This window comes from Klebsiella sp. S69 (assembly GCF_016516145.1).
GTDB lineage: Bacteria > Pseudomonadota > Gammaproteobacteria > Enterobacterales > Enterobacteriaceae > Klebsiella > Klebsiella oxytoca.
The window spans coordinates 1-111,818 of record NZ_JACVUU010000003.1 but is presented as its reverse complement, the minus strand read 5'-3'; the positions used below and the strand labels follow the sequence as shown (position 1 = coordinate 111,818).

Annotated in this window: 114 protein-coding genes and 5 pseudogenes (1 of these 119 running past the window's edge); 56 read left to right on the top strand and 63 right to left on the bottom strand. The window is 54.5% G+C overall.

Annotation, left to right across the window (positions count from 1 at the left end):
- From IAE27_RS04505 to sad, 5 genes are all read right to left on the bottom strand, one after another.
- A protein-coding gene (locus IAE27_RS04505; RefSeq protein ID WP_016808765.1) for a GNAT family N-acetyltransferase crosses the window boundary here: on the bottom strand, window positions 1-309 show its 5' portion. Its footprint begins 219 nt before the window's first position; the window shows 309 of its 528 coding nt (coding positions 1-309); its start codon is at window positions 307-309; its stop codon lies off the left edge, out of view.
- A 91-nt stretch (window positions 310-400) separates the two neighbouring features.
- Window positions 401-1,813 carry a GGDEF domain-containing protein gene (locus IAE27_RS04500; protein ID WP_016808766.1) on the bottom strand — a complete coding sequence of 471 codons (1,413 nt, stop codon included), beginning with the start codon at window positions 1,811-1,813 and terminating at the stop codon, window positions 401-403.
- A 107-nt stretch (window positions 1,814-1,920) separates the two neighbouring features.
- Window positions 1,921-2,295, bottom strand: a complete 375-nt coding sequence (locus tag IAE27_RS04495) for a DUF4186 domain-containing protein (protein ID WP_070557661.1) — start codon at window positions 2,293-2,295, stop codon at window positions 1,921-1,923.
- Window positions 2,295-3,221: a glutaminase B gene (gene glsB / locus IAE27_RS04490; RefSeq protein ID WP_053064914.1), complete on the bottom strand. Its 927-nt coding sequence runs from the start codon at window positions 3,219-3,221 to the stop codon at window positions 2,295-2,297. The genes IAE27_RS04495 and glsB overlap by 1 nt, the downstream gene beginning before the upstream one ends.
- A 202-nt stretch (window positions 3,222-3,423) precedes the next feature.
- Complete coding sequence (gene sad / locus IAE27_RS04485) at window positions 3,424-4,809, bottom strand: succinate-semialdehyde dehydrogenase (RefSeq protein ID WP_016808767.1); 1,386 nt, start codon at window positions 4,807-4,809, stop codon at window positions 3,424-3,426.
- Between the two features lie 105 nt (window positions 4,810-4,914).
- On the opposite strand from sad, the gene ptrR reads away from it, so the two are divergent.
- Entirely contained in the window at window positions 4,915-5,793 is an 879-nt protein-coding gene (gene ptrR, locus IAE27_RS04480; RefSeq protein WP_070557664.1) for a putrescine utilization regulator PtrR, read from the top strand.
- Here the strand turns inward: ptrR and IAE27_RS04475 are convergent.
- Window positions 5,747-6,229, bottom strand: coding sequence for a GNAT family N-acetyltransferase (locus IAE27_RS04475; RefSeq protein WP_004102318.1), 483 nt, complete (start codon window positions 6,227-6,229; stop codon window positions 5,747-5,749). The genes ptrR and IAE27_RS04475 overlap by 47 nt on opposite strands.
- A 144-nt stretch (window positions 6,230-6,373) precedes the next feature.
- Between IAE27_RS04475 and IAE27_RS04470 the strand changes: the two genes are divergently transcribed.
- Window positions 6,374-7,318 carry an L-lactate dehydrogenase gene (locus tag IAE27_RS04470; protein ID WP_154022624.1) on the top strand — a complete coding sequence of 315 codons (945 nt, stop codon included), beginning with the start codon at window positions 6,374-6,376 and terminating at the stop codon, window positions 7,316-7,318.
- Window positions 7,319-7,331: 13 nt separating this feature from the next.
- Here IAE27_RS04470 and IAE27_RS04465 read toward each other — a convergent pair whose 3' ends face one another.
- The 3 genes from IAE27_RS04465 to dtnK are packed head-to-tail and all read right to left on the bottom strand — an operon-like array spanning window position 7,332 to window position 10,312.
- Window positions 7,332-8,093, bottom strand: a complete 762-nt coding sequence (locus IAE27_RS04465) for a DeoR/GlpR family DNA-binding transcription regulator (protein ID WP_004102327.1) — start codon at window positions 8,091-8,093, stop codon at window positions 7,332-7,334.
- 1 nt (window position 8,094) lies between these two features.
- A complete protein-coding gene (locus tag IAE27_RS04460) occupies window positions 8,095-9,081 on the bottom strand; it encodes a D-threonate 4-phosphate dehydrogenase (RefSeq protein WP_004113279.1) in 987 nt (328 codons plus the stop codon).
- The gene (dtnK, locus tag IAE27_RS04455; protein WP_154022648.1) at window positions 9,074-10,312 is read right to left on the bottom strand and encodes a D-threonate kinase; all 1,239 of its coding nucleotides are present in this window, start codon (window positions 10,310-10,312) and stop codon (window positions 9,074-9,076) included. The genes IAE27_RS04460 and dtnK overlap by 8 nt, the downstream gene beginning before the upstream one ends.
- Before the next feature lie 176 nt (window positions 10,313-10,488).
- Between dtnK and IAE27_RS04450 the strand changes: the two genes are divergently transcribed.
- The 6 genes from IAE27_RS04450 to IAE27_RS04425 all read left to right on the top strand — a co-directional run bounded on the left by IAE27_RS04450 (window position 10,489) and on the right by IAE27_RS04425 (window position 16,380).
- A complete protein-coding gene (locus tag IAE27_RS04450; protein ID WP_105890194.1) occupies window positions 10,489-11,634 on the top strand; it encodes an iron-containing alcohol dehydrogenase in 1,146 nt (381 codons plus the stop codon).
- Between the two features lie 18 nt (window positions 11,635-11,652).
- The gene (locus IAE27_RS04445; RefSeq protein WP_070557668.1) at window positions 11,653-12,537 is read left to right on the top strand and encodes a dihydrodipicolinate synthase family protein; all 885 of its coding nucleotides are present in this window, start codon (window positions 11,653-11,655) and stop codon (window positions 12,535-12,537) included.
- Between the two features lie 112 nt (window positions 12,538-12,649).
- The gene (locus tag IAE27_RS04440; protein ID WP_108703862.1) at window positions 12,650-13,411 is read left to right on the top strand and encodes a TerC family protein; all 762 of its coding nucleotides are present in this window, start codon (window positions 12,650-12,652) and stop codon (window positions 13,409-13,411) included.
- Window positions 13,412-13,440: 29 nt separating this feature from the next.
- Window positions 13,441-14,613 (top strand): sialidase family protein, encoded by a 1,173-nt coding sequence (locus IAE27_RS04435; protein ID WP_070557669.1) that lies wholly within the window; start codon window positions 13,441-13,443, stop codon window positions 14,611-14,613.
- The gene (locus tag IAE27_RS04430) at window positions 14,610-15,080 is read left to right on the top strand and encodes a YhcH/YjgK/YiaL family protein (RefSeq protein ID WP_108703863.1); all 471 of its coding nucleotides are present in this window, start codon (window positions 14,610-14,612) and stop codon (window positions 15,078-15,080) included. Before IAE27_RS04435 ends, IAE27_RS04430 begins: the two co-directional genes overlap by 4 nt.
- A gap of 19 nt (window positions 15,081-15,099) precedes the next feature.
- Window positions 15,100-16,380, top strand: coding sequence for an SLC13 family permease (locus IAE27_RS04425; protein ID WP_004113290.1), 1,281 nt, complete (start codon window positions 15,100-15,102; stop codon window positions 16,378-16,380).
- 134 nt (window positions 16,381-16,514) lie between these two features.
- Here the strand turns inward: IAE27_RS04425 and IAE27_RS04420 are convergent, their stop codons facing one another.
- Together IAE27_RS04420 and IAE27_RS04415 are read right to left on the bottom strand one after the other, a co-directional pair.
- Window positions 16,515-17,321, bottom strand: a complete 807-nt coding sequence (locus IAE27_RS04420) for a PhzF family phenazine biosynthesis protein (RefSeq protein WP_070557672.1) — start codon at window positions 17,319-17,321, stop codon at window positions 16,515-16,517.
- Window positions 17,322-17,330: 9 nt separating this feature from the next.
- A complete protein-coding gene (locus IAE27_RS04415) occupies window positions 17,331-18,122 on the bottom strand; it encodes a PhzF family phenazine biosynthesis protein (RefSeq protein ID WP_004102346.1) in 792 nt (263 codons plus the stop codon).
- 205 nt (window positions 18,123-18,327) lie between these two features.
- Between IAE27_RS04415 and IAE27_RS04410 the strand changes: the two genes are divergently transcribed.
- Complete coding sequence (locus IAE27_RS04410; protein ID WP_023321061.1) at window positions 18,328-19,527, top strand: sugar transporter; 1,200 nt, start codon at window positions 18,328-18,330, stop codon at window positions 19,525-19,527.
- A gap of 72 nt (window positions 19,528-19,599) precedes the next feature.
- Here the strand turns inward: IAE27_RS04410 and IAE27_RS04405 are convergent, their stop codons facing one another.
- On the bottom strand, window positions 19,600-20,268 hold the full coding sequence (locus IAE27_RS04405; RefSeq protein ID WP_004102348.1) for a MarC family NAAT transporter: 669 nt from the start codon (window positions 20,266-20,268) through the stop codon (window positions 19,600-19,602).
- A gap of 260 nt (window positions 20,269-20,528) precedes the next feature.
- Here IAE27_RS04405 and marR point away from each other — a divergent pair, with 260 nt between their 5' ends.
- Genes marR through marB form a run of 3 tightly spaced genes read left to right on the top strand, consistent with a single transcriptional unit; the run spans window position 20,529 to window position 21,611 of the window.
- Complete coding sequence (gene marR / locus IAE27_RS04400) at window positions 20,529-20,963, top strand: multiple antibiotic resistance transcriptional regulator MarR (protein ID WP_004102349.1); 435 nt, start codon at window positions 20,529-20,531, stop codon at window positions 20,961-20,963.
- Between the two features lie 17 nt (window positions 20,964-20,980).
- Window positions 20,981-21,361 (top strand): MDR efflux pump AcrAB transcriptional activator MarA, encoded by a 381-nt coding sequence (gene marA, locus IAE27_RS04395; RefSeq protein ID WP_004102351.1) that lies wholly within the window; start codon window positions 20,981-20,983, stop codon window positions 21,359-21,361.
- Window positions 21,362-21,392: 31 nt separating this feature from the next.
- Window positions 21,393-21,611 (top strand): multiple antibiotic resistance protein MarB, encoded by a 219-nt coding sequence (marB, locus tag IAE27_RS04390; protein ID WP_004102353.1) that lies wholly within the window; start codon window positions 21,393-21,395, stop codon window positions 21,609-21,611.
- Window positions 21,612-21,643: 32 nt separating this feature from the next.
- Here marB and eamA read toward each other — a convergent pair whose 3' ends face one another.
- Window positions 21,644-22,543 (bottom strand): O-acetylserine/cysteine exporter, encoded by a 900-nt coding sequence (eamA, locus tag IAE27_RS04385; RefSeq protein ID WP_154022626.1) that lies wholly within the window; start codon window positions 22,541-22,543, stop codon window positions 21,644-21,646.
- A 193-nt stretch (window positions 22,544-22,736) separates the two neighbouring features.
- Here eamA and ydeE point away from each other — a divergent pair, with 193 nt between their 5' ends.
- Together ydeE and IAE27_RS04375 are read left to right on the top strand one after the other, a co-directional pair.
- Window positions 22,737-23,930: an efflux MFS transporter YdeE gene (ydeE, locus tag IAE27_RS04380; protein WP_200092011.1), complete on the top strand. Its 1,194-nt coding sequence runs from the start codon at window positions 22,737-22,739 to the stop codon at window positions 23,928-23,930.
- Window positions 23,931-24,048: 118 nt separating this feature from the next.
- Window positions 24,049-24,519: a helix-turn-helix domain-containing protein gene (locus IAE27_RS04375; RefSeq protein WP_004113296.1), complete on the top strand. Its 471-nt coding sequence runs from the start codon at window positions 24,049-24,051 to the stop codon at window positions 24,517-24,519.
- 290 nt (window positions 24,520-24,809) lie between these two features.
- Here IAE27_RS04375 and urtE read toward each other — a convergent pair whose 3' ends face one another.
- The 7 genes from urtE to IAE27_RS04340 all read right to left on the bottom strand — a co-directional run bounded on the left by urtE (window position 24,810) and on the right by IAE27_RS04340 (window position 32,136).
- Window positions 24,810-25,508 (bottom strand): urea ABC transporter ATP-binding subunit UrtE, encoded by a 699-nt coding sequence (urtE, locus tag IAE27_RS04370; protein ID WP_200092009.1) that lies wholly within the window; start codon window positions 25,506-25,508, stop codon window positions 24,810-24,812.
- A 9-nt stretch (window positions 25,509-25,517) separates the two neighbouring features.
- Complete coding sequence (gene urtD, locus IAE27_RS04365; protein WP_064355706.1) at window positions 25,518-26,315, bottom strand: urea ABC transporter ATP-binding protein UrtD; 798 nt, start codon at window positions 26,313-26,315, stop codon at window positions 25,518-25,520.
- The gene (urtC, locus tag IAE27_RS04360; RefSeq protein WP_200092006.1) at window positions 26,315-27,388 is read right to left on the bottom strand and encodes an urea ABC transporter permease subunit UrtC; all 1,074 of its coding nucleotides are present in this window, start codon (window positions 27,386-27,388) and stop codon (window positions 26,315-26,317) included. Before urtC ends, urtD begins: the two co-directional genes overlap by 1 nt.
- Entirely contained in the window at window positions 27,388-28,962 is a 1,575-nt protein-coding gene (gene urtB, locus IAE27_RS04355; protein ID WP_070557676.1) for an urea ABC transporter permease subunit UrtB, read from the bottom strand. Before urtB ends, urtC begins: the two co-directional genes overlap by 1 nt.
- Window positions 28,963-29,043: 81 nt before the next feature.
- Window positions 29,044-30,315, bottom strand: coding sequence for an urea ABC transporter substrate-binding protein (gene urtA, locus IAE27_RS04350; protein ID WP_154022629.1), 1,272 nt, complete (start codon window positions 30,313-30,315; stop codon window positions 29,044-29,046).
- Between the two features lie 175 nt (window positions 30,316-30,490).
- Window positions 30,491-31,594: a cobalamin-independent methionine synthase II family protein gene (locus IAE27_RS04345; protein WP_004113301.1), complete on the bottom strand. Its 1,104-nt coding sequence runs from the start codon at window positions 31,592-31,594 to the stop codon at window positions 30,491-30,493.
- 149 nt (window positions 31,595-31,743) lie between these two features.
- Window positions 31,744-32,136, bottom strand: coding sequence for a rhodanese-like domain-containing protein (locus IAE27_RS04340; protein WP_004102369.1), 393 nt, complete (start codon window positions 32,134-32,136; stop codon window positions 31,744-31,746).
- Window positions 32,137-32,203: 67 nt separating this feature from the next.
- Here IAE27_RS04340 and ftrA point away from each other — a divergent pair, with 67 nt between their 5' ends.
- Window positions 32,204-33,214, top strand: coding sequence for a transcriptional regulator FtrA (gene ftrA / locus IAE27_RS04335; RefSeq protein WP_064395826.1), 1,011 nt, complete (start codon window positions 32,204-32,206; stop codon window positions 33,212-33,214).
- Window positions 33,215-33,552: 338 nt separating this feature from the next.
- Here ftrA and IAE27_RS29555 read toward each other — a convergent pair whose 3' ends face one another.
- A complete protein-coding gene (locus tag IAE27_RS29555) occupies window positions 33,553-33,678 on the bottom strand; it encodes a hypothetical protein (RefSeq protein WP_004102372.1) in 126 nt (41 codons plus the stop codon).
- A gap of 242 nt (window positions 33,679-33,920) precedes the next feature.
- On the opposite strand from IAE27_RS29555, the gene IAE27_RS29870 reads away from it, so the two are divergent.
- The 3 genes from IAE27_RS29870 to IAE27_RS04325 all read left to right on the top strand — a co-directional run bounded on the left by IAE27_RS29870 (window position 33,921) and on the right by IAE27_RS04325 (window position 35,329).
- The gene (locus tag IAE27_RS29870) at window positions 33,921-34,055 is read left to right on the top strand and encodes a hypothetical protein (protein WP_254925826.1); all 135 of its coding nucleotides are present in this window, start codon (window positions 33,921-33,923) and stop codon (window positions 34,053-34,055) included.
- Window positions 34,056-34,246: 191 nt separating this feature from the next.
- Window positions 34,247-34,342 carry a protein MgtS gene (mgtS, locus tag IAE27_RS04330; protein WP_004102377.1) on the top strand — a complete coding sequence of 32 codons (96 nt, stop codon included), beginning with the start codon at window positions 34,247-34,249 and terminating at the stop codon, window positions 34,340-34,342.
- A 708-nt stretch (window positions 34,343-35,050) separates the two neighbouring features.
- Window positions 35,051-35,329 carry a hypothetical protein gene (locus IAE27_RS04325; protein ID WP_108703893.1) on the top strand — a complete coding sequence of 93 codons (279 nt, stop codon included), beginning with the start codon at window positions 35,051-35,053 and terminating at the stop codon, window positions 35,327-35,329.
- Between the two features lie 165 nt (window positions 35,330-35,494).
- Here IAE27_RS04325 and IAE27_RS04320 read toward each other — a convergent pair whose 3' ends face one another.
- From IAE27_RS04320 to IAE27_RS04300, 5 genes are all read right to left on the bottom strand, one after another.
- A complete protein-coding gene (locus IAE27_RS04320) occupies window positions 35,495-36,526 on the bottom strand; it encodes a methionine synthase (RefSeq protein ID WP_017145799.1) in 1,032 nt (343 codons plus the stop codon).
- 27 nt (window positions 36,527-36,553) lie between these two features.
- A complete protein-coding gene (locus IAE27_RS04315; RefSeq protein ID WP_108703894.1) occupies window positions 36,554-37,531 on the bottom strand; it encodes a DUF1852 domain-containing protein in 978 nt (325 codons plus the stop codon).
- A 320-nt stretch (window positions 37,532-37,851) separates the two neighbouring features.
- Window positions 37,852-39,081, bottom strand: a complete 1,230-nt coding sequence (locus IAE27_RS04310) for a diguanylate phosphodiesterase (protein ID WP_004102385.1) — start codon at window positions 39,079-39,081, stop codon at window positions 37,852-37,854.
- A 301-nt stretch (window positions 39,082-39,382) separates the two neighbouring features.
- Window positions 39,383-39,841: a GNAT family N-acetyltransferase gene (locus tag IAE27_RS04305; protein ID WP_023321070.1), complete on the bottom strand. Its 459-nt coding sequence runs from the start codon at window positions 39,839-39,841 to the stop codon at window positions 39,383-39,385.
- 390 nt (window positions 39,842-40,231) lie between these two features.
- Window positions 40,232-41,302 carry a LacI family DNA-binding transcriptional regulator gene (locus IAE27_RS04300; protein ID WP_004102389.1) on the bottom strand — a complete coding sequence of 357 codons (1,071 nt, stop codon included), beginning with the start codon at window positions 41,300-41,302 and terminating at the stop codon, window positions 40,232-40,234.
- 207 nt (window positions 41,303-41,509) lie between these two features.
- Between IAE27_RS04300 and IAE27_RS04295 the strand changes: the two genes are divergently transcribed.
- Window positions 41,510-44,617 carry a beta-galactosidase gene (locus tag IAE27_RS04295; RefSeq protein WP_154022630.1) on the top strand — a complete coding sequence of 1,036 codons (3,108 nt, stop codon included), beginning with the start codon at window positions 41,510-41,512 and terminating at the stop codon, window positions 44,615-44,617.
- A 55-nt stretch (window positions 44,618-44,672) separates the two neighbouring features.
- Window positions 44,673-45,923 carry an MFS transporter gene (locus tag IAE27_RS04290; protein WP_004113311.1) on the top strand — a complete coding sequence of 417 codons (1,251 nt, stop codon included), beginning with the start codon at window positions 44,673-44,675 and terminating at the stop codon, window positions 45,921-45,923.
- A gap of 73 nt (window positions 45,924-45,996) precedes the next feature.
- Here the strand turns inward: IAE27_RS04290 and IAE27_RS04285 are convergent, their stop codons facing one another.
- The 3 genes from IAE27_RS04285 to IAE27_RS04275 form a co-directional block, all read right to left on the bottom strand.
- A complete protein-coding gene (locus IAE27_RS04285) occupies window positions 45,997-47,085 on the bottom strand; it encodes an AAA family ATPase (RefSeq protein WP_024274239.1) in 1,089 nt (362 codons plus the stop codon).
- A gap of 102 nt (window positions 47,086-47,187) precedes the next feature.
- Window positions 47,188-47,448 carry a hypothetical protein gene (locus IAE27_RS04280; protein ID WP_187326129.1) on the bottom strand — a complete coding sequence of 87 codons (261 nt, stop codon included), beginning with the start codon at window positions 47,446-47,448 and terminating at the stop codon, window positions 47,188-47,190.
- Window positions 47,449-47,476: 28 nt separating this feature from the next.
- Entirely contained in the window at window positions 47,477-47,731 is a 255-nt protein-coding gene (locus IAE27_RS04275) for a hypothetical protein (RefSeq protein ID WP_047719795.1), read from the bottom strand.
- A 275-nt stretch (window positions 47,732-48,006) separates the two neighbouring features.
- Here IAE27_RS04275 and IAE27_RS04270 point away from each other — a divergent pair, with 275 nt between their 5' ends.
- On the top strand, window positions 48,007-48,333 hold the full coding sequence (locus IAE27_RS04270; RefSeq protein WP_154022632.1) for a hypothetical protein: 327 nt from the start codon (window positions 48,007-48,009) through the stop codon (window positions 48,331-48,333).
- Between the two features lie 108 nt (window positions 48,334-48,441).
- Window positions 48,442-48,714 (top strand): DUF883 family protein, encoded by a 273-nt coding sequence (locus IAE27_RS04265; protein WP_004102398.1) that lies wholly within the window; start codon window positions 48,442-48,444, stop codon window positions 48,712-48,714.
- A gap of 232 nt (window positions 48,715-48,946) precedes the next feature.
- Here the strand turns inward: IAE27_RS04265 and IAE27_RS04260 are convergent, their stop codons facing one another.
- Entirely contained in the window at window positions 48,947-49,258 is a 312-nt protein-coding gene (locus IAE27_RS04260; RefSeq protein ID WP_004102400.1) for a hypothetical protein, read from the bottom strand.
- Between the two features lie 208 nt (window positions 49,259-49,466).
- Here IAE27_RS04260 and IAE27_RS04255 point away from each other — a divergent pair, with 208 nt between their 5' ends.
- Both IAE27_RS04255 and IAE27_RS04250 read left to right on the top strand, forming a co-directional pair.
- Window positions 49,467-50,006: a DUF2058 domain-containing protein gene (locus IAE27_RS04255; protein WP_200092004.1), complete on the top strand. Its 540-nt coding sequence runs from the start codon at window positions 49,467-49,469 to the stop codon at window positions 50,004-50,006.
- Window positions 50,007-50,115: 109 nt separating this feature from the next.
- Window positions 50,116-50,598: a cold-shock protein gene (locus tag IAE27_RS04250; RefSeq protein ID WP_032728331.1), complete on the top strand. Its 483-nt coding sequence runs from the start codon at window positions 50,116-50,118 to the stop codon at window positions 50,596-50,598.
- A gap of 226 nt (window positions 50,599-50,824) precedes the next feature.
- Here IAE27_RS04250 and IAE27_RS04245 read toward each other — a convergent pair whose 3' ends face one another.
- Together IAE27_RS04245 and IAE27_RS29550 are read right to left on the bottom strand one after the other, a co-directional pair.
- On the bottom strand, window positions 50,825-51,277 hold the full coding sequence (locus IAE27_RS04245; protein WP_004102406.1) for a hypothetical protein: 453 nt from the start codon (window positions 51,275-51,277) through the stop codon (window positions 50,825-50,827).
- Complete coding sequence (locus IAE27_RS29550) at window positions 51,274-51,834, bottom strand: UDP-N-acetylglucosamine acyltransferase (RefSeq protein ID WP_004102408.1); 561 nt, start codon at window positions 51,832-51,834, stop codon at window positions 51,274-51,276. Before IAE27_RS29550 ends, IAE27_RS04245 begins: the two co-directional genes overlap by 4 nt.
- A gap of 405 nt (window positions 51,835-52,239) precedes the next feature.
- Here IAE27_RS29550 and IAE27_RS04235 point away from each other — a divergent pair, with 405 nt between their 5' ends.
- On the top strand, window positions 52,240-52,911 hold the full coding sequence (locus tag IAE27_RS04235; RefSeq protein ID WP_070557682.1) for an SOS response-associated peptidase: 672 nt from the start codon (window positions 52,240-52,242) through the stop codon (window positions 52,909-52,911).
- Between the two features lie 176 nt (window positions 52,912-53,087).
- Window positions 53,088-53,699 carry a hypothetical protein gene (locus IAE27_RS04230; RefSeq protein ID WP_004102413.1) on the top strand — a complete coding sequence of 204 codons (612 nt, stop codon included), beginning with the start codon at window positions 53,088-53,090 and terminating at the stop codon, window positions 53,697-53,699.
- A gap of 150 nt (window positions 53,700-53,849) precedes the next feature.
- Here the strand turns inward: IAE27_RS04230 and IAE27_RS04225 are convergent, their stop codons facing one another.
- Window positions 53,850-55,349, bottom strand: a complete 1,500-nt coding sequence (locus IAE27_RS04225; protein ID WP_200092002.1) for an aldehyde dehydrogenase family protein — start codon at window positions 55,347-55,349, stop codon at window positions 53,850-53,852.
- 235 nt (window positions 55,350-55,584) lie between these two features.
- Between IAE27_RS04225 and feaR the strand changes: the two genes are divergently transcribed.
- Complete coding sequence (gene feaR / locus IAE27_RS04220) at window positions 55,585-56,493, top strand: transcriptional regulator FeaR (RefSeq protein WP_064396138.1); 909 nt, start codon at window positions 55,585-55,587, stop codon at window positions 56,491-56,493.
- On the opposite strand, the gene IAE27_RS04215 is transcribed toward feaR, so the two are convergent.
- The 3 genes from IAE27_RS04215 to IAE27_RS04205 are packed head-to-tail and all read right to left on the bottom strand — an operon-like array spanning window position 56,494 to window position 59,649.
- Window positions 56,494-56,817 carry a YdbL family protein gene (locus IAE27_RS04215; protein ID WP_004112635.1) on the bottom strand — a complete coding sequence of 108 codons (324 nt, stop codon included), beginning with the start codon at window positions 56,815-56,817 and terminating at the stop codon, window positions 56,494-56,496.
- 7 nt (window positions 56,818-56,824) lie between these two features.
- Complete coding sequence (locus IAE27_RS04210) at window positions 56,825-57,010, bottom strand: YnbE family lipoprotein (RefSeq protein WP_004101631.1); 186 nt, start codon at window positions 57,008-57,010, stop codon at window positions 56,825-56,827.
- Complete coding sequence (locus tag IAE27_RS04205; RefSeq protein ID WP_154022637.1) at window positions 57,010-59,649, bottom strand: YdbH family protein; 2,640 nt, start codon at window positions 59,647-59,649, stop codon at window positions 57,010-57,012. The genes IAE27_RS04210 and IAE27_RS04205 overlap by 1 nt, the downstream gene beginning before the upstream one ends.
- A 195-nt stretch (window positions 59,650-59,844) precedes the next feature.
- Between IAE27_RS04205 and IAE27_RS04200 the strand changes: the two genes are divergently transcribed.
- The 3 genes from IAE27_RS04200 to hslJ all read left to right on the top strand — a co-directional run bounded on the left by IAE27_RS04200 (window position 59,845) and on the right by hslJ (window position 62,047).
- A complete protein-coding gene (locus tag IAE27_RS04200; RefSeq protein ID WP_004101627.1) occupies window positions 59,845-60,345 on the top strand; it encodes a DedA family protein in 501 nt (166 codons plus the stop codon).
- Window positions 60,346-60,491: 146 nt separating this feature from the next.
- Window positions 60,492-61,481, top strand: coding sequence for a 2-hydroxyacid dehydrogenase (locus IAE27_RS04195; protein WP_004112629.1), 990 nt, complete (start codon window positions 60,492-60,494; stop codon window positions 61,479-61,481).
- A 125-nt stretch (window positions 61,482-61,606) separates the two neighbouring features.
- Window positions 61,607-62,047 (top strand): heat shock protein HslJ, encoded by a 441-nt coding sequence (gene hslJ / locus IAE27_RS04190; protein ID WP_070557686.1) that lies wholly within the window; start codon window positions 61,607-61,609, stop codon window positions 62,045-62,047.
- Here hslJ and IAE27_RS04185 read toward each other — a convergent pair.
- The 7 genes from IAE27_RS04185 to IAE27_RS04155 all read right to left on the bottom strand — a co-directional run bounded on the left by IAE27_RS04185 (window position 62,044) and on the right by IAE27_RS04155 (window position 66,046).
- Complete coding sequence (locus tag IAE27_RS04185; RefSeq protein ID WP_004101621.1) at window positions 62,044-62,316, bottom strand: DUF333 domain-containing protein; 273 nt, start codon at window positions 62,314-62,316, stop codon at window positions 62,044-62,046. The genes hslJ and IAE27_RS04185 overlap by 4 nt on opposite strands.
- Before the next feature lie 327 nt (window positions 62,317-62,643).
- A complete protein-coding gene (locus tag IAE27_RS04180) occupies window positions 62,644-63,009 on the bottom strand; it encodes a hypothetical protein (protein WP_070557687.1) in 366 nt (121 codons plus the stop codon).
- Window positions 63,010-63,239: 230 nt separating this feature from the next.
- Window positions 63,240-63,782 carry a glycoside hydrolase family 108 protein gene (locus tag IAE27_RS04175; protein ID WP_154022639.1) on the bottom strand — a complete coding sequence of 181 codons (543 nt, stop codon included), beginning with the start codon at window positions 63,780-63,782 and terminating at the stop codon, window positions 63,240-63,242.
- Between the two features lie 7 nt (window positions 63,783-63,789).
- Entirely contained in the window at window positions 63,790-64,062 is a 273-nt protein-coding gene (locus IAE27_RS04170) for a phage holin family protein (protein ID WP_115239595.1), read from the bottom strand.
- Window positions 64,052-64,444 carry a phage holin family protein gene (locus IAE27_RS04165; protein ID WP_004101612.1) on the bottom strand — a complete coding sequence of 131 codons (393 nt, stop codon included), beginning with the start codon at window positions 64,442-64,444 and terminating at the stop codon, window positions 64,052-64,054. The genes IAE27_RS04170 and IAE27_RS04165 overlap by 11 nt, the downstream gene beginning before the upstream one ends.
- Window positions 64,445-64,520: 76 nt before the next feature.
- Entirely contained in the window at window positions 64,521-64,883 is a 363-nt protein-coding gene (locus tag IAE27_RS04160) for an antitermination protein (RefSeq protein WP_115239596.1), read from the bottom strand.
- 461 nt (window positions 64,884-65,344) lie between these two features.
- Window positions 65,345-66,046 carry a helix-turn-helix transcriptional regulator gene (locus tag IAE27_RS04155; RefSeq protein WP_004112598.1) on the bottom strand — a complete coding sequence of 234 codons (702 nt, stop codon included), beginning with the start codon at window positions 66,044-66,046 and terminating at the stop codon, window positions 65,345-65,347.
- 478 nt (window positions 66,047-66,524) lie between these two features.
- On the opposite strand from IAE27_RS04155, the gene nifJ reads away from it, so the two are divergent.
- The 5 genes and pseudogenes from nifJ to IAE27_RS04130 all read left to right on the top strand — a co-directional run bounded on the left by nifJ (window position 66,525) and on the right by IAE27_RS04130 (window position 72,868).
- Complete coding sequence (nifJ, locus tag IAE27_RS04150) at window positions 66,525-70,052, top strand: pyruvate:ferredoxin (flavodoxin) oxidoreductase (protein ID WP_070557691.1); 3,528 nt, start codon at window positions 66,525-66,527, stop codon at window positions 70,050-70,052.
- Window positions 70,053-70,406: 354 nt separating this feature from the next.
- A pseudogene (gene ompC / locus IAE27_RS04145) lies at window positions 70,407-71,513 on the top strand (porin OmpC).
- Window positions 71,514-71,662: 149 nt separating this feature from the next.
- Window positions 71,663-71,875, top strand: a complete 213-nt coding sequence (locus IAE27_RS04140) for a KTSC domain-containing protein (RefSeq protein WP_004112591.1) — start codon at window positions 71,663-71,665, stop codon at window positions 71,873-71,875.
- A gap of 82 nt (window positions 71,876-71,957) precedes the next feature.
- Window positions 71,958-72,392 carry a universal stress protein UspF gene (gene uspF / locus IAE27_RS04135; protein WP_004101601.1) on the top strand — a complete coding sequence of 145 codons (435 nt, stop codon included), beginning with the start codon at window positions 71,958-71,960 and terminating at the stop codon, window positions 72,390-72,392.
- A gap of 185 nt (window positions 72,393-72,577) precedes the next feature.
- Window positions 72,578-72,868, top strand: coding sequence for a Bor family protein (locus IAE27_RS04130; RefSeq protein ID WP_064344609.1), 291 nt, complete (start codon window positions 72,578-72,580; stop codon window positions 72,866-72,868).
- A 206-nt stretch (window positions 72,869-73,074) separates the two neighbouring features.
- On the opposite strand, the gene IAE27_RS04125 is transcribed toward IAE27_RS04130, so the two are convergent.
- Window positions 73,075-74,013 carry an omptin family outer membrane protease gene (locus IAE27_RS04125; protein WP_200092000.1) on the bottom strand — a complete coding sequence of 313 codons (939 nt, stop codon included), beginning with the start codon at window positions 74,011-74,013 and terminating at the stop codon, window positions 73,075-73,077.
- Between the two features lie 950 nt (window positions 74,014-74,963).
- Between IAE27_RS04125 and ttcA the strand changes: the two genes are divergently transcribed.
- Window positions 74,964-75,899 (top strand): tRNA 2-thiocytidine(32) synthetase TtcA, encoded by a 936-nt coding sequence (gene ttcA, locus IAE27_RS04120; RefSeq protein ID WP_070557692.1) that lies wholly within the window; start codon window positions 74,964-74,966, stop codon window positions 75,897-75,899.
- Window positions 75,900-75,943: 44 nt separating this feature from the next.
- Here the strand turns inward: ttcA and dbpA are convergent, their stop codons facing one another.
- The 3 genes and pseudogenes from dbpA to zntB all read right to left on the bottom strand — a co-directional run bounded on the left by dbpA (window position 75,944) and on the right by zntB (window position 78,783).
- Window positions 75,944-77,317 carry an ATP-dependent RNA helicase DbpA gene (gene dbpA / locus IAE27_RS04115; RefSeq protein ID WP_070557715.1) on the bottom strand — a complete coding sequence of 458 codons (1,374 nt, stop codon included), beginning with the start codon at window positions 77,315-77,317 and terminating at the stop codon, window positions 75,944-75,946.
- A gap of 40 nt (window positions 77,318-77,357) precedes the next feature.
- Window positions 77,358-77,522: pseudogene (locus tag IAE27_RS29920) on the bottom strand (hypothetical protein); the annotation flags it as partial.
- A gap of 277 nt (window positions 77,523-77,799) precedes the next feature.
- Window positions 77,800-78,783, bottom strand: coding sequence for a zinc transporter ZntB (gene zntB, locus IAE27_RS04110; RefSeq protein ID WP_004101596.1), 984 nt, complete (start codon window positions 78,781-78,783; stop codon window positions 77,800-77,802).
- Window positions 78,784-79,269: 486 nt separating this feature from the next.
- Between zntB and IAE27_RS04105 the strand changes: the two genes are divergently transcribed.
- Window positions 79,270-80,016 (top strand): DeoR/GlpR family DNA-binding transcription regulator, encoded by a 747-nt coding sequence (locus IAE27_RS04105; RefSeq protein ID WP_064344601.1) that lies wholly within the window; start codon window positions 79,270-79,272, stop codon window positions 80,014-80,016.
- Between the two features lie 13 nt (window positions 80,017-80,029).
- Window positions 80,030-81,097 (top strand): oxidoreductase, encoded by a 1,068-nt coding sequence (locus IAE27_RS04100; protein ID WP_049127566.1) that lies wholly within the window; start codon window positions 80,030-80,032, stop codon window positions 81,095-81,097.
- Window positions 81,098-81,260: 163 nt separating this feature from the next.
- Here the strand turns inward: IAE27_RS04100 and umuC are convergent, their stop codons facing one another.
- Both umuC and umuD read right to left on the bottom strand, forming a co-directional pair.
- Window positions 81,261-82,526, bottom strand: a complete 1,266-nt coding sequence (umuC, locus tag IAE27_RS04095) for a translesion error-prone DNA polymerase V subunit UmuC (RefSeq protein ID WP_200091998.1) — start codon at window positions 82,524-82,526, stop codon at window positions 81,261-81,263.
- Window positions 82,526-82,948, bottom strand: a complete 423-nt coding sequence (gene umuD, locus IAE27_RS04090) for a translesion error-prone DNA polymerase V autoproteolytic subunit (protein WP_004101567.1) — start codon at window positions 82,946-82,948, stop codon at window positions 82,526-82,528. Before umuD ends, umuC begins: the two co-directional genes overlap by 1 nt.
- Window positions 82,949-83,232: 284 nt before the next feature.
- Here umuD and IAE27_RS04085 point away from each other — a divergent pair, with 284 nt between their 5' ends.
- A complete protein-coding gene (locus tag IAE27_RS04085; protein WP_004101565.1) occupies window positions 83,233-83,427 on the top strand; it encodes a hypothetical protein in 195 nt (64 codons plus the stop codon).
- 163 nt (window positions 83,428-83,590) lie between these two features.
- On the opposite strand, the gene IAE27_RS29865 is transcribed toward IAE27_RS04085, so the two are convergent.
- Window positions 83,591-83,716, bottom strand: a complete 126-nt coding sequence (locus tag IAE27_RS29865) for a hypothetical protein (RefSeq protein ID WP_259655761.1) — start codon at window positions 83,714-83,716, stop codon at window positions 83,591-83,593.
- A gap of 234 nt (window positions 83,717-83,950) precedes the next feature.
- Between IAE27_RS29865 and IAE27_RS04080 the strand changes: the two genes are divergently transcribed.
- Window positions 83,951-84,265, top strand: a complete 315-nt coding sequence (locus IAE27_RS04080) for a PTS sugar transporter subunit IIB (RefSeq protein WP_032728142.1) — start codon at window positions 83,951-83,953, stop codon at window positions 84,263-84,265.
- Between the two features lie 54 nt (window positions 84,266-84,319).
- Here the strand turns inward: IAE27_RS04080 and IAE27_RS04075 are convergent, their stop codons facing one another.
- From IAE27_RS04075 to IAE27_RS04065, 3 genes are all read right to left on the bottom strand, one after another.
- Window positions 84,320-84,883 carry a YagU family protein gene (locus IAE27_RS04075; protein WP_004112567.1) on the bottom strand — a complete coding sequence of 188 codons (564 nt, stop codon included), beginning with the start codon at window positions 84,881-84,883 and terminating at the stop codon, window positions 84,320-84,322.
- A gap of 259 nt (window positions 84,884-85,142) precedes the next feature.
- The gene (locus tag IAE27_RS04070; protein ID WP_004101558.1) at window positions 85,143-85,331 is read right to left on the bottom strand and encodes a hypothetical protein; all 189 of its coding nucleotides are present in this window, start codon (window positions 85,329-85,331) and stop codon (window positions 85,143-85,145) included.
- Between the two features lie 667 nt (window positions 85,332-85,998).
- Window positions 85,999-86,904, bottom strand: a complete 906-nt coding sequence (locus IAE27_RS04065; protein WP_135800134.1) for a LysR family transcriptional regulator — start codon at window positions 86,902-86,904, stop codon at window positions 85,999-86,001.
- 137 nt (window positions 86,905-87,041) lie between these two features.
- Here IAE27_RS04065 and IAE27_RS04060 point away from each other — a divergent pair, with 137 nt between their 5' ends.
- Window positions 87,042-87,974, top strand: a complete 933-nt coding sequence (locus IAE27_RS04060; protein WP_064344595.1) for an aromatic alcohol reductase — start codon at window positions 87,042-87,044, stop codon at window positions 87,972-87,974.
- A pseudogene (locus tag IAE27_RS04055) lies at window positions 87,970-88,086 on the top strand (oxidoreductase); the annotation flags it as partial. The gene IAE27_RS04060 and the pseudogene IAE27_RS04055, both read left to right, overlap by 5 nt.
- Window positions 88,087-88,143: 57 nt before the next feature.
- Here IAE27_RS04055 and IAE27_RS04050 read toward each other — a convergent pair.
- Entirely contained in the window at window positions 88,144-89,124 is a 981-nt protein-coding gene (locus IAE27_RS04050) for an NAD(P)H-dependent flavin oxidoreductase (protein WP_023320841.1), read from the bottom strand.
- Between the two features lie 156 nt (window positions 89,125-89,280).
- Between IAE27_RS04050 and IAE27_RS04045 the strand changes: the two are divergent.
- Window positions 89,281-90,164: pseudogene (locus IAE27_RS04045) on the top strand (LysR family transcriptional regulator).
- 131 nt (window positions 90,165-90,295) lie between these two features.
- On the opposite strand, the gene IAE27_RS04040 reads toward IAE27_RS04045, so the two are convergent.
- A complete protein-coding gene (locus IAE27_RS04040; RefSeq protein WP_108703903.1) occupies window positions 90,296-90,838 on the bottom strand; it encodes a GNAT family N-acetyltransferase in 543 nt (180 codons plus the stop codon).
- Between the two features lie 208 nt (window positions 90,839-91,046).
- Window positions 91,047-91,931, bottom strand: coding sequence for a LysR family transcriptional regulator (locus IAE27_RS04035; RefSeq protein WP_004101545.1), 885 nt, complete (start codon window positions 91,929-91,931; stop codon window positions 91,047-91,049).
- Window positions 91,932-92,102: 171 nt separating this feature from the next.
- Here IAE27_RS04035 and IAE27_RS04030 point away from each other — a divergent pair, with 171 nt between their 5' ends.
- The 11 genes from IAE27_RS04030 (at window position 92,103) to IAE27_RS03980 (ending at window position 101,963) form a co-directional block, all read left to right on the top strand.
- The gene (locus IAE27_RS04030) at window positions 92,103-93,239 is read left to right on the top strand and encodes an alpha/beta hydrolase (RefSeq protein ID WP_071992011.1); all 1,137 of its coding nucleotides are present in this window, start codon (window positions 92,103-92,105) and stop codon (window positions 93,237-93,239) included.
- Window positions 93,240-93,381: 142 nt separating this feature from the next.
- A complete protein-coding gene (locus IAE27_RS04025; protein WP_185935138.1) occupies window positions 93,382-94,569 on the top strand; it encodes an MFS transporter in 1,188 nt (395 codons plus the stop codon).
- Window positions 94,570-94,667: 98 nt separating this feature from the next.
- Complete coding sequence (locus IAE27_RS04020) at window positions 94,668-95,012, top strand: DUF1294 domain-containing protein (protein WP_064396178.1); 345 nt, start codon at window positions 94,668-94,670, stop codon at window positions 95,010-95,012.
- Window positions 95,013-95,112: 100 nt separating this feature from the next.
- Window positions 95,113-95,841 carry a MerR family transcriptional regulator gene (locus IAE27_RS04015; RefSeq protein ID WP_004101537.1) on the top strand — a complete coding sequence of 243 codons (729 nt, stop codon included), beginning with the start codon at window positions 95,113-95,115 and terminating at the stop codon, window positions 95,839-95,841.
- A gap of 267 nt (window positions 95,842-96,108) precedes the next feature.
- The gene (locus IAE27_RS04010; RefSeq protein ID WP_126489014.1) at window positions 96,109-96,543 is read left to right on the top strand and encodes a nuclear transport factor 2 family protein; all 435 of its coding nucleotides are present in this window, start codon (window positions 96,109-96,111) and stop codon (window positions 96,541-96,543) included.
- Window positions 96,540-97,259: an SDR family NAD(P)-dependent oxidoreductase gene (locus tag IAE27_RS04005; protein ID WP_154022641.1), complete on the top strand. Its 720-nt coding sequence runs from the start codon at window positions 96,540-96,542 to the stop codon at window positions 97,257-97,259. Before IAE27_RS04010 ends, IAE27_RS04005 begins: the two co-directional genes overlap by 4 nt.
- On the top strand, window positions 97,256-98,515 hold the full coding sequence (locus IAE27_RS04000) for an NAD(P)/FAD-dependent oxidoreductase (RefSeq protein ID WP_004101531.1): 1,260 nt from the start codon (window positions 97,256-97,258) through the stop codon (window positions 98,513-98,515). The genes IAE27_RS04005 and IAE27_RS04000 overlap by 4 nt, the downstream gene beginning before the upstream one ends.
- A gap of 1 nt (window position 98,516) precedes the next feature.
- Complete coding sequence (locus IAE27_RS03995; RefSeq protein ID WP_023329609.1) at window positions 98,517-99,239, top strand: DUF1365 domain-containing protein; 723 nt, start codon at window positions 98,517-98,519, stop codon at window positions 99,237-99,239.
- Window positions 99,236-100,459 carry an SAM-dependent methyltransferase gene (locus IAE27_RS03990; RefSeq protein ID WP_070557702.1) on the top strand — a complete coding sequence of 408 codons (1,224 nt, stop codon included), beginning with the start codon at window positions 99,236-99,238 and terminating at the stop codon, window positions 100,457-100,459. The genes IAE27_RS03995 and IAE27_RS03990 overlap by 4 nt, the downstream gene beginning before the upstream one ends.
- Window positions 100,456-100,989 (top strand): DUF3833 domain-containing protein, encoded by a 534-nt coding sequence (locus IAE27_RS03985; RefSeq protein ID WP_004112512.1) that lies wholly within the window; start codon window positions 100,456-100,458, stop codon window positions 100,987-100,989. Before IAE27_RS03990 ends, IAE27_RS03985 begins: the two co-directional genes overlap by 4 nt.
- A 14-nt stretch (window positions 100,990-101,003) precedes the next feature.
- The gene (locus IAE27_RS03980) at window positions 101,004-101,963 is read left to right on the top strand and encodes a YbgA family protein (RefSeq protein WP_049593207.1); all 960 of its coding nucleotides are present in this window, start codon (window positions 101,004-101,006) and stop codon (window positions 101,961-101,963) included.
- 60 nt (window positions 101,964-102,023) lie between these two features.
- Here IAE27_RS03980 and IAE27_RS03975 read toward each other — a convergent pair.
- Window positions 102,024-102,361, bottom strand: a pseudogene (locus tag IAE27_RS03975) (carbohydrate porin); the annotation flags it as partial.
- 1,065 nt (window positions 102,362-103,426) lie between these two features.
- Between IAE27_RS03975 and IAE27_RS03970 the strand changes: the two are divergent.
- Together IAE27_RS03970 and IAE27_RS03965 are read left to right on the top strand one after the other, a co-directional pair.
- Window positions 103,427-104,866, top strand: a complete 1,440-nt coding sequence (locus tag IAE27_RS03970; protein ID WP_160887467.1) for an MFS transporter — start codon at window positions 103,427-103,429, stop codon at window positions 104,864-104,866.
- Window positions 104,867-104,921: 55 nt separating this feature from the next.
- The gene (locus tag IAE27_RS03965) at window positions 104,922-106,601 is read left to right on the top strand and encodes a glycoside hydrolase family 43 protein (RefSeq protein WP_142478538.1); all 1,680 of its coding nucleotides are present in this window, start codon (window positions 104,922-104,924) and stop codon (window positions 106,599-106,601) included.
- A gap of 148 nt (window positions 106,602-106,749) precedes the next feature.
- On the opposite strand, the gene tssE is transcribed toward IAE27_RS03965, so the two are convergent.
- The 6 genes from tssE to IAE27_RS03935 form a co-directional block, all read right to left on the bottom strand.
- The gene (gene tssE, locus IAE27_RS03960) at window positions 106,750-107,238 is read right to left on the bottom strand and encodes a type VI secretion system baseplate subunit TssE (protein WP_187326131.1); all 489 of its coding nucleotides are present in this window, start codon (window positions 107,236-107,238) and stop codon (window positions 106,750-106,752) included.
- 2 nt (window positions 107,239-107,240) lie between these two features.
- On the bottom strand, window positions 107,241-107,780 hold the full coding sequence (gene tssJ, locus IAE27_RS03955; RefSeq protein ID WP_023329601.1) for a type VI secretion system lipoprotein TssJ: 540 nt from the start codon (window positions 107,778-107,780) through the stop codon (window positions 107,241-107,243).
- The gene (tssG, locus tag IAE27_RS03950; protein ID WP_154022645.1) at window positions 107,758-108,843 is read right to left on the bottom strand and encodes a type VI secretion system baseplate subunit TssG; all 1,086 of its coding nucleotides are present in this window, start codon (window positions 108,841-108,843) and stop codon (window positions 107,758-107,760) included. Before tssG ends, tssJ begins: the two co-directional genes overlap by 23 nt.
- Window positions 108,807-110,567 carry a type VI secretion system baseplate subunit TssF gene (tssF, locus tag IAE27_RS03945; protein ID WP_023329599.1) on the bottom strand — a complete coding sequence of 587 codons (1,761 nt, stop codon included), beginning with the start codon at window positions 110,565-110,567 and terminating at the stop codon, window positions 108,807-108,809. Before tssF ends, tssG begins: the two co-directional genes overlap by 37 nt.
- Window positions 110,568-110,739: 172 nt before the next feature.
- On the bottom strand, window positions 110,740-110,922 hold the full coding sequence (locus IAE27_RS03940) for a hypothetical protein (RefSeq protein WP_154022647.1): 183 nt from the start codon (window positions 110,920-110,922) through the stop codon (window positions 110,740-110,742).
- A 244-nt stretch (window positions 110,923-111,166) separates the two neighbouring features.
- Window positions 111,167-111,818 (bottom strand): type VI secretion IcmF C-terminal domain-containing protein (locus tag IAE27_RS03935; protein WP_320159729.1); only part of this gene is annotated, 652 nt, incomplete at its 5' end.

The window sequence follows — 111,818 nt, the reverse complement described above, 5'->3', positions numbered from 1 at the left end:
ATTTTGGTGAACCAGAAGTTTAGCGACGTCGGCGCGGTGCGGTTGGTTTTCCGGCTGGTCGATAATGAGCTGCACCGTGCCAACGAGCCGCTGCTGCTCATCCGCCGCGGCGATGACGACCCGCTCCCCGGCTGCCACGCTCTGCGCCATTCGCAGCCAGAACGCCGTCGCGGTTTCAGGGGCGAAAGGCAGCATAAAGCTCACCGAGGCCCCGCCGTTGACGCAGCTGACGAGGATATCGGTTAATTCAGGAAGATGTTCGAGAATATCGTCACGCGACAGCGTGCGCAGAGAAAAGGATGTGGTCATCGGTAACTCCTTGAAATTGACCACATCACTATATTTTTTAACTTATATTTAACACAAGTGAATCTATCATCGTATTTTCTTATCGTAGGATTCAGGCCATCTTTTGCGTAAAAATACGATTGCGCCCGGCATTTTTCGCCTGAATCATATAATCGTCGGCAGCCATCAGCAGCTGGTTGAACAGATCCGTAATTCTGGCGGCGCCAAGCGGCTGGCTCTCTAGCCCCATGCTGATGGTCAGCTGGATTTTGCTCTGTCCCCAGGTGAAGGTTTGCGCTTCAATACCCTGGCGAATTTTTTCTGCCAGCAGCTGCGCTTCCTGACCGGATGAGGTCAGCGCTGCGACGGCAAACTCTTCCCCGCCGATACGCGCGACCATGCCCTCTTCTCCCACCAGCTGCCGCACCTGCTGCGCAAACTGGGCCAGCATACAGTCGCCGCATTCATGTCCCCAGCGATCGTTGACCTGCTTGAAGCCGTCGATATCCAGCACCATCACCGTTAGCAGCGTATTTTCCGCGATCGGCTGGCGCTTCAGCGCTTCGCTTAACCCAGAGCGGGAATAGACCCGAGTCTGGAAGTCAAAGTCGGCACGCAGGGCCAGCTGTTTGACCAGATTATTAATCGCCTCAACGCTGGAAGCGACGATAACGGGGCTTATCAGCATCGCAGCGATCCCCAGACGCGTCGAAAACAGCTGCCACGGCTGCATCCGGCTATCGGGCGAAAGGTGGATAAGCGAGTTCGCCACCAGCAGAATTTCGCTAATGCCGGTAATAAAGGTCAGCAGACAGGTCAGCGGCAGCGGGTAGCGAATAGCGCACCAGATCAGCGCCGGTAACGGGAAGGTGATGCTCCCGGCGCCGCCAACCGCTACGCCGAGCACAATCGACAGCACCAGCGCAATCGCCGGCAGCAGCTGGCGCAGGCGAAAACGCCCGAACGCCGAAGGGAGCGTGAGGGTCAAGATAAACGGCAGGATCAGCACGGCGGTTGAGAACTGTTCGCTAAACCAGTCCGCCAGCTGTGGGATAAACGTTGCGCGCTCGACATCTACCGACCCCAGCGCGCCCACGGCGGCGCAGAGCAGCGCTGCCAGCAGGCAGTAGCAAAACAGGCTAAGCGCATTAATCGGTCCCGGCATCGAGTCCGTCCGGCGCTTGTCCCATAAAATGAGCTGCGCCAGAGTGACAATAAAAACGAGATTGGAGAAGTTGATCAGGAAGGAGGCGAAGCCCATCCCCCAGCGCGAGGTTAAACCGTCATATACCAGCATGGCGGCAAAACAGATGGCGTAAAAATAACTGCGATTTAGCCAGATATAACGCGCAAAAATCCCCGCCATTACCGCATTCAGCGGCCAGAAAAACGACAGTTCTTGTACCAGACGCAGCATCGCGCCAAAGAAATGCAGGAGTAGCGTTAAAGTGAACAACACCAGCGCATCACGCACGGGTTGTTCCTCACGAAACAGCGTGAATGACCGAATCGACAGTGGAGACATTCATGATTATCCGTCTAATTGTTTCAGGCAATTATTATGTTAATAATTAGTTAGCGGTTCATCATATCATGAGAATAATTATCAGGCATATACCGACGCCCGATGAATTACGCTCTGCCGCGGTCCGGCGAGTTCATCTGGATCACCAGCCAGTGGTGAATCACCTGCACCACGTAGCGCTGTTCTGCCTCGCTGAGGCCCCGCCCCCGAGGGATAGCGTGCCACTTTTCCAGGCAGCCGCGACAGCAGGTCGCGGTGGCGTGCTGGGCGATGAATACCGGGTGTCCGCGCATCGGAGTCTGTTTGCCATCGTTAGGAATTTGCGCCGGAGCCAGGCGCCTGGCGATAAAATCAGCCGCGTGCTGGTCGATAACTTCCGCCCCCTTATCATAGCAATACTGCCGTTCCTTTGCGCCGAGGCGAAAGCGGGAGCGAAAAGTGGAACGCTGCAGGCGGGCAAACAGGTTTTCTATGGGCACCATCAGAATACCGACCTCCCCAGTTTTTGCGTCAGTTTTTCCAGTAAAGCGATCCCGGCCAGCGAGTTCCCGGCGTCATCGAGCTCGGGGCTCCAGACCGCAATCGCCATCTCCTGCGGAACGATGGCCACAATCCCGCCGCCGACGCCGGATTTCGCCGGTAAACCGACGCGCCAGGCAAACTCACCGGCGTTCTGGTACATGCCGCTGGTCATCATCAGCGCGTTGACCTGCCGCGACTGAATGGGGGCGATAACCGGCGTCGCAAGATGCGGGGCGATACCCCGGTCGGCAAGGAACAGAAAGGTACGCGCCAGCTCTACGCAGCTCATCTCCAGCGAACAGTAGTGAAAATAGTTTTGCAGTACCGTGGCAACATCGTTGTGAAAGTTGCCGAAGGATTTCATTAGCCAGGCAATGGCGGCATTACGCGCCGAATGATCGAACTCCGAGCGGGCGACCACCGGATCGTAGGCAATATCGCTCACCCCGCTCAGGCGCCGCACGATTTCCAGCATCCGCTGACGGGGCGCGCTAAGACGGCTTTGCAGCATATCGCAGACCACCAGCGCCCCGGCGTTAATAAACGGGTTACGCGGTTTGCCTTGCTCAATTTCCAGCTGCAACAGCGAATTAAAAGGCTGGCCGGAGGGATCTTTACCCACCCGCTGCCAGATCTCCTCTTCCTGATAGTGGTTCATCGCCACCACCAGACTGAGGACTTTGGAGATAGATTGAATCGAGAAACGCTCGTGGGCGTCACCGGCGCTGTAGTGCTGACCGTCCACCGTACAGATTGCCACGCCGAGCTTATCGCCGCTGACCCTGGCCAGGGCAGGAATATAGTCCGCCACTCTACCGCGGCCAATCAGCGGCCTGACTTCAGCCAGAATGGCATCGAGCATTGCGTTATTAATTACCGTCGCCACGCGCGGCTCCTTGCCAACATCAAAATTCGGGCGGTAATTATAGGCGCACCTGTCGCGAAGAAACAGCCTCTTTGTTGCTCCTGCATCGCCAGGGTGAAGGGTCGCTCGTCAGCGGGGCCTGTCAGGGCGACCAAACCGGCAAATCGCACGAATCGGTAGCCCGGGTCAGGCGTTAGCCGCAACCCGGGGATTTTTCCGCAGTCTAGCGGCGATCTCTCCAGACGGTCTGCACGTTGCAGAATTCATGCAGACCAAAATGGGAGAGCTCGCGGCCAAATCCGCTTTTCTTCACGCCGCCGAACGCCACGCGGGCATCGCTGGCGCAGTAGCCGTTAATAAACACGCCGCCGCACTCCAGCTCATCGGCAAAGCGTTGGGCCTGTGCTTCGCTGGTGGTATATACCGTTGCAGAAAGGCCAAACTCGCTATCGTTCGCCAGCGCCAGCGCGTGGTCGGCATCGCGAGCTTCGGTAATTGTCGCCACCGGGCCAAACAGCTCCTGGCGGAAGCCGGTCATCTCAGCGGTGACGTTGCCCAGCACCGTCGGCGCATAGTAGTTGCCCGCGCCGGCGATTTTTTCCGCGCCCAGCAGCAGGGTCGCTCCTTCTTTTAAGGTCGCGCGCACCTGCTCATGCAGCTCATCGCGCAGATCGAAACGCGCCATCGGCCCGATGTAGTTCTGTTCATCGCGCGGATCGCCCATTTTGAGCGCGGCGACGGCGGCGACAAATTTCTGCGTAAAGGCCTCGGCAATACCCGCCTCGACGATAAAACGCTTCGCCGCGGCGCAGACCTGCCCGGTGTTCTGGTAGCGGCCGATCACCGCCGCTTTCACCGCCTCGTCGAGGTCGGCATCGTTGAGCACGATAAACGGATCCGAACCGCCCAGCTCCAGGACGCATTTTTTCAACGCCGCGCCGGCCTGCGCGCCAATCGCCTTCCCGGCCCGCACGCTGCCGGTAACGGTCACCGCGGCGATACGCGAATCGTTGATCATCTGCGAAACGCTATCGTTGGTGGCATTCACCCAGCCAAACACCCCGGCCGGAACGCCGGCTGCGGCAAAGATTTCACCGATCATCGCCGCGCTTCCCAGTACGTTTGGCGCATGCTTAAGCAGATAGCTGTTGCCCGCCAGCAGAATCGGTACCGCGCCGCGAAGCACCTGCCACACCGGGAAATTCCACGGCATGATGGCGAGGATAGCGCCCATCGGCCGGTACTCAATGACCGCTTTATTATCTTCAACCAGCGTCGCTTCGGTTTTGAGCATCGCCGGTCCATGCTCGGCATACCAGTCGCAGAGATTTGCCGATTTCGCGACTTCCCCGCGCGCCTGAGCGATCGGTTTTCCCATCTCCAGGCTAATCATTTGCGCCAGCGCTTCGCCGCGCGCGCGCATCGCGTTACCGACATGACGCAGCGCTGCCGCGCGTTCCGCAACGCTAACGTTGCGCCACTGACGATAAGCTTGTTCCGCAAGGGCAACGGCCGAATCAACTTCTTGTTCGCTCGCCCAGGGCAGAGACGATATGGTTTCACCTGTGGTCGGGTTCACGGAAACCGCATGAGTGGCAGATACATTCATCGTTAATCTCTCTGTGTTGATTGCGAAGTGACCTTATTCTGGCTTACCCTACCCTTCATTAAAAATGAATAATATTAAGCAACCTGTTCACAAAAGAAGAATGCCATGGACCTGACCCAGCTTGAAATGTTTAACGCCGTCGCCAGCACTGGCAGCATTACCCTGGCCGCGCAGAAGGTGCATCGCGTGCCGTCGAACCTGACCACGCGCATTCGCCAGCTGGAGGCGGATCTCGGCGTAGAGCTGTTTATTCGCGAAAACCAGCGTCTGCGCCTGTCGCCTGCCGGGCATAGCTTTTTACGCTATAGCCAGCAGATCCTCGCCCTGGTAGATGAGGCGAGAATGGTGGTCGCCGGAGATGAACCTCAGGGGCTGTTTTCCCTCGGCTCGCTGGAAAGTACCGCCGCCGTGCGCATTTCACCAACCCTGGCGCACTTTAATCAACGTTACCCCAAAATTCATCTGGCCCTCTCCACCGGCCCTTCCGGCACCATGATCGACGGCGTCCTGGAGGGAAACCTGAGCGCGGCGTTTGTTGACGGCCCGCTGGTGCATCCAGGGCTTGAGGGGTTACCGGTATTTCCCGAAGAGATGATGATCGTCGCGCCCTTTGGCCACCCGCCCATTGCGCGCGCCAGTGAAGTGAATGGCGCCAGCGTCTATGCGTTTCGCGCCAACTGCTCCTACCGCCGCCATTTTGAAAGCTGGTTTCATGCCGATCGCGCCACGCCGGGACGCATCCATGAAATGGAGTCCTACCACGGGATGCTGGCCTGCGTCATTGCCGGCGCCGGTCTGGCGCTGATCCCACGCAGTATGCTGGAGAGCATGCCGGGCCATCAGCAGGTTTCTGCCTGGCCGCTGGCGGAAGAGTGGCGCTGGCTGACCACCTGGCTGGTCTGGCGGCGGGGGGCGAAAACCCGTCAGCTCGACGCGTTTATAGCGCTGCTGAACGAAGATCGGCAAGCAGCATCTTCTCCATAAAGATGCTTAACGGATCCGGCTGATACGGCGCAAAGGCGCTACGGGTCTGGTAGCCATTGCGCGTATATAACGCAACGGCGGCGTGCTGATGGATGCCCGTTTCCAGGCGCACGGTATGGCATTCGCGATTTATCGCCTCTTCCTCCAGCGCGGCCAGCAGTCGTTCTCCCAGCTGCTGCCCGCGATGGGCCGGGTGAATAAACACCCTTTTCATCTCGCCAACCCCCTCTTCGCCGAGCACGATCGCCCCGCAGCCGACGGCCTGGCGCTGCGTATCGCGAATAAGAAGCGCAATAACCGACTCCGCCGGTAGCGCGCTCAGGTCGATCAAATGGTTGCTCTCAGCCGGGTAGAGCGTCTGCTGATACGCGTCCAGTTCGGCAATTAAGGCCATCAGATCCGGGTGGTTTTGCGGGGTTGGGGTGATTGTGTACATAGAGAAGCTCCTTTTTGACCATACTGTAGCGCGGAGCGTCTCGCAGGCGGCCATAGCATTAACTTATCGCTTCACACCTCGCTTGCGCTTCCCCCTAAAGTGGCAGTAATTTTGCGTCATGACGACATTTATCAGGAACAAACCATGAATACCAAAGCGCGCAAGGTCATGATTATCGGGGCAGGCAACGTCGGCGCCTCTGCGGCCTATGCCCTGTTGAATCAGAATATTTGCGAGGAGTTAATCCTCGTGGACCTGAATAAAGCCCGCGCCGAAGCGCACGCCCAGGACCTGAGCGATGCGGCGGCCTACATGCCGGGGATGATGACGATTTCCTCGCGGGAAGCCAGCGACTGCGCCGATGTTGATATTGCGGTGCTCACCGTTTCCGGCGGTCCGCTCAAACCGGGCCAGACTCGACTGGACGAACTGACCAACACGGCGACAATTGTAAAAAGCCTCATTCCGCAAATGATGAGCGGCGGTTTCAACGGTATTTTTTTGATTGCCACCAACCCCTGCGACATCATCACCTGGCAGGTATGGCGGCTTTCAGGTCTGCCGCGCAGCCAGGTGCTGGGTACCGGCGTCTGGCTGGATACCACGCGCCTGCGCAGAGTGCTGGCTCAGGAGCTGGATATCGGCGCGCAGAGCATCGACGCCTTTATTCTCGGCGAGCATGGCGACACCCAGTTTCCGGTCTGGTCGCACTCAGCGGTTTACGGCGCCGCCATCGGCGATGTGTACCAAAAGCATACTGGTCAAATTTTCGACCGGGAGCGGATTGCGGAAAAGGTGCGCAGGCTGGGATTTGAAATTTACGCCGGTAAAGGCTGCACCGAATACGGCGTCGCCGGGACTATCGCCGAAATCTGCCGCCATATTTTCACCGGCAGCCATCGTGCGCTGGCGGTATCGTGCATTCTGGATGGCGAGTACGGCATCACCGGCGCGGCGGCAGGCGTACCCGCGGTGCTTACCCAAAGCGGCGTACAGCAGATCATTGAGCTGCAGCTGGCCGATGATGAAGCAGAGAAGTTCCGCCGCTCTGTGGAAGTGATTAAAGCCAATATCGCCCGCCTACCGTAACCCGCTTTCCCGGCTAGTCGGCAATGATCAGCCGGGGATGGATATGCCCCAGCAGTTCACGCGTCTCTTCCGGCAGATGATTATCGGTGATGATATCGGTGAGCGAGTCGAGATGGGTGATGTTAAACAGCGACCAGGCGCCGTATTTTGAGCTGTCCGCCAGCAGAATGCGCCGCCGGGCGTTCGCGATTAAATCCCGCTTCAGCGCCGCTTTCTCTTCCGTTGGCGAGGTTACGCCCTTCTCCAGATCCCAGCCGTTGCAGCTGACGAACGCCAGATCGGGCCAGATATTTTGCAGCAGGCGGCGTCCGTGATCGCCGATGCAGGACTGGCTGCTGTCGTCGATGCGTCCGCCGATGATGGTAACTTCAATTTGCTTAAATTCCGAGAGAAACAGGGCGATATGCAGATCGCTGGTGATCACCCGCAGCGGCAAGTGGGTTATCTGCCGGGCAAGTTCGATCATCGTGGTTCCGGCATCGAGGACGATGGCGTCCCCGGCCTTGACTAACGCCGCCGCCGCGCTGGCGATGGCGTATTTTTCCTGCAGACTGCGCTGGGACTTCTCTTGGGTGGTGGGCTGTGAAGGAATAAACCGGTTGAGCGTGACGCCGCCGTGGGTACGGCTGATGACCCCTTCCTGATCGAGCTTAATCAGGTCGCGGCGAATCGTCGCCGGCGAGGCGTGAGTCGCCGCCACCAGCTGGTCCACTGTCACCAGATTATGGCTCTTCAGAAAATCCATAATCTGCTCTAACCGGTTATATCCCTTCATGTTATTCCTGTGCGATTTGCATGGCGAGCTCAATAGAGGTTGCCATGCTGTCAGACTTAGCTTTACCTGTCCAGGCAATATCAAACGCCGTGCCGTGGTCTGCGGAAGTGCGGATAAACGGCAGTCCGGCGGTAATATTTACCCCATCATAAAATCCAAGTAATTTTAGCGGAATATGCCCCTGATCGTGATACATCGCGACCACCATATCAAACAGACCTTCGTGACACTGCATAAATACCGTGTCCGGCGGGCATGGCCCAGTCACGTTGAGCCCTCTGGCCTTCATCGCTTCAACGGCCGGACCCACGATACGAATCTCTTCATCGCCAAACAGACCGTTTTCCCCGGCGTGAGGGTTCACTCCGGCAACGGCAATGCGCGGATTAGTGAAACCCACCCGGCGCAGGAAGCTATCGGCGATGCCGATCACCGTTTCAACTCGCGGCTGGTTCAGATTATCAAGGAATTTTCGCAGCGCCACGTGGGTAGAGATATGGATCACTTTGAGCTTATCGGTATATAACACCATCGCAAAATCTTTGGTTTGCGTCAGATGGGCGAGCATTTCGGTATGTCCCGGGAAGTTGTGCCCGGCCAGATGCAGCGCTTCTTTATTGAGCGGCGCGGTAGCGATCGCAAACACCTCACCCGCCATCGCCAGCTCGGTCGCTCGCTTGATGCAGCGGTAAGCTAAATCCCCCGCCTGCGCCTGCACTTCCCCCGCGCGTAGTCCTTGCGGATCGGCCAGCGGTTCGTCGATAACGTTAATCGTGCCCGCGCTGAACTGCGCCTGTTCCGGACGATCAATGATACGCAGCTCGGCGGGCGGGGTTATCCCCATCGCCAGGATCCGCCGCAGCGTCTGCGCGCAGCCCACCACCACGACCGGCGCGCCGTTGAGTTTCCCCTCAACCAGCGATTTGATAATAATTTCCGGGCCAATGCCTGCCGGGTCTCCCATCGTTACCGCAATGATGTTAGTCACTCATTTTCTCCTCAATAAAATTCACAACCTCCAGCAGGGTGGTTTCCGTTCCGAATCCGCCTGCCTTGGTCATTACCGGCCGCTGCCAGCTACTACCCAGAAAATTGCCGAACGGCACGCATTGCGCCACCCGGCCTGTAATATGAAATCCGCTGGCGCCCAGCGCCTGCGCCACGGCGATCGCCACGTCACCGCCGGATAAATAGAGCGCTCCCGGCTGGCTCTGCGCGATGGCCAGCGCGCTGACTCGCGCCAGGTATGCGCAGATGCGCTCGCCAAGGGCGGTGCGATCGACCCCATGCCGACGACACAAGGCTTCAACCGCCTTTCGCGCCTCGCTATCGGGTCGGGTGGTGATAACGCAATGATTATTTTCGCTCAATACCGCCACGATACGCCGGGCATCAAGGGCGGCATCGCCGTCAAAGGCCATAGCCACATCAATGTCGACCCGCCGGACGCGCGGATGCTCATTAAGACGGGCAACCTGCTGTTGCGCGATTTCGCTCATTGAACCGACCACCGCCAGCAGCGGGCCGTGCGGCATAGTCGCCAGCCGACGCGCCAGGGCGTCGCATAGCCCCGCAGACCCCACCAGCAGCACCCGCTGCTCGCACAGAGCGACCGTGGCGATAATGGCGTCCAGCTGCTGGTTTTCTTCGGCATCGACGATCAGCACCCGCGGCGTCTCAACCGCTTGTTCCAGCTCTGCCGCCAGCCCGGGGACCGTTGTCCTACGGCACAGCAAATCGCTTTGTTGGGCGACCACGGCGGCGATATCCGCGCTGCTGACCGGCGTTTTCGGGTCGGTCGCGAACTCGGTTTCATTCACCGGCGAGCCGTGCACATAGCACAGCCCCCGGCGCGTCACCCGGTCAGCCGCCGGAAAAGCCGGCGCCAGAACCGCTACGGCGCAGTTCAGCGCGTGCATCGTTGCTTCCAGCTCGGCGCCGAGATTGCCGCGCAGCGTGGAGTCGATTTTTTTCACCGTCCAGCGCGGCTGAAAACGCGGCAACACCGCCTGTAAAAGATGCGTGATGCGCCGTGCCGCCTCTGCGGCGGGCTGCGCGCGGCTGTCGCTATTGAGGATCAGCGCCTGCGCCTCTCCCTGGTAGCTGGCGCTAAACGCCACTTCCGCCCGCATCCCCGTCTCCGCCAGGCTGACTCCCGCGTCATTTGCGCCGGTAAAGTCATCCGCCAGAACCAGCACCTTGTTATCGCCGCTGCCCATCATGTTCCCTTTTCAAGCTGTTCGAAATTGATAGTGATTATATTCAATCACAATTGATTAAATGTGAGCAAGCTCAAGTTATTAAATCTCGCTATAAATTATAACTTCATCCCACAATGTGAGTGACCCGAACAATAGATGATTAAGTTTAATCATCCATGAGACAGGAGAAAGAAGTGGCAACCATTAACAGCACCCTGATTAGCGGCGCGGGCGCGTTTAACGCCCTGCTACCGCTGCTGACCGGCAAACAGCGCATTTTGCTGGTCACCGATGCCAACGTTGGCAAACTCGATGCCGCACGGCAGATCCGTACGCTTCTGGAAGACGAAGGGCGTCAGGTTCAGATCGTTGATTCCGTACCCGCAGAGCCAAGCCAGCATGATATGACGCAAATTCTGCGCCTCGTCAGCGCTAACCAGCCGGAGCTAATTGTCGGGATTGGCGGCGGTAGCGTTCTGGATGTGGCCAAGCTGCTCTCGGTTCTGCTGCATCCCGACTCGCCGGGGCTTGAGGCGCTGCTGGCCGGCGAAAAACCGCAGCAAAAGGTGACCTCGTTATTAATTCCCGCCACTGCCGGCACCGGTTCCGAAGCCACGCCGAACGCGATCCTGGCAATCCCGGAACAGAATACGAAAGTGGGGATTATCTCCCCGGTTCTGCTGCCGGATTATGTTGCCCTGCTGCCGGAATTAACCACCAGCATGCCCGCGCATATCGCCTCCTCTACCGGCATTGACGCGCTGTGTCATCTTATTGAGTGCTTTACTTCGACCGTTGCCAATCCGGTTAGCGATAACGCGGCGCTGATTGGCCTGCGCAAGCTGGTGCGCAACATCGAGCTATCGGTGAGCGAGCCGCACAATCTGGCGGCGAAGCTGGAGATGCTGTGGGCCTCTTATTATGGCGGTGTGGCTATTAACCATGCGGGCACTCATCTGGTTCATGCCCTTTCCTATCCGTTAGGCGGCAAATATCACCTGCCGCACGGCGTGGCTAACGCCATTTTGCTGGCGCCTTGTATGAAGGTGGTGCGCCCACACGCGGTGGCGAAATTTGCCCAGGTCTGGGATCTGCTCCCTGAAGCCGACCTGACGCTTAGCGAAGAAGAGAAATCCCATGCGCTGGTCGCCTGGCTCGCCGCGCTGGTGAAACGCCTGCAGCTGCCCGATAACCTTGCCGCGCTGGGCGTACCGCCAGAGAGCATCAGCGAACTGAGCGAAGCGGCGCTGAACGTCAAGCGTTTACTGAATAATGCGCCATGCAGCGTTAACCAGGATCAGGTTGAGGCGGTTTACCGCACCCTGTTCCCCGCACAATAAAACCAGGGAAGAGATGAAATGAGCAATTCAATTACCGGCGTTCTGACCGCCATCGTCACGCCTTTTACCGCAGAGGGAGCCGTGAATATCCCGGCGCTAAGGCAGCAGGTGCAGCGCCAGCTCGCCGCGGGCAACGGTATTTTTTGCGGCGGTACCAACGGCGAATTCTTTGTGCTGAATGAAGCGGAAAAAATCGCCGTCGCTAAAGCCTGCGTGGATGAAGTTGCCGGTCGGGCGCCGGTGGTAGCGCATATTGGCGAAGTGTCAACTCGCGAAACGATCCGCCTGGGTCAACAGATCGAACAACTGGGCGTTGACGCGGTCTCCGTGATTACCCCCTGGTTTGTGCCGCTAAAGCAGGATGAGCTGATCGCCCACTATACCGCCATTGCTAACGCCCTGAGCGTACCGGTATTTCTCTACAACATCCCGGCGCGCACCGGCAACACCATTGAACCGCAAACCGCGCGCGCGCTGGCGCAGCATCCGAACATTATCGGCGTCAAAGACAGCGCCGGCAGCTACGAAAGCCTGAAGGGTTTCCTCGATGCGGTCCGGGATATCGCCGATTTTGACGTGCTGAACGGCCCTGATTCGTTGATACACCAGGGTTTTGTTGAGGGCTGCTCCGCCTGTATTTCCGGGCTGGCAAACGTCGCGCCAAAAGAGATCAACGCCATCTGGGCAAATTTTAAAGCGGGCAATGTTGAGGGCTCCCGCCAGGCTCAGGAGAGCGTCACCGGTCTGCGCACCGATCTTTATAAAGTGGCGTTCTCGCCGGCGGCGGTAAAAAAAGCGCTGCAGCTGATGGGCCACAATGTTGGCGACAGTCGCTACGCGGTGAGCTTCACCTCGGCGCAGTGCGCGGAAATTAATCATATTATTGCCAAATATATTTCCTGACGATAGCGGAAATAGTTAATTAAATTTCCGGCACTGGTGTAAACAAAAAATCAGTGCCGGCAATATTTGATATTTTATATATAACGTCTTACGTAGCGTAAGGGATGTTTCAATGTTTATATGGATGCTTGACCCTGAAATATGGTTGACGCTGGTAACGCTCACCTTTCTGGAGATAATTCTCGGGGTCGATAATATTATCTTTCTCTCGCTGGTAGTGGCCAAACTTCCACCGCACCAACAAAATGTTGCGCGTAAGTTGGGATTAAGCGGCGCAATGGTTATGCGCGTGCTATTGCTGGTATCTATTGCCTGGCTGGCGCATATAACGGTGCCGCTGTTTACTATTGCGCATTTTGTCGTATCGGTGCGCACCATCATTTTATTTGTCGGTGGTTGTTTCCTTATTTACAAGTCACTGCAGGAGATACGCGGTGAACTGCAGCTGGAAGAAGAGTCGCACGGCGGCGGCCAGCGTCAGCTTTCGCTGGCGGGCGCGGTTGTCCAGATTATGCTGCTGGATATTGTCTTTAGCCTGGATTCAGTTATTACCGCAGTCGGTTTGTCACAACATATTTTCATTATGATTACGGCAGTCATTATTGCTGTTGGCATTATGATGTTCGCGGCAAAAACCATCGGCGATTTTGTCAATAACACGCCAACGATGAAAATGCTCGCTTTAACCTTTCTGTTGCTGGTGGGGATATTACTGGTCGCGGATAGTCTGGAGATACACATTGCAAAAGGTTATCTCTATTTTGCCATTTTCTTTTCGCTGGCGGTGGAAACGCTCAATATTATTCGTAATAAAAAAATCATTAAGACTTCGCAGCCCGCAGAAGCTTACGACTCATTACAGCTAAACAAATAAAACCCTACTGAAAATAACGGAGTATGAATATGTCTGTAACCGCAATTCGTGACGGAATCATTAATCAGCATGAACAGGATGCGCGGGTCGAAACCGCGATGTTACCGTCATCCTGCCCGCAAAACCATGCGGCAAACCTGCTGCCGCTGCCGGACGGCTCCCTGATGTGCGTCTGGTTCGGCGGTACCCAGGAAGGCGTTGCCGACATCTCCGTTTGGGGATCGCGTCTGCTGCCCGGGAGCCGCCAGTGGAGCGATGCGGTCAAATTGTCTGATGACGCCAGCCGTTCCGAGCAAAACCCGGTGCTTTTTCTGGCGCCGGATAACGTGCTATGGCTGCTGTGGACCGCGCAGATCTCCGGCAACCAGGATACCGCCATCGTGCGCTATCGCCAGTCAACGGATCTGGGTCAAACCTGGGGCGAGATTGCCACCCTGCTCGATAAGCCCGGCACCTTTATTCGCCAGCCGATCACCGTCCTCGACAACGGCAACTGGCTGCTGCCGGTCTTCTACTGCCGCACTCAACCGGGTGAAAAATGGGTTGGCAACGACGATATCAGCGCCGTCAAAATCTCCTCCGATTGCGGCAAAACCTGGCGCGACGTCGAAGTCCCGCAAAGCCTGGGCTGCGTACATATGAACATCACCACGCTGCCGGGCGGCACGCTGGTTGCGCTGTTCCGCAGCCGTTGGGCCGACAATATCTACTACAGTCAGTCCGTCGATAACGGCGAAAGCTGGTCAGTGCCGGAACCGACTGAACTGCCCAATAACAACTCATCTATTCAGGTGACCACCCTCGCCAGCGGCGAACTGGCGCTGGTCTTTAACCACATGAGCGCCGCCGGCGCGCGGGAACGCCGGGCATCGCTTTACGACGAAATCGACGATGGCGATAACAGCCGCAAAGAGCCGGAAGTGACCAGCGGGCGTTCGGCCTTCTGGGGAGCGCCGCGCGCGCCGATGACCGTAGCCATCTCCGCCGACGGCGGTAAAACCTGGCCATGGCAGCGCAACCTCGATGAAGGCGACGGCTACTGCATGACCAATAACTCGCTGGATAAGCGCAATCGCGAGTTCTCCTACCCGAGTATCAAACAAGGGGCGGACGGCACGCTGCACATTGCCTACACCTGGTTCCGCCAGGCGATTAAATACGTGCACGTTTCGCCCGAGTGGGTGAAGGAGTCCGCACGATGATCGTCGGCAACCTTAACGCCCTGCCGCTGGCAGGGCTTCCCCCGGCGCTGCGGCAGATCCTCTCCCTTCCGCAAGCCACGCTAGCGGCGCTGAGCGGCAGACCGGACGGCCGCTGGCAGCCGGAAAACTGTCGCTGGTATTGCAATATCGGCGAAGCGCATACCCAACCGGCCGCCCAGCGGCACACCGAATATCACCATCAGTGGGCCGATATTCAGGTGATGCTGGCGGGCTGCGAGGTGATTAACGCCGGAATGCTCTGCGTCGCGCAGGATAGCGATGAAGAGCGCAAACCGGATCTGTTTATCGCCCACGATTGCCCGTTGCCGGTATCCATCACCCTGTATCCCGGTGATTTTGCGATATTTCTGCCCGGCGAACCCCATCAGGCGCTGTGCGCGGTAGACGTGCCGTCAACGGTACGCAAAGCCGTATTTAAAGTGCCGAGCGACATGCTGGAAGGGTAAATAAGAAGGAGAAATAACAATGACAATGGAAATGATTCTGGCGCTGGGCATTCTGGTGCTAATGATAGTTCTTATTATGTCAGACAAAATGGCGTTTGGCGCACCGCCGCTGCTCGCCTGTCTGCTATTGGTTGTGACAGGGCTCTCCAACGTTCAGCAGGCCTTTGCCGGGTTTGTTAACTCAAGCGTCATTATGATCGCCGGATTCATGGTGGTGATGGCGGCGCTGCAGAAAACGCGGCTGATAGGTAACGTAAAATCGGCGATGGTTAATCTGGTAAATAAAGGCAGCTATAAAAGCTACGCCCTGCTACTGGTGATTGTCATGATTGGCGCCAGCCTGGCGGGTACCGGTTCAACCGGATACTACGTGCTGATTCTGTCACTGGTTTCGACCATCCCCTACAGCAAGAAGCTGCCGACCTCAAAGCTGATGATGCCGCTGGGATTCGCCACCAATCATCCTCTGTTCCCGGTTAACGTCGCGCTGCTGTTTGGCGTCACCGCCACGGTACTGCAAACCGCCGGTTTCAACGAGGAGATTTCAATGGTGAAATTTGCTCTGGTCAATCTGGTGATGTCGCTGGCCTTTTTGGCCTGGTGCCTGGTTGCGTATCGCTTTTTACCCGATCACCCGATCGCCGATGCCTCCGAGGAAGCGATGGCGGTACGCGAAGAGGAAGCCGTGGTGCTGCCCGCGTGGAAAGAGTATTGCACCGTTGGCGCCTTTGCGTTCAGCGTCGTGGGTATGATGCTGATGAACCAGTTAGGCAATATCGCCTATGTCGTACCGGGTCTCGCCGCCGCCTTCGTGATGATGATTAATGTCGTCGACTTCAAAGAGGTTCGCGATCATATGGGCGCGCCGGTTATCCTGATGATGGCCGGGGTGATCGGCGTTGCCGATGCGCTGGCAGGCACGGGCTTCACGGCAATGGTCGGCGATGCGGTGGCAGGCGTGCTCGGCGCAAACGTATCGCCCTTCGTGTTTATTTTTATCTTTGCGCTACTGACCAGCACCTGCTCAACCTTTACCGGGTCGAACATGGGCTCGGTGTATATCTTCGCGCCGATCGCGATCGCCGCCTGTACCAGCCTCGGCCTCAACCCTACCGCAGCCGCAATTGCGGTGGTCATTTCTGGCTGGAACGGTGGCTATATGCCGATTGACGGTATGCCGGCAATGATTCTGGGAATGGGAAAATATAAATTACCGGAATTCTGGATATTCTCGGTGCCGATGTACTTAATACGGATTCTGGCACTGTGCGTCGGCGCGATTGTGATATTCCCGATGTAGTTTTCTCTTCAATCTGTTCTGGTCTGACCCGATAGTGGCTCTGGTTTTTCGTGGAGTACGCAGGAGACGTTTGCCCAACACGCGGGGATGGATAAGGGATCGGCAGGTTTATTGCCGATCCCTTTTTATTTTGCTTACTCGCCTGACGTTATTTCACGTAGCGTGATTACGCCATTTAAATAGGTTACCGCCTGGCCGCTCATTAATACCCGCTCGCCCTTTAGCTCGCAGCGAATATCACCGCCGCGCGCGGAAACCTGCCGCGCCAGCATCTGGGTTTTGCCCAGCTTCGCACGCCAGTAGGGGATCAACATGGTATGCGCAGAACCGGTTACCGGATCTTCCCACACCGCTTCTCCCGGGGAGAAAAAGCGGCTGACGAAGTCATATTCGCCACTGCCTGCGGCGGTAACGGTAACTTTATGCTCACCCGGGATCATCGCGGTAATATTCGGCCGCAGGGCTTCTAGCAGGTCGCGAGAGGCCAGCTCGATAAGCCATGCGCGTCCCTTACGCGCGTGCAGATAGCTATCAATACCCAGCGCGGAGAGCATCGCGGCGGGCGGCTCACCATCCTGCGTTTCTCCCGCCGGGAAATCCAGCGTCAGCCACTCGCCTTCACGGCTCACGGTCAGGCGACCGGAAGCGGTCGCGAAGTGAATGACCGCGTCAGGATAATCCAGGTGATGAAATATCACATGCGCGCTGGCAAGCGTAGCGTGGCCGCAGAGATTGACCTCGTTGCGGGTGGTAAACCAGCGAAGCGCAAAACCATCGCTTTCTGGCACCACGAACGCGGTTTCCGACTGGTTGTGCTGCTGCGCCATGTTGAGCAGCAGCGCATCCGGCAGCCACTCTTTAAGCAGGCATACCGCCGCCGGATTGCCGGCAAAAGGCTGGTCGCTGAAAGCCGCCACCAGATAAAAAGGGATTTCCGTCACCCGGCCTCCTTAACGCAGCGTAATCGTGCCGATTAAATAGGTAGTCGCCTGACCGCCGATCAGAACCCGCTCGCCCCGCCACTGGCAGCGCAGATCGCCGCCGCGGGCCGAAACCTGCCGCGCCTGCATCTCCGTTTTGCCGAGCTTTTCGCCCCAGTAGGGAATCAGCATGCTGTGGGTCGAACCGGTCACCGGATCTTCCGCCACCGCCTCGCCCGGGCAGAAGAAACGGCTGACAAAGTCATACTCTTCATCCGCCGCGCTGATACAGATCATTTTACCGAGGCGCTGGAGTCTCTGCATATCCGGGCGCACGGCTTCCACCTGCTGGCGGTTGGCCAGAATCACCAGATAATCGCGCGCCACGCGTATCTCCTGCGCTTCGCGCAGTCCGAGCCCGGCCAGCAGTTCCGCAGGCGGCTGCTCAACGGCGGTCGTCGCCCAGGCCGGGAAATCCAGGGTCAGCCAGTCGCCGCTGCGCGTGACGCGAAGCTCGCCAACAAAACGGGTGCTAAAGACAATCGTTGATGACGGGTGATCGAAATATTCAAAAATCACGTGCGATGCCGCCAGCGTCGCATGGCCGCAAAGGTTGATCTCATCCAGCGTGGTAAACCAGCGCAGCTCGTATCCTTCATCGGTGCGGACGAAAAACGCCGTCTCCGACTGATTATGCTGTTGCGCCATTTTCAGCAACGTTTCGTCCGGCAGCCATTCGGTGAGCGGGCAAACCGCCGCTGCGTTGCCGCCAAAGCTATGGTCGCTGAACGCATCGACCAGATAAAAATTAATTTCCTGCATCGTTCGGTCCCTTCATCTTCTTTACTTATCGATAACATGACATAAACGGGATAATTGCACACCTTTTATAAGAAAATTAATCCGTTAGGTTCAGGTATTTCCTTCAAACAAAAATGAGACTCAGATCACAAAATGGTTGTGTTTTAGGCAGCGATCGTTTTAAGATCGTGCCACTTCTTTCCTCTTTGTAACCAGCCCTGAACTTATGATGACAAATACGGTTTCACGCAAGGTCGCGTGGCTGCGCGTAGTCACGCTTGCGATTGCGGCATTTATTTTTAATACCACCGAATTTGCGCCCGTTGGCCTGCTGTCGGACATTGCTGACAGCTTCGGCATGGAAACGGCGCAGGTGGGGATTATGCTGACGATCTACGCCTGGGTCGTCGCGCTGATGTCGCTGCCCTTTATGCTGTTGACCAGCAAGATGGAGCGCCGTCGTCTGCTGGTTGGCCTGTTTATTCTGTTTATCGCCAGCCACGTGCTGTCGTTCCTGGCATGGAACTTTAACGTGCTGGTGATCAGCCGTATCGGTATCGCTTTTGCCCACGCGGTATTCTGGTCGATTACTTCAGCGCTGGCGATTCGTATGGCGCCAGCCGGTAAACGGGCGCAGGCGCTGAGCCTGATTGCTACCGGTACCGCGTTGGCGATGGTTTTCGGTATCCCGATCGGCCGTATCGTCGGGCAGTACTTTGGCTGGCGCACCACCTTCCTGGTTATTGGCCTGGGAGCGCTGATCACCATGGTATGCCTGATCAAGCTGCTGCCCAGGCTGCCGAGCGAGCATTCAGGTTCGCTGAAAAGCCTACCGGTGCTGTTCCGCCGCCCTGCGCTGCTGAGTATTTATTTACTGACGGTGATTGTGGTGACCGCGCACTATACCGCCTATAGCTATATTGAACCGTTCGTTCAGACGGTCGCCGGCCTGAGCGGCAACTTCGCGACCGTGCTGCTGCTGACGCTGGGCGGCGCGGGTATCGTCGGCAGCATTCTGTTTGGTAAGCTCGGCAACCTGCATGCTTCCGGATTAATCAATGCGGCGATTGGCCTGCTGCTGGCGTGTCTGCTACTGCTGCTGCCCGCCTCGCACAACGCTAACCACCTGATGCTGCTGAGCGTCTTCTGGGGCGTGGCGATCATGATTATCGGGCTTGGTATGCAGGTTAAAGTGCTGGCGCTGGCGCCGGATGCAACCGACGTGGCGATGTCGCTGTTTTCGGGGATCTTTAATATCGGCATCGGCGCTGGCGCGCTGGTGGGCAGTCAGGTCAGTACCCATCTGTCGATGGCGTCGATTGGCTATGTCGGCGCGATCCCGGCCGTCGTCGCGTTAATGTGGGCGGTGATGATTTTCCGCCGCTGGCCGATCTCGCTGGACGACCATCAGCCGCATCACTCCTGATCGTTCGACTAAAAAAAGCCTGCCGGTTGCAAAACGGCAGGCTTTTTTATTTTTCCTGTCGACGCAAAGTCGTCAGGCGTGATAGGTCGAAATAATCTCCAGCACGCCGTTGATGATGAATTGCACGCCCATACAGACCAGCAGGAAGCCCATCAGGCGGGAAATCGCCTCGATACCGCCCTTCCCGACCAGACGCATAATCGCTCCGGAGCTGCGCAGGCAGCCCCACAGAATAATGCCGACCAGCGCAAAAGTAATCGGCGGCGCCGCCAGCACAACCCACTCCGGGAAGTTTGCTCCGTGCTTTACCGTCGACGCCGAGCTGATAATCATCGCGATCGTCCCCGGCCCTGCGGTGCTCGGCATCGCCAGGGGAACGAAGGCAATATTGGCCGTCGGTTCATCTTCGAGCTCTTCCGATTTGAGCTTAGCTTCCATCGAATCATGGGCCTTTTGCTGCGGAAACAGCATCCGGAAGCCGATAAAGGCGACAATCAGCCCCCCGGCGATACGCAGTCCGGGAATCGATATGCCAAAGGTGTTCATCACCACCTGCCCGGCGTACCACGCGACCATCAGGATGGCGAACACGTAGACCGAGGCCATCAGCGACTGCCGGTTACGCTCGGCGTTATTCATGTTTCCGGCCAGGCCAAGGAACAGCGCCACGGTAGTCAGCGGGTTTGCCAGCGGTAGGATCACAACCAGTCCCAGGCCTATCGCTTTAAAAAGATCCATCATAGTGAGTTAAAGTCCTGTAAATATTGGATTATCAAAAAATGACGCGCGCCGAGTATAGCGTTGGTTGTCAGAGTAGCGCGAGTTCCCGGCAGAATGTATCCATCATGCAATAAATCATAAGACAACCACGCCAAATAGAGTGACCTGCATCACAACTATCCGTTTTAGCAAATCGTGGCATCGGCTTATTCATCAGGTTGACTTATATTTGCCTAGGCAATAATATCTCCCGCAACTAAGTCATTGCCTGGGCAACCATCGTGAAAAGTACAAGCGACCTGTTTAACGAAATGATCCCCCTCGGACGCTTGATCCAGATGGTTAACCAGAAAAAAGATCGCCTGCTCAACGACTACCTCTCACCGATGGATATTACGTCCACCCAGTTTCGGGTGCTCTGTTCCATTCGTTGCGAAGTGTGTATTACCCCCGTTGAGCTGAAAACCGTCCTTTCCGTCGATCCGGGCGCCATGACGCGCATGCTTGACCGCCTGGTCTGTAAAGGCTGGATTGAACGGTTACCCAACCCGACTGACAAGCGTGGCGTACTGGTGCAGCTAACGCCAGACGGCGCAGCCCTTTGTGAGCAGTGTCATCAGGTTGTGGGTCAGAAATTGCACCAGGAACTAACAAAAAATCTGTCGACGGATGAAGTGGCCACTCTTGAGTGCCTGCTCAAAAAAGTTCTGTCGTAATAAGAAGAGGTAAGATGATGTCCAGACGCAATAACGACGCCATCACTATCCATAGTATTTTGTCGTGGATCGAGGATAACCTGGAATCGCCCCTGTCGCTGGAGAAGGTTTCAGAGCGCTCAGGTTACTCCAAGTGGCACCTGCAAAGAATGTTCAAGAAAGAGACCGGTCACTCGCTGGGACAATATATCCGCAGCCGTAAGCTGACCGAGATTGCGCAGAAGCTGAAGCAGAGCAACGAGCCTATCTTATACCTGGCCGAGCGCTATGGCTTTGAGTCGCAGCAAACGCTGACGCGGACTTTCAAAAACTATTTCGATGTTCCGCCGCACCAGTATCGTATTACTAACGTGCCGGGCGAGTCGCGCTACCTGCTCCCGTTGAACAACTGTTGTTAACCGCCTGCAAAAAAGACGTATTGAGGAAATCATGAAACTATTCGCTTCCGCCGCCATCGTGCTATTGGCGCTGGTCTCCAGCCAGAGTTATGCGGAGCAGACCACCACTCCGGTTCGCCACAACAACCGGGATGCGATGATTATTCCTTCCGAGCATAATGATTCGCCTTTTGATTTCAATCACATGGCCTCGGGCAGTGATAAATCAGATGAACTGGGCGTACCCTATTACAACCAGCAAGGCCTGTAAAATCCCTTTAGCCCCGTCACCGGGGCTTTTTTTTATCCTCTCGCCATTCCAGGACGCACGATCCGCAGGCCGAAAACGTTGATATATAGCCCGGCCATAATGAGCACGGCCCCCAGCATTTGCAGGCTATTCAGCGTTTCGCCGAGCAGCAAGGCGGCGCTGGCCATTCCCACCACCGGCACCAGCAGCGACAGCGGCGCTACGCGCCAGGTCTCATAGCGACCGAGCAGCGAACCCCAGATCCCATAGCCGACAATCGTCGCAACAAACGCCAGATACAGTAGCGACAGAATCGTTACCCCATCGATATGCAGCAGGCTTGCCGCCATGATCTGCGGACCATCGAGAAGCCAGGAGGCCAGCATAAAAGGCAGCACCGGAATCAGCGCGCTCCACACGACTAAAGACATAATCGGCGGCCGGCTCGCATGGGACATGATTTTTTTATTGAAGATGTTGCCGCAGGCCCAGCTCAGCGCCGCCGCCAGGGTCAGCATAAAGCCCACCAGCGGAACATGCTGTCCGCCGAGGCTGGCCTCGACCAGCACCAGGACGCCGAAAATCGCCAGTGCGATACCTGCCAGCTGTTTCGCCTGCAAACGCTCGCCGAAGATAAACGCGCCAAGAATAATGGTAAAAAAGGCCTGCGCCTGCAGCACCAGCGAGGCCAGGCCGGCAGGCATACCGAGGCTAATCGCGCAGAACAGAAACGCAAACTGGCCAAAGCTAATAGTCAGACCGTAGCCCAGCAGCAGAGTGAGCGGAATTTTTGGCCGCGCGACGAAGAGCAGCGCCGGGAAAGCCACCAGCAAAAAACGCAGTCCGGCGAGCATCAGCGGCGGCATATTATGCAGCCCCACCTTGATCACCACGAAATTCAGCCCCCATACCACCACCACCAGCAATGCCAGCAGCCCGTCTTTTCGCGTCATACCCTGCCTCGGTTGTTATTGGATTTTTTGTGAACAAAATCAAACTACAGAATAATTCGTCCGCCGCCTAGATCATTATTTTCGGTAGGTCGCTGGCGTGCTTTTCATCCCCGATGGGAACTATACAAGCGTCGGTTAGCATGCTATTTGTGATCGGGACAACAAAAATAACATCACTTCAGGCAAGGAAAAAATGATACCGACACTCAGGCGCTCAACGGCGGCGCTGCTGGCTTCGTCGTTGCTGTTAACGATTGGCCGAGGCGCAACGTTACCTTTTATGACGATCTACCTCACCCGGCAGTACCAGCTGGAAGTGGATAAAATCGGCTATGCGCTGTCGAGCGCGCTGATCGTCGGGGTACTGTTCAGCATGGGGTTTGGCATTCTCGCCGATAAGTTCGATAAAAAGCGCTATATGACTCTCGCCGTGCTGGCGTTTATTGGCGGTTTCATCGCTATTCCGCTGGTCAATAGCGTCGCGCTGGTAGTGTTTTTCTTCGCGCTGATTAACTGCGCCTACTCGGTATTCTCCACCGTCCTGAAAGCGTGGTTCGCCGACGTGCTGTCGCCGGAAAAGAAGGCGCAGATTTTTTCCCTTAACTACACCTTTCTTAATATTGGCTGGACCGTTGGACCGCCGATCGGCACTCTGCTGGTGATGTACAGCATTAACCTGCCGTTCTGGCTGGCAGCGGGCTGCGCCGCGCTGCCGCTGGTGTTTATTCAGCTGTTTGTCCAGCGCACCAGCGCCGCGATTGCTGAGGATAATGCGGTCCAGTGGTCGCCTTCGGTGCTGCTGCGCGATCGTGCGCTACTGTGGTTTACGCTCTCCGGCCTGCTGGCGTCATTCGTCGGCGGCTCTTTCGCTTCCTGTATTTCCCAGTATGTGCTGGTGGTAGCGGACAGCGATTTTGCTGAAAAAGTGGTTGCCGTGGTACTGCCGGTCAACGCCGCCGTCGTGGTGGCGCTGCAGTACGCGGTCGGCCGTCGCCTCACCGCGCGTAATATTCGCCCGCTGATGACCTTTGGTACGGTCTGTTTTGTACTCGGACTGGGCGGTTTTGTTATTTCCGATAATAGCCTGCTGCTGTGGGGCCTCTCTGCCGCCGTCTTTACGCTCGGTGAAGTGATCTACGCGCCGGGTGAATATATGCTGATCGATAACATTGCTCCGCCGGGCATGAAGGCCAGCTACTTTTCCGCCCAGTCGCTGGGCTGGCTGGGAGCGGCTTTTAACCCGATGCTGACCGGGACGATTCTGACCCATCTGCCGCACTGGTCGCTGTTTGCAATATTGATGCTCGCTATTATTGCCGCCTGGCTGATGATTTTCCGTGGGATGAACGTACGCGCGTGGAACGGTAGTGCGGTCGCCCGCGCCTGAGCCCAGGCGCCGTGCGGCTGTCAGGTTGCTGTCGCCCCCCTGTCGGGTTTCGATCGTGGTTGCCGACAGCCCGCTCAACAATACTCCATCTCAGGTTTTTCACCCGGAGAGAGTCACGATGAACAGTAGCAATCAGGTTAAACAATTACGTTTACAGCGCGCCTGGTCCCAGGAGCAGCTCGCCGAGCTGGCGGGCGTGAGCGTGCGGACCATTCAGCGCATTGAGAACGGGGACCGCCCCGGTCTGGAGACCCTTAGCGCGCTTGCGGCAGTCTTTGAAGTTAACGTCGCCGAGATTAGCGGCGATTCGCCGGAAGGCCATGACGAATCGCTGGATTTACGCATTGAGGAAGCCAAAGCGCGTGTCGAACGCGAAAGCCGTTTTTACCGTTCACTGACCGTGGCGGTCGTGGTTTGCGTCCTGCTGGCGGCGCTGAACTGGCTGACCGGCGCGGACAGCTACTGGTCCGCATGGGTGGCGATCATCTGGGGGGCGTTGCTGGCGGTAAAAGGATTACGCCTGTTTGTGTTTGGCGAATGGATCAAAAACTGGCGTCAGGCGCGGCTGCAGCGGCTGCTGCGAAAGTAACCTACTGAGCGATGGTGCGCCTCCGCGAAACCTTATCCAATTCGGCCGCTGATGAACCCCGGGGGCGGCGCAAAGCGCCTTGCCCGGGCTACGGGCCCATCGCCGTCTGCATGCGGTAGCCCGGACAGATGCGCTGCATCGCCTCCGGGAAACCATATCTAATGTGGCCTCTGATGAGCTCCGGGGCGGCGCAAAGCGCCTTGCCCGACTACGGGCCAGCAGACGGCTGTATACCTGTAGCCCGGCTAAGCGCAGCGCGAGCCGGGGAGAGACCGCCATCCGGGAAAGGCCTATATGGTAACCATCCCGCGGACGCCTTCGGCTTCCATATCACTGCCGCTGCCCTGTTGGATAATCGCCCCGCGCGACATCACCAGGTAGCGGTCCGCCAGCCCGGCGGCGAAATCGTAGAACTGCTCGACCAGCAGGATCGCCATATCACCGCGATTCGCCAGCTGGCGGATAACTTCGCCAATCTCCTTGATGACCGACGGCTGAATACCTTCCGTCGGTTCGTCAAGAATCAGCAGCTGCGGGCGGCTGGCCAGCGCGCGGCCAATGGCCAGCTGCTGCTGTTGCCCGCCGGAAAGATCGCCTCCGCGCCGCTGCTTCATGCTTTTCAGCACCGGAAACAGCTGAAAAACCTCTTCCGGCACCGCGCGCGCGTCGCGGGCGGGAAAGCGGGACAGCCCCATCAGCAGATTCTCCTCGACCGTCAGGCGCGGAAAAATCTCCCGCCCCTGCGGCACGTAGGCGATCCCCGACTGCACCCGCTGGTGCGGTTTACGGTGGGTGATATTCTTCTCCTGCCACAGCACTTCGCCGCTGCGCGCCGGGATCAGCCCCATCAGGCACTTCAGCAAAGTGGTTTTCCCCACCCCGTTGCGTCCGAGCAGGCAGGTGACCTCCCCCAGACGCGCGGCAAAATCGACGCCGCGCAGAATATGGCTGCCGCCATAATATTGATGTAGTTGATTAACCTGTAGCATCCGCGCTCCTTAGCGTCCGAGATAAACTTCAATCACCTGTTCGTTAGCCTGCACCTCGCGCAGCGATCCTTCCGCCAGCACCTGTCCCTGATGCAGCACCGTCACCCGGTCGGCGATGGTCTCGACAAAGCCCATATCATGCTCAACCACCATCAGCGAATGCTGACCGGCAAGGGTGCGGAACAGCTCGGCCGTATACTCCGTTTCTGCATCGGTCATCCCGGCTGCGGGCTCGTCCAGCAGCAGCAGATGCGGCTCCTGCACCAGCAGCATGCCGATCTCAAGAAACTGCTTTTGCCCGTGCGACAGCAGCCCCGCCGGCCGATGGCGTTCGCCCTCCAGGCGCAGCAGGCGCAGGGTTTCGCTGATTCGGTCGGCCTGCTCGCTGGTCAGGCGCGCCCGAAGGCTGGCCCACACCGATTTATCACCTTTCATTGCCAGTTCGAGATTCTCTGCCACCGTCAGCGCCTCAAAGACCGTCGGTTTCTGGAACTTGCGTCCGATCCCCTGCCGGGCAATGGCGATAGGATCGAGGGTCGTTAAGTCTACCGACTGATCGTAAAGCGCCCTGCCGCTCTGCGGCCGGGTTTTGCCAGTGATGACGTCCATCAGGGTGGTTTTACCGGCGCCGTTCGGCCCAATCACGCAGCGCAGTTCGCCGACGCCAATCTGCAGCGACAGGTCGGTCAGCGCCTGAAAACCGTCAAAGTTGACGTTAATCTTTTCCAGCTGCAGCACCGGATCGGTCTGCTCACGAAAACGGTCCGTCGGCAGCTGGCGGGTAAAGAGCTCTTCATCCGGTTGCATCAGCGATCTCCTTTACGCAGCAGGCCGATAACGCCACGCGGTAAAAACAACGTCACGATAATAAAAATCAGCCCCAGAAACAGCTGCCAGTACTCCGGCATCGCCATGGTAAAGTAGCTCTTCGCGCCGTTGACCAGCCCTGCGCCAAGAACCGGGCCGATTAGGGTTCCACGACCGCCCAGCGCCACCCAGATGGCCGCTTCGATAGAGTTGGTTGGCGACATTTCGCTGGGGTTGATGATCCCGACCTGCGGCACGTACAGCGCCCCTGCCAGGCCGCACAGCACGGCAGAAAGCGTCCAGACCAGCAGCTTAAATCCGCGCGGGTCGTAGCCGCAGAACATCAGGCGGTTTTCAGCATCGCGCACCGCCGTCAGCACGCGGCCAAATTTGCTTTGCGCCAGCAAATAGCCAATCCACAGAGTGAGCAACAGCAGCAGCACCGTCGCCATAAACAGCGCCGCCCGGGAACCAATGGCGGTGACGGGGAAACCGAGCAGCGTGGTAAAGCCGGTAAAGCCGTTATTACCGCCAAAGCCGGTTTCGTTGCGGAAAAAAAGCAGCATTCCGGCGTAGGTCAGCGCCTGGGTCATGATCGAAAAATAGACGCCTTTGATTTTCGAGCGAAAGGCAAACCAGCCAAACACCAGCGCCAGCAGACCGGGCACCAGCACCACCAGCAGCATCGCCCAGGCAAAATGCTGGGTGCCCCACCAGAACCACGGCAGCTCGCTCCACGATAAAAACGACATAAAGGCCGGTAGTCCGTCGCCCGCCGCCTGGCGCATCAGATACATGCCCATGGCGTAGCCGCCGAGGGCAAAAAAGATCCCATGGCCAAGCGAGAGCATCCCGGCATAGCCCCAGACTAAATCCAGCGCGACAGCGACAATAGCGTAGCAGAGGATCTTACCGGTCAGCGTCAGCAGCCAGGCGGAAACCGCCAGCGGATGCGTAGCAGGCAGCAGCGCCAGAAACGGCATACTCAGCAGGCCCAACAGCAGCAGAATGCCGATCCACCGCAGCGGGCGCGGCGCTTTGCGCGCCAGCGTTAAGGTAACAGGTTGGCTCATCAGTCAATAACCCTCCCTTTGAGGGCGAACAGTCCCTGAGGACGTTTCTGGATAAACAGGATAATCAGTACCAGTATCAGGATTTTGCCCAGCACGGCCCCCATTTGCGGCTCAAGGATTTTGTTAAAGATGCCAAGACCAAACGCCGCCGCCACGCTGCCGGCCAGTTGACCGACGCCGCCGAGCACCACCACGAGGAAGGAGTCGATAATGTAGCCCTGGCCCAGCTCTGGCCCGACGTTGCCGAGCTGCGATAGCGCAACGCCGCCCAGCCCGGCAATACCGGAGCCGAGACCAAACGCCAGCATATCGACCCGGCCGGTAGGGACGCCGCAGCAGGCCGCCATCGCGCGGTTCTGCGTCACCGCCCGCACGTTCATCCCGAGGCGGGTTTTGTTCAGCGTCAACCAGGTGAAGAGCAGCACCAGCAGCACAAAGGCCAGTACCGCCAGACGGTTCCACGGCAGGATAAGATTCGGCAGAACCTGCACGCCGCCGGAAAGCCACGCCGGATTGGCGACCTCGACGTTCTGCGCGCCAAACAGCATCCGCACCAGTTGGATCAGCATCAGGCTGATCCCCCAGGTGGCCAGCAGCGTCTCCAGCGGGCGACCGTAGAGATGACGGATCACGGTGCGCTCCAGCGCCATGCCGATCCCGCCGGCAATCAGGAACGCCACCGGCAGCGCAATCAGCGGATAGAAGGCCAGCCACTGCGGGGCCAGTTGCGCCAGCGCCTGCTGAACCAGCCAGCAGCTGTAGGCGCCAATCATCAGCATTTCGCCGTGGGCCATGTTGATGACCCCCAGCAGTCCGTAGGTGATCGCCAGGCCGAGCGCGGCGAGCAGCAGGACAGAGCCGAGGGAGAGGCCCATAAACGCCTGTCCGAGCAGATCGCCCAGCAGCAGGCGGTGCTGGATTTTGCTCAGGCTCTCCTGCGCCGCCGCGCGGATCGCCGGGTCTGGCTCATGCCGGGCGTCGGTATAAGGCGCCAGCAGCGCCTGGGTTTCCGGGTCGCCTGAGTGACCGAGCCGTTCAATGGCCGCCAGCCTTTGCGCAGGCTGCGGACTGGTTAGCTGCAGACGAGCAAGCGCAATTTCCAGCAGCGATTTGACCGCGCCGTCGGTTTCCGCCGTCAGGCGCTGCTGTAACAGGCCCGCCATTTCTGGCGTCGCTTCGCGCTGGAGGATTTTTGCCGCAGAGGCCCTTTCCGTGACGTTGTCACTGACCAGCTGATGCGTGGCCAGCGCCCCTGCCGCGAGGTTACGCAGACGATTGGTCAGGCGTACCGGTTTTATTGTTCCTTCGGGAGCCGCAACCGCACCCAGCGCCAGTAGCTTATCACCCTGCTTGCTGAACGCATGACCGCGACTATCCGATTGTAATGTCTCGCTTTTCAGCGCCCTTAGCAGCGGTAAACGCGGCGCTGCAGGCGCGACGGCCCACTGCTCAAGCAGCAGCGCCTGTTGGCTGCGGGTGGCAGCCACGAAATCGTCGGCGTCGGCTGCCTGCGCCCGCCACGGCATCAATACCAGCAGCAGCGCAAAATAACTCATAAGGCGCAATGGGTTCATGGTGGTCCTCCTTACCCGGGAAATCGGGCCGTGCCCGAACGACAGAATCCGTCACCCCGGCTTAGCGCCGGGGTTCAACGTTTAGTTACTGGCGCTTTTTACCGGGTGATCCGGTTTTTTATCGTTCCCGGCAATCCACGGGCTCCACGGCTGGGCGCGAACGGGTGCTTCAGTCTGCCAGACCACGTTAAACTGGCCGTTGCTTTCGATTTCGCCGATCATGACCGGTTTATGCAGGTGATGGTTGGTCGCATCCATCGTCAGGGTGAAGCCCGACGGCGCTTTAAAGGTCTGACCGGCCATGGCTTCCCGAACTTTATCGACATCGGTGGTCCCCGCTTTGGTTACCGCCTGGGCCCACATATGCAGACCGACCCAGGTTGCTTCCATCGGATCGTTGGTGACCACACTATCCGCGTTCGGCAGCTTATGCGCTTTGGCCCAGGCGCGATAATCGGCGACAAACTGTTTGTTGGTAGGGTTATCCACGGATTCGAAGTAGTTCCACGCCGCGAGATTGCCCACCAGCGGTTTGGTATCAATCCCGCGCAGCTCCTCTTCACCCACCGAGAAGGCCACCACCGGAACATCGGTCGCTTTTAGCCCCTGGTTAGCCAGCTCTTTATAGAACGGAACGTTGGAATCACCGTTGATCGTGGAAACCACCGCCGTTTTACCGCCGGCGGAAAACTTCTTAATGTTAGCGACGATGGTCTGGTAATCGCTATAGCCGAACGGGGTATAGACCTCTTCGATGTCTTTATCCTGAATGCCTTTGGCGTGCAGGAACGCGCGGAGAATTTTGTTGGTGGTGCGCGGATAAACGTAGTCGGTACCCAGCAGGAAAAAGCGCTTCGCCCCGCCGCCGTCTTCGCTCAGCAGATATTCCACCGCCGGGATAGCCTGTTGATTCGGCGCTGCGCCGGTGTAGAAGACGTTCGGCGACATCTCCTCGCCTTCATACTGTACCGGGTAGAAAAGCAGGCCGTTCAGCTCTTCAAATACCGGCAGAACCGATTTGCGCGATACCGAGGTCCAGCAGCCGAACACCGCCGCGACCTTATCCTGCGTAAGCAGCTGACGCGCCTTTTCCGCAAACAGCGGCCAGTTTGAGGCCGGGTCAACGACCACCGGCTCCAGCTTTTTACCCAGCACGCCCCCTTTGGCGTTAATGTCGTCGATCGCCATCAGGGCGACCTCTTTAAGCGGGGTTTCGGAAATCGCCATCGTCCCGGAGAGCGAATGCATAATCCCGACTTTGATGGTGTCGGCGGCGTATATCTGCAAGGAGAAGCCCATGCTGATAACAGAGGCGGAGAGAGCAAAAGCTTTTAATAGTGTTCGACGCTGCATGTGTGTCACTCCTGAATAGCGCAAAGACAAAAATGAATTAACGACTAACCGGAAGTGATAAGGCAAAAACAATGCCAGCTTTTGCAGGGGCGTGAAAGCGTGATGAACCAGACGGGAAAAGCGAAGCGACGGGCAGCGTTGCCTTAAAATAGTGCAACGCTGCGCTATAAAAGCGTTACCAGACCTGAGCGGCGATACCGGTGACCAGACGGACTTTGTCCCACTGCTGGGCTTCCGTCAGCGAGTTCCCCTCTTCGGTTGAGGCAAAACCGCATTGCGGGCTAAGGCAAATTTGCTCCAGCGGGACGTACTGCGCCGCCTCCCGCAAACGCGCCTTCACGCCTTCCGGGTTTTCCAGCTCGCCATTTTTAGTGGTGATCAGGCCCAGCACCACCTGCTGATGGCCAGGGCGGATAAAGCGCAGCGGCGCGAAGTCGCCGGAACGGTCGTTATCGTACTCCAGGAAGAAGGCATCGATGTTCACTCCACCGAACAGCACTTCGGCAACCGGCTCGTACCCGCCCTCGGATATCCAGGTTGAACGGAAGTTACCGCGGCATACGTGCAGACCAACGGTCAGATCCTGCGGTTTTCCCTCGAGGGCCTGATTCAGCACGCGAGCATAGATGCGCGCCAGCTCATCGGGATCTTCGCCGCGATCGCGTACCTGCTGGCGCTGTTCATCGGAGCACAGATAGGCCCAGACGGTGTCATCAAGCTGTAAATAGCGGCAGCCCGCATCGTAGAAGGCGCGGATGGCATCGCGCCAGGTGGTCGCCAGATCGTCGAAATAGTCAGCGAGGTCCGGATAAACCGTCGCGTCAATATCTTTGCGCCCGCCGCGGAAGTGCAAAACGCTTGGGCTGGGGATGGTCATTTTCGGCTGCGCGCTGCCGCTGATGCTCTTCAGATAGCGAAAATCCTCCAGCATCGGGTGATCGCCAAAGGCCAGTTTACCGGTGACGCGTACCCCGTGCGCTTTGGTCTGGACTCCGTTGAACTGAATACCCTTTTCGGAATCGTAGCGTTCGACGCCCTGTAAACCGTCAAAGAAATCAAAGTGCCACCACGCGCGGCGGAACTCACCGTCGGTCACCACGTGCAGCCCACACTCGCACTGCTGCTGCACCAGATGACGAATAGCTTCATTTTCTATCTGCCGTAGCTGCTGCGCGTCAATAGCGCCTGCAGCCAGCTGTTGGCGAGCCTGTTTGATGGCGTCCGGACGTAAAAAACTGCCGACGATATCTGCGCGGAACGGGGCCTGATGACGTTGCATGGTGTCTCCTTAGCGGCGGGCAAGGTTAATTGCCCGCCGTGATAGTTCATTATTTGAATATTTAGACTTCTGGATGTCTATATGTCCAGATACTGTCATGCAGACGATTCATCGGCAAACGAGAATAATTCATGGCACATGAAATAAATTCATTTTGCGAAAGGTAGCCCTTCATCTTCCCAGCCTGTCAGGCCGCCGAGCATCATTTTTACCGGACGTCCCAGCAGCGCCAGCTTCATGGCGGCAACATCTGCTCCATTGCAATGCGGCCCGGCGCAGTAAACCACAAACAGCGTATCCTCAGGCCACTGCGCCATTCGGGTTGCATCAATTTGTCGGTGCGGTAAATGCAGGGCCCCCGGCAGATGACGACGGGCAAAGGTTTCCTCACTGCCGACGACATGTAACAGAACAAAATCCACGTCTTCTTCGCGCATCGCGCTGTAGACATCGGCGCAGTCAGTTTCGAGGCTTAGCTTATGACGAAACCAGGCGGCGGCATCGGTAGAGCTGGCGGGGGTAATCGCGGTTACAACACTCATGGCATCTTCTCCTTGTCTGTGGTACCACTACTTTAATTAACCGCCTGCACGACATCTGCCGATAACCATGACTGAAAACGCTGAAATCATGACAACCCCATCCGTGACGTTGTCACGCCACCGGGTGGTTGCCCTCGCCTACGATGGCCTGTGTACCTTTGAATTTGGCGTCGCGGTAGAGATCTTCGGCCTGCCGCGTCCGGAAATGGGCGAGCGCTGGTATCGTTTCGCCGTGGCCGCGGTGGATGAAGGCGAGCTGCGGGCAACCGGCGGGATACGTCTGATGACCGACGGCGGCATGTCGTTGTTAAGCGAAGCGGACACGATCGTAGTGCCCGGCTGGCGCAGTATCGATTCCCCTGTGCCGCCTGACCTGTGCCAGGCATTGGTTGCCGCCTATGCGCGGGGCTGCCGGATAATTTCGATCTGCTCCGGGGTGTTCGTTCTGGCCGCTGCCGGGTTGCTTAACGGCCGCCAGGCGACCACCCACTGGCGCTACACCGATCAGCTGCGGGCGCGTTTTCCGCTGATTGAAGTCATTGATGACGTGCTGTACGTCGGCGCTGAGGGCGTGATGACCTCCGCAGGCAGCGCCGCAGGAATCGATTTATGTCTGCATCTGGTGCGCGAGGACTTCGGTATTGATGCGGCGAATATTGTCGCGCGGCGTTTAGTGGTGTCCCCCCATCGCGACGGCGGACAGGCGCAGCAGATTGTTCGGCCGGTAGCCAAAGCGCGAGAAAGCCAGCGACTCGGACTATTATTCGATTTTCTGCACCAGAATCTCGCCGCCAATCATACCGTGGCATCGCTGGCGGAAAGAGCCGGTATGGGCTCACGGACCTTTTTACGCCGTTTTGAAGACGCTACCGGTAAAACCCCTGCCCGCTGGCTGCTTGATGAGCGACTGCTGCGCGCGACCCAGCATTTAACCCACAGCCGCCTGAGCGTTGAGCAGATTGCCGAGCTTTGCGGTTTCGCGAATGCCAGCACCCTGCGCCATCACTTCCGCCAGCAGTATGCGCTTAGCCCGTTGCAGTATCGAAAAAAGATGCAGAGTGAAACAAACCGAGCGTAATCTATCAGCGATATTGTCGCTCGGAGGAATGTGGTAAATGATTGTTTTGCTGGCTCTGTTACTTCACGTGTCATCTTAGATACGCGCATATCGCTAGCGCGAGACACTGGGCCGTCAATTCATATTCTATGGCCAGTGAACGATAAGCTGGCCGGAAAAATCGTGCCGGCATATTGATACCGACCGAAAGCGACTACGCGGTTATTCATTCAAAAGCAAAGTGAAAACCACCGCAATTGTCGTCGTCTTTTATCGATATAAATCAGTCTGCGGAGATGAGCTTAAAAGAAATAAACCGCCCGAAATAAAAGGCGGTTTTTTGAATATCCAGACAGCCGTTATTTAATGACATCCGGGTCTTCAGGGACTACCGGATCGTTTACGTCCGGACTTTCAGGTAAATCTTCGTCAGGTAAAGGGTCAGTACCCGGTAGCGGTTCAGTAATATCTGGGCGTTCTACCATAATGCCTCCTAAACAACGTGTGAAAGGGCTATTTGCTTTTGTTCGGTTTCTGGCTGCCTTTATCATCTTCAGGCATTTTTTTCGGCTGTTTTGGCTGGTCTTTTTCTGAATTTACAGTTGAAGATTTCATAGGAAACTCCATTAGCATATGTAGCGTTGTGCTACTCGTTAATTATAGTGCAGAATGAATTATAGCTAAGGAGTTATTGAGTAAATCGCTATTCAATGAGGTAATTTTTAATATGAGTATTGATATCGTTAAAGATTATTTAAAAAGTATTTTTTTACCGCTTGTGCTTGTTAATTACCAATTTCCTGCTGCTCTGTGTGGTTTCGCCAATGGCTGTATCCTGCGCCATCAATTCCGCCAGCAGTAGATGCTTAGCCCGTTGCAGCATCAAAAGAGTATACAGCCTGACCGATAGGCGGCTTTTTGGTCTGTGAAATAGTCACTTTGGGCAATTTGTTAAGCATTTGTTTAGATTGCGCAAGTTAAGATATGTTCAACAACCGTAAACCTGTTCAATGAGGACAATTTAGCGCATAGCAAAACTAATGGAGGTTAATCATGCTGGGAAATATGCATGTATTTATGGCAGTTCTGGGAACCATTCTGTTCTTTGGATTTCTTGCCGCGTATCTAAGCCACAAATGGGATGACTGATGAACGACGATAATCCCCACCCGTAAACGCCCCCTGCTGCTGATGCACCAGGGGGCGTTTTTGTTAGCATGGTTTTTTTCTTCGTGAAACTCTTAACCGTCGTTTCCCTCTAGCCCTTGGCTTAATAACAATTTAGCCAGCAGTTATGGGCACTAACTTAATCGATATTCTTAACGGAGAATCTTTTTTCTACTTGATCTCTGGCCCGTGCCATTCAAGTTTATCTCTCATTTCCTTCGGGACCAAAGAGAACAGAGAAGAAATTCTCTTTAATTGATGCTCGTATAAGAAACTTTTCTTTTCACTACAGTCCTCATAGTACCAGCGAGCATTTTTATTTAAAAAACAAATATCTAAATCATTAAAATCATCATACTTCAACAGTAAGTAAAACTCATGTATAAGCTGATATTAATAATATACAGACCTATCCCTTGCTTTAAAAAAGCACCATGAGTGGACACGCTTCTTATTTGTAATAAACTTCCCCGAAGGATATGTGAGTATATATCTTTTTTTTCCCATAACATGATAGCGGGGGCTACAAGCTTACCAACGCCCCAACCTGCAGCCCACATTGCAGCATCAGCAAGAGCCTCCCTACCCCATAACTTTAATCCGCAGGTATCGGGTTTAAATATCGCCAACCGCAGACAGGCTCTGAGAGGAGTTATGATATGCTTGTTACTTAGGCAAGGAGGGAGAAATATGCGTATCAATACCAAAATGAGGCTGGCAGCACTGTTATACCTTATGACGGCCTACGCTGTTGCCCTGCCGGCACTGGCGCTCTTCACGGACCTGGTGATAAACGGCGGGATTATTGATATGTGGCAAGGCTCGTATTCATTTTTGAACCTTCTTGATCTGCGTAAAATTCTCTATCTGCAGTTTGCCGGGCTGGGCGCTATACTGGGTTTTGTCTACTGGCTATTTTTCTTTAGAAAATACCGCCATTACGATCCGCTGGATAAATATTTTAAATAGCGCATGGCCGCTATTCCATGCTCTGTACATCGGCCAGTCAACAGCGGCAATGCTTTCCTGCTATTTTCCGGCTTGATAGCGGCCTGGAAATAAATGGTTAAATCAAGATCATGCGCGTCAGCGATTAACGCGCAGATTATACCGCCGCGCGCATAGATCCGGGTGCTATTTACCCTGAAGTTCCCTGCGAATAATTTCCGCCCCGGCGCTTAACGCATTGAGCTTGCCGGTTGCGACCCGCCGCGATAGCGGCGCCATACCGCAGTTGGTTGAAGGATAAAGCTTATCAGCATCAACAAACTGTAGCGCCTTACGTAAGGTTGCGGCGACCTCCTCCGGCGTTTCGATCGCATTGGTCGCCACGTCGATAGCGCCCACCATCACTTTTTTACCGCGAATTAGTTCAAGCAGATCCATGGGAACATGCGAGTTATGGCATTCCAGCGAAATGATATCGATACTGGAGGTTTGCAGTTGAGGAAACGCTTCTTCATACTGTCTCCACTCCGTCCCCAGCGTCTTTTTCCAGTCGGTATTGGCTTTGATGCCATATCCATAGCAGATATGCACCGCGGTTTCGCATTTGAGTCCTTCAACGGCTCTTTCTAATGCCGCGATCCCCCAGTCATTGACCTCGTCAAAGAATACGTTAAAGGCGGGCTCGTCAAACTGAATAATATCAACGCCGGCGGCCTCCAACTCTTTGGCTTCCTGATTGAGTATTTTCGCAAATTCCCAGGCGAGTTTTTCGCGGCTCTTATAGTGATCGTCATAGAGCGTATCAATCATAGTCATCGGCCCGGGGAGCGCCCATTTGATCGGCTGTTTGGTAAGCTGACGTAAAAAACGCGCATCTTCAACAAAAACGGGCTTTTGCCGCTCGACGGCCCCCACGACGGTCGGGACGCTTGCATCATAACGATTACGGATTTTGACGACTTCGCGCTTTGCGAAATCCACGCCGCTGAGGTGCTCAATAAACGTGGTGACAAAATGCTGGCGCGTTTGTTCGCCATCGCTGACGATATCAATACCGGCGCGTAGCTGATCGAATAAGGACAAACTCAGCGCGTCTTTTTTCCCGTCGATTAATTCCTGGCTTTCGAGTTTCCATGCAGACCATAGTTTCTCAGGCTCTGCAAGCCAGGAAGGTTTCGGTAAGCTGCCGGCCGTTGAAGTAGGAAGTAATTTTTTCATTATAAATAGCCTTATATCTGCGATGGATTAAAGAGCGGAATAAGCAGACCACTGCTCAAGAATATTTTTATACGGTTTGATAAAGTGCTCTTCAGTAAACTTCCCCTGCTCTATAGCCAGCTGGCTACGCTCTTCCCGGTCATAAACTATTTTGGTTAACGAATGATCCTGATGATTCAGATCGGGCTGATAGCACAGGCCTGCTGCGGAGTTAGCGTTGTAGATCTCAGGCCGGTATATCTTCTGGAACGTCTCCATCGTGCTGATGGTACTCATCAGCTCAAGGCTGCTGTAATCGCTCAGTAAATCTCCGGTAAAATAAAATGCCAAAGGCGCTACGCTGTTTTTCGGCATAAAATAGCGGACCTGCAGGCCCATTTTTGCAAAATACTGCTCGGTCAAAGACGAGGCGTTAGGCCGATACTCAAGGCCTAATACCGGATGGCGGTTTCCGGTCTGCTGATAGATGTCTTTACTGGACACGCTGAGGCAGATCACCGGCGGCTTTTTGAAATTGGCTTTATATTCGGCGGAATGAACGAAATGCTTAAAGATCTTCCCGTGCAAGTTGCCAAAATCATCTGGGATGCTAAAGCCAGAACGTTGTTTATTATGGTCCGGTAGCAATACGCTGAAGTCATAGTCGCGAACATACGAGGAGAAATTATTGCCAACGATGCCTTCAATACGCTCACCCGTTCTTTTATCAATAATTGTGGTTTGCAATATCTCAATCGCCGGAAAGGTGGTTCCAGTCTCTTCAATAACCATTTCCACGGAAATAATATTCAACGCAACAGAGTAGCGATCGCTTTTGGGATTATCCCAGTGCGCCAGCGTATTGAACCGATTGTCTATCATGATTAAGGTGTTGCGCAAATTCTCCTGCCGATTTTTGCCGCGAGCCAGATTAGCAAAGTTGGTCGTAATACGCGTACTTTCCGAGGGGTTATAGTTTTCATCAAACAGTGTGCTTTTAATGGTAAACGTAAAATCTTTATTCATGGCGATCTGGCATCCTGGTTTTGCAATGAAAAGTGATTATCGGACGAATTCCCGGCGTTAACGGATTTGCTCGCCAGCACTCTTCATGTTGCCAATAAGTTAATATTAGCTAATTTATGCCAGAGCCCCGCAAGGAGGGAAAGCGACTTAATTTCATTGCAACATGAGCCATTTTCATGATCTGGCTCACAGCCTGGTTCAGCATCGCTGTAGGCGGGGATTGAGAGGATTCGCGGCGGGCGCAGGCGCTCAGATGGCCGCTACCGGGCCGCATAAATCGAAGCGCGGCGATCGGAAGGCCGCGCGAAGATAACACGTTTTTACGCCTGTACGAGGCTATCTGCTGTGTTCACCGGCCAGCGTATCTCTCCTACGCCGTTCAGTTCGGGCAGGGCAAACAAGAACCCCTGAAAACGCTTGATACCCGCGGATTCAAGCCAGCACCACTCTTCGATACGTTCAATCCCTTCCGCCACCACCGCAATTTCCAGCTCATGACAGCAGCTGATGATAGAACGGACGACGGCCTGCTTAGGGCCGCTCAGGTGGATATTGGTAATAATCTCACGATCGATTTTGACTTTGTCAGGCTGGATTTTGGTTAACAACGACAGTCCGGCATAACCGGCACCAAAATCATCAATAGCCAGCCCCATTCCGGAGACGCGCAGTTTTTTAATCGCACTGCTAAACTGGCTGAAACCGGAGATCATTTCGTCTTCAGTCACTTCTACGATAACCTGTTCAGGCATCAACCCATACTTTTTAATTTCCTGCAGCAGGAATTCCACGGCATCGGGAACCACCACCAAAGACATCGGCAGAATATTAATGGATATTTTATGATCGCCGATGTCTATTTCTTTTGCCAGCGCGAAAGCCACCGATTTAGAGTTGAGGTCAATTTCATAACGTTTATTATGGTCGATTGAAGCAAAAAAGCTCGCCGGACTCCCACCATCTTTATTACGAATAAGCGCTTCCAGTGAAGTGATATGACCGGCCAGGGGCTCAATAATGGGCTGAAATGCAAACTGGCAGCATTGAGTATCAACTGGGGAGCGTTCAGGTGTATGAAAAGGCGATCTTTGTGGGATAACTGACCATTTTTCAGGCTGGAAATACTGGGAAACCGGGAGAGCTCTTTTTTGCGTTATAAACGTATGAATAAATTTATAAACGCGCTCTTCCGTCAGAAGATAGCTCTTCAACTTGCTTAGCTGGCGAACGGTTTTCAGCACGGCATCGGCTTCTAGCGTATCCAGATCAAAGTACATCATACCGACGTTTTCGAAGCGCCTGCGCGGGGCGTAATCTCGCATCAGCTCGACGACACCAAAGTGTCGGCTGTCGTGTTTAATCTTGCTGAAGAGCTGCTCCAGAATACTTTCGTCACCTTCAAGCACTTGAAGGATAACATTATCTTTAAAAAGAAGAATGCCTGAAACGCCATGAGACATGTTATTAACATTCGCTTTTTCAACCAGCAAAGAGAGATTAATTTCATGAGTTAAAGGTATCTGACTTCTGTAAATCAGGGTTGTCAGCATAATCCCATCCAGATTTTTGCCAGGAGAAAAGAGACTGTGTAACACACTTTCACTTTTAAACACAGCTTATTTATAATATTTTGCATCCATCCACAAATCCAACTGGAGACTTATCCTTAATGTAAAAAATACACGCCCCCACCGCTAATAAAAACCTCTTAAAGCCAAAAATAAATTTACAATATCCGATGAGGACCCTGGTAGATTCAGAAATATAAAAAATGCATCCAGACTATTTATTTTCTGTTTATCAGGCCGCACCGGCAATGGCATGAAAAATATAAAGAGCAAGATGAAGCGGCTAAAGCTGGCTAGTGTCGCTGTCCTGGCAAATATATCCCTGCTCGCGCATGCGCAGTAGACTCTCGGCGCTGGCGCAGACCATACCCGTAGTCAGCATTTCAAAACCAAAACGGCGGTAGAAGCCGACTTTATCCACCACCGAATAGATAAAGGTTTTGCCAAACGGCCGCAGCCGCTCGCTGGCCGCCTGCATCAGCAACTTCCCGTATCCCTTCCCCTGGCAGTTCGGGGCCACCGCAACATCCGCAAGATAGCTGCACCAGGTCAGATCGCTAATCGCGCGGGCAACGGCGACCAGCTGACCCTTTTCATAGCCAAACCAGCAAAAAGTACTATGACGAAACGCCCGTTCAACCAATGCAACATCGCGCTGGTTAAGTCCCGCATCGGCAATGATCTCCGCAACCCTGCGCCAGTCAACAGACTCCAGGTGCTCTTTCTCTTTTAATACCATCATGATATTGCCCTAAACTCGCCAGCCCTGGCTTTCAGCATAGCTGAACGACGCTGAAAAAAGAGAGGCCGGCCCGCCAGGCCAATAGCATATTATGCTGTGGTAAAAACTATGGCCTCGGGAAATCTTCTGATACCCTGCGGAAAAACCAGCGCATTTATGCTTGCAGCAGGCGATTAACCCGCCAGCCAGCAGAATTAAATAAAAACAGAACGTTTTCCGTCGGCAAAAAATGGGCAAAAAAAAACCGCCATGTGACTGGCGGTGAATGAATGCTTGCATGGATAGATTGTATTTTGCATTTTTACGTGCAGAGCACGAGCAGCTCTGTCTACGTCTCTAATCGGTACGCTACCACAGGCTACTTCAATGAAAGCTAAACGGCGGTGGCGCTCATAGCTTTTCCACCAGCGCCTTAAGTTGACTAATCAGCTCATCTTTTTCCCCCTCCCCGTTCCCCGTAACGGGCCAGGTGGACTGGCGGATAATCAGGCGGGTGGGCAGCAGTTCGCGAATTTTCAGCTGTGGGGCAGCCATAAGCTTGATCAGCAGCTCGACCGCCCTTTTCCCCAGCACGTTGAAATCCTGGGCGACGGTGGTCAGCGGCGGCTGGAAGTAGAGGCTGTCCGCCGTGTCATCATAACCGGTCACCGAGATGGCCTGGCTGCCGGTACGATAAAGCTGCGCCAGCGCGCTCAGCACCCCGAGCGCCATTTGATCGTTAGCGACCACGATCGCGCTAATGCGCGGATGCTGATGCAGCAGCTCGAACGTTTTACTCCAGCCGCTGGCGGCACTCCAGTCGCCAAATACCGTTACCGCATTACTGACGCCCAGGCGGTGCAGCGCCTCGCGCCAGCTGCTGAGCCGCATTCGCGCGGAGATCGAGCTTTCCGGCCCGGCAAGCAGTCCGAACTCGCGGTGTCCGGCGTCCCACAAATGCCGCACGCAGGCGCCACATCCATCACGATGATCGAAACGCACGCCGCAAACGTCGGCCTCCGGCGAAACATCGAGAAACATGCAGGCTATATCTGGATTCTCCGCCACCAGACGCTCCGCAAGACTACTTTCCAGCGGCAGGCTGATAATCGCTCCGCGAATATGCTGGGCGCGAAACTCATTGAGTCGCGCCTGCAGAGACGCGTAATCGACCTGCACCGGCATCGCAATTGAGACCTCAAGCTGATGCAAACCAGCATAGCTTTTCACCGCCGCGGCGATTTGCGAAGGCGCGTGCAGCGTCAGCGAGGCGGTAATCAGCCCAATCGACGGCGCGGACTTACCCGCCAGCAGCTGCGCGGAGCGGTTTGGTACATAGCGCAGCGTCTGCATCGCGCGGATCACTTTTTCGCGGGTTCGTTCGGACACCACTCCAGGATTATTCAGCACCCGGGAGACCGTTTGCTGAGAAACGCCGGCCTCACGGGCCACATCGTCAAGCGTTGCCAGGCGACGCTGCATAGTGCACTCCTTCTGAATCAAAACCTCAATGTCGTCCGCTAACATTTTATGTTTAAAAGACGACAAAAATCAGCTGTTTTCCCAGCTTTTCGTGATCGCCAGTGGGTTTCATTTTCGCCAATATTGCGGCTATAGCGAAAATAACTGATAACAAAATCATATTGTCTAGCGAACGACATTTTTATCACTTATCCGTCAGGAATGCGTATGCAACAACACCACTCTATTTCCGCCGCAGGAGCCACGTTCCATCAGATTCTCGCCCGCGAGGACTGGCAGAACCAGACCATTACCCATCTCAACCGTTTACCGGCCCACCCGACTTTCGCCAGCTGGCGCGATACCGACGCGGCGCGGAAAAACCAGCCCTCCGCGTTCCGCCGTCGGCTTGACGGCCAGTGGCAATTCTCCTGGGCCCGCAGCCCGTTTGACGTGGATGCCCGCTGGCTGGAAGACGATCTGCCGGACAGCCGCAGTACGCTGGTACCCTCAAACTGGCAAATGCAGGGCTACGATGCGCCCATCTATACCAACGTTCGCTACCCTATCGACACCACCCCGCCGCGCGTTCCGCAAGAGAACCCGACCGGTTGCTACTCATTGACCTTTCGCGTTGATGAGAGCTGGCGGGCCGACGGCCAGACGCAGATTATCTTCGATGGCGTCAACTCCGCGTTTCATCTGTGGTGCAACGGCGAATGGGTCGGTTATTCGCAGGATAGTCGCCTGCCAGCGGCCTTCGATCTCTCCCCCTATCTTCAGCCGGGCGATAACCGTATCTGCGTGATGGTGATGCGCTGGAGCGCGGGAACCTGGCTTGAGGATCAGGATATGTGGCGCATGAGCGGTATCTTCCGTTCGGTCTGGCTGCTGAATAAACCGACGCTGCACCTCTGCGACGTCCAGCTTACGCCGCAGCTGGATGCCCTCTACCGCGATGCCGAACTGCTGGTGAACTTAAGCGTCGCCGCACCGGTCGCGCTGCTGGAGGAGCTGACGGTGAAAGTCGAACTGTGGGATGACGATCGCCTGGTCGCCAGCCACCAGCAGTCGCCCGGTTCGCCGATTATCGATGAGCGCGGAAACTATGCGGAGCGCGCGGCCATTCGTCTGCCGGTAGAACGTCCGGCGCTATGGAGCGCGGAAACGCCATACTGCTATCGGGCGGTCGTGTCGCTGTGGCGCGGCGATGAACCGATCGAGGCCGAAGCCTGGGATATCGGTTTCCGCCGCGTTGAAATCAAAAACGGCCTGCTGCTGTTGAACGGCAAACCGCTGCTGATTCGCGGCGTCAACCGTCACGAGCATCACCACCAGCGCGGCCAGGTCGTTACCGAAGAGGATATGGTGCAGGACATTCTGTTGATGAAGCAGAACAACTTTAACGCCGTACGCTGCTCGCATTATCCAAACACCCCACGCTGGTACGAGCTGTGCAACCGCTACGGCCTGTACGTCGTTGATGAAGCCAATATAGAAACCCACGGCATGGTGCCGATGAATCGAATATCCGACGATCCGGCCTGGCTACCGGCCTTCAGCGCCCGCGTCAGTCGAATGCTGCAAAGCAACCGCAACCATCCGTCCATTATTATCTGGTCACTGGGGAATGAGTCCGGCGGCGGCGGTAACCATGAAGCGATGTATCACTGGCTGAAGCGCAACGATCCCTCCCGCCCGGTACAGTACGAAGGCGGCGGCGCCGACAGCACCACCACCGATATTATCTGCCCGATGTACGCCCGCGTTGACCGCGACCAGCCGATTCCGACGGTGCCGAAATGGGGAATCAAAAAGTGGATCAGTCTGCCTGGGGAACAACGCCCGCTGATCCTCTGCGAATACGCCCATGCGATGGGTAACAGCCTCGGCAACTTTGCTGATTACTGGCAGGCATTTCGCGACTATCCTCGCCTGCAGGGCGGGTTTATCTGGGACTGGGCGGATCAGGCCATCAGTAAAACTTTCGACGACGGCAGCGTTGGCTGGGCCTACGGCGGTGATTTTGGCGACAAACCGAACGATCGCCAGTTCTGCATGAACGGTCTGGTGTTCCCCGACCGCCGCGCGCATCCTTCCTTAATCGAGGCCAAACATGCGCAGCAGTACTTCCAGTTTGCGCTGCTCGCGCAATCCCCGCTGCGTATCCGCCTCAGCAGCGAATATCTGTTCCGCGCCACCGATAACGAAGAGCTGCGCTGGCAGGTTCAGGCCGCGGGTGAAACTTTTGCTGAGGGTAGCGTGAAGCTGGCGCTTTGCCCGGAGGGCCAGAGTGAGCTGACGTTGTGTGATGCGCTGACGCTGCCCGCCGGCGCGGAAGAGGTGTGGTTGACGCTGGAGGTGGTCCAGCCCCAGGCCACCGTCTGGTCCGACGCCGGGCATCGCGTTGCGTGGCAGCAGTTCCCGCTCGCCGCGCCGCTGGCGCTACGCGGCCCTCGGTCTGCCGGTAGCGCGCCAGCGCTGGAGAGCAGCGACGCGGCCTGGATTGTCCGCAGCGGCTCGCAGCAATGGACCATCGATCGGCAAAGCGGTCTGTTAACCCACTGGCAGGTGGACGGCGTGGAACAGCTGCTGACCCCGCTGCGCGACCAGTTTGTGCGCGCACCGCTGGATAACGACATTGGCGTCAGCGAAGTGGAGCGTATTGACCCTAACGCCTGGGTAGAGCGCTGGAAAAGCGCCGGACTTTACGAGCTCAGCGCCCGCTGCGTCCAGTGCGACGCTCAGCGCCTGGCCCATGAAGTGGTTATCGATAGCCGCTGGCACTATCTGCGCGGCGACGAAGCGGTGATTGTCAGCCACTGGCGGATGACATTTGATAGCGAAGGCAAGCTGCATCTGGCAGTCGATGGCGAACGTGCCGGCACCCTGCCGCCGCTGCCGCGCATCGGGCTGAATTTCCAGGTTCCGGACCAGCACCAACCGGTATCCTGGCTCGGCTACGGTCCACATGAGAACTATCCGGACCGCCGCACCAGCGCCTGCTTCTCCCGCTGGCAGCTGCCGCTGGAGGAGATGACCACGCCGTACATTTTCCCGACGGAAAACGGCCTGCGCTGCGACAGCAAAACGCTGGACTGGGGGCGCTGGCACGTGGGAGGCAACTTCCACTTCTCCGTACAGCCCTATGGCACCACGCAGTTAATGGAGACCGATCACTGGCACTGGATGAAGCCGGAAAACGGCGTCTGGATCACCCTCGATGCTCAGCACATGGGTATCGGCGGCGATGACTCCTGGACGCCCAGCGTACTACAGCAATGGCTGTTGCTTGAGACACAATGGCAATATCAGTTAACGATTCACTTCCAATAATAATCGGGGGCGCAAGCCCCCAACCTTACAGGCATAATAATATGGAATATTCACAATGAAACTCTCTGAACTGGCGCCACGAGAACGGCATAATTTTATATATTTCATGCTGTTCTTTTTCTTCTACTATTTCATCATGTCAGCCTATTTTCCCTTTTTCCCGGTGTGGCTGGCGGAAGTTAACCATTTAACCAAAACCGAGACGGGGATCGTCTTCTCCTCTATTTCGCTATTCGCGATAATCTTCCAGCCGGTTTTTGGCCTGATTTCGGATAAGCTCGGTCTGCGCAAGCATCTGCTGTGGACGATTACGATTTTGTTAATTCTGTTTGCCCCCTTTTTTATTTTCGTCTTTTCGCCGCTACTGCAGATGAATATCATCGCAGGCGCGCTGGTGGGCGGGATTTATCTGGGGATCGTCTTTTCCAGCGGCTCCGGGGCGGTAGAAGCCTATATTGAACGCGTCAGCCGCGCCAACCGTTTTGAATACGGTAAAGTCCGCGTCTCCGGCTGCGTCGGCTGGGCGCTGTGCGCGTCAATCACCGGCATTTTATTTAGTATCGACCCGAACATTACGTTCTGGATCGCCTCCGGTTTCGCTCTGATCCTCGGCGTACTGCTGTGGGTATCAAAGCCGGAGAGCAGCAACAGCGCCGAGGTTATCGATGCCCTGGGCGCCAACCGTCAGGCTTTCTCCATGCGCACCGCCGCAGAGCTTTTGCGGATGCCGCGCTTCTGGGGCTTTATTATTTATGTCGTTGGCGTCGCCAGCGTCTATGACGTTTTTGACCAGCAGTTCGCCAACTTCTTTAAGGGCTTTTTCTCCAGCCCCCAGCGCGGCACTGAAGTATTCGGCTTCGTCACCACCGGTGGGGAATTACTTAACGCGCTAATCATGTTCTGCGCCCCGGCGATTATTAACCGGATTGGCGCTAAAAACGCCCTGCTAATTGCCGGGATGATTATGTCAGTACGCATTTTAGGATCGTCTTTCGCTAACTCGGCGGTGGAAGTGATCATTTTAAAAATGCTGCATATGTTCGAGATCCCGTTCCTGCTGGTCGGCACCTTTAAATATATCTCTTCGGCATTTAACCCGAAGCTCTCGGCGACCCTGTTCCTGATCGGTTTCAATTTATCAAAACAGCTGTCAGGCGTTGTGCTCTCGGCGTGGGTAGGACGGATGTATGATACCGTCGGCTTCCATCAGGCCTATCTGATCCTGGGCTGTATTACCCTGAGCTTTACCCTCATCTCGCTGTTCACTCTGAAAGGCAGCAAAACCCTGCTCCCGGCCGCGGCATAACATCAGGCCGCCGGAAACCCTCCGGCGGCGCTTCGGCAATACACCGTTACTACACCGAATAAGTCAGTTGCCGCTAGCTGGCGATCCGCGTTTCCCCATCGCTATTTTCCAGCCCGTAAATCCGGGCTTCCGCCATGGATGAAACCAGCTCAGCCAGCTCCGCGGAGTGGCTGGTTAGCCAGATTTGGCTATAGCGGGAAGCTTCGACAATCAGCCGGGCCAGCGCGGGGAACATTTGACGATGCAGGCTGTTTTCCGGCTCGTTAATAGCCAGAAATGCCGGCGGACGCGGGCTCAGCAGCGCCACCGCCAGGCACAGGAAACGCAGCGTGCCATCGGACATTTCCGCCGCCAGTAAAGGTCGCCAGACGCCATTGCGGCGCATCTTTATCGAGAAACGCGAATTCTCATTTTCACAGTAAAATGTACACTCCGGGAACGCTTCGCCGAGGATCTCATGCAGCAGCTCTTCGGCGCCGATTTCCACGATGGTCTGAAAAGCGGCGGCAAGGTTGTGCCCATCGCTGTCCAGCACCGGCGAGCGGTAACCTACCGTCGGATGACGCAACGGCGAGAGTCTGCCTATATTGAATTCGTGATAAAAGCGCCAGTGGCGCATGGTTTCCCTGACCCTGGAGACTTCAGGAAAGCGGTGCGGCTCGCCCAGTTGGCCAAAAATCGATTCATTCTCATAAATCGCGTCGGTAAAAGTGCTTTTTTCACCATTGACGTCAACCAGGAACGCCGCCTGGTTTTTGCGTTCCAGCACGCGCGATGAAGGGCGTCGGGAAAATCCTGCCAGCCAGATAGACTCCTCTTTAACGATAGGATCCAGCTGGAACTGAGTCGGATACGGCAGTTTTTCCGGGAAACCTACTTGCAGCTGGTAGTCAAACTCATCGGTCAGGCAGGCAATCTGCAGCCGCCGCGGAAAGCGATCGTTCGGCGCGCTCGGCCCGGACCACATAATGTTCTCCAGGCCGCCTTCATCGCTGATATAACCGGAGAACTTCCCATCGGCGCAGGCGGTTAACAGATGGATGGCTTTATAAATGTTGGATTTGCCGCAGCCGTTGGGGCCAAAGACGATATTCAGCGCACCGAGTTCCAACTCAATATCCCTGACCGATCTGAAATTTTTTATCCGGATATGGTTAATCATAAATTCCCGAAACTGATAGAAGCGTTTCGCTCTACTGTATCGGAGGCAAAAGGAAAACGAAATATGAGGAGACCGGACGACAAGCGATCGCCCGGAACCGGCTTAGCCGAAGAGTTTTTTCATGCCGCGAGTTAGCGCGACTCTTTTGAGTTTTTCCGTATCCTCATCGCTCTCGTTGAAAACGCCGAAAAAATAGCGTTCATCATCAATGGTCTGCGATACAATTCTGTAGCTCAGCGGCTGACCGGATTTCGCGCCATACTGCGCAGGCGTCACGGAAATCTCCGTCGCGTTATCGGCAACGCTGACCATCAGGCCGTCGCCTTTCCCTCCAACCAGCATCACCTTAATTAACGGGTGCACCATGTCTCTCCCGGGTTGAGGTCAATGATTAATTTTCGATGGCCGCTGGCTGACAGTTGGCCGCTGCGCCGCCCTGGCCGGACGAGCCTTTCGGGGAAGCCGGACGCGCGCCCTCTTTACCAACAACGGGCGGTAACGGCACGCCTTCTTTGTCTACTGCAGGCGGCGCCTTCTGGCAGGTCGCCGTTTTCGTCACATCTGCGCCCCAGGCGGGCGTTTGCAGACTCAGGAGCGCCACGGGAGCAAGCAGTAACGTATTCTTCAGTACTTTCTTATAGTTCATACCGGCCTTGAGTAAAAAATGTATTTCTCATGCTGAGCTAAGCGCTGATTATTAGTAGTAAAAGCTGACAAATGATGAAGGAAAAAAGAGGAATTGTGAACATCAATAGTTCTTATTTATGAATTGCGACGTTTCCAGCCCCAGCGCCCGAGGGATCTTATATCTAAGAATTATCTCAATCAATTGAAATAACAGGAATACCACCAATTCTGGCGAAGTTTTTTGCAGGTGCACCGCTCTATACTGAAAACGAAAATAACCATCAGGATTATACAATGACAAAACTCCCTCTGATACTTCTTCTGGCTGGCGCGGGGCTATTACAGGGCTGCTCGGCGTTCGATAAACATCACGGCGTTAACTGGGGCGAAGGTACCTGCCCGACTCCCGCGCCAGAAGCGATTAGCAAATCGAAGCAGCTGATTATTGAGGATGGTAAAACCCTCAAATGCCAGATTCGTCCTTATGTCAGCAATATGGCCTGTCAGGGGATCACCGATAAAACTCATTCCGATGGCGTCGTTTGCCAGAACGGATTAGGGCAGTCAATTTTGTTTACCTTCGACGATAAAGGCGTACTGCAAAAACACGGTAGCGTGTAAGCGCTCACGCTAGGGAAAATTCCTGGAGTGACGCTCGCCGCGGCCCGAACATTGGTACTTCGCCTGTTAGCCACTAGACTTAAATAAGTCAAACGAAAGGAGAGTCTCATGTCATCACAAGAGTATGAAAACGACGCGCAGAATCTGGCCGATAAAGTGGGCAATAAAGTCAATGAATTTGCCGGGGAAGCCCAGCAGCAGTTTGGTGATGCGGTAGATTCGCCGAAACATCAGCTAAAAGGCGCGGCCCGTAAATACGCCGCTCAGGCTTCGGATGCCGTTTCAGAGGTCTCCGAGCGCGTCAGGGAAAATCCGTTAACCGGACTGCTGGCCGCCGGCGCTATCGGCCTGGTCATTGGTCTGTTGGCAGGACGGAAGTAATTCTCCAGCCTGCGGGCCTGAAAACTGATGGCAAGCCGGTTACACCTTTTCCCCTATTCCAGCCCGCCAATGGCTGAGAAACACCGGAGTGTTATCAGGTTACGCACTCTTCACCGGCCCGGTAAAGCGCTTGCCGCTACCGGGCTATTTCTCCCCTATGCGGTTTGTCAGTCATCAGAAGCGTTGAGAGCCTGAACGTGGGGTATTGCTGCAAGAAATCCTTAAAGCGCCCTTAAATTCCCACCACCGCAGCCACCTCAAACTGGAAAACGTACGGATCGGACAGCAGCTGGAATTGCTCATCATCGGCATAGGTGACGGCGACATGGTACTCTTCACCGGCAAAAGCGATGATAGCATCCAGATCGTTCCAGTAGGTCGCCAGAAAGAAGTGTTCCCACTCCCCCTGCGTTTCCCGCCTGACAAAGGCGCCCGCGTTGCCGGCAATGCTCCGCGAATGCTGCACTCCGGTTGCCTGCAAATGCCCCGCAAACGCATCGCCAAACGCAACGGGAACACAACCATGCCAGGTTCTGACAATCATCGACAGACTCCATATAAAATCAATAAAAATGAATTTATAGCAAATAAAATCGCCACTGTGTGATTTTTTATTCATTTCACACTATTGCGTCGACGCCCTTTTTTGCTGCCGTTTCTGCTTCTATCCCCAGGCCCAACCCTGCACGCTGACACATCCGCTAAAATTACAGGTATAATCCCACAAATTATTCAGCGGATTCAGAAACGAGATGACAAAACTCACCTTACAAGAGCAGATGCTAAAAGCCGGCTTAGTGACCAGCAAAAAGATGGCCAAGGTTCAAAGAACGGCGAAAAAGTCACGCGTTCAGGCGCGCGAGGCCAGAGAGGCGGTGGAAGAGAATAAGAAAGCGCAGCTGGAGCGGGATAAACAGCTTAGCGAGCAGCAAAAGCAGGCAGTGTTATCGAAAGAATATAAAGCGCAGGTCAAACAGCTCATCGAGATGAATAAAATCGATATTTCTAAAGGCAATATTGATTTTAATTTCACGGATAACAATTTCATTAAAAAAATCACCGTGGATAAACTGACCCAGGTACAGCTGATAAGCGGTCGCCTCGCCATTGCGCGCCTGGCGGGTGATAGCGACGGCGAGAGCAAATACGCGATTATCCCGGCAAGCGTAGCCGATAAGATCGCCCAGCGCGACGCCAGCAGCATTGTCTTAAACAGCGCGCTCAGCGCGGAAGAGCAGGATGAAGACGATCCGTATGCTGATTTTAAAGTACCTGATGATTTGATGTGGTAAATCGCGTTAGCCCGCTCAGGCAAAAGATTTAGACGTAGTCTGCGCGGGCAATGTGCTTTACACTGCGCGCGGCAAAAAATTGAGTAGATAAACGATTAACCAGGCGGTAATGGCGATGAACGGAACGATCACAACGTGGTTTAAAGATAAAGGTTTTGGATTTATCAAAGATGAAAACGGCGATAATCGCTATTTTCATGTGATTAAGGTTGCCAACCCTGAGCTGATTAAAAAGGATGCGGCGGTCACTTTTGAACCCACAACCAATAACAAGGGTTTGTCAGCGTACGCCGTGAAGGTCCTCCCGGAAAGCAAATATATCTATATCGCAGGCGAGCGGATTAAGCTCACGTCGATAAAATCTTACCTGGTTTATAACGAGGAGGAGCCTGCCGACGCCCGTATTGATAAAGAGAACGCGGTCCTCTCCGTGGGCCTGCTGATGGGAAATATCAGGCCAAAATCAGCCGCTAAACCCGGGGAAATGCGCTCGGTCAAAAAGCTGGCCATCACCACCTTCCAGGGCACCACGCTCATCTTCACGGAAGATGAGATAGACATCGACGCCACGGTGAAACTGCTTAAGGTGTAAGATCCTTCGGTGAAGAAAGCCGGGACAGAGCTCACTTTCTGCCGCCCGCCTGCCCATGCAGCCTGACGTTTCCCGAACTGGTGTTGTGCAGCCGGGTACCGGGACAGTGGCGCAGGTTTGGCTCTTCTGTAAGCCGCAAAAAACAGCCGCAACGCGCAGGTTGCGGCTACCTTCAATACGCTTAACTGGCAGCTATCAGGCTCTACGCCCGGCGTTCATTGCTGTATCAATGCCGAGGATCGGCAATGATACGTGAAGGACTGCCGTATAGTACGAGTATCTTATTACCTTCGACAAACAAGGGGGTATTACCTTGCACAACGGTCATCAGATTACCGTTTTCCGTTTCGATAACATATTCCATCCCCGTCTGTTTTGTCGCAGAAGCTTCAAGCGCTGCGCCGGTTAGCCCCCCGACAACCGCCCCGCCAATAGCGCCGACAATATTCGCGCGAGTGCCTCCTCCAATTGCAGACCCTGCAGCCGCTCCCGCGGCCGTACCCGCAGCACCGCCCAAAGCGGATGTGCCGCGAATATCGACCGGTCGCGCGCTAATGATAGTGCCGGCAATAGAGCGATTCACCATGCCTACCGAACCCACGGAATAGCTATTCGGGGAAATATCCTGCGCACACCCCCCTAACAACGTGAGCATCGTGATTAAAGCGACCCGTCTCATTTATCTACCTTCGAAGGGAACATCGGGCGGGAGAGTTCAATGCTTTCTAACGCTTGTAAGAACTGCGTAATATTGTTTTGTACCGCGCGGTTTATTGATTCACGGGCGCGAACAACGCCCACGAAGGCATAGGATGCAGGCACAGTTCCAGTAGATTCGATATCTTGCGTATAAATAATATCGCCATTAGAGCGGTTAATTACCTCATAACGCGCAACGGCTTTCGTTGTCATGGCCATGCCAAAGCTCGGAACGTCAATCGCTAAGACTTTCACGTTAAGGCTCACCGTATTAGCAGAGTTATCTTTAAAGATCGCCATTCTATCGAGCGCCTCTTGTAACGAGTCTCGCCAAATGGGGGTAATGGTTTCCATCCCCGCGACGATATCGCCTTTCTGCTCATCGGGACGCGCAAGCGAAACCGTGAGTGATTTTAGCTGTGCATCAATTTTCTTTTGGCTAACGCCAACGCCAGGTGTAGAAAAATTCAGAGGTGGAACGCTGGCACATCCTGTTAAAGACCCAATAACAACAGCAATTAAGAGTAGTTTTTTCATTATTTATCCCCGTTAGTTGTAAGGTCATCCTAGCGTAATAAATAATCCAGATATATTGATTTTAATCAGTTAGTTAAATAATAGGATAAACATTATCTCTGACATGGACGTTAAATGGGTTTTGCCATCGCTTTTTGGGCTATCGGCTACGCTCACAACATTTATCACTGCATTCAGATAAAAGCGCGCAGGATACTGAAAGATAGACACTAATTTATTCAGATCTTTCTCAGGTTTTAATTTTTGAAAGGGATTGAGTAGCGGATATTTGCGCCATAAACCGGGCCCTGCTCAACGGAAGTCGAGAGGGCCAGGTCCGCCGCGTTTGCGGCCACGGCGCCGTTGAAAATAGAGGAGAAGCATACTGACCTATACTTAAAATCTGATATCCGATTAGAGGTGGCTATGTGCGGACGTTTTGCTCAATCACAAACCAGGGAAGAATATCTGACCTATCTGGCTGAAGAAGCCGAGCGCGACATTGCTTATGATCCGCAGCCTATAGGACGCTATAACGTGGCGCCCGGTACCAAAGTTCTGTTGCTCAGCGAACGTAACGAACGGCTGCACCTTGATCCGGTACACTGGGGTTATGCCCCCGGGTGGTGGGACAAACCCGCGCTTATTAACGCTCGTGCCGAAACCGCGGCCACCAGCAGAATGTTTAAACCGCTATGGCAGCATGGCCGGGCGATTTGCTTTGCCGACGGTTGGTTCGAGTGGAAGCGTGAAGGTGATAAAAAACAACCCTACTTCATCCATCGTAAAGACGGTAAGCCTCTATTCATGGCGGCGATCGGCAGCGTACCTTTCGAACGCGGCGATGAAGCGGAAGGGTTTCTTATCGTCACGTCCGCCGCCGAACGAGGCCTTGTCGATATTCACGACCGCCGCCCGTTAGTGCTGGAGCCTGAAGCTGCCAGGGAATGGATGCGCCAGGATGTCGGTGGGAAAGAAGCGGAAGAGATTATTGCCGACGGGGCGGTTTGCGCAGACCATTTCGCCTGGCACCCGGTATCGCGAGCGGTAGGTAATGTGAAAAACCAGGGACCGGAATTGATACAAGCGCTCAGCTAAGCGCAATCGGCATATACCTCTTACAGGCGCGATCGTTCCATGTTCGTAAAATATATCACCCAGAATAAGCTAATTCGCATCATGTGTTAAAGAAGGGTTATTATACAGCACAAAGTGAACAGAATTTACATTAACGTCACCTATCATATTCGCCATAATCAAAATTGGTGATGTTAATGACTGTACTTAAAAGCTTTTTCTTCTTCCTTGGCGCGGCTTGTACCTGCGCATTTGTGGTACTTTGCCTGTGGGTAGATATACATTATTGGGATTATAATATTTCGGAATTGTCACTCACTGAAATTGTTCAGGAGTTGGTATTAGCTACCATCGTTGTTATTCATTTTCTGCTGGCGAAGCAGTATAAATCCATGCGCTACTGCAATATTCTTATTGGCGGTTTTTTCCTTGCCATGCTAATTCGTGAACTGGACGCCCTTTTTGATCTTATTTCTCACGGGAGTTGGGTGTGGTTTGCGCTGATTGCCGCTCTGGCAGCCTTAATTAATCCACTTATTCATTATCGTCAGACCATGGAACAGCTTACACAATATACCCGTACGCCCGGGTACGGCATGTTAATCAGCGGGCTGCTGGCTATTCTGGTCTTCTCCCGACTCTTCGGTATGCAAGGTTTATGGCAGGCCATACTCGATGACGGCTATGTTCGGGTTGTAAAAAATGTCGTTGAGGAAGGCAGTGAATCATTCGGTTATATGCTTTGTCTCACCGCCTCTATTGGTTATTACTGCAATTTTCGCGGAACCCTGGGGCAGGAATCAACCTGAACCCTGCGCTGATATTGGCGTGTTATCCGAGCTGCGAGCTCAACCAGGCAAGCAGATGATGATTAACGCCACCCATCATTGCAGGAGTGACTATTTCCCCCGGAGAAAAGCACCCTGTGGTGGCGAGCGCCACCGGGGGAACACAGGCCGCTAGTAGCGCACGCAGACCGACTTCGTTTCGCTCCAGTCATCCAGCCAGTCGGGACCGAAATCACGGCCGGTGCCGGACTGCTTCATGCCGCCGAACGGCAGGTTAGCGTCGATCAGCGTATGGCTGTTGACCCACACCGTTCCCGCCTGCAGGCGATCGGTATAGCTCAGCGCCTGGCTCAGGTCGCGGGTCCAGACGCTGGCGGTCAGGCCAAAATCGCTGTCGTTGGCCAGGCGCAGCGCCTCTTCGCCGTCGGCCACGCGCACCAGGTTTACCACCGGGCCGAAAACCTCTTCCCGGCTGAGGCGCAGCCCGGCGTCGGGATTAATCACCAGCGTGGGGGGAATATAGTATCCCTGCGCATCTGGCCCTATATTACCGCTAATCAGTTCTGCCTTCTGCTGACGGGCTTCATCAAGATAGGCCGCCACTTTGGCGCAATGCACCTGCGACACTACCGGGTTAATCTGGCTGCTCTCCAGCATGCCTGGCCCCACCTGGAGCGACTTCACTGCCTGCTCGAAGCCGCTCACCAGCGTATCGAACAGCGGCGCTTCGATATAAATTCGCGAACTGGCGGCACATACCTGCCCCTGATTGAGAAAGCTACCGGTCATGAGTCCCTCAATAACCCATTGCGGATCGGCATCTTTCAGCACGATAGCCGGATTCTTACCGCCCAGCTCCAGCGTGACCCGGGTCAGACGGTCGGCGGCGACGCGGGCAATTTGTTTGCCTGTCGCCGTTGATCCAGTAAAGCTGACTTTAGCGACATGTGGGTGAGAGGTCAGCGCCGCACCGCACCTGGCCCCGCTACCAGTCACCACGTTAAAGACGCCGTCCGGCACGCCGGCTTCGGTTGCCAGCTCCGCTACCCGCAGCAGGGTCAGTGGCGTGGTTTCCGACGGCTTAATGACGATAGAACAGCCTGCAGCCAGCGCGGGCATCACTTTCCACATGCCGATCATCAGCGGGAAGTTCCACGGTACGATCCCGGCGACAACCCCCACCGGTTCTTTTTTGGTCCACGCCTGATAGCGCGCACCCGACGGGAAGGGAATCGACACGTCCAGGGTCCGTCCGCTGATTTTAGTGGTCAGCCCGGCGGTATAGCGCATCCAGTTCAGGGTACAGCCCACTTCGAAGGCCCGGGAAATATTAATCGATTTCCCCTGTTCAAGCGTCCCCAGCTGCGCCAGCTCTTCGCCATGCTGCTCAACCAGATCGGCGAAGCGCAGCAGAATACGTTCGCGATCGGCGGGCGTTCGCCCTGCCCAGTTGCGGGAAACGAAGGCGCGCCAGGCAGACATGACTGCCCGATCGACATCGGCGGCACTGGCGTCCACGGTGCTGGCGATAGCCTGGCCGGTTGCCGGGTTCCAGACGGTTAAGCGCTTTTCACTCTCTGCCGCCTGCTGTGCGCCGTCGAGATATAAACCATGCTGCCTGTCTAAAAACTGCTGTACGCTGGCGAGTAGCGCGACCTCTGATGTGGACATACCCCTTCCTTATTGTTCACGAATAGTGGTTTCAGTCTATGCCGGGGGCGCGATTCACGCTTTTTTCTCTGTGACATTCGCTTTTGCCGCTGTGACAGGCGCCGCAATTAAGGGGATTCCGCGGACAGAAAATGTGCAGCAGGTAATAGTTCTTTCATATACTCCGCCTTTTACCCTTGTCTCCGGCATCATAAATGCAACAATACATAAACATTACCATTACAAGGGATGCGCGATGAGTACGGCAAATCGTGGACAGGATTACCAGCATTGGTTAGCAAAAATCAATCAGGTGTGCGGCCAGTTCGCCGCTCGCCCGCTGGATGATAATTTTCACGGTGAGATAGACGCCAGCTATGCGGGCGACCTGAAAGTCAGCACGGTAACCGCTCGCGGCATCAACCTCTACCGTACCCGGCAGGAGATCCGGCGCGATAACGACGCCTGGTTTTATACCGTCTTCCAGCTCTCTGGTCAGGCGACAATCGAGCAGGATGGTCGCCAGGCGATGCTGGAGAGCGGCGATATCACCCTGATTGATGCTTCTCGCCCCTGTTCAATAATCTGGCAGCAAACCTCGCGTCAGGCTTCCCTGCTGCTGCCAAGGTCGCTGCTGGAACAGCAGCTGCGCGGCAGTGAAATCAGCATTGCCACCCGGCTGGCAAAAACCCTGCCGATGGTCCAGCTCAGTCAGCGGCTGCTGCATGAGAGCATGAACAGCCCCGAGCTATCGGCCAGCGAAAGCAAAGCGGCGCTGGAGGCGATTGTTTGCCTGCTGCGCCCCATGCTGCACCATCAAGAAGCCCAACCCACCCGGCGCGATAAACAGTTTCAGAAAATCATGGCGTTAATCGATGAGTCGATTCAGGCGGAACATCTGCGCCCGGAGTGGCTGGCCGGCGAAACCGGTATGTCGGTGCGCAGTCTTTACCGCCTGTTTGCGGAAAAGGGGCTGGTGGTGGCGCAATATATCAAGAATCGTCGGCTCGATCTCTGCGCCCGTGCGCTGGAAAGCGCCCATGATGATGAAAAGCTGGCGGGGATCGGCTACAGCTGGGGTTTCAGCGATCATAGCCATTTTTCCACCGCCTTTAAGCAGCGCTTCGGCGTCTCGCCGGGGGAGTATCGCAAGCGCTGCCGATAGCTATTTTTTCAGCCATTTGCCGTTAAGGCCCTGCACGTACTCGCCAGGCTGCGCCCTGGCGACGAGCTTCTGCCCGGCCATTTTCGCCACCTGATCCACCGGGAGGTTGTTGTCGTCCGCCAGTTGCTGATAGCTGTCGCTGCGGGCGGCGTTGATCTGTTTAACCAGCGCCAGGGTTTCTTTATCCTGGCGCAGCGGTTGAAGATAGCCGTTCAGCGTTTCGCCGACTCGCCCCTGCTGACGCGCTTCGCTTAGGGTTAACGCCAGCGCCTGAGTACTCAACAACGCCAGCGCCAGCGTCGCGATTAACCATCGTTTTCTCATCATCGCCTCAGAACAGATCGCTACGGGTTTTCAGCAGATTCTCAACGTCTTTATCCACTTTGATATGGATCTCATGTTCAATTTTGACGTTCATATTGATGGTGATCGGCTCTTTCGACGCCGCAATTTCAATACGCGGCGTACAGCCCGCCAGCAGCATGGTTGCCAGAAAAGCGGTGAATAGTTTGATCATTATTGTTGTTCCTTACAGGTATGACTGTCCTGGCAGCGCTGGGCGGGCAGTCTGGCGTTCTGCTCCAGCCACGCCTGCAGATTGTCGCCGAAACGCAAGCTGCGCCACAGGTCAAAAATATTCTCTTCATGGGAGTAGTTTAAGTGCACCGTGTTGCTTTTGCCCTCTACCCGACTGGTGCCGCTGATGGTCGCCTTCAGCGTCAGTACGCCAAGGTTATCGAGATTGATCCGCGTCCACGAGGTGGCCACTTCCATATAGCGCAGCCAGTTAATGGCCGCCCCGGCGGAGACGTTGTCGGCCACCAGCGCGTCAGCGGTGTCTTTATCCAGGCGCATCGTCATCGGCCCCGGATTGCTGAACCAGCCGTCCTTAATGATCCATTTATCGTTATCCAGCCACAGCGGCAGCGCGCCGTTGAACGGGCCGGAAACGGCGAACTGCTTCACTTTAATGGCGCTAATTAATTCGCTGCTGGAGATGTTCTGCAGGCGCAGCAGCGCCGGATCGTGCTGCGGCATCCGCAGCTGCTGCATGGTTAGCTTGCCGCCGAGAATATCGACGCTGACGTTGCTCAACTGTAAAGGAGCGTCTTCGCTCCAGGGCCAGGCTCCCTGAAGATCTGCCGTCAGATTGCGCGCCGTAAACTGGTTGACGACTTCGCCAATGCGCAGCGAAACCGGATGGCGGGTGCCAAGCTGCCAGATGCCTTCGCTAAAGCGGAACGGCAGCACGAAATCGACGCCGTTGATCTGGTTATCCGGCATCCAGGCGCTGCCGCCTTTGAGCACCCCGTGCCCCCCCGCCTCAAAGCCCTGACCGGTGGCGGCAGAGAACGCGACCTGGGCGTACAGTGAACCTTCGCGCAGGTTCATCTTCCATTCCGGCGGCACCAGCGGCTGGAAAACGTTTAATGACTGTTTCGGCCACCACGCCTGCCCGCGCAGGCGCTCGCCGTCCCAGCGTCCGGTGACGCGGACGGGGCCAATTTTTTGCGCATGCAGGGAACCATTGAACTGGAACCAGGTTGGATCGCGACCCTCAACGTTAAATTTCAGCGTTGACGGCGGCAGTTCGCTGCCGCCGCTGAAGGTGGTTTTTCCGGCATCCAGCGACAGCGCGCCGGTCAGTCGCGGATGCTGCTCATCGCGCAGCCAGTGAATCGGTTTATCCAGGGTGAGGCGCGGCGTGCTCACCAGCATGGAACCATACTGCAGCTTATCGAAACCGGTCGACAGGCTATTGAGCACGATGGCGCTATCAACCCATTCACCCGCGCCTTTAACGTCCCAGCGCGCCTGCATCGGGGTAAAATGGCCATCGCCCCAGTAGCGCCACTGCCAGCGGCCGCGGTCTGGCATAAAATTGTCGGCCTGGCCGTCGAGATGCAGGGTAAAATCTCCCATCTCCTGCTCATGGGCGCGGAGAATGGCCTGCAGGCGGCCATCCACGCCCTGCTGCGTCACGGTGACGCCCGCCAGCGGCCAGCGAATTTCATCGATGTTCAGTGAGTCGATGACCCGCCCGCGCGAACGCAGCAGCGCCCCAGGATGAAAGTTGAGGACCGGCGCGATAAGCGGACCGCTCAGCTGCGCGGGCAGTCTGGCGTAAAAAATCAGATCGCCAAGTTTGGCCTCGCCGGTCAGCTGTAGCGGCATGTCGCTGCTGTCCATACTCAGCTTACCGGGGCCAATATTGAGCACGGCATTACCCTTACCGGCCTGACCCTGGGTAAGCACGTTCAACCGCCCGCTGACCTTCATCTGTTCGGTGCCCTGTTGCCAGTTACCCACCGAAAGCGCAACGCGACCGCTTAACGCATTGCCCGCATACTCGGTGTGCCAGCGGCCATCGCTGATAGCGATACGATCCGGGGTGATTTCCCACGGCAGATCGAGAATCGGCTCCACTTCACCACGCGGCGTGACCAACAGCTGCCCGCGATTCTCATGCCACTCCAGTTCGGCGTCGACAAGGCCGGGTGTCTGAGTAAATTCAAAAGTGCTAAACAGATGACCATCAACCGGCAAACCGTCCGGCACCAGCGGCATCTGAAACTCACCCACCAGCTTCACCGGCGCCTGGCCTTCTACCAGACGCGCGGAAAAGTCGCTGACCGTCAGCGCCTGGCCGCGCAGGCGCGCCTGGAGAGAGACCTCTTCTCCGGCGTAACCGATATCCTGCTGCTGCGGGGTCAACGACATCACCAGACGCCCTTGCCATTTCTCCCACGGCGACAGACGCAGATTTTCAATCGTCAGCCAGCTGTATGGCAGCATCGATTGCCACTCGGCAAGGGTTTTCGGCGCCCCCGGCGCGGCTTCGCTGTGCGGTAATTTATTCAGGCAGGCGCTGTTAACATCCAGCTCAGTGATATGTAAACGCCAGCGGCTGGGGCGGGAGAGCTCGGCGTTAGTGACACGCGCGATTTCGCAGTCGCCTACCAGGTAGCGTAAATCCGGAATACGCAGGGAAGAGCGCGTCAGGCGCGGGCTCTCGCTGAGAGAGATTCGGGTGCCCGCAGGTAGCCAGATGCCAGCCAGCGTGGGCACCCAGTGGGTGAGCGTCAACAGCAAAGCCAGCGGTAGCAGCACGAGTGCTAATAATAGCGCGATGGCGGCTTTATATTTACCCTTCATGGGCAGCTAATATCCTGATTCGAAATAAGTAAAAGCCGAGAGGCCGTCATTGTGGCACGTTCGACCTGCGAGTTAAAGTTCCCATCCCGTTTAAGCGTAGTCGCCGCCCTGTGATTCACCAGCAGGCCATTTAGCCGGGGTTTAGTTTTCTCCTGCGACACTGGTCACCCACCGGGAACGTAAACGGATGCTGCTGTGGACTTAATTATCTCGCTGATGGCGTACGCTCAGGGCCACTATTCATTGGTATTACTGATGGTTTTCCTGCTGACGTTCACCAAATCCTGCGCCGTTATCTCGCTGCTGATCCCGGGAACTTCCGGTCTGCTGCTGTTCGGCACTCTGGCTTCGGCCAGCGCCGGGCATTTCTTGTTAATGTGGATGAGTGCCAGCTTCGGCGCAATCGGCGGATTCTGGCTGTCATGGCTAACCGGCCGTCATTACCAGCATCATCTGTATCGTATTCGCTGGCTTAACGCCGAGCGTCTCGCGCGCGGTCAGCTGTTCCTGCGCCGCCACGGCGCATGGGCGGTTTTTTTTGGCCGCTTTCTTTCCCCCCTGCGCGCCACCGTGCCGCTGGTAACCGGCGCCAGCGGGACGTCCTTCCGCCGTTTCCAGCTGGCTAACGTCAGTTCCGGCTTGCTGTGGCCGTTAATCCTGCTGGCGCCAGGCGCTTTAAGCCTCAATTTTTGGTGAAACGTATTGTCTTTTAAAGAGATTTCTTAACTCAGCGATATGCTCTAGAATTATTACTATAGCTTGGCAATTAAACTATTTTTTAATAATTGTAAGATTATTTTAATTATGCTACCGTGACGGTATTATCACTGGAGAAAAGTCTTATGAAAATCGCTGTGTACAGTACGAAACAGTACGACAAGAAGTATCTGCAGCATGTCAATGATGCATACGGCTTTGAACTGGAATTTTTTGACTTCCTGCTCACCGAAAAGACCGCTAAAACCGCCAACGGCTGTGAAGCGGTATGCATTTTCGTTAACGATGACGGTAGCCGCCCGGTACTTGAAGAACTGAAAGCCCACGGCGTGAAGTACATCGCGCTGCGCTGCGCCGGGTTCAACAACGTTGACCTCGACGCAGCGAAAGAGCTGGGCCTGCGGGTAGTACGCGTCCCGGCCTACTCGCCGGAAGCGGTCGCTGAGCACGCAATCGGCATGATGATGTCGCTGAACCGCCGCATTCATCGCGCCTATCAGCGCACTCGCGATGCTAACTTCTCCCTTGAGGGGCTGACCGGCTTCACTATGCACGGTAAAACCGCCGGCGTTATCGGCACCGGTAAGATTGGCGTTGCCGCGCTGCGCATCCTTAAAGGTTTCGGTATGCGCCTGCTGGCGTTTGATCCCTATCCAAGCGCCGCCGCGCTGGATATGGGCGTGGAGTATGTCGATCTGGAAACGCTATACCGGGAGTCCGATGTTATCTCCCTGCACTGCCCGCTGACCGATGAGAACTATCATTTGCTGAACCATGCCGCGTTCGATCGGATGAAAGATGGGGTGATGATCATCAACACCAGTCGCGGCGCGCTTATCGATTCGCAAGCAGCGATCGATGCCCTGAAGCACCAGAAAATTGGCGCGCTGGGGATGGACGTGTATGAGAACGAACGCGATCTGTTCTTTGAAGATAAGTCTAACGACGTTATTCAGGACGATGTCTTCCGCCGTCTTTCCGCCTGCCACAACGTTCTGTTTACCGGTCACCAGGCGTTTTTGACCGCAGAGGCGTTGATCAGTATCTCGCAGACCACCCTCGACAACCTGCGTCAGGTGGATGCTGGCGAAACCTGCCCTAACGCACTGGTCTGATTTTCCTTGCCCTTTTGTGCTCCCCTTCCGCGGGGGGCACATTCAGATAATCCCCACAGAAATCCCCTGCGATAAAGTTACAATCCCCTTCATTTATTGATGTGATAAATATTTATGGAGATTAAATGAACAAGATTGCTGCGCTGCTGGCGGCGGGAATGTTGCTATCGGGCTGCGTTTATAACAGCAAAGTGTCGACCAGAGCGGAACAGCTTCAGCACCACCGTTTTGTGCTGACCAGCGTCAACGGTCAACCGCTGAAAGCCGCCGATAAGCCTCTGGAGCTGAGCTTTGGCGAAAAGATGCCAATAACAGGCAACATGTACGTTTCAGGCAATATGTGCAACCGCTTTAGCGGCACGGGTAAAGTCTCTGACGGCGAGCTGAAGGTTGAAGAGCTGGCGATGACCCGCATGCTCTGCACGGACTCGCAGCTGAGCGCGCTGGACGCCACGCTGAGCAAAATGCTGCGCGACGGTGCGGAGGTCGACCTGACGGAAACGCAGCTGACGCTGGCAACCGCCGACCAGACGCTGGTGTATAAGCTCGCCGACCTGATGAATTAATAGTTACCGCAGCTTCCGCCTGCCAGCGCCTGCTCGCTGCATCGCTTGCCGTTCGGTAATGCGCACATGCCGATAGCGGAGCCATCAAGCTGGCGGGCTACGGATAACGAGCCGCCGACCATGGCGCAGTTCGCCTGCCCGCTGCTGCTCATCGCGGCACGCATCCCTGGCGACACGTGCGCCGCCGTTGCCTGCTGAACAGGTTCATCATTGCTACTACACGCCGACAGTAACAGCGCAGCACATCCCACTAAAAACGCAGCTCGCATCTTCTCTCCCCTCAGATACATCTTAAAATGAACAAGCTCAAGAATAATAGGCAGCTCAGCGCGCCGCGTCGAGAGGCGAAGTACGTATTTATGCGTTGTGTTAACATTTTTTAGCAATTTTTCCGCGGTAGCAGTTTGTCTGCATGAGCGCATTAATCTCTCAGTGTGAGTGTGACACATCGTCATGATGCGATTGGGTCGTTGCACGTAAAGATATCATTCTTTGTTCTGCAAACATATCTTCTACAGCAGAGCAGTTTTCTCATCCTGTCATTCAATAAAAATGCCCGGCTAAGGGCTATGCCGATTTAGCCGGGCGTAGGGTCATTAATTTGGCACAACTCCAGAATAGAATGTTCCGGCCAGATATTGCGTATCGGTTACCGCATAGGCTTGCGTCATCACGCTTGAATCGACATCATCAAACGGATGACGGAAATAGGCATCGTGCTCTGATTTAGCTTTATCAAAAAACATCACACGCCCGGAAAAATAAAGAATACCATCATCAAGATTGCGAAAAACCATCTGAAAGACCGGCGTAATATTGACGCGATCTGCACTTTCATTAGAGGGGTCCCAAAGGTTAATGAAGTTCCCTGCCACACGGACATATTTCCCTTCAACAACCTCACCATTTTTTGCTCTGTAGATAGCCTGCAAAGTTGCCCACGGCAGTGCTATGAATTGCATATTTTCATCCTTAATTAAATTTAATAATCTGGTTTTCTTAATAGATTAATCATCGAACAGATTAACCTTCGGTTATATCATAACGTTGCGATACATTATCCACTCATCTGCTATAAAAAATTTGAACTTAGCATGGCATGCCCTCCATTTGCTGTAGTATAAACATTGTCCTTTCAGGGGATTCCTGTAAAGGTGATATTCTGCTTTGGATTAGCAGATTTTATTGCCGGTCAACTCATTACTCGAGCCCTGAGCCAACCATAGATAAAGGATTCATTAGCATCGTTTCTTTCAGCCAACTCCAGATAGTATCGCCCTTGACTACAGTTTAATGCTCGTAATAGTACCGTCTCACCTTCACTGCCTCTGCGAATAAGATACTGGCTTAAGGCGTTAATCGTTCTGGGGCCGATAGCACCATCGACCATGAGGTCCGGATACAGCACTCCGCGATGATTAAAGGCATTTAGCCATCGCTGAAGCCACTTACCCGGCAGAATGGTGCCCATATTGACCCCGGCATCACACAGTTTTTCAGCAAGCGGGGTAGATATCTCAGCAACATGGTCGAACCGGGGCGCAATCCAGTAGTCCGCGGTGAGAATATCCAGCGCCTGCTGGCGCGTCAGTTTTTGCATAGGTCCATCATAACCATGCGCGCGGGCAGTGGCCTGAGTAATCCCCCAATTTGTTGGACCACCTCGATCGTCCGGATGATTTACATAGCCGCCCTCCTTATCCAAAATGGCGTTAAAAATCTCATCTTTATTCATACATCCCTCATTTATCGATTAAATGCGCGATATTCCCCCTGACGAGGAATACAGTAATAAGTATAAAAAAATTGACGCTGACGACTAACCAATGGGTCGATTCATACAGGCCAAAAAGATAGCGAAACGGTATGCTGGCATAGGTAAGTACCAGTAAATATGCCGTGTATGATATCCATGGCCGATGTCTTCGGTAGCACGCGCGGCGATAAAACATCAAGTTCAGAGTGATCAAAGTGCAGACAATTGCGTTAATCAGCGCCGGCAGTTCATTTTCCATTTGGCCGTTCACTATTGTTGCGAGTGAGTATTTTGTACAATTCGGTGAGATCTTGATTATTCAGAAATGTGAGTATCTTAATAATCAGCGCGGATAGCAGTACGGCGCCTAACGCGTCTAAAGACCGTTCACTATATCCGGTCCAGATTGCCAGCTTCGTACCAATTAACCCGGCGCCCAATACGCCGACAATAAAGGAAGTCATAAAATAGGCAGCCAGTCTGAAACGTGAAATATTTACTGCGGTCGCCACATAAAACACGGCGCCAGCAAATGCGCCAAACACAACGCCATAATCAATACCTGCGATCAGGCCAAATAGACTCGCTGCCATTAATCCTCCAGTAACAATTGCCGACGTACCGGAAACAGGATCGGACATTCACCCTCCCTTCTTTCACTGACATTCCTGATGGTCATAACAAATGGCGAAGGAAAGCAGCATCATGCTGATGCTTTTACTTTGCCGTAATCTTTTTTCTTTTTTGCAAACCTGGCGCATAGATGGCCCTGTGACAGAGCCAGGCCCCTGGTTGCGCATAGTGGTGTGAAAATTCTTGCTGATAAACAATGGTGGCACGCGCAATTTGCCGTTTATATTCCTCAAGCTGCCAAAAAATATCCTGGGCAACAAAGTTAATGGGCAATGCGTCCTCGATACGCGCTGGCGTATGGTGCTTTCCCTTAGCCTTAATCTGAGCGCGAGAAGGCGTAGGCCGGTGGAGGCGTTCTGAACTGAGGGCTTGTGGATTTTGTAAATGCGAGCGCTGCGCACGGCGACGACCGGCAGCGGAACCATGAAACGCGGTTTTACGGGACATTGCGGTCTCCTTAATGAGCTTTGACGGTGCGTCGGCGATGAATCCTCTCCCGCTGGCTTCACCCCAAAGCGCATTGCGTTATGGTGCTGGCTTTTCAGCCACGTAGATTCATTTTCGAATCGTTGTATTTCACCGACGATAAAGCGATGTGTTTCAAGTCGACGAAGAAAGAATACCTCAGGGTTAATTAAAAATAAATACCTACAGGTATATTTTATGATGCAATTAGAATAACCCTCTGAAAATATTCAAAATTTAGTTACAAGGCAGGGTTTTGGCGGGTGGGAAACGATGCAGGCGGGCGATGCGCCAGATTGCCAACATAAAAAGGGCTGCTGGACATGATTTCTCGCATCCAGCGCAGGTAATCCCGGTGCTTAAAAAGCCTGCCGGGAAATTTTACCTGCTGGACTTGATACTTAAGGCTGGAACGGGAGGAGGGTTTGAACGCTAGTAAAGCGTTAAACAAACCGTTTAACGCTATGGCTGTAGATCACGCGGCCAATAATTTTCAGATACTGTTCATGGCTTTCGCCGATCGTCCAGTCGGCATATTTGCGGTTATCTGAATGCACAAGCAGGCCATCCGCCGTGAATTGAAGACGCTTCACCAACACCGCCCCTTTGAACGAAAAGACATAGATACCGTCACCTTCAAAGTAATCTTTTGAGACATCAACAAAGATGTAATCACCGGTCTCGATGGTGCCGGACATGCTATCGCCGGAAACCGTAATCACCTTGATATGCTCTGCGGGCCGGTTACCAAAAAGCCTCAGCGCACCGGCAGTGTCATAGGTGATACTGTTGACCGTTTCATCAACCTCGCTTGAGACAATACATCCTGGTCCCGCGCTGGCCTGCGCGTCCAGAACCTCAATGACGTACTGCATCTGAGGTGTGTCTTCCACCGGTTCTCGTTCGATATCAATACTTCCGCTAATGCCGTCCATCCAGCCGCGGGGCAAATTGAAAGAAGATTCAATAAGATCGACCATCTCGTCTGCTATCCTTTTCTTTTGTTTCTTGCCTTCCGGGTAGAGCATCCTGGAAACGTAAGAAGGCTCCCGCCCAAGGGTTCGGGCTACATCAACAGCTTTACCGCCGCATAAATTATCACGGATATAGAGCAAACGCTGACGTCTGATTTCGTATTTATCCATCGTAATCTGTCTAACACCAGTTACCAGCAGGTATCTAAAATATAGCAAAGCGCCATTAAATTACCTATAGGTAATGTACGCGAAATTTTCGTTCTCAACGCTTTGCTCACCCCCACTGGCAACACTGCTACTTATGGAAAAATGGAGCCTGTGATTTTGGTGTAGGCTGTCGTTTATAAGCAAACAACGCTGTAATAAGTTGAATTAATTTATCTAAATTATGGATTTTATCGCTACCGGAGATCAAAAAAGCCTGTTGCTCGGGGGTCTATACTTAAACACGGTAACGCAAACCCTACGCCCTGCGCGAACTGAAGCGGGTCGCGTTTTGAGCGCGCTCAGGCTGATCAGAGATGCATTTTTAGCCAGCGACAGGATCGCGCCGATAGCGGTTTTAAAGCAGAGATAAGCGAGTGCCCAGGTTGCATCAGTGGGCATAAAAAGTTTTTTTCAAATATTTAGCAATGTGAGTATTGATATGATCACTATTGACGGTAATGGCGCGGTTGCTTCAGTCGCGTTTCGCACCAGTGAAGTTATCGCCATCTACCCGATCACGCCCAGCTCCACAATGGCGGAGCAGGCGGATGCCTGGGCTGGCAACGGGCTGAAAAACGTCTGGGGCGATGTCCCCCGCGTCGTCGAGATGCAGTCGGAGGCCGGGGCGATCGGCGCCGTACACGGTGCGCTGCAGACCGGTGCGCTATCAACCTCTTTTACTTCATCGCAGGGTTTACTGCTGATGATCCCGACGCTGTACAAACTGGCGGGCCAGCTGATGCCGTTTGTGCTGCACGTCGCCGCCCGTACCGTGGCCACCCACGCGCTCTCTATCTTCGGCGATCACTCCGACGTGATGGCCGTACGTCAGACAGGCTGCGCGATGCTCTGCGCCAGCAGCGTTCAGGAAGCTCAGGATTTTGCGCTGATTTCACATATCGCCACGCTGCAAAGTCGCGTGCCATTCATTCATTTCTTTGATGGCTTCCGTACCTCGCACGAAATCAACAAAATTGCTCCACTGGCAGACGATACCATTCGTAGCCTGCTGCCGCAGGATAGGATTGATGAACATCGCCAGCGCGCCCTGAACCCGGAACATCCCGTTATCCGCGGCACCTCAGCTAATCCGGATACGTATTTCCAGTCACGTGAAGCGACGAATCCGTGGTACAACGCGGTCTATGAGTGTGTCGAAATGGCAATGGATGATTTTGCCGCCGCCACCGGACGTCAGTACAAACCCTTTGAGTTTTACGGTCATCCGCAGGCTGAGCGCGTAATCGTCATTATGGGCTCCGCCATCGGTACCTGTGAAGAAGTGGTCGATGAGCTGCTGAGCCGCGGTGAAAAAGTCGGCGTGCTAAAAGTTCGTCTTTACCGCCCCTTCTCTGCCGCGCACCTGCTTGAAGCCTTACCGCCGAGCACCCAAGCCGTGGCGGTGCTGGACCGCACCAAAGAACCGGGGTCCCAGGCCGAGCCGCTCTATCTCGATGTCATGACCGCCCTGGCCGAAGCCTTTAACCGCGGCGAGCGAGAAACCCTGCCGCGCACCATTGGCGGACGCTATGGCCTCTCTTCAAAAGAGTTCGGTCCGGAGTGTGTCCTGGCCATCTTCAAGGAGCTGAGCGCCGCTAAACCCAAGCCGCGCTTTACCGTCGGCATCTACGATGACGTCACTAATCTTTCCCTGCCGCTGGTCGAAAACACGCTCCCCTCGGAAGCGAAACTGGAAGCCCTCTTCTACGGGCTCGGCAGCGACGGTAGCGTCTCGGCTACGAAAAACAATATCAAGATTATCGGTAACTCTACGCCGTGGTTCTCGCAGGGCTATTTCGTCTATGACTCGAAAAAGGCCGGCGGGCTGACGGTTTCACATCTGCGCGTCAGCGAGAAGCCGATTCGTTCTTCTTATCTGATTTCGCAGGCCGACTTTGTCGGCTGTCACCAGCTGCAGTTTATCGATAAATATCAGATGGCGGAACGTCTGAAGCCCGGCGGTATTTTCCTGCTTAATACGCCCTACAGCGCCGATGAAGTCTGGTCCCGTTTGCCACAAGAAGTCCAGGCCACCCTCAATCAGAAAAAAGCGCGTTTTTATATCGTCAACGCGGCAAAAATCGCCCGTGAATGCAGCCTGGGGGCGCGTATCAACACCGTTATGCAGATGGCCTTTTTCCACCTGACGCGGATCCTGCCGGGCGATAACGCGCTGGCGGAGCTCCAGGGGGCCATTGCCAAAAGCTACAGCAGCAAAGGCCAGGAGCTGGTGGAGCGTAACTGGCAGGCGCTGGCGATGGCCCGCGAGTCGCTGGCGGAAGTGCCGCTACGGCCGGTTGACGGCAACAGCCCGAATCGCCCACCGGTCGTCTCCGACGCCGCGCCGGATTTCGTAAAAACCGTCACCGCCGCGATGCTGGCCGGGCTCGGCGATGCGCTACCGGTATCCGCTCTGCCGCCGGATGGTACCTGGCCAATGGGCACTACCCGCTGGGAAAAACGCAACATCGCCGAAGAGATCCCGATTTGGAAGGAAGAGCTTTGCACCCAGTGTAACCACTGCGTGGCCGCCTGCCCGCACTCGGCAATCCGTGCGAAAGTGGTCTCCCCGGAGGCAATGGAAAATGCGCCGGACAGCCTGCATTCCCTTGATGTCAAATCCCGCGATATGCGCGGTCAGAAATACGTTCTGCAGGTCGCGCCTGAAGATTGTACCGGCTGTAATCTCTGCGTCGAAGTTTGTCCGGCAAAAGACAGGCAGAACCCGGAAATCAAGGCCATCAATATGATGTCGCGCCTTGAGCATGTTGAAGAAGAGAAAGTGAATTATGACTACTTCCTCAACCTGCCGGAAATGGACCGCAGCAAGCTGGAACGTATCGATATCCGCACCTCACAGCTGATCAGCCCGCTGTTTGAATACTCCGGCGCCTGCTCCGGCTGCGGCGAAACGCCATATATCAAACTGCTGACTCAGCTCTACGGCGATCGAATGCTGATTGCCAACGCCACCGGCTGTTCATCGATTTACGGCGGCAACCTCCCTTCCACGCCCTACACCACCGATGCCAATGGTCGCGGGCCGGCCTGGGCCAACTCGCTGTTTGAGGATAACGCCGAATTTGGGCTTGGCTTCCGACTTACCGTCGATCAGCATCGGCAGCGCGTCATGCGTCTGTTGGCGCAGTTCGCCGATAAACTTCCGCCCGAGCTTAACGATGCGCTGCACGCAGAAGCAACGCCTGAGGTGCGCCGCGAGCAGGTAGCCGAGCTGCGCAAGGTACTGGCAAATGAAGAAGGCGCGAAGGAGCTGTTAACCGATGCCGACGCGCTGGTGGAAAAATCGATCTGGCTGATTGGCGGCGACGGCTGGGCCTATGATATTGGCTTCGGTGGTCTCGACCACGTGCTAAGTCTGACCGAAAACGTCAATATTCTGGTGCTCGATACCCAGTGCTACTCCAATACCGGCGGTCAGGCATCGAAGGCTACCCCGCTGGGAGCCGTCACGAAGTTTGGCGAGCACGGCAAGCGCAAGGCGCGTAAAGATCTCGGCGTGAGCATGATGATGTACGGTCATGTTTATGTGGCGCAGATTTCGCTTGGCGCCCAGCTGAATCAGACGGTAAAAGCCATTCAGGAAGCGGAAGCTTACCCGGGTCCGTCGCTGATTATCGCCTATAGTCCTTGCGAAGAGCACGGTTACGATTTGGCGCTGAGCCACGATCAGATGCGTCAGCTGACCGCCACCGGTTTCTGGCCGCTGTATCGCTTTGACCCGCGTCGTGCCGATGAGGGCAAACTCCCGCTGGCGCTGGACTCCCGTCCGCCGTCAGATGCGCTGGCTGAGACACTGTTGAACGAGCAGCGCTTCCGTCGCCTGAACGCTCAACAGCCGGAAGTCGCGGAACAACTGTGGAAGGATGCAACGGCAGACCTGCAAAAACGCTACGACTTCCTCGCGCAGCTGGCCGGTAAGGCAGAAAAACCGACTACCGAAAGCTAATCTACTGACGTTTTTTTCAGCCCATAAAAAAAGCCCGAATATGAATTCGGGCTTGTCATTTTACCGATCAATAAAACCATTCTCAGGAACGGGCGGCAACATAAAAATTTGGATGACAATAAAAGGCATATAACGGGTGGATAATACGGCATTAACACCGATATGTATAATTTTTATTTTATATACATTACACGAATTCATTCATTATAATTATCACCATTTCATTCGAATTATTTATTTTAGATTTTACTTATATCGTAACAATTGATATTTACCAGATCTCAATCTGCTCCTTTAGCATGAGTTTACTTCCCTGGAGGAAGCAAAAACAAAAACAGTTAAAGGATTGTCTAAATGAAAAGAAAAGTACTGGCCCTCGTTATCCCGGCATTATTAGCTGCTGGCGCTGCACACTCCGCTGAGATTTATAATAAAGACGGAAATAAACTGGACCTCTATGGCAAGGTGGACGGTCTGCATTATTTCTCTGACGATGCATCAAAAGATGGCGATCAGTCATACGTCCGTCTTGGCTTCAAAGGCGAAACTCAGATTAACGATCAGCTGACCGGCTACGGTCAGTGGGAATATAACGTCCAGGCGAACAACACCGAAGGCGCGGACAACCAATCCTGGACCCGTCTGGCGTTCGCAGGCCTCAAGTTCGCTGATTACGGTTCATTCGATTATGGCCGTAACTACGGCGTGCTGTACGACGTAGAAGGCTGGACCGATATGCTGCCAGAATTCGGCGGCGACTCTTATACCCAAGCGGATAACTTTATGACCGGCCGCGCCAACGGCGTAGCAACCTACCGCAATACCGACTTCTTCGGTCTGGTTAATGGCCTGAATTTTGCCCTGCAGTACCAGGGTAAAAACGAAAATGCCGGCAGCGGAGAAGGCACCAACAATGGCGATCGCAGCGTACGTAACGCTAACGGCGATGGTTTTGGTCTATCCACTTCTTACGATTTCGGTATGGGTATCAGCGCCGCTGCCGCCTACACCTCCTCTGACCGTACCAACGATCAGATGACCCAGACCACCGCGCAGGGCGATAAAGCGGAAGCCTGGACCACCGGTCTGAAATATGACGCCAATAACATCTATCTGGCGACCATGTATTCCGAAACCCGCAATATGACGCCTTACGGCAACGGTAACGGCGTAGCCAACAAAACTCAGAACTTTGAAGTGACTGCTTAGTATCAGTTCGACTTCGGCCTGCGCCCGGCGGTCTCTTTCCTGATGTCTAAAGGCAAAGATCTGACCAATACCGATGGCGACAAAGACCTGGTGAAATATGCTGACATTGGCGCGACTTATTACTTCAACCGCAATATGTCTACCTATGTCGATTACAAAATCAATCTGCTTGACGAAGACGACAGCTTCTATTCCAACAACGGCATCTCTACCGATGACGTGGTTGCTTTAGGCCTGGTTTACCAGTTCTAAGCTGCGGGCCCGCTGGCAACGGCGGGCTCTCTTCCCTTGCCTCTGAAGCTGCATTCAAAGCAAAACAATATATCAATTGCTTTAAAATAATCGTCCGATGAATGATATATTACTGACAGGAACTGCCGTAGCCGTAGAGGACGCCTGCCATGCACCATCATTGCGTAAAATCATCCCGCATCCACTCCATCGCCTATGATGAATCCTCTGGCATTCTTGAAATCCGTTTCCGCGATAACCAAACGCTACAGTATCTCGGCGTCCCGCCACGCATTTTTCGCGATTTTCTCCAGGTTGTTTCTAAGGGCCGTTTTTACGACGGTGTGATTAAAGGCAAATTTACCGAACGCCGCCGCGCCTGATAGCGAAAGTGTGATTGGGTTCAATATACAATATTCATCCGGATGGCCTACACTTTAAGTGGTTACTTAAACAGGAGGTTATATGAACAGAATGATTCTTGTGCCCATCGATATTTCCGATACAGAATTAACTGACCGTGTTATCAAGCACGTTGAGGCTGAAGCCAGAATCGATGATGCCGAGGTGCATTTCCTGACCGTCATTCCCTCCCTTCCCTATTACGCTTCGCTGGGAATGGCCTATACCGCAGAGCTGCCGGCGATGGACGACCTCAAAGCCGAATCGGAGTCGCGGCTGAAAGAGATTGTGAAAAAATTTACTATTCCGGAAGACCGTGTCCATTTACACGTTTCCGAGGGGTCGCCGAAAGATAAAATTCTCGCTATGGCGAAATCCCTTCCCGCCGATCTGGTGATCATTTCTTCGCACCGTCCCGATATCACCACCTATCTGCTGGGTTCTAACGCCGCCGCCGTTGTCCGCCATGCGGAATGCTCGGTACTGGTCGTACGATAAACCTATCCTGCCCGCCGCCGTGCGGGCTTTTTCCGCAATCTGAAACTTGGATCGTACCCGAAGCGTCGCAGATAAGGCGATCATTTATCTGGTACTTTAAAAATTAGTACGTTGTGTCTTTTTCATTTTGCTGTATAAAACCCTTGCCCGAATGTGGGGATGTTTTAGAAAATTATAGGGATGAAATGAAAAAGTTAATTATGGTAGTTTTCGCCGCGGCCGCTATTTCTGGTTGCGCCCAGCAGAGCTTCTCGGTAAATCCTGGCGTCACCGTTCAACCTCAGCAGGTGACCACTCACCACTTCTTTGTCAGCGGCATTGGCCAGTCGAAACAGATTGATGCGGCTAACGTTTGCGGCGGCGCGGATAAAGTGGTTCGTACTGAAGTGCAGCAGACTTTTGTCAACGGCCTGCTGGGTTTTGTGACCCTGGGTATTTATACTCCGCGTGAAGCGCGCGTGTATTGCGCTAAATAATTACCGGCGCATGAGGATAAGTTCCTCCTGCTTCAGGTTTTAAGCGATCCTTGAGCGATTAGCGCTTGTTGCGATATCCTCTTAAGCATTCGGGGATGTCGCGGCGAAAAATGTAGTGTCTCCCGGACAGGGAGACACTACACACTTATGATTGCACACCGAGGGATTAGCGAGTTTTACTTGCTATATCCGCGGGAGGTGATGATTTAGAATCGATATTGTAGACCGGCTGTAATGGTATAGTTTTTATTTGCAATGCCAGCCGCATCTCCTCCTATAGAAACTGATTCACCGCTATAGGTATCAATAATTTGAGTGCCTCCTTTGCCCTCTTCATATTTGCTGTAGGTGAATTCAGCAAAAACTTTGGCATGAGGCGTGATGTAATATCCGGCATCAACCGTTGTACCGTAATAACGCGAATTAGTTGATTTCTCGCGGAAAGTCAGCTCACGCATATAGTGTTCGTCATTATCATGAGCTCTGACCCAATCACTGAACTTAAACAAGGCATTAAATTCAAAGTCATTGATACGATACTGACCCGCCAGACCAATGTAGGGCATGGAGAATCGCTGGCTGTATCCAATACCTCGCTCACCGGTTGGAAAATTGCCAGTCGTCGCACCGTTATCATAATTGTAAGAACCACCGGTAGCTGTCCAGCTGAAACGTGTTTCCTGATAACCCGCAATGACGCCTGCTTTATAATTTTCGTCCTGGAAAATCCATCCTTGCACGCTGAGATCGTATTCATTGGCATAATTGACATTAGTGCTGGGATGCGATGAATGATCTGTCCAACCGGACTGGTTATCGTTCATCCAGTCGTAGTCATCCATATGTCCTGAGCCTGAAGCCATTGACGTCCAGCCTCTGGCGGTCAGCGTCAAAAAGGAGTAGGCATCCCATGAGATATCGCCTTTCACAATGGCGACATTCTTTATTTTCCAGTCAAGTTGACTGACTTTCCGCCCTGAATCCGCGTCATAAACTCTCTCCTGTGATTTCCCACTCAGCATCCCTGCAGACGTTGATACAGTAAAACTTTCTGCAGAAAAGTTTGGGCTTAGCTGTATTGATTCGGCATAAGTTGTTCCTGAAAGGGCCGCTATCATCATTACTGCAACGGTACTTTTTTTCATTTTTTTATTCCCATAACCAAAGTTAATCCATGAGTTGCAGTGAAAGTTTAAATCTCATAAAAATATTAGGCAACTGTCAATTTTTGTAATGTTCTTATTCCTAAGCAAGGGAAAAGGAATGGGGATATGATAAGCACTTCGTTTTGCAAGGAAAAATCTCATTGTACAGGGATATACTCAGATTATTATTAGGAATAAATCTTACCCCAGCGAAGTTGCAGAGAATCAGCATGGGCTGGGTTATTATTCTCAATATGCACACCTGTTAAGTACTTAAAAAAATATCTTCGCGGTATAATTATCAGGAGGCAAATGATTATATCGCGATCCGGGTGGCTTAGGGAAAAGGCTGAACAATAAGTGTGAAAGCAAAAAATCTATATTACCTTGCGCCTGGCTGAACCCGTCCATTCACCGTGTCACGGGGAGGGAAGAAATCTTACCCCGTTTCTCTTCAGTGGTTGCAGAAGCCAGCTGGAGCAGGCTGTACCTATGATTACCTGGTACCTGCTTTAAAAGTGAGACACATTGCCAACGCTAACTGATTATCGCGAAGAGTAAGTTCTCGCCTCTTCTACCTGATTCCGTCCATCACCAGGCGTATGGGCGTGGCGAGCATGAAAACGACGTTTTTTTCTTCATGCCAGGTGCAGGGAGACCAAAACTCACGACACTAATCGTCAGCAGATGGAAAGCTGCCGTAAAACGCGCTGGTATTCGTCGTCGGAATCCGTACCATACGCGACATACTTTTGCCTGCCGGCTGCGGTAAGCCGGTGCTAACCCTTTGCTAACCAGATGGGGCATGAAAACGTAAAAATTGTGTTCAACGTCGACAATACAGGGATGGAAGAAATCAACGGCGATAGGCTTTAAATGCCTGACGCCAGACTTGCACCGTAATGTTAACTTTGCCCCTTACATGCCTTTTGTTTCAGAGAACGTTTATAATGCTTGATAATCAGCAAGTTACAAAGAAAGAAAAATACAATATCGACAAATTGCAGAAGCGCTTGCGCCGTAACGTCGGCGAGGCTATCGCTGATTTTAATATGATTGAAGAAGGTGACCGCATCATGGTTTGCCTCTCCGGCGGTAAAGACAGCTACACCATGCTGGAGATTTTGCGCAATCTGCAAAAAAGCGCGCCGATATCCTTCTCACTGGTGGCGGTGAACCTCGACCAAAAACAGCCGGGCTTCCCGGAACATATCCTGCCGGAATACCTTGAGCAGTTGGGCATTGAATATAAGATTGTTGAAGAAAATACCTACGGCATCGTTAAAGAAAAAATTCCGGAAGGTAAAACCACCTGCTCTCTCTGTTCGCGCCTGCGCCGCGGCATTCTTTACCGCACCGCGACTGAGCTGGGCGCCACCAAAATCGCCCTTGGCCACCACCGCGACGACATCCTGCAGACTCTGTTTCTGAATATGTTCTATGGCGGTAAGATGAAAGGGATGCCGCCGAAGCTGATGAGCGACGACGGTAAACATATCGTTATTCGCCCGCTGGCCTACTGCCGGGAAAAAGATATTGAACGTTTCTCTCAGGCGAAAGGTTTCCCGATTATCCCGTGCAACCTGTGCGGTTCGCAGCCGAACCTACAGCGTCAGGTGATTGCCGATATGCTGCGCGATTGGGACAAACGCTATCCCGGACGCATCGAAACCATGTTTAGCGCGATGCAGAACGTGGTGCCTTCTCATCTCAGCGACGTTAATCTGTTCGACTTCAAAGGCATTCATCACGGCTCTGCGGTCGTTGACGGCGGCGACCTGGCGTTCGATCGCGAAGAGCTCCCGACGCAGCCGGCCGGCTGGCAACCGGAAGAAGATGATGCGCAGCTGGACGCTCTGCGTCTGAACGTGGTGGAAGTGAAATAATCCTCCTGCGTCTCAGGCAATCGCCTGAGACGCCGCTGCCGGGCCTATTTCAGCAAACGTACCCGGCAGGCCTTGCCTTTAATTTTGCCGTTTTGAAGCTGCCTGAATGCCTTATTCGCTACGCTCTGACGTACGGCAACGTAAACATGCGCCGGATGAACGGCGATCTTTCCGATGTCAGCACCATCAAGACCGATATCACCGGTCAACGCTCCCAGCACATCGCCCGGACGCATTTTAGCCTTTTTACCGCCGTCAATGCACAGCGTGGCCATCTCTGCCTGCAGCGGCGTGATCGAGCTATTCATCGGCCCGTCCATCCAGTTGAGCTTCATTTGCAGCATTTCGGCAAGAATGTTCGCACGCTGCGCCTCTTCCGGCGCGCAGAGGCTAATCGCCAGACCGCTTTCACCGGCGCGAGCGGTACGGCCAATGCGATGTACGTGTACCTCCGGGTCCCAGGCCAGCTCATAATTCACCACCAGTTCGAGCGATTTAATATCCAGGCCGCGGGCAGCGACATCGGTCGCCACCAGAACGCGCGCGCTCCCATTGGCAAAACGCACCAGCGTCTGGTCGCGGTCGCGCTGTTCAAGATCGCCATGCAGCGATAGCGCGCTCTGCCCGGCGGCGTTGAGCGAATCGCAAACGGCCTGGCAATCCTTTTTGGTGTTACAGAACACCACGCAGGAGGCGGGCTGATGCTGGCTTAGTAGCTTTTGCAGCAGCACGATTTTACCCTTTTGCGAAGTTTCAAAAAACTGCTGTTCGATAGCCGGTAGCGCATCAACGGCATCAATTTCAATAGTCTGCGGATTATTCTGCACGCGGCCGCTGATTGCCGCTATCGCTTCCGGCCAGGTGGCGGAAAACAGCAGCGTCTGGCGCGACGCCGGCGCAAAGCGGATCACGTCATTAATGGCATCGCTAAAACCCATATCCAGCATGCGATCCGCTTCGTCCATCACCAGCGTTTGCAAAGCGTCCAGCGACACGGTGCCCTTCTGCAGGTGATCGAGCAAGCGTCCCGGCGTGGCGACGATAATATGCGGCGCGTGCTGCAGCGAGTCGCGCTGAGCGCCAAAAGGCTGGCCGCCGCAGAGGGTTAATATTTTGATATTCGCCAGGAAACGCGCCAGGCGACGCAGTTCACCGGCCACCTGATCCGCCAGCTCGCGGGTCGGACACAGCACCAGAGACTGGGTCTGGAACAGCGAAGCGTCAACGTGCTGGAGTAGCCCGAGGCCGAATGCCGCCGTTTTACCGCTGCCGGTTTTTGCCTGCACGCGGACATCTTTGCCCGCAAGAATCGCGGGTAAAGCCGCTGCCTGAACCGGGGTCATCGAAAGATACCCCAGTTCATTCAGATTAGTGAGCTGGGCGGCGGGCAAAACATTCAGAGTTGAAAAAGCGGTCACAATAATTTCTCGCATTACATTGAGGGGCGGACAATCTGCTGGCGCGTATCCTCGCAGATCTCCGCTCCCGATGCGACAATTTAATCGGCTCATCGTCAGGCGGCGGATCGGGCAACGGGCGCGGACGTGGCTTGGGATCGTGGACCGGCACAGGATCGTTGGGTTCCGGCGGTATGGGTATTGAGTTCAGCGGTTGATAACGCATATTGACTCCCGGTGATGGACGGGTACACCAATTAAGCGTAGAAGCTGGGAGACAGAGCGCAAAAAAAAGCCGACTCATTAAAGTCGGCGTCGTACGAATCAATTGTGCTATGCAGTAATTCAAAAAAGGAAGTAAGACAATATGGAGCGCAACGCCCATCGCTTGACGTTGCATTCACCTGCGAGAGAGATATTGCCCTGAATGGGTAGATGGTTTATTGATTTCGCTCAAACATTGCCGGGTTTTCATCATCGCCATCGCGACAAAAGACGATTCTTTACAACCATTTACTACGATGCAACCACCATGTAACACCCCCAATGAGAACGACTAACATTATGCAGAAAATAGAAAAACCCATATGCCAGCTATTGCCGGGAATGCCGCCGAGGTTAACCCCGAACAGCCCGGTTAAAAAGGTACTGGGCAGAAAAACCATCGCCATGAGCGACATCGTGTAGGTTCTGCGCGATAACGACTCCTGCATAATCTGCGCGATCTCATCGCTCATAATCGCCGTTCTGGCGATGCAGCTATCAATTTCATCCAGACCGCGGCCAAGACGCTCAGCAATATCCTGCATCCGCCGCCGATGGTCATCGGTCATCCACGGCAGCCGCTCGCTGGCCAGCCTTGCATAGACATCACGCTGCGGCGCCATATAACGGCGCATGACGATAAGCTGTTTACGCAACAGCGCCAGAAAGCCGCGCGGCGGCACCTGCTGATCGAGTAAATCATCTTCCAGATCGATAATCCGGTCATGGAGCTGCTCAATAAATTCGCTGGCGTGATCGGTCAGCGCATCGCAGACTTCCACCAGCCAGCCGCCGCCGTCAACCGGCCCGTTGCCCTCACGCAAATCGCCGAGCACATCGTCCAGCGCCAGCACTTTGCGCTGCCGGGTAGAAACAATTAACCGCTCGTCCATATAAAGACGCATCGCAACCAGTTGGTCCGGGCGCTCATCGGTGCTGCCGTTAATACAGCGCAGCGTAATTAATGCCCCATCGCCAATCCTCGTCACTCTGGGACGAGTGCTCTCCCCACCCAGCGCATCGCGTACGTTATTAGGCAGCAGCGGCGTCGATGCCAGCCATTCCGCGCTATCAACATGGGTATAATTGAGATGCAGCCAACAAGGATGCTCTTTATCAATGGTATCGCTGTCGACCAGCGGCTTTACGCCGCCCTGCCCGTCGAACACCCATGCAAAAACGGCATCCGGCACGTTCAGTTCCGATCCTTTTATGGCGTCCACTGGACCTCCGTTAACTCATGCACATTTTCGTAGTCTAGCCTTACGCGACGGTTACGCAAGAGTTAATAAGCCCATCCTGCTGAATTCACTGGCGAAAAGTGGGGACGCAAAAACGAAGAACCCGCCGGCGGCGGGTCGTGGATAAACTTTGCGATACAGCGGCTAACCTGCGCGATCCTCCGTCGCCAGAACGTATGCCGGCGGCAAGACAGGTTAACGGGAGTCGTTCATTTTTTCTCTTCGGCGTATTGACGCGCGTTATCATGCAAATGGGTACACATGCTTTTATCCTCCATTGTTACAAGCAGAATAAACATAGATGAGAAATAGCTTTTTGCAAGTTAGTCATTATGGCCCGCTGAATTCTTCGCCGGGACAAAACGCGGCAGCTGCGTCGTTAGCGCCAGACCGCCGATGCTGCCGATTTCTTTTTGCGCAAAATGCTGTATTATGCGAGTTATTGCAGCATTTTGCGGGGTCATAATAGTGCATAAAACGGCCAGACAAAAATACCTCATTGATATCCTTAGTGAAAAAGGCCAGGTCACCATCAGCGAACTGGTTGATAAACTGCAGGTATCTGCGGATACGCTGCGCCGCGATCTTAGCGACCTTGAAAAACAGGGGCTTGCCCAGAAAAACCACGGCGGCGCTATCGCGCTTAATCTCTCGATAATGAATCGCCAGAACCGCAATACGCTGCTGGCGGATACCAAGCAGCGGATCGGGAAAATGGTGGCGGAGAAGATCCCCGGCGGATCGACGCTGTTTCTTGATGCGGGTAGTACCGTGCTGGCCGTCGCCGCCTGGATACAGGGCCCGATGACGGTCATCACCACCTCATTGGATATTGCACAACACTTCAGCGATCGCGCGGATATTGAGCTGATTTTACTGGGTGGAAAATGGGACCGACAGCAGCGCCTGTTTGCCGGAAGCGCGACGGTATCTCTGCTGGAACGCTATCGGGCGGATATCGCGATCCTCGGCGCCTGCGCACTCCACGCCGACCTCGGCCTTAGCGCCAGTCAGGAAGCGGATGCTGAAGTCAAGCGCGCCATGCTGGCGGCCAGCGCAGAACACTGGCTGGTCGCCGATCATCTGAAACTGAATCACTGCGAGCCCTGGCTGGTTGCCGGGCTCGCCGACATCCATCAGCTCTTTCTCGACCGGCCATGGGAAGAATTGCAGGACAACGGCTCAACACAACTTAATATCGCTGAGACTAAATAACGCGGAGATGCTTATGAGTAACGCTAAGACTATTAATATTGCCCTGATTGGCTACGGCTTCGTCGGCAAGACTTTCCATGCGCCGCTGATTCAGTCCATCGAAGGCCTGAATCTGGCGATTGTCGCCTCGCGCGATGAAGAGAAAGTCAAACGCGACCTGCCGGACGTCACCGTCATCGCATCGCCTGAAGCGGCGATTCAGCATCCGGATGTCGATCTGGTCGTCATCGCCTCGCCTAACGCGACGCACGCTCCCCTTGCCCGTCTGGCTTTAAATTCCGGTAAACATGTCGTCGTCGATAAACCATTTACCCTGGATATGCAGGAGGCCCGCGAACTGATTGCGCTGGCGGAGGAGAAACAGCGGGTGCTGTCGGTGTTCCATAACCGTCGCTGGGATAGCGACTATCTGGGAGTGAAGCAGGTTATCGAACAAGGGCTTATCGGCAAAGTGAAACATTTTGAGTCCCATTTCGACCGATTCCGCCCGGAAGTACGTGTCCGCTGGCGGGAGCAGAACGTACCGGGAAGCGGCCTGTGGTTTGACTTAGGTCCGCACCTGATCGACCAGACGCTACAGCTATTCGGTCTGCCGCAGTCGGTCCAGGGAAATATCGCTACCCTGCGTGAAGGCGCGGAAATCAACGACTGGGCGCATGTGGTCCTCAACTATCCGCAGCATAAAGTCGTTCTGCACTGCAGCATGCTGGTGGCAGGCGGGGTGGCGCGCTTTACCGTTCATGGCGATAAAGGCAGCGTCGTTAAACAGCGCGCTGATCGGCAGGAGAGCCAACTGCTGGCGGGGGTGACGCCGGGGAGCCAGGACTGGGGTCAAGACGACGATAGTCTGGTCCTGTACGATGCTGACCTGCAGTCACGTGAAATCAGCGCCCCGCAAGGGGATCAGCGCCAGTACTATATTCACGTCCGCGACGCGCTGACCGGCAAAATCAACAATCCGGTATCGCCGTTAGAGGCGCTGGCGGTAATGGCTGTGCTGGAAGCCGCGGTAAAATCGGCCGAGAGCGGAACGACGCAAACCTTAGCGCTGACCGCAGAGGAACTGGCGGGTCTGAAGTAAACGCTGCGCTAGCTGTCTGATGGCGGATTCCCGGGTCGGTGCGCCTGCATCGGCTCCGGGAAAGTTCTCTTCGCTGGCTCCCGGCGTTACGCTGACCGGGGTATCCGAGAGGGCTTGTTGGCGACAGCGTGCGGCAGCGAATAAAGCGCCCGTTCATACTGGCTTACAGTTTGACCCGCAGCAGGTCGCTGAACCGGGTGGTGTAGGCTGGAGACAGCCTGTGCCGTTTCATCTCCCAGCTACGCGTAATCCCCTGCCCGGCAAACCAGAGCCGACCTTTTTCACGCCGATTCACAAAATCAAGCACCTCCATCAGCTGTTCGCTGTTGGCGCGCGGGCGATAGTCATCAAACAGGCCTAACTGGGCCACGCCCCGGCTAAAGAAATCACCCAGCATCACACCGCACTTTTGATATCGGTGTCCCTCCCGCCAGATAGTCTCCAGGCATTTTACCGCTGCGGCAACGATATCCCGGCTATCCTGAGTCGGAATGTGAATTTCTGTCCCGGCATCGTTACCGTAATAGACGTCATTGCCGGCGAAAGGACTGGTTTTCAGGAATACCGAAACATAGCGGCAATACTGATGCTGCGCGCGCAGCCTTTCCGCCGCGCGTACCGCATGGCTGCATATGGCTTCGCGCATCGGCCCATATTCGCTTACCTTCTGACTGAATGAACGCGAACTAATGATTTGCTGTTTCGTGGGCATATACTCTTTAGGTTCAAGGCAGGACTCACCTCGTAGCTCACGCACGGTGCGTTCCATCACCACGCTGAAATGTTTTCTGATGAGGGAAGCGGGCATTTCGGCAAGTTGAAGGGCCGTGGTAATTCCCATATCATTCAGCTTTTTCGCCATGCGCCGCCCCACCCCCCAGATTTCGCCGACGGCAACCTTCGCCAACAGTTTCCTCTGCCTGGCTTGTAAAGAGAGATCGACAACACCCTCGAATTTTGGCCATCTTTTGGCCGCATAATTAGCCAGCTTGGCCAGCGTTTTCGTCGGCCCGATCCCGACCCCGACCGTCAATCCGGTACACTGCAGCAGCGTACTTCGCACGTGGCGCCCGAATGCTTCAAGCTCCTCAGTGCGATGGATGCCGCTGAGATTCACAAACGCTTCATCAATGGAATATTGATACACCGCGGGAGACAGCTCCTCAAGAAGGGTCATAACGCGCTGGGACATATCGCCATAAAGCGCATAGTTGCTGCTAAATACCGCCACCTGATGACGCTCAAACTGTGATTTCATTTTGAAATACGGCGCGCCCATCGGGATCTCCAGCAGTTTAGCCTCGTGATTCCTCGCGATTACGCAGCCGTCGTTATTGCTTAACACCACCACGGGGCGCCCACGTAAATCAGGACGAAAGACCATTTCACAGCTGGCATAAAATGAATTCACATCGACCAGAGCAAACATCAGCGCAGCCTGTTGATACTGAAAGTGACTACGCCAAAAATCTCCAGCTCTTCACCGTCGTTGTGCAGCACAATCGGCGGAAAATCCGGATTCATCGGCAGCAGTTGCATCGTAGGGTGCGTACACAGGCGTTTAACCGTGTATTCGCCGCCGATAGCGGCAATGATGATATCACCATGCTTCGCCTTCAGGCCGCGATCCACCACCAGCAACGTACCTTCATAAATGCCGGCATCCACCATCGACATGCCGGTCGCCATAACAAAATAGGTTGCCGCAGGATGGCTGATACAAAGCTCATTGAGGTCTATCCCCTTCTCGATGTAATCCTGCGCCGGGCTGGGAAAGCCGCACGACACAAGGTCACTAAACATCGGAATCGACAAGATTTCACGCATTTCAGCCGGTTTATTGAACATCATAATAGATCCTCCCACATCAATACTGTGTTTATATACAGTATTAATTTTTCAGCCGAGTTTATCAAGCCGCCCGGCAAACATTGAGGCGAAAACATAAAAAGACGTAAAATTCTGCCTGAGACCATGACTGTCGCAGGCAGGCCACTCCCGGGCCTACGTATTCCAGATGGTTTTGCACTGCGCGCTGGAAATTTCCTCAATTTGGGAGGAGGATAGAATCCGTAGATGCGCTCTTTGTACATAACCTGCTGTTGTCCACCCGACATACTGAACTGGAGATTCATATGTATTACACGTTAGGAGATAAGACTCTCCACTTTTATCGTTATCAGTGCCGCTTTTATGTTGCCCACTGGGATGGCGGCCATGTGATGACGGAGAAGTTCAAGCCGTTTGTTGCTTCTATCACCGAGAAAACGGGCATTGATGCAAAGAACGTTGAGGCGGCGGCGCGGGACTACTTCAATAACGTTGATTGAGAATGTACTTAATACCATCGCTATCGGCTCAGCCATAGCGATGATTTCCGTGGGCAAACGGCAGAAGTTCAGGTAATAGTCATGTCACGGTAACGTAAAATAAAGGCTGTAAGCTAAACCCCGGATCCCACCAGCGCTAAAACGAGGTGAAGAGATGGCCATGTTAAAAGCCAGCAATCTGGAACAGGCAAAGCAGCTTCTGCAGTCCGACGATACCGTTAAAATAGAACTGGATTTCGAGCTCGACTCCGATGAGTTCTTTAATTTTGCTATTGAGTACTGTACACATGGAGCAAAGCTTACGCGAGTTGGCGATCGCTTCGTAATTTCACGGAAAATAAAGTAGTCTGCGTGTTAACCTCCTGCCATTCACAGCGTCACAGAGGCCGTCGATTGATGTATCTGTGATGCTCTCAGACACAAGAAATATCTGCATAAATTGCCATGAAAAATTAATGCAGCGCGCATTTTCGTTCATCAGAGAGGAATAAGGTAGCTACGGTTACTCACCGAGGGTTAAAACGTGAAAAAACGACTAATCTGCTGTCTGTTCGGCGAAACGGCAGGTATTATTGCCCGAAGGATGCAAAAAATAGCCGATGACCGACAATGCGATCGCTTAATCAGCGCCGTTGGGGTTGAAAACTTCTTTAGCATCGCCCCCGCCGTTGATGGCGTTCTGATCGCGCCACATATTCAGTATAAAATTGCCGAATTTATTGCTGCGTTGCATTTACCTCAAGAAATTGCTGTTATTGAAAGCTTGCCCTACGCTACATTTGATGGCAAAAAGATCCTCAATTTCGCGCTGAATACATTGCCGCGTGCTCTGGTTTAGTCTGACAGTCCTGGCCACAAGAACCCGTGGAAACACGGGTTCCTGCGGAGCCAATTATCTGAAGGGCGCATCCAGAGGCACTTCGGCGTCAGGCTGGTGAGTAATGCGGTTGCGAAGGTCGCGACGAATCATCTCAATCGCCCAGAACCAAAAAATATGCCCCACTAACTCCGAAATATACTCATCTGCTGGAATATTCAATAAGGAAGGCGTCAGGCCCAGTAACGGAAATGAGATCCAGTGAACGGCAATGGTAGCAACAATCCCTGCCCACGCCCCCTGCCATAATTTGACTTTCGGAAAGATTTCAGCAACAACGCAATATCCCACCGCAAACACCAGAGAGAATATAATATGCGTCACCATAACCGGATTAATGATATGCTCGGAAAAAGTATATACCGTATGCGTGGGGTCAATTCCCAGATAGTCGCGCAAGAAAAGATACGGCGGATTAAACTCATCCCTGCCACCGGAAAAGGTTCGAGGGGGTAAAGGAACTTCCGCCCCCCATTTAACGAACGCAGACATAATCCCTGCAACCACCCCGACAAATAGCGCTACGCCATAACGGCGCCTTTCCGGTTGTGTTTGAATAAAAAACTCTTTAATCGCCATATTAATCACCATTAATCCATTACATTTATTTTTCTTATCTCATTTTTAATGGCATTACGGGCAGGCAACATTGATCAAGATCACACTTTTCCGGATACCGGTGCTACCAGTTATGTACTGTAATTATGGCCATAATGCTTTCGCCTGCGAATCGTAAGCGATTTTTTTACACAAAAAAGCCGCCCGCAGGCAGCTTAGTGACAAAAGGGTGACAATATTGAATAATTTAAGATTAATGGCCCCTTTCAGGGCCGCCAGGTTACTTGCGTAACTCGAGCGATGCCGAGTTTCTGGCAATATGCGGGGCGATATTATCGAATGTAATCATTGCCGATTTACAAAAAATGCATTTCGCGCCAAACGGATTTTTTTCAGACACATCGTAAGTCGATGTTCTGTACTGTGACCCATGACAGCATGGGCACCTGAAATGAATGTGGTCAATCATGATGTTAGCCTCTTTTTGCTACAACATTCTCTACCGCAGGAACATTCACAGAAATCACCTTCCCGGCTTTCTGTTACAGCGTCAACGCGCTGCTCTGAATGGTTGAGAATAACAATGACTCATTGTCATTACTTCTGATAGATGCCTCTGAAGCTTAGTCCAGATTGAGCTCTATTACTGCACCAGCGATTTTTTAATGTTGTTGTTTGCTTAATTTGCCCTCAGGGCACGTAATGTTCGGTAAATTTCAATAAAAAGTTGCGTGCTTTCAGGATAGCGATATCTCTTTTGCACTTTTTCACGCTAAACGGCGGTACTAAAACTACCACTTTTGCTATCACCGTTCGCGTCAGCTTCTGAACTTGTCTACTCGGGCTTAGACCGTCATCGTTGTCGCAGGTTCAAAAAACTTAACACTATTGGCTTCACAGAATTAATTAATAACGAAAAGGAGACTCTAAAGAAGGATTATCGATGGATAACGCTTGAGATGAGAACTGCTTTACTACTCGTTTCATTACTGGATCTGTGGAGTAAATCAACCATCTATTGATCGCACAAAAGTAGTTTGATAGCAAGTTTTATTTTGCTCGCGTGGCGGAAGCAAGGTTACGGCGCTCACATAATCGCGGCTTAATGGCCCGAATATTAACACCCTGGATAGCGATTATTCGTCAGTGACCGCCTGCTGTAACAGCGCTTTGCTCCACGCATAGAAGACCCGTACCGAAGGAGGAAGGTATCTGTTTTGCGGATAAACCAGCGAAAGGGGCAAAGCGGAAGAGAAGTTCTCCAGACAGGAGACCAGCTCGCCGCTGCGCAGGTACGGCATAGCCAGATAGCTGGCAACCCGAATGAGCCCAAGCCCTTGTATTCCAGCCTGAATGTAGGCATCCGTATCGTCGACGACCAGCGTCTCTTTCATGCGAAGGGCATAATCCCCCTCAGCAAGCGAAAAATGCCACTCGATACTCCGACCGGTACGGTGGTTCAGGTAGCCAACGGCGCGATGCTGTTCCAGTTGGTCAAGAGTTTCCGGCCGACCATGAGCGGCAATATAGTCTGGAGATGCGAGAATCGCCCAGCGAAAGCTTGCAAGCTCTCGGGCAACCAAAGTGGTCGAATCGTCGATTCTGCCCGTTCGTATCGCGCAGTCATACCCTTCCTGAATAATATCTTCTACGTCATCACTTGAACAAATCGTGATATCCAGACCGGGATACTGCTGCAGAAATTCCGGCAGCCCTGGGATAATACAATGTCGGGCAAGGGACTGCGGCATACCCACTTTAAAGCGTCCTCTGGGCTGCGCAAATCTACCGGGGAAAGAGGACTCCAGGGTGGCGATCTCAGCCAGAAGCCTTTTGCACTCTGTATAATAACTGTGGCCGTCTACCGTCACGCTAAGCTTACGGGTGGTACGCTGTAAAAGCTGAATTCCCAGGTATGCTTCAAGCTCTTTAATCACCCGCGATACCGTTGAGCGCGGCAGCCCCAGCACCTCAGCCGCTCTGGCGAACCCGTGTGAATCCACCACGCAAACATAGACCTGCATTGATTCCAGCTTATCCATTTTGCCCTTTCACCCACGCGATTGTTCCATATTTGCGAACAGTTTAACCCAATGTTGAGTCCTTATCGAATGTAGCTGATCGACCTAAACTTCCCTAAACCCAATCGATAGTGTGATCTGATCAGTAAGGAGTCAGAATGAGAGAATCTCATATTAATGCAGGTGAAAAGGTATTAGTGCTGGGAGCGGGACAGTTGGGCGCAGCCGTACTCAGCTCATTAATCCCGGCGGTCAAGCGACAAAATGGTACCGTCGCGGTTATCGTGTCGCCAGGATCGTGGGGCGATCGGGGGGAGTTGCTTTCTGCTAGCCATCAACAACTGGCGGCGGCGGGGGCAGAATTTATTGCCTGCGACGTAGCCGCTGGTACGGTTGCATCGTTAACGGGCCCGTTTGCAGAGTTTGATACCATCATCAACTGCATGGGATTTATTGCTGGCACAGGAACCCAGATAAAGATTACCCGTGCGGTACTGGAGGCCGGAGTGAAGCGCTATTTTCCCTGGCAGTTTGGCGTAAATTACGATGTAGTCGGAAAAGGCAGCGGTCAACCCGTCTGGGACGAGCAGTATGATGTCAGAACATTATTACGGGAACAAATCGCCACAGAATGGGTGATTATTTCGACCGGTATGTTTACCAGTTTTCTTTTCGAGCCTGCCTTCGACGTGGTGAATTTATCGCAAAATACGATTAATGCCCTCGGCAGCTGGGATACCCTGGTTACCGTAACAACACCCGCGGATATTGGCCGTCTGACCACCGCGATTTATTTGCAACAACCGCGGGTGAGAAATGACGTTATCTTTATCGCCGGAGAAACCACTTCCTATAGAAAACTGGCGGACACCGTTGAGCGGGTAACTCAAAAATGCTTTTCAAAAAAGGTACTCACTTTGCCCACTCTACTGGAACAACTACGTTCAAACCCGGACGATGGAATGCTTCGCTATCGCGCAGCTTTTGCCAGGGGAGACGGTATGTGGTGGCCAATGAATAAAACGTGGAATGCACAAAATAATATACCTACCCAGGATATTGCCTCATGGCTCAAAAGTCGTATTTATTAAACGCCACGGTCGTCCCGAAGAAGTCGCAACAATAGTCGCGGGGCTGGCAGGCCCGAAAGCCTCGTTCGTAACAGGAGCCATGCAGACCATTGACGGCGCGTTTGGTGCGTGATGCCATGACGGGGTTTGGCAACCGCGAGATCCCGTCATGATTTTGTTGCGTCGGTTTTCAGCCTACGGCTAACTCGTTCACAACACTGGCGGCGCTTTTGATGCTGCGGATAGTGCCGATCCCCGTACCGAGTGAGATATAGCCTTCATCAGCATTCCCCTCCAGCATGCCAATACGCAAGCCACGCAATCCCCCCATTGCTCTGCCGAGCTCTTCATGACTTGCGCCGGCCTTATCCATTGCGACCAAAGTTTCAGCGAGCCTGCCCGGCAGGGAGCGGTAGTAGTGCGGCTGCGTGCGGAACAGCAGCAAATCAAGACCGTTGGCGGCAATAATTCTGTTTTTAATCGACAGCGGTACCCTGCTCTCTTCCGTTCCGATGAACACCGAACCGGCAAATACCCCTTCGGCGCCTAATGCGTGCGCCGCTCTGGCGGTGCGGTTATCAGTAATACCACCCGCAGCCATTAGCGGAATATTTTTCACCGCATCGGCAATCAGCGGCACGATTGAAAAAGTACCCAGCGCGGTGCCCGGCAAGGTTCCCCCTTCATCAAAACCGGTCGCGACAATGATATCGGCGCCGGCCTCTTCAGCAAGACGAGTATTTTCAGGCGTTGGATTGATATCGCGATAAATAATAGCAATACCCGCCTGTTTAAGTTCATTAAATAACGACGGTATGATCGCCCCTTCACCGTAGCCGGTATAAACCACAGCGCTGACGCCCTCTTCTTTAATTACCTGCAGAATGGGTGGAGTCCAGATGTCATTGTCTGGAGAGGGGATCAGGTTCACACCAAAAGGCTTTTCGGTCAGTTGCTTAGTTTTACGAATCTCTTCGCGCATTTTTTCAGCGGTTTCTTCGGGCGTTGATACCGCAGTCGCGGCGGTTAATCCGGCATTAGGGCCAAGTACGCCAAGTCCCCCGGCATTGCTGACTGCGGCGACTAGACGGGCATCGGTCAACCAGGAGAGAGGGCCCTGAATCACCGGTTTTTCAATATGCAGGATCTGGCAGATACGGTTAGTTTTCATAATGGATTATCCTTCGCAGTGGCGCTACGGCGCGGGTCGTTTTTGCTGGAAGGAGTGTATGACGTTAGATTATTTGGAAAAATAGCTAAAAAAGTTCATCACTATTATAAAATCGATAACAATATCTTCTCTGGCATCAGGCAAAAGAATCCAGCAATGCAATTAAATCTCTTTGAATCCATAAGAATTTTTATTGAAATTGTCGAATCAGGCAGCTTTACTCAGGCAGCAGAAAACCTGCAAGTTCATCGCCCCGCCGTGACGAAAGCCTTACAGCTGCTTGAGCAGCACTGCGGTACGCGTTTGCTGCAGCGAACCACGCGTCGCATTAGCTGACGCCTGACGGGGAAACGTTTTATCACCGGAGTAAACCTTTACTCTCCCAGGCGGATGAGCTACTGGAGTCTTTTGGCGCCGATCGCGTACTGCGCGGCCAGCTGCGGGTTGATATGCCCATCGCTTTTGCAACTTTACTGGTTGTCCCAAGGCTTCCTGATTTTTATCGCCAGCATCCTGACCTCGAAATCATTCTTAGTAGCTCAGATCGCCGGAGAGATATGCTGCGCGATGGTCTTGACTGCCTGCTTCGCGTCGGGGAACTGGATGACGGAGACTATATCGCCCGTAAGCTGGGCAATATTAAAATGACGACCTGCGCCAGCCCGGCCTATATTGCCCGCTACGGCGCGCCGAACACGCTGGAGGATTTACAGCAGCATCAGGCGATCAACTGGATTAACAGCAACAGCCGACAAAGCATGCCGTGGACGTTTACCACGCCAGAAGGCCCCGTTGAAATGACGCTTCCCGGTAAGCTGGTCGTGGATAACTCAGAAACCTATTTATCTGCGGGGCTGGCAGGCCTGGGATTAGTCCAGGGGATGAACGTGTTTTTACAGCCTTATCTCGACCGGGGGCTGTTAGTGGAAGTCTTACCCGACAATCCTACCCCCGATCGCAAACTGTCACTTTTGTATCCGCACCGCCATCTTTCCCGCAAAGTTCGGGTGTTTACCGAATGGTTAGAGAGCTTATTGTGAAAAACAAATTTAATACCGTCCTCCTGGGTGAAATTAACAGGATTAATTCACAGCAGGACAGGCGTGCAGTCAGTAAACCTTCGCCAGGCCATAGGCTCTGCGTTGGCTGGCGGCGGCACGACAGCAGATACTCATTCCGGAAAGATTAATGCGTTCAGGACGTGATCCTGCCAGATACCATTAATTTTCAGATAAGAGTGCGCATAGCCCTCTTGCACAAAACCCAGACTTTTAAGGGTATTGCTGCTCCGCACGTTATCAGACAGATGATTGGCCATGATCCTGTGTATCCCGTAATTCTCACGCACGTACCGAATCGCCTGCTCTAACGCTTCGCGCATCAGGCCCTTTCCCTGGCAGGCGCGATCGAGGGAAAAGCCCAGATAGCATGCCTGAAAAACGCCGAAGACAAAGTTAGTGAAGTTGATACTGCCGATGATTTGCGGTTCATTTTTGAGGGTGAAAACCAGCATCAGGCTACGTTTTTCGTCATACTCTCTGCGCGCGCTGCTGATTCTTTGCGCAATAGTGTCTAACGTAAAATAGTCGTCATTTCGCAAGGGTTCGAATGGCGCAAGGTGAGAACGGTTTTCCAGCAAATAATCCTGTAAATGCCGTGCATGGTCGGGCGCCAGTAAACAGATATCGGTGCGCTCCGTAGATAATAACTTCATCGCTTAGCCCTACTAACATGTTGGGCGATGATTATAGGAACTGGCGTAAAAATTAACAAATACAACCACAACATTTAACATTAAAAACACATATCCTTATTTCTCTGATAACTTCGCATTCGGCGCTGCGCCGGTCACTGACCGCCACGGCCACCGCTCCTCTCCTCTCCTCGTGCCCGTCTCCCGTATCAGGCATCCTCGTATCTGCTCAAGTTCGCAATGTATCTATCACCGCCCGCAGCGCGGGGGAGACGTTGCGATGAGGATAATAGAGAAAAGAGCCTTCCAGCCGCTGGCTGTAACGCTGCAGGACTCTGATAAGCGCGCCCCGCTCCAGGTCGTCGGCGACCAGCTCCTGCGGAACATAGGCCAGGCCCAGTCCCAGGCGGGCGGCTTTCGCTTCCATATAGCTGTCGGCAAAAGCCCACTGCCCCTGAGGCCGGTGGGTAATTTTTTTACCCTGCTCATTCAGCTCCCAGGCGTAAAGGCTACCGTCGCCAAACTGGTAAGCGATACAGGGATGGACGACCAGATCAGCTGGCGTTTGCGGGAAACCGTAGCGGCGAAAATGCTCGGGCGTGCCGACAACGGCCATCTCCATATCGGGCGAAATGCGCACTGCGACCATGCCGCCGCCGACCTCCGGCCCAAGACGCACCCCGGCATCAAACCGCTCTGCAATAATATCGACAAACCGACTTTCGCTAATAAGTTCCAGCCGGATATCAGGATAGCGCTGCTTGAACACCGCCAGCTTCGGCAGAAGGACTTTATCAATCGCGTGCTGGCTGGCGTTAATGCGGACGGTGCCGGAAGGCGTGTTGCGATAATACGCCAGAGTGGAAAGCCCCGAATCCAATGCATCAAAGCCCGCTTCTACCGTTCGATAGAGCTGCTCGCCGGCCTGGGTAAGTGAAAGTTTACGGGTCGTGCGCACCAGAAGCTGTACGCCGAGCCTTTCTTCAAGTTCGCGTACGGCGCGGCTGACGCCGGATTGCGCCAGCCCAAGCCGCTGCGCGGCGGCGGTAAAGCTCCCTTCCCGCACCACCAGCATGAACAGGTAAAGATCGTTATAGTTTTCCCGCCTCGCCATCATTCTCCCCGCTACCGTTTCTCTATTTATCACAATTTGATATGAATCTTAGCACTTTCCCCCCGCTAATCAGCACTCTGACTGCTAACTATAATCAGCGGACTGCAACAAAGCACAGCAGCGTTGTCCGTATGAAACCTGTATCAGGAACCTGTTTTAGGGGAAATATTGATGAAAGCGTTCACCAGAAAACTGACGGCCGTCATGCCAGCCATGCTGCTATGCGCATCATTAAGTGGAGTAACAACCATGAGCTATGCCGATACAACCAATCCGAACGCGCCCGTTTCGCTGATCGAAACCTGGGACAAAACCTTTACGAAAAGCGCGAAAGTCGATCACCGCAAGGTGACCTTCCTGAACCGCTACGGGATCACCCTGGTCGGCGATCTCTACATCCCTAAAGATCGCGGCGAGCGCAAGCTGGCGGCGATTGCCGTAAGCGGCCCCTTCGGCGCGGTGAAAGAGCAGTCCAGCGGGCTGTATGCCCAGACCCTGGCAGAACAGGGCTTTGTCACCCTCGCCTTCGATCCTTCGTACACGGGGGAAAGCGGCGGTCATCCGCGTAACGTCGCCTCGCCGGATATCAATACTGAGGATTTCAGCGCGGCGGTGGATTTTTTAGGATTGCAAAACGAAGTGGATCGCAACCGAATCGGCCTGCTCGGCATCTGCGGCTGGGGCGGCATGGCGCTGAACGATGCCGCGATGGATACCCGCGTCAAAGCGGTGGCCACCAGCGTTATGTACGATATGAGCCGCGCGATGGGCCACGGCGTTGGCGACGGTAAAGATCGTTATACCACCGCCGATCGCCGCGCCGTACTGCAATATCTGAACGCGCAGCGCTGGAAAGATGCGGAAAACGGTACCTTCGCACCGGGCGGACATGACATTTATGTCGATGAGAAAGGCAACGCCAGCGCGGGCGATCGTATCCTGCCGGAAATCCTGCCTGCCAATCCGAACCCGGTATTGAAAGAGTTCTTTGATTATTACCGCATGCCGCGCGGTTTCCACGCCCGCTCCGTCAACTCAACCGGCGCGTGGAACGCGACCATGCCGCTGTCGTTTATGAATATGCCGCTGCTGAGCTATGCCAATGAAGTCACCATCCCGACGCTGATCGTAACCGGTGAAAATGCCCACTCACGCTATTTTGCCGAAGACGCTTTCAAGGCTATCGGCAGTAAAGAGAAAGAGCTGGTCATTGTCCCCGGCGCGAACCATGTCGATCTGTATGATAATGCGGCCGGTAAAATCCCGTTTGCCAGATTTGAACAGTTCTTCAAAACCAGCCTGAGATAACGCCCCCGAGCCGCTCGTCTTTGCGGGCGGCTGACCCTCGCGCCCATGACTTTTCACCGCGTTTTTTTGCCGCTATTCCATGCCAGGCGTCCTTTGCGGCAGGGCCTGAATCTGGCCGAAAAAATATCCAGAGATGTCCATCATGTCCATATTGAGTCGTAATACACCACACCCTCAACCCCCCGCCCACTGGGGCGGCGTCTTTGCCATGACGCTGTGCGTTTTTGTCCTCATCGCTTCCGAATTTCTGCCGGTCAGCCTGCTGACGCCGATTGCCAGAGAGTTAAATATCACCGAGGGGCTGGCAGGCCAGGGCATTGCGATTTCCGGCGCCCTGGCGGTGCTGACCAGCCTGACCATCTCTGACCTTGCTGGCAGTCTGAATCGTAAATATCTCCTGCTGGGGCTGACGGTGCTGATGGCGGCGTCGGGAATGATTGTTGCCCTCGCCCACAACTATGCGGTTTATATGGCGGGAAGAGCCCTGATTGGCGTCGTTATCGGTGGCTTCTGGTCCATGTCGGCGGCCACCGCTATCAGACTGGTGCCGGCGCACCAGGTTCCCCGTGCGCTGGCGATTTTCAACGGCGGTAACGCGCTGGCAACCGTCGTAGCGGCGCCGCTTGGCAGCTACCTGGGAGCCACCGTCGGCTGGCGCGGCGCTTTTTTCTGCCTCGTGCCGCTGGCGATAGCCGCATTCATCTGGCAGTGCGTCAGCCTGCCAGCGATGGAAAGCGCCACAGCGAGTCGGCCACGCGGTGCTTTGCTTCGTCTGTTCAGCCGCCCCATCGTCGCCATCGGCCTGCTGGCCTGCGGACTTTTCTTTATGGGCCAGTTTGCCTTATTTACCTACGTGCGGCCATTTCTGGAAACGGTAACCCATATCAGCGCCTCAGGTCTGTCACTGATTCTGCTCGCTATCGGCGTCGCGGGTTTTATCGGCACTCTGTGCGTTTCGACGCTCCTCAACGCCCGGTTTTATCAGACCTTAATCACCCTCCCGTTGTTGATGGCGGCGATTGCCGCAACGCTGCTTCTGGTCGGCCCCCACGTCTGGCCCGTTGCCGTACTGTTAAGCTTATGGGGAATGCTGGCGACGGCGGCGCCAACCGGCTGGTGGACCTGGATAGCGCGGACCCTGCCCAATGATGCCGAGGCGGGTGGCGGCCTGATGGTCGCCGTCATTCAGCTGTCGATCGCGCTGGGTTCAACTGCTGGAGGTTGGGCATTCGACCGCCTGGGGTGGCAAAGCGCGTTTGGCTTAAGCGGCATTTTGCTGCTTGCCGCGGTGGGTATGACTTTGCTCACCAGCCGTCAACCGGCGAAATAAGCTCACTGAATCCGATACGAGCAGCGGAGTTTTCTCGTCGCGGGTAATGCGTATAATGCGGCTTGCATTCACGCTGAAAAATAACCGCGGCTCATATTATGCATCTCAACCGGTGTTGCTGGCTGCTACTGATCTTCGCAGCGATCGGTAGCTTTTTTACCTCCTGGCCCTTTGCTGTCTGGCTGCTGCTGATTAACGTACTGACGCTGGTGATTTATGGCGTGGATAAAATGGCGGCGCGCAGGGCCTGGCGTAGAGTGCCAGAGGCCACTTTACTGACATTTGGCCTGTTGGGCGGCTGGGCTGGCGCGATAGCGGGCCAAAGGCTGTTCCGCCACAAAACGCAAAAGCAGCCGTTCAGGACCTGGTTCGTCATCAGTACGATCGTCAGCATCGCAGGGATGGCGGCGATTTATGGGTTGTATGCTTTTTCCGCTCACTGAGCGATGGCAACGCTGGCGGCGGGTAAACGGGGCAAGCCATTCAACCCGCCGCTATTCGTAGTATATTATTGAGAGTATTGTTGATTATCAGGTGTACCTTATGACCTACTCCATCGGTGAATTTGCGCAGCTTTGCGGCATTAACGCGACCACGCTTCGCGCCTGGCAGCGTCGCTACGGCCTCCTTAAGCCACAGCGTACCGATGGCGGCCATCGTCTGTACAGCGATGACGATATTCAGCAGGCGCTCAAAATTCTCGACTGGGTCAAAAAAGGAGTGCCGGTCAGCCAGGTCAAGCCCCTGCTGGCCCGTCCCGGCGCGCGACGGACAAATAACTGGCTCACCTTGCAGGAAAGCATGCTGCAGCGACTGAAAGAGGGAAAAATCGAATCACTGCGCCAGCTGATTTACGACGCCGGTCGTGAATATCCCCGCCCCGAGCTGGTCACCGAAGTGCTGCGCCCGCTGCGTAGCCAGGTTTCCGCCAATGTCCCGGCAATCATGACGCTGCGCGAAATTCTCGATGGCATCATTATCGCCTATACCTCTTTTTGCCTCGAAGGGGACAAAAAAGCGCCCGGCGATAACTATCTGATCACCGGCTGGCACCTGACGGACGCCTGCGAAATCTGGCTTGAAGCGCTCAAGCGCACCGGCAAGGGTCACCGCATCGACGTCCTTCCCACCCCTCCCGCAACCCTTGCACCGGAGATCCTGCCAGAACGCAAATGGCTGCTGGTGACGACCGGTAAACTCTCGCCTGCCCGGCAGAGGCAGATTGAACGCTGGCAGCAGCAGGTTGTCTCGCTGGAGATTGTCGCGCTGTAATGGCATACGCCACACCCCGTGGCGCAGCGAACAGGCCCCTCAGTATCGCCCCAACAAAAATCCCCCTTTGCTTTTTCGTGCAACTTTTTCGCACCCGCTCGCAGACGCCTCTTTTCTCGCTAACGCCTCCAGAACCACGCATCAAAGTTTCAATAATAACCACATGATAAATAACAACAATAAAAAATATTTTCACCAAAACTTGGACAAATATTATTAATTGTGTAAGTTTTAACTATGCCACATTGTTTACTCAGGAAGTGACCTATGCGTCCCTCGTCGTCCGCCATCAGTCGTTTTAGCGCGTACTATGCCACGCTGGATACCCAGCCGCCCTCAGCGCTGGCCGAGCTGTACCATGCCCATGCCGTGCTGATCGATCCTTTTGGCCAACATCAGGGACTGGCCGCAATCCAGGATTACCTTTCACACCTGCTGGCTAACGTGGATCACTGCCATTTCACCCTCGATGCCCCGCTCTGCGCCGGTCAACGCTTTGCCGTCGCCTGGACCATGCACTGGTCGCATCCGCGACTTGCCGGCGGAGCGGCGCTAGAGCTTGCGGGATGTTCAACGGTCACCATTGAGGACGAACGCATTATTCATCAGCGTGACTACTACGACGCCGGAGAGATGCTGTATGAACATCTTCCCCTGCTGGGATCGGCGGTGCGCGGCGTCAAGCGGAGGGTGCGGAAATGATGACAGTTCTGATCACCGGCTCCAGCTCCGGCATTGGCGCCGGGCTCGCCAGATCCTTTGCTGCGGATGGTCATCTTGTCATTGCCTGCGGCCGCGATCCGTCTCGTCTGGCGGCGCTACAGCAGCACAGCCCCAACATCCGCGTCCTCTCATTCGATATGACGGACAGAGATGCCTGTCGCCAGACGCTCGCTAACTACCGCGCCGATTGGGTCATTCTCTGCGCCGGGACCTGCGAATACCTCGATCGCGGCATGGTTGATGCCGGGCTGGTTGAAAGAGTCATCACCACCAATTTTCTCGGGCCGGTGAACTGCCTGGCAGCGCTTCAGTCGCAGCTGTCAGCCGGGAATCGCGTGGTACTGGTGAGCTCGATGGCGCACTGGCTGCCCTTTCCACGGGCCGAGGCCTATGGCGCATCGAAAGCGGCGCTGACCTGGTTTGCCAACAGTCTGCGCCTGGACTGGGAGCCACGAGGGATCGCCGTCACGGTCGTTTCGCCAGGGTTTGTTGATACCCCACTAACGCGTCAGAACGATTTTTCAATGCCTGGACAGGTGAGCGTGGAGCAGGCGGTGAAAGCCATTCGCCGCGGCCTGGCGAAAGGTCACGATCGTATCGCCTTCCCGACTGGCTTTTGTCTGCTTCTGCGCCTGCTGGCCGGGCTTCCTCAAAGTCTTCAACGCAAGCTGTTACGCAGGATGGTACGGTCATGAAAATCGCGATTATTGGTAGCGGGATTGCCGGGCTGACCTGCGCATGGCGTCTTGCCGCGCAACACCAGGTAACCCTGTTCGAAGCTGCATCCACGCCGGGAGGGCACACCGCCACGGTGGATATCGCCACGCCGCAGGGTACGTGGGCCATCGATACCGGATTCATTGTGTATAACGATCGCACCTATCCGCACTTTATCGGCCTGCTGAGCGAGCTGGGGATCCGCGGCCAAAAAACGCAAATGAGCTTTTCGGTCCATAACCCGCAGAGTGGCCTGGAGTATAACGGTCATAGCCTGAGTTCGCTTTTCGCCCAGCGACGCAATCTGCTTAAGCCGGCCTTCTGGGGGCTGCTGAGAGAAATCGTCCGTTTTAATCGGCTGGCGAAGCAGGCTCTGGGAGGCGCGTTCGACCCGGCCGCCACGCTACAGACCTTTCTCGAGCGCCACCGCTTTAGCCCTTTTTTTGCGCGCCACTACATTCTGCCGATGGGGGCCGCTATCTGGTCTTCGTCGCTACAGGAGATGCGCCGCTTCCCGCTGGCGCTGTTCTTACGCTTCTTTGATAATCACGGCCTGCTGGATATCCGCCAGCGTCCGCAGTGGTACGTGGTGCCCGGCGGCTCGCGCGAATACGTCCGCGCCCTGCTTGCCCGGTCTGGCGATCGCCTGAGCCTCCGCCTCAATACGCCAGTGCAAAACGTTATCCGCGGTCAGGATGGCGTGACGTTGCAACTGGCAACGGGAGAGGAGCATTTCGATCAGGCTATCTTCGCCTGCCATTCGGCCGATGCGCTGGCCATGCTGGCGGAACCCACCGTCGCCGAACGCGAGATTCTGGGCGATATCGGCTGGCAGCGCAACGAGGTGGTTCTGCACAGCGATCCCCGCTGGCTGCCGGTGCGTAAGCGCGCCTGGGCCAGCTGGAACTATCGCCTGAGCGAGCAGGATCAGGCCAGCGCCTGCGTCACCTACAACATGAATATTCTTCAGGGCCTGCCTGCCGACGCCCCGCTGTTCTGCGTCACCCTCAATCCGCCGACGCCGGTGGACCCGCGCTTCGTCTGGAAGCGTATGGTCTATGAACATCCGTTGTTTAATCCACAAAGCGGGTCGGCTCAGCTGCGGCGCGAGGAGATCAACGGCCGCCAGCGGAGCTGGTTCTGCGGCGCGTACTGGTATAACGGCTTCCATGAAGATGGCGTGCGCAGCGCCCTCGATGTGGTCAACGGCATCGCCGCGACGGAGAATCGCTGAAATGAACAGTTGCCTGTATGAAGGGGTATTACGCCACCGCCGTCTCCAGCCGAAAGCGCACCATTTTCGCTATCGCATCTTCATGGCCTGGCTCGATCTGGATGAACTGGACCTGCTCAGCGAAGTGGGTATCCGCCGCAATAGTTTTGCTGCCGCCTCTTTTTACGATGCGGATTACCCGCTGGGTACGCCGCTGAAAGCGCAGGTTCTGAATCGGCTGGAAAGCCTGACCGGCACGCGTCCGGATGGCCGCGTTATGCTGCTGACCCAGCTGCGCTATCTGGGCTTTCATTTTAACCCGGTCAACTTTTACTACTGCTATGACGGCGCAGGCGCCCTGCGCTGGGTACTGGCAGAAGTGCGCAACACGCCGTGGAATGAACGGCATTACTACGCCGTGGACGGCCAACGGACGCGTCCGCTGGATAAGGCCTTTCACGTCTCGCCGTTTAACCCGATGGACATGGTCTATCACTGGCGATTCAACCGGCCCGGTAAAACGCTGCATATGCATATTGAGAACCATCAGACGGCAAAAGTCTTCGATGCCACGCTGGCCCTGAGCCGTGAACCCTTAACCCGGGCCAACCTGCGAGGGCTGCTGCTGCGCATTCCGCTGATGACGCTGAAAACCGTTCTCGCGATTTACTGGCAGGCGCTACGGCTGTGGCTCAAGCGCGTGCCGCTGTACAACCATCCTGTCAGCAGGAGTGAACGCTCATGACCGATCCCGTTTTTGCGCTTGAGCCCGATATCCCGCGCAACGTACGTATCGCGCGCTGGTTGCTCTTTCGTCTGTTGAGCGGCATTCGTGAAGGCTCGCTCACCGTTCGCGAAGGGGCGCAGACCTTTCACTTTGGCGACCCCGCCGCAGCGTTACGCGCCGACGCGCAGGTCCTCTCCGCGGGCGTCTACTGGCGCTTACTCACTGGCGGCAGCCTTGCCGCGGCGGAGGCCTGGATGGACGGCGAATGGGAGAGCCAGCAGTTGACGCAGTTGCTGCAGATCCTGGCGCGCAACGGCCAGGTGCTGGGGCGGCTGGAGCGCGGCTTCCGGCTACTGGGCAAGCCCGTAGAACGACTGCGCCACTGGACGCGCCGCAACTCGCGCGCGCAGGCGAAGGAGAATATTGCCGCCCATTACGATCTGGGCAACGACTTTTACGCCCGCTTTCTTGACGACGAGCTCCTCTACTCCAGCGCGCTGTTTACTGATGACGGTCAGGATCTCACCCAGGCCCAGCGGGCTAAAATGGCGCGCCTGTGCGAGCGTCTGGCGCTTACGCCCGGCGATCATTTGCTGGAGATCGGTACCGGCTGGGGGGCAATGGCCGAATTCGCCGCTCGCCATTACGGCTGTCGGGTCACCACCACCACCCTGTCGCAGGAACAGTTTCAGTGGGCCAAAGCGCGGATTGCCCGCGCCGGGCTTCAGGATCGCATCGACGTGCTGCTCTGCGATTACCGCGATCTCACCGGCCAGTACGACAAGCTGCTGTCGGTGGAGATGATTGAGGCCGTGGGCCAACGCTATCTGCCGGCTTTTTTCCGCACCTGTCAGGCGCGCTTGCGTCCGGGCGGCAGGATGGCGATCCAGGCAATCACCATCCAGGACCAGCGCTATCGCGGCTACAGCAAAAGCGTGGATTTTATTCAGCGCTATATCTTTCCGGGCGGATTTTTGCCCAGCATTACAGTGATGAACGAACTGATGACGCGCCATACCGATTTTGTGATGCGCGATCTGTTAGATATGGGCCCGGACTACGCCCGTACCCTGGCCCACTGGCGGCAGCGTTTTCTCCACGCCTGGCAGGATATCGAGAAGCTCGGCTTTGATGAACGTTTCCGCCGCATGTGGCTTTATTACTTCGGCTACTGTGAGGCCGGATTTAACGCCCGCACCATCAGCGTCGTGCAGCTCACCGCGGAGCGAACATCATGAAACGCATTTTGACCCTTGGCCTCGCGCTGCTGATGCTGGCGCTGGCGGGCTGCAGCGCCGAAGTGACCGATTATCGACAGCAGCAGCCGGCGCTGGATATCTTCCACTATTTTCAGGGTAAAACCGAAGCATGGGGGATGGTGCAGGATCGCAATGGCAAGCAGCTACGCCGCTTTCATGTTGAGATTGACGGTGAGGTTGTTGGCGACACGCTGACGCTACATGAACGCTTTGTCTACGATGATGGCGAAAAGCAGCAGCGGGTATGGCGCATTCGCCGCACCGGCGACAACCGTTATCAAGGCACCGCTGGCGATATTACCGGCGTGGCGCTTGGCAAGGCATCGGGAAACGCTTTTCACTGGCGCTACAGCATGAACGTAAAAGCCGAGGGTAGCCGCTGGCTACTCGATTTCGACGACTGGATGTTCCTGCAGGACGGCGTGCATCTGTTCAACAAAACGGAGATGAAGAAATTTGGCGTTACCGTCGCCACCGTCACCCTTTTCTTCACCCGGACAGCACAATAAAAGAGGATTATGCCATGAGCACACAACCTGTGATTGGGATCAGCGGATGTTTGACCGGTGCAGCCGTGCGATTCGACGGCGGGCATAAGCGAATGGGATTCGTGATGGATGAGCTGGCGCAATGGGTCGCGTTTAAGCCCGTCTGTCCGGAGATGGCGATCGGCCTGCCCGTTCCCCGGCCTGCGCTGCGGCTGGTCCAGACTCGCGAAGGGGATATCCGCATGCGCTTCACCCATGCTCCGCACGACGACGTAACGGAGAAAATGGCCGATTTTGCCAGCGCCCACCTTACGACGCTGGGCGAACTATCGGGATTTATCGTCTGCGCCAAATCACCGAGCTGCGGTATGGAGCGCGTGCGGCTGTATGATGATAAGGGCAATCGCGGACGTAAAGAAGGCACAGGGTTATTTACCGCCGCGCTGCTGGAGAAATATCCCTGGCTACCGGTGGAAGAGGACGGCCGCCTGCACGATCCGGCGCTGCGTGAGAATTTTGTCGAAAGAGTTTTTGCCCTGCACGAGCTCAACTGCTTGCACAAAAGTGGCCTGACGCGCCGTGGGCTGCTGGATTTCCATAGCCGCTATAAGCTTCAGCTGCTGGCTCACCATCAGGCGGGTTACCGGGAAATTGGCCCGTTCGTTGCCTCGCTGCATGAATGGGAGGATCTGGAGGCTTTCTTTGTGGCGTACCGCGACAAATTGATGGCGATCCTGAAAAAGCCCGCCTCGCGTAAAAATCACACCAACGTACTGATGCATATTCAGGGCTACTTCCGTAACCAGCTGAACAGCCGCCAGCGCGGCGAGTTACGCGACGTGATCCTTAACTATCGCTCCGGACTGCTGCCGATCCTCGCACCGCTAACGCTGCTTAAGCACTATCTGGCGGAATACCCGGATCGTTACCTGCAGACGCAGAACTACTTTGATCCCTATCCGCAGGATCTGGCCCTGCGCCTGACGGTGAATTAAGTCTACAGAACCCGCGAACAGGCCGGCACAAGCCTGTTCGCGTAGATACCGGCAGACCTGGAACCACGCCTCAAACATCCCGCCGACGTTTAACGAATGCAGCCGTTCGACGCTGCTGTCGTTCACTTTGGCGATGTGCTTATTGTCCACCCGGCCGCCGGGAACGTAGAACCGCAGCATCGGGTGGCTCTCCGCCCCCATGCCAATGGCGATGTTTTGCGACAACGTCAGCTTCCAGCCGTGATTCTCGCCGCCCCGATCGTAATCGACGCGCTGATAGCTTGCTTCCAGCCAGACCGAATGCACATCGTTCCAGAAGTACATTGGTCGCACAATGGCGCCATCGTTTTACGGTTGTCGCTAGTATCCTTGCCGTTGTCATAGTCGCGGAAGACCAGCGGCGATAACCGCCATCGTTGATGAAAGTTATTATCATTATCATGTTTATCTCAAGACAGGTTAATCTTATTCAGATAATAACAATCCCATTCCGGGCAGGCAGAATATGCCGCTATCATGAGAACAATTTCATTTTTATTTTGTCCGGCCACTGAGGTTTTTTCACTATTCGGGATGTCGCACCTCCCTAATAAACGAGTCATCATTAACGCTAATCCGCATAAATCCACCCTAAGGATAATTCGCGGACCAGCAGTGAACTCAGTAACGGCTCAGGCATTTGCGACGGAACGTATATCCTTATTCCAACAGCCCCCAGCTATTTTTCATAGGGTATAAGGAAAACCCTGCGGATATATCCTTACGATTATTGCGGCATATACCCGGCAAGTCTTCATCGGCTGCAAAAATGCAAAACAGTATGGGTAAAAACGTTATTGTCCCGTCCCTCTCCTTTTCGACTGCATGCCTTTATTGCAGCGCAAGCGTCCACAAGGCTTGCGGAGCGCCCAAACACCCGCCGGCAGTGATGGACGTATTAACCTGCGCTACCGCCAGGAACACCGTAACGACTCGACTGCGACAGCGCCGCGCTGGTGGTAAAAACGCTGACCGTGCCCCTCGCAAAATACCGTTGCATGCTAAACGCCAAAATCAAGGGAAAAGTAAATTAATAATTGTGGCACATCCTCTATTCTCCTGCCCGGTCATTGAATTACGTTATTTCACTCAGTGATTAAGAAAAGCCCCAAATGTGAGCCATCTCGCAAATAACAGCTTTATATATATAATACTCGGGGAGCTATCTGGCGTACATTTTATGCAGGAATGCAAGTTGTAAGGGATAAAATGGTGGTTTTAGAAAATTCCAACGCAGGCGGAATAGCATTTTTGTGTAGCGACTCAACATACTCTGGAGTTGCCTTTGCTTTGATGATCACAGAAGTAAAAAAACATAATAAATTAATTTAAAAACGTAATAGATTCTTCGAGATCATTTATGTCAGAAAGTGTTACACATCTACACAACAAGCCGGAGTCTGCTCAGCATGGGTAAAAACATAATGCAAAGTCGCCATGACGAATATCATAAATTAACTCGCGGGGAACGTATTGGTTATGGGATGGGCGACTTTGCTCAAAACCTGGTTTTTGGCACAATTGGCGGTTTTCTTGCTTTGCACATGCTGACGGTTAATACCATCAGTACAGCAACGGCAGGGTTTATATTCCTTTTTGTCCGCATCATCAATGTCTTTTGGGATCCGATGGTGGGAACTTTCGTTGACAAGAGAACATCGAACGCCGGGAAATACCGTCCCTGGCTGCTCAGAGCCGGCGCGCCGCTGGTGATCCTTTCCGCTTTACTTTTTGCCCCGATCCCCGGCGTCCGCGGTTCAGTCCCTTTTGCTTTTATCATCTATCTGGCGCTGGATTTAGTCTATTCGCTCGTGAATATTCCTTATGGTTCACTTAACGCTTCACTGACGCGCGACCCGGAATCGATTGATAAGCTCACCAGTACGCGAATGATGCTCGCCAACAGCGCCAACCTGCTTGTCTATACTCTGTTCCCGATGTTTGTACAAATGGCTTCGCCTAAAGATCGCAGCCTGAAGGACACCGGTTTTTTTGGTATTGAACTCAATCTGGGTAACTATACCGATCCTTCTGCGAACTATGCCTGGTTTGGCGTTTACTCAATTTATATGTTTATTGGCGCGCTGGCGCTTTTCATCTGCTATAAATTCACCAAAGAACGTGTGGTGGCGACAGCGGAACAGACGGCTAACGTCAAAACCACCGATCTTTTTCTTGAGCTCAAACATAATCGCCCGCTGGTTATTCTCGGACTGTTCTTTATGCTGGCCTTTACGTTCATGTTTTTTATGAACACGGTAAATGGCTTTTTCAATCAGTACGTTGTTGGCCATTCAGAATGGATGGGGGCAGTTGGCCTGGTCGCCTCTATTCCGGGCATTGCTTTCCCCATTTTCTGGCCGCGACTCAAGAAAATTTTTGGCAAAAAAGGGTTCTTCCATCTTTTTCTGGCCATGTTCATTGTCGGTGAATTATTAACCTATATTTGGTCGCGCGAGGGTATGCACGATGCGCTGTGGCTTGCTTACATCGCGACATTTATTAAACAGTGGGGCTTAACGTCAGCGACCGGCTTCATGTGGGCGCTGGTGCCGGAAGTGATTGCATATGGCGAACTAAAATCGGGCAAACGAAACGCTGCCATCATTAACGCTATTATGGGGCTCTTTTTTAAGATTGGCTTTACTATCGGCGGCGCGATTCCTCTGTGGTTGCTGGCCGTTTATGGCTTCAATGAAACCGGCGCCCGGCAAAGTGCCAGCGCAATCGAGGGGATTATAATGACCGCAGTTTGGATCCCGATTGCTTTGGCGATTATTTCAATGATCATTATCCAGGTTTATCCCATCTCGGACAAAAACGTGACCGATATCAATCGTCAGCTTGATGAGATACGCGTGTAGTTAAAAATATAAATCTGACGCAGTTGGAACTTTTAAATAAAAAAGGTGTAATGATATGTCTCTTATTCAAAACCCTATTTTACGTGGATTTAATGCCGACCCCAGTATTATCCGTGTTGAGGACACTTACTATATCGCCAACTCTACATTTGAGTGGTTTCCTGGCGTTCGTTTACATGAGTCAAAAGACCTTGAGCACTGGAATCTTCTCCCTGCGCCTTTGTCAACGACCACCCTGCTGGATATGAAAGGCAACCCCTCATCCGGCGGCATTTGGGCGCCGGCGCTCTCCTGGGCCGACGGTCAATTCTGGTTAGTGTATACCGATGTCAAAGTCACCGAAGGCGCCTTTAAAGACATGACTAACTATCTGACCACCGCAACCGATATTCGCGGCCCCTGGAGCGATCCTGTCAAGCTTAACGGCGTGGGTTTTGATGCCTCTCTTTTCCACGATGATGATGGCCGAAAATATATCGTGCAGCAAACCTGGGATCATCGCGAATATCACCACCCTTTTGACGGCATTACGTTAACCGAACTGGATACCAAAACCCTGAAATTAATGCCAGGAACCGCGCGTACCATTTATCGTGGGACTGCCGTTGGCCTCGTTGAAGGGCCGCATCTCTATAAACTCAACGGATATTATTATCTTTTTGCCGCTCAGGGAGGGACCGTATTTACCCACCAGGAAGTGGTTGCCCGCTCAAAAACGCTGGAAGCCTACAGTTTTACCACCGAACCGGGAGACGTCTTCTTAACGAATGTTGATACGCCAGACAGCTATATCCAAAAGCAAGGGCATGGCGCCTTAGTTTCTACCCCAGGAGGCGAATGGTACTATGCCTCGCTCTGCGCTCGTCCGTGGAATCGCCCTGGCGAGTCGGTCTACGATCCTCGCGGCTGGTCAACCCTCGGCAGAGAAACGTCGATCCAAAAAGTGTACTGGGATGAAGATGGCTGGCCGCGTATTGCGGGCGGTCACGGCGGTAAAACATTCGTCGAGGGGCCGAAAGACGCCATTTATACCGAAATTGCAGAGGATCGTAGCCAGCACGACGACTTTACCACGCCGACGCTCGATCCCAACTGGAATACGCTGCGGGTGCCCTTTAGCGAGAAAATGGGTACTACCGGACACGGAAAACTCACCTTAATCGGCCAGGGCTCTTTAGCCAATACGCACGATCTGTCGCTGATTGCCCGCCGCTGGCAAGCCTTTTATTTTGATGCCCAGGTAAAAGTAAAATTTGATCCGTTCAACTACCAGCAAATGGCAGGATTAACGAATTACTATAACGATCGCCACTGGAGCTTTGTGTTTGTTACCTGGAATGAAATTAATGGAAGGGTCATTGAGATAGGGGAAAATAATCGCGGAAAATATACTTCCTATCTGAAAGATAATGCCATTAAGGTGCCAGAGCATGTCGAATATGTCTGGTTGCGCAGCAAAGTCAGGAAGGAAACGTATAGCTATGAATATAGCTTTGATGGCGTCGCGTTCACTGAAATCCCGGTCAGGTTAGATGCCGCTATCCTTTCAGATGACTATGTCTTGCAGAGCTATGGCGGTTTCTTTACCGGAGCGTTTGTTGGCCTTGCGGCAGTCGACTACTCCGGCTATGGCGCCAGCGCTGAGTTTTATCATTTTGATTATCAGGAACTTGGCGATTCGTTAGTTGGTAATGAGGTTTATAGCTGGGAAGCCAGTGAGTTACGTAGTTATTAAACGGCCCGCAGGTCAGGGGTAGCCAAACGTCTCTGCAGGCGGAGCTGGCGCGGCGGACCGCGCCAGCTCGCAAGAAAAGCGTCGATGGCGCGTTTTCATCTTTAACGCGCATCATTCCCCGGCGGGCACGGGCCGTCGCCGGTTCTCATCAAACTTCAGCGTTGGACGAGCTGATGATACCAGCCTGCAAAACCTGGATTGCGGAATGTGCCTCCAGGTAATGCTGCTGCTTCAGATGACGAATAAGCACCCTTCCCTCGGGCATAAATACGGTACCATAACGTACCAGGCCAATACCCCTCAGCTCAGCATCAAGCCCATAGCGCAGCTCGCCCGCCATCGCCTGCGCCAGCAGAACCACCTTCACTTTCTTTAGCCTGGGCTCATATTTAAGCAACACGGTCGACAGGATGCTCATCAGTTCATGGGCCGTCCCTGGCATACCCTGCAGAATTTTAGTCATATCCGGCAGGCCATAATCCGGAAGATGCGCCAGCGTCCCTGCGCGACAGTTAAGAATGCGCTGCATATTATCCAGAACCGACAGAATCACCTGGGTTTCTTCGCTCACCTGGTCCAGTGCAGTCCCTCCGGCAAAATTGCCGTAGAGCATTTCATACAGAGAAGTTCCCCCCATCATCAGTCATCCTTCTTCGGTTGCAGCGTCAGACGATGTTGGCTGGCTTCAATAACGCGCGGTTTGTCCGGATCGAGGTCGTCGCGTCTCAGTACCAGCTTCCAGTCATTCCTCACCATATCCGGCGCCCGAAACAGCCCCACCACCGCGATAAACTGCGTTCTTTCATCCATCGGCATGTCGAGGCTGGCGTCTGCGCCGGGTTTCACCACCAGGCTATGGCTGGCAAGCAGTTCGTTTCCGGCAGCATTATCGCCTTCCGAAGCCAGCTGCTGATAGAGCAATTGATCAAACGCCTTACGGTCCCTGAGCTGGTACACCCATACCATCACCGGCTGGGAGAATGAGGCATTTTCCCGCTCATCGGTGTTCAGCTCTGCCCGGCCAGTCACGTCCAGATGCAGGGTTTTTACCGGTTTATAAAAGACCGATTTCACTACCGATGAGGTGCCGTCGCTAATTTTCTGTGTCAGGCCACACCCCGTCAGCATTAACGGTATAAGTAGTAAGGTAGATCGCTTAATCGAAGTGATACGCAACACGTTGGTTTCCTTGTTGTAAAGTTGCAGACGGCATTCCGTTATAGTTGCCTGGCTCAATAGTAAAAGCGGCGGGGATATCGGGCGGGATCGTTTCCCCCTCCACACCCAGTACTCCCGTCATGCCGAGCATAAAAGGGGAGTCGCCCAGCACCGGCGCAGCCAGTAGCTGAGCAGGAACGGTCAGCTGTATCCGCGCCTTATAGCGCCACCCGAGATAGACCCGCAGCAGGACCACAAAGTCCTGATATAGCTGCCCTTCCGGTAACCATCCCTGCGTCTCGGCAATATCATCCGTATACAGCGCAATCAACAGCTGGCTGCTGACCTCTGTCGTTTCATCGCCCAGCACGCTATAGCCATCAAGCAGAAAATCGTCATTGTCGTAAAACCCCAGAGGATGGCTGATGGAAAACGGGCGCGGAGAGTGCGGCGTGACGCGGGCCTGCGTGCGGGGAGCCAGCAGCCGTACCAGCGCCTGCACGCCCTCTTCGGTACGCGCAGGCAGGCGCATGATGCCGAGCAGCGCCAGAAAACGCGACGTCGGAGTGGCGATATGCTTTGCGGTACCCGGTATACCCAGACCGATAAGTCCCAGTAGACTCTGCGAGGTGCTGTCCCTGCCGCCCGCTTCAAACGTCGCCGGGTACGAATATTTTCGCCAGATGCGATAGAACTGCGTCAGAATGCGGTGGTTAAAGATATCGAGAAAGGCCTCCTGCGCTTCGTGCCCTTCCCGCTGTCGGGCGATATCATCGAGCCATGCGGTGGGCAGGGGTGAGTCGACGCCGTAGAGCCCCATAAACGTCGTACGCACCGTCGGCGGCGCATCAGGATGATACTCATCATATTCCACCGCTTTTAGCTCGCTAACCGGGAAGCCCATTCCCGGATGCGGGCGAAAACGTACCGGATCGCTGGTCGGGTTCAGAGTACCGCCCAACGGGGAGGCTTCCGGGTGACGCTTTTCCAGTAACTGGCAGAAGCGGTAGAAGTTAATGCGATGGATTTCCCGCTCCAGCCGGGGGCTCAGCCGGGAATACGGCGGTTGTGGTTCTCCTGCCATTCGAGACGTTCTCCCCCAGGTTGTAGTATCAGAATCAGATGGTTGAACAGATGAATATCGGTATAGAGCGCGAAAAAGCGGTTCAGCATTTCGCCAAACAGGCAGATATCGCCGTGCCCGGCGAAGCCGCTGCTGTCGAGGGTCACCTCAATCTGTACGCCGCGCAGAAAATGGCCCTGCGCAAAACGTTCCACCTCGCTGTGCCTGACATCGACAATCGCCTCCAGGCGGCGGCGATTCATCTCGTTATCGGTCCAGTCATAGAGGGCCAGCGCGCCGCGCAGCACGTCGGCGTTATCCATCATCCACAGGAAGCTGCTGCCGAGATGACTCAGTACTCGCCAGTGAAATCGGTCGCGATCCGGCGGATAGCACGGCAGCGTCGGGGCGCAAAGATTGCGCACCTGGATAGGCGTGGCGGTGGATTTCACCACCGTATCCAGCAGCGCGCTCTGTAGCGCCCGGCGCGGCAGTTGACCATTAGTGCCGGTCAGGCTGAGCGATAGCTTTTCATGCTCAGGTACGCTGTGGTTATCAAACGCCTCGCCGCCGAGCATCAGCCAGGTGTCGTGCAGTCCGGAAGGACCGGGCTTCACCCGCGTATGATAGTAATATTCCGGCGCATCATGGCGCAGCATGCCCCCTTTGTGACGGAAGCTGGTAAAGGGCACATACGTCTGATGGCCGGAATGGCGCGAGGAAGTGACCGAATCCACGGAATAAATCTCGGTATGCCCATCCTGGATACGCATCGGGCGCAGCAGATATTCGGTCTGCAACGAGTCCAGGTGCAGCGGATCGGACTCCAGAGGGAACAGATTAATCACCGGCGCGCAATGCAGGCGCAGATTTTTCTCCGACAGCGCATATTCGTGCGGCCACTGTTTCTCCAGCACGATATCAATTTCAAACCACGCCAGAACCTCAGGGAAATTCACATTTTCCAGGCCGCGCAGCGACACCGACATAAATTTTTCCCGGAAGGAAAAATACTCCAGCAGTAGCTGATAACCGCTGAAGCTGCCGCTCTCCGGCAGTAGCGCCTCATCCTGACTGAAACCGCAGACGGCAAAACGGGCGTCCAGCGGCCTGCGTTCGGCATTGCCGGGGAGGCGAACATACGTTTTCGCCACCCGGAGCGTCAGCGCCTCATGCAGAGCGCAGGCCAGCGGCGCATCGGCATTCAGATAGAGCGGGACGCGGCTTACATCGATGCGGCTCCAGTCTGCCAGCGAGCTGCACTCAAAGCGCAGGCGGATAAGCGAGCGCCCGTCCGCTTCCGTCGACATCCCCGCCCGGATAAGCGACAAGGGGAGCAAAGTTAACGGTTGCGTAGTGGTGTAATGGCAACGGGTGCGCTTTTCGCCAATAGGCTGCGAAAGTATGCCAAAGCCCTTTTCTATGCGTAGAGGTTCTTTCAGTTCATGCCAGTCCGCGGTGAATTCGACAATGGAGAGCGAGGGAATGGTACGCAGGTAATGTGGCCAGATCATGCTGACCAGACCGCCGGTCAGTTCCGGCAGATCGTCGTCGAGTTTTTCCCGCAGGCGGCCCATCAGAAAGGCGAAGCCTTCAAACAGGCGTTCCACATACGGGTCGCGCGCGCCCGCTTTGTCGAGATTTAAGGCCGCTGCCCGGTCAGGATGGGCGCGGGCGAATTCTTCACCTGCTTCACGCAGGTAACGCATTTCGGCGTCAAAATAACGCAGAGTTAAGTCATCCATAGAATTTTATGCTGTGCCTTGTAGCAACATGAACGCGTTTTGTTAAAAGCGCGGGAAGGAAGAACGATCTGATACACCCTTAGCAGCATCACAGCTCATAGGTATCGTTCATCATTGAGGCGATAAACCGAACCGGGCCAGGACAGGAACTTTTATTGTGCAACGTTCCGGCCTACCCCAGGCCATCAAGACTGTCTCCAGGAATAGAGCCAGCGATCGTGTATATACCCGGATGTTGACCACCCGTTACCCGGTCTATTTCACGCGCAACCGGTACGCCCAGCATAGTGAACCGGCAGATAAATCCGCCGCAGGTAGTTCTGTCACCGCGAATCAAATCATTCCCTATCGCCATTGCGCTCTCCTTAATGGGTCGATATTCAGATTACTGACGCACTACCCGCCGTTCTGAGCGATAAGACAGATCTCAGTACGCCAGGTAACAATTCTCTCTCCGGCCGTAACCGGATTTGTTCTGCTTCGCCGCGTCCCGTCTCCGACACAATAGCTTCATACGAGGGGGAGGGGTCATTTCCAGTCACCGCCGAAGAGGTCTTAAGACCGTCAAATATCGTCGCGGCTGGCCGCCACCGGGTTCATCATTCACTCACCTCCCCCGCTTCATACCCCTCTTCATCCGTGCGGCCGGCTGCCGGGACACCGGCGCTGAATATCTGCGCCGGCAGCCTGAAGTTGCGCAGCTTCAGCAGCGCCAGCGGACCGTCGCCCAGCTCCGTGCGCAGCAGCCACTGCAGCTGCCGCCTGTCCGGTGCGGTGACGGTCAGCCGGTACAGCCCGTCCCCCGCTTTCTGCCGCGCCATCGGCTCCAGCATCCGGATGACGCCCCACGGGCCGCTGTGGTTTGCATACAGACGGCTTCCCGCCGTCGTTGACGTCCAGGTCAGCATCGCCCCCGGTTTATTCATCGCCCCCGGCCAGCGGAAGCGCTGCCAGTCGGCCAGCTGGTTAAAATAGTGCAGCGTCTGCCCGTCAAGCGTCAGCGCTGTTTCCACCACTTCCCGCATCGCCACCCCCTGCATTTCAAAGCTGATGCCCTGGCTGCCGTCGGTGAACAGGATATCGGACAGCTGGCTGAGCTGGTTCACCGCGTTCAGGAAGGCCGGGCTGAAGGTCAGCCCCTGGCTGCGGGTGCTGTCCGCCACCCAGTCGCTGCCCTCCCGGCGCAGCACCCCGCCCAGCTCCGTACTGAGAAAACGGTCAATACGTCCGGTATCGCGGCGGATAAACGCC

What these genes read in the sequence shown, in the direction of transcription:
- IAE27_RS04500 (WP_016808766.1), bottom strand. Translation starts at nt 1,813, where the DNA reads ATGTCTCCACTGTCGATTCGGTCATTCACGCTGTTTCGTGAGGAACAA.
- IAE27_RS04495 (WP_070557661.1), bottom strand. Translation starts at nt 2,295, where the DNA reads ATGGTGCCCATAGAAAACCTGTTTGCCCGCCTGCAGCGTTCCACTTTT.
- sad (WP_016808767.1), bottom strand. Translation starts at nt 4,809, where the DNA reads ATGAATGTATCTGCCACTCATGCGGTTTCCGTGAACCCGACCACAGGT.
- ptrR (WP_070557664.1), top strand. Translation starts at nt 4,915, where the DNA reads ATGGACCTGACCCAGCTTGAAATGTTTAACGCCGTCGCCAGCACTGGC.
- IAE27_RS04475 (WP_004102318.1), bottom strand. Translation starts at nt 6,229, where the DNA reads ATGTACACAATCACCCCAACCCCGCAAAACCACCCGGATCTGATGGCC.
- IAE27_RS04470 (WP_154022624.1), top strand. Translation starts at nt 6,374, where the DNA reads ATGAATACCAAAGCGCGCAAGGTCATGATTATCGGGGCAGGCAACGTC.
- IAE27_RS04465 (WP_004102327.1), bottom strand. Translation starts at nt 8,093, where the DNA reads ATGAAGGGATATAACCGGTTAGAGCAGATTATGGATTTTCTGAAGAGC.
- dtnK (WP_154022648.1), bottom strand. Translation starts at nt 10,312, where the DNA reads ATGGGCAGCGGCGATAACAAGGTGCTGGTTCTGGCGGATGACTTTACC.
- IAE27_RS04445 (WP_070557668.1), top strand. Translation starts at nt 11,653, where the DNA reads ATGAGCAATTCAATTACCGGCGTTCTGACCGCCATCGTCACGCCTTTT.
- IAE27_RS04440 (WP_108703862.1), top strand. Translation starts at nt 12,650, where the DNA reads ATGTTTATATGGATGCTTGACCCTGAAATATGGTTGACGCTGGTAACG.
- IAE27_RS04435 (WP_070557669.1), top strand. Translation starts at nt 13,441, where the DNA reads ATGTCTGTAACCGCAATTCGTGACGGAATCATTAATCAGCATGAACAG.
- IAE27_RS04430 (WP_108703863.1), top strand. Translation starts at nt 14,610, where the DNA reads ATGATCGTCGGCAACCTTAACGCCCTGCCGCTGGCAGGGCTTCCCCCG.
- IAE27_RS04425 (WP_004113290.1), top strand. Translation starts at nt 15,100, where the DNA reads ATGACAATGGAAATGATTCTGGCGCTGGGCATTCTGGTGCTAATGATA.
- IAE27_RS04415 (WP_004102346.1), bottom strand. Translation starts at nt 18,122, where the DNA reads ATGCAGGAAATTAATTTTTATCTGGTCGATGCGTTCAGCGACCATAGC.
- IAE27_RS04410 (WP_023321061.1), top strand. Translation starts at nt 18,328, where the DNA reads ATGATGACAAATACGGTTTCACGCAAGGTCGCGTGGCTGCGCGTAGTC.
- IAE27_RS04405 (WP_004102348.1), bottom strand. Translation starts at nt 20,268, where the DNA reads ATGATGGATCTTTTTAAAGCGATAGGCCTGGGACTGGTTGTGATCCTA.
- marA (WP_004102351.1), top strand. Translation starts at nt 20,981, where the DNA reads ATGTCCAGACGCAATAACGACGCCATCACTATCCATAGTATTTTGTCG.
- marB (WP_004102353.1), top strand. Translation starts at nt 21,393, where the DNA reads ATGAAACTATTCGCTTCCGCCGCCATCGTGCTATTGGCGCTGGTCTCC.
- eamA (WP_154022626.1), bottom strand. Translation starts at nt 22,543, where the DNA reads ATGACGCGAAAAGACGGGCTGCTGGCATTGCTGGTGGTGGTGGTATGG.
- ydeE (WP_200092011.1), top strand. Translation starts at nt 22,737, where the DNA reads ATGATACCGACACTCAGGCGCTCAACGGCGGCGCTGCTGGCTTCGTCG.
- IAE27_RS04375 (WP_004113296.1), top strand. Translation starts at nt 24,049, where the DNA reads ATGAACAGTAGCAATCAGGTTAAACAATTACGTTTACAGCGCGCCTGG.
- urtE (WP_200092009.1), bottom strand. Translation starts at nt 25,508, where the DNA reads ATGCTACAGGTTAATCAACTACATCAATATTATGGCGGCAGCCATATT.
- urtD (WP_064355706.1), bottom strand. Translation starts at nt 26,315, where the DNA reads ATGCAACCGGATGAAGAGCTCTTTACCCGCCAGCTGCCGACGGACCGT.
- urtC (WP_200092006.1), bottom strand. Translation starts at nt 27,388, where the DNA reads ATGAGCCAACCTGTTACCTTAACGCTGGCGCGCAAAGCGCCGCGCCCG.
- urtB (WP_070557676.1), bottom strand. Translation starts at nt 28,962, where the DNA reads ATGAACCCATTGCGCCTTATGAGTTATTTTGCGCTGCTGCTGGTATTG.
- urtA (WP_154022629.1), bottom strand. Translation starts at nt 30,315, where the DNA reads ATGCAGCGTCGAACACTATTAAAAGCTTTTGCTCTCTCCGCCTCTGTT.
- IAE27_RS04345 (WP_004113301.1), bottom strand. Translation starts at nt 31,594, where the DNA reads ATGCAACGTCATCAGGCCCCGTTCCGCGCAGATATCGTCGGCAGTTTT.
- IAE27_RS04340 (WP_004102369.1), bottom strand. Translation starts at nt 32,136, where the DNA reads ATGAGTGTTGTAACCGCGATTACCCCCGCCAGCTCTACCGATGCCGCC.
- ftrA (WP_064395826.1), top strand. Translation starts at nt 32,204, where the DNA reads ATGACTGAAAACGCTGAAATCATGACAACCCCATCCGTGACGTTGTCA.
- IAE27_RS29555 (WP_004102372.1), bottom strand. Translation starts at nt 33,678, where the DNA reads ATGGTAGAACGCCCAGATATTACTGAACCGCTACCGGGTACTGACCCT.
- IAE27_RS29870 (WP_254925826.1), top strand. Translation starts at nt 33,921, where the DNA reads ATGAGTATTGATATCGTTAAAGATTATTTAAAAAGTATTTTTTTACCG.
- mgtS (WP_004102377.1), top strand. Translation starts at nt 34,247, where the DNA reads ATGCTGGGAAATATGCATGTATTTATGGCAGTTCTGGGAACCATTCTG.
- IAE27_RS04325 (WP_108703893.1), top strand. Translation starts at nt 35,051, where the DNA reads ATGCGTATCAATACCAAAATGAGGCTGGCAGCACTGTTATACCTTATG.
- IAE27_RS04320 (WP_017145799.1), bottom strand. Translation starts at nt 36,526, where the DNA reads ATGAAAAAATTACTTCCTACTTCAACGGCCGGCAGCTTACCGAAACCT.
- IAE27_RS04315 (WP_108703894.1), bottom strand. Translation starts at nt 37,531, where the DNA reads ATGAATAAAGATTTTACGTTTACCATTAAAAGCACACTGTTTGATGAA.
- IAE27_RS04310 (WP_004102385.1), bottom strand. Translation starts at nt 39,081, where the DNA reads ATGCTGACAACCCTGATTTACAGAAGTCAGATACCTTTAACTCATGAA.
- IAE27_RS04305 (WP_023321070.1), bottom strand. Translation starts at nt 39,841, where the DNA reads ATGATGGTATTAAAAGAGAAAGAGCACCTGGAGTCTGTTGACTGGCGC.
- IAE27_RS04300 (WP_004102389.1), bottom strand. Translation starts at nt 41,302, where the DNA reads ATGCAGCGTCGCCTGGCAACGCTTGACGATGTGGCCCGTGAGGCCGGC.
- IAE27_RS04295 (WP_154022630.1), top strand. Translation starts at nt 41,510, where the DNA reads ATGCAACAACACCACTCTATTTCCGCCGCAGGAGCCACGTTCCATCAG.
- IAE27_RS04290 (WP_004113311.1), top strand. Translation starts at nt 44,673, where the DNA reads ATGAAACTCTCTGAACTGGCGCCACGAGAACGGCATAATTTTATATAT.
- IAE27_RS04285 (WP_024274239.1), bottom strand. Translation starts at nt 47,085, where the DNA reads ATGATTAACCATATCCGGATAAAAAATTTCAGATCGGTCAGGGATATT.
- IAE27_RS04275 (WP_047719795.1), bottom strand. Translation starts at nt 47,731, where the DNA reads ATGAACTATAAGAAAGTACTGAAGAATACGTTACTGCTTGCTCCCGTG.
- IAE27_RS04270 (WP_154022632.1), top strand. Translation starts at nt 48,007, where the DNA reads ATGACAAAACTCCCTCTGATACTTCTTCTGGCTGGCGCGGGGCTATTA.
- IAE27_RS04265 (WP_004102398.1), top strand. Translation starts at nt 48,442, where the DNA reads ATGTCATCACAAGAGTATGAAAACGACGCGCAGAATCTGGCCGATAAA.
- IAE27_RS04260 (WP_004102400.1), bottom strand. Translation starts at nt 49,258, where the DNA reads ATGATTGTCAGAACCTGGCATGGTTGTGTTCCCGTTGCGTTTGGCGAT.
- IAE27_RS04255 (WP_200092004.1), top strand. Translation starts at nt 49,467, where the DNA reads ATGACAAAACTCACCTTACAAGAGCAGATGCTAAAAGCCGGCTTAGTG.
- IAE27_RS04250 (WP_032728331.1), top strand. Translation starts at nt 50,116, where the DNA reads ATGGCGATGAACGGAACGATCACAACGTGGTTTAAAGATAAAGGTTTT.
- IAE27_RS04245 (WP_004102406.1), bottom strand. Translation starts at nt 51,277, where the DNA reads ATGAGACGGGTCGCTTTAATCACGATGCTCACGTTGTTAGGGGGGTGT.
- IAE27_RS29550 (WP_004102408.1), bottom strand. Translation starts at nt 51,834, where the DNA reads ATGAAAAAACTACTCTTAATTGCTGTTGTTATTGGGTCTTTAACAGGA.
- IAE27_RS04235 (WP_070557682.1), top strand. Translation starts at nt 52,240, where the DNA reads ATGTGCGGACGTTTTGCTCAATCACAAACCAGGGAAGAATATCTGACC.
- IAE27_RS04230 (WP_004102413.1), top strand. Translation starts at nt 53,088, where the DNA reads ATGACTGTACTTAAAAGCTTTTTCTTCTTCCTTGGCGCGGCTTGTACC.
- IAE27_RS04225 (WP_200092002.1), bottom strand. Translation starts at nt 55,349, where the DNA reads ATGTCCACATCAGAGGTCGCGCTACTCGCCAGCGTACAGCAGTTTTTA.
- feaR (WP_064396138.1), top strand. Translation starts at nt 55,585, where the DNA reads ATGAGTACGGCAAATCGTGGACAGGATTACCAGCATTGGTTAGCAAAA.
- IAE27_RS04215 (WP_004112635.1), bottom strand. Translation starts at nt 56,817, where the DNA reads ATGAGAAAACGATGGTTAATCGCGACGCTGGCGCTGGCGTTGTTGAGT.
- IAE27_RS04210 (WP_004101631.1), bottom strand. Translation starts at nt 57,010, where the DNA reads ATGATCAAACTATTCACCGCTTTTCTGGCAACCATGCTGCTGGCGGGC.
- IAE27_RS04205 (WP_154022637.1), bottom strand. Translation starts at nt 59,649, where the DNA reads ATGAAGGGTAAATATAAAGCCGCCATCGCGCTATTATTAGCACTCGTG.
- IAE27_RS04195 (WP_004112629.1), top strand. Translation starts at nt 60,492, where the DNA reads ATGAAAATCGCTGTGTACAGTACGAAACAGTACGACAAGAAGTATCTG.
- hslJ (WP_070557686.1), top strand. Translation starts at nt 61,607, where the DNA reads ATGAACAAGATTGCTGCGCTGCTGGCGGCGGGAATGTTGCTATCGGGC.
- IAE27_RS04185 (WP_004101621.1), bottom strand. Translation starts at nt 62,316, where the DNA reads ATGCGAGCTGCGTTTTTAGTGGGATGTGCTGCGCTGTTACTGTCGGCG.
- IAE27_RS04180 (WP_070557687.1), bottom strand. Translation starts at nt 63,009, where the DNA reads ATGCAATTCATAGCACTGCCGTGGGCAACTTTGCAGGCTATCTACAGA.
- IAE27_RS04175 (WP_154022639.1), bottom strand. Translation starts at nt 63,782, where the DNA reads ATGAATAAAGATGAGATTTTTAACGCCATTTTGGATAAGGAGGGCGGC.
- IAE27_RS04170 (WP_115239595.1), bottom strand. Translation starts at nt 64,062, where the DNA reads ATGGAAAATGAACTGCCGGCGCTGATTAACGCAATTGTCTGCACTTTG.
- IAE27_RS04165 (WP_004101612.1), bottom strand. Translation starts at nt 64,444, where the DNA reads ATGTCCGATCCTGTTTCCGGTACGTCGGCAATTGTTACTGGAGGATTA.
- IAE27_RS04160 (WP_115239596.1), bottom strand. Translation starts at nt 64,883, where the DNA reads ATGTCCCGTAAAACCGCGTTTCATGGTTCCGCTGCCGGTCGTCGCCGT.
- IAE27_RS04155 (WP_004112598.1), bottom strand. Translation starts at nt 66,046, where the DNA reads ATGGATAAATACGAAATCAGACGTCAGCGTTTGCTCTATATCCGTGAT.
- nifJ (WP_070557691.1), top strand. Translation starts at nt 66,525, where the DNA reads ATGATCACTATTGACGGTAATGGCGCGGTTGCTTCAGTCGCGTTTCGC.
- IAE27_RS04140 (WP_004112591.1), top strand. Translation starts at nt 71,663, where the DNA reads ATGCACCATCATTGCGTAAAATCATCCCGCATCCACTCCATCGCCTAT.
- uspF (WP_004101601.1), top strand. Translation starts at nt 71,958, where the DNA reads ATGAACAGAATGATTCTTGTGCCCATCGATATTTCCGATACAGAATTA.
- IAE27_RS04130 (WP_064344609.1), top strand. Translation starts at nt 72,578, where the DNA reads ATGAAAAAGTTAATTATGGTAGTTTTCGCCGCGGCCGCTATTTCTGGT.
- IAE27_RS04125 (WP_200092000.1), bottom strand. Translation starts at nt 74,013, where the DNA reads ATGAAAAAAAGTACCGTTGCAGTAATGATGATAGCGGCCCTTTCAGGA.
- ttcA (WP_070557692.1), top strand. Translation starts at nt 74,964, where the DNA reads ATGCTTGATAATCAGCAAGTTACAAAGAAAGAAAAATACAATATCGAC.
- IAE27_RS04100 (WP_049127566.1), top strand. Translation starts at nt 80,030, where the DNA reads ATGAGTAACGCTAAGACTATTAATATTGCCCTGATTGGCTACGGCTTC.
- umuC (WP_200091998.1), bottom strand. Translation starts at nt 82,526, where the DNA reads ATGTTTGCTCTGGTCGATGTGAATTCATTTTATGCCAGCTGTGAAATG.
- umuD (WP_004101567.1), bottom strand. Translation starts at nt 82,948, where the DNA reads ATGATGTTCAATAAACCGGCTGAAATGCGTGAAATCTTGTCGATTCCG.
- IAE27_RS04085 (WP_004101565.1), top strand. Translation starts at nt 83,233, where the DNA reads ATGTATTACACGTTAGGAGATAAGACTCTCCACTTTTATCGTTATCAG.
- IAE27_RS29865 (WP_259655761.1), bottom strand. Translation starts at nt 83,716, where the DNA reads ATGTGTACAGTACTCAATAGCAAAATTAAAGAACTCATCGGAGTCGAG.
- IAE27_RS04075 (WP_004112567.1), bottom strand. Translation starts at nt 84,883, where the DNA reads ATGGCGATTAAAGAGTTTTTTATTCAAACACAACCGGAAAGGCGCCGT.
- IAE27_RS04070 (WP_004101558.1), bottom strand. Translation starts at nt 85,331, where the DNA reads ATGATTGACCACATTCATTTCAGGTGCCCATGCTGTCATGGGTCACAG.
- IAE27_RS04065 (WP_135800134.1), bottom strand. Translation starts at nt 86,904, where the DNA reads ATGGATAAGCTGGAATCAATGCAGGTCTATGTTTGCGTGGTGGATTCA.
- IAE27_RS04060 (WP_064344595.1), top strand. Translation starts at nt 87,042, where the DNA reads ATGAGAGAATCTCATATTAATGCAGGTGAAAAGGTATTAGTGCTGGGA.
- IAE27_RS04050 (WP_023320841.1), bottom strand. Translation starts at nt 89,124, where the DNA reads ATGAAAACTAACCGTATCTGCCAGATCCTGCATATTGAAAAACCGGTG.
- IAE27_RS04040 (WP_108703903.1), bottom strand. Translation starts at nt 90,838, where the DNA reads ATGAAGTTATTATCTACGGAGCGCACCGATATCTGTTTACTGGCGCCC.
- IAE27_RS04035 (WP_004101545.1), bottom strand. Translation starts at nt 91,931, where the DNA reads ATGGCGAGGCGGGAAAACTATAACGATCTTTACCTGTTCATGCTGGTG.
- IAE27_RS04030 (WP_071992011.1), top strand. Translation starts at nt 92,103, where the DNA reads ATGAAAGCGTTCACCAGAAAACTGACGGCCGTCATGCCAGCCATGCTG.
- IAE27_RS04025 (WP_185935138.1), top strand. Translation starts at nt 93,382, where the DNA reads ATGTCCATATTGAGTCGTAATACACCACACCCTCAACCCCCCGCCCAC.
- IAE27_RS04020 (WP_064396178.1), top strand. Translation starts at nt 94,668, where the DNA reads ATGCATCTCAACCGGTGTTGCTGGCTGCTACTGATCTTCGCAGCGATC.
- IAE27_RS04015 (WP_004101537.1), top strand. Translation starts at nt 95,113, where the DNA reads ATGACCTACTCCATCGGTGAATTTGCGCAGCTTTGCGGCATTAACGCG.
- IAE27_RS04010 (WP_126489014.1), top strand. Translation starts at nt 96,109, where the DNA reads ATGCGTCCCTCGTCGTCCGCCATCAGTCGTTTTAGCGCGTACTATGCC.
- IAE27_RS04005 (WP_154022641.1), top strand. Translation starts at nt 96,540, where the DNA reads ATGATGACAGTTCTGATCACCGGCTCCAGCTCCGGCATTGGCGCCGGG.
- IAE27_RS04000 (WP_004101531.1), top strand. Translation starts at nt 97,256, where the DNA reads ATGAAAATCGCGATTATTGGTAGCGGGATTGCCGGGCTGACCTGCGCA.
- IAE27_RS03995 (WP_023329609.1), top strand. Translation starts at nt 98,517, where the DNA reads ATGAACAGTTGCCTGTATGAAGGGGTATTACGCCACCGCCGTCTCCAG.
- IAE27_RS03990 (WP_070557702.1), top strand. Translation starts at nt 99,236, where the DNA reads ATGACCGATCCCGTTTTTGCGCTTGAGCCCGATATCCCGCGCAACGTA.
- IAE27_RS03985 (WP_004112512.1), top strand. Translation starts at nt 100,456, where the DNA reads ATGAAACGCATTTTGACCCTTGGCCTCGCGCTGCTGATGCTGGCGCTG.
- IAE27_RS03980 (WP_049593207.1), top strand. Translation starts at nt 101,004, where the DNA reads ATGAGCACACAACCTGTGATTGGGATCAGCGGATGTTTGACCGGTGCA.
- IAE27_RS03970 (WP_160887467.1), top strand. Translation starts at nt 103,427, where the DNA reads ATGCAAAGTCGCCATGACGAATATCATAAATTAACTCGCGGGGAACGT.
- IAE27_RS03965 (WP_142478538.1), top strand. Translation starts at nt 104,922, where the DNA reads ATGTCTCTTATTCAAAACCCTATTTTACGTGGATTTAATGCCGACCCC.
- tssE (WP_187326131.1), bottom strand. Translation starts at nt 107,238, where the DNA reads ATGGGGGGAACTTCTCTGTATGAAATGCTCTACGGCAATTTTGCCGGA.
- tssG (WP_154022645.1), bottom strand. Translation starts at nt 108,843, where the DNA reads ATGGCAGGAGAACCACAACCGCCGTATTCCCGGCTGAGCCCCCGGCTG.
- tssF (WP_023329599.1), bottom strand. Translation starts at nt 110,567, where the DNA reads ATGGATGACTTAACTCTGCGTTATTTTGACGCCGAAATGCGTTACCTG.
- IAE27_RS03940 (WP_154022647.1), bottom strand. Translation starts at nt 110,922, where the DNA reads ATGGCGATAGGGAATGATTTGATTCGCGGTGACAGAACTACCTGCGGC.